This is a genomic window from Marilutibacter aestuarii, from assembly GCF_006546775.1.
Lineage (GTDB): Bacteria > Pseudomonadota > Gammaproteobacteria > Xanthomonadales > Xanthomonadaceae > Marilutibacter > Marilutibacter aestuarii.
In genome coordinates this window covers 1-91,418 of the sequence record NZ_VICE01000084.1, presented here as the reverse complement: position 1 = coordinate 91,418, position 91,418 = coordinate 1, and the positions used below count along the sequence as shown (strand labels likewise).

Here is a 91,418-nt window from a genome sequence, read left to right as displayed (position 1 = left end):
GAGTCGACGAACCGCCCAGGCGGGCATGCCCGCCCTTCGCGTGGGGTCGTTACCATGGACCTCCCCCCACGCGAGCCCGGTGCCATGGCGTCCGCTTCCCCGCCTCCCTTCCAGATCGAGCAGATCGACCACGTCGTCCTGCGGGTCGCCGATCCCGGCACGATGGAGGCGTTCTACCGCGAAGTGCTCGGCTGTGCGGTCGAGAAGCGCCAGGCCGCCATCGGCCTGCTGCAGCTGCGCGCCGGGCGGACCCTGATCGACCTGGTGGACGTCGAGGGTCGGATCGGCCGCCTGGGCGGCGCCGCACCCGGCGCAGGCGGCCGCAACATGGACCACCTGTGCCTGCGGGTGTCGCCGTTCGACCATGACGCCATCCTCGCCCACCTGACCGCGCACGGCGTGCGCGTGGGCGAGTTCGGCATCCGCAACGGCGCCGAAGGTGAAGGACCCTCGCAGTACCTGTTCGACCCCGAGGGCAACATGGTCGAGCTCAAGGGACCGGCTGACGTACCGGCCATCGCCGCCGCGGCGGGCCAGGCCTGATGGCCTCGCACGAGCCCGCCCCGACGGTTCCACTCCGCACCCTGGCCATCCTGCTGGGGGGGCTGGCGATGTTCGGCCCCTTCGCGATCGACACCATCTTCCCCGCCTTCACCGAGATGCGCACGCAGTTCGGCGTCGACAAGGTGGCGATCCAGCAGACGCTGAGCGCCTACCTCGTCGCGTATGCGCTGATGAGCATCGTGCATGGGCCGCTGTCGGACGCGCTGGGCCGGCGACGGGTCATCCTCGGCGGCCTGGTGGTGTTCACCCTCGCCTCGGTGGGCTGCGCGCTGGCCCCCGACCTGCGCACCCTGCTGGTGTTCCGCGTGCTGCAGGGGCTCTCGGCGGGCGTGGGCATGATCGTCGGGCGCGCGGTGATCCGCGACGTATTGCATGGCGACGACGCCCAACGGCTGATGAGCCAGGTGTCGATGATCTTCGGCATCGCCCCGGCGGTCGCACCGGTCATCGGCGGCTGGATCCTGGGCTGGAGCCACTGGCCGGCGATCTTCTGGTTCCTCGTCGCCTTCTCCCTCGTCCTGCTGGTCGGCACCTGGGCGATCCTGCCCGAGACCCACCCGCCCTCGGCGCGCCTGAAAGTGCCGCCACGACGCCTGCTGCGCGACTACGTGGCGATCTTCGCCAATCCGCGCTTCCAGCGCCTCGCCGCCGCGGGCGCGTTCAACTTCGCCGCGCTGTTCCTGTACATCGCCTCGGCGCCGGTCTTCGTCATGGAGATCCTGCACCTGCGCGAGGACCAGTTCGGCTGGTTCTTCATCCCCATGATCGGCGGCATGGTCCTGGGCGCGTTCATGTCCGGCCGCGCCGCGGGCCGCATCAGCGGCACCCGGCTGTCGCGGATCGGCTTCGCCTGTTGCGGCGTGGCGGTGTTCGCCAACGTCGCCTACAACCTGTTCGTCGACGCCCCGGGCGTGCCCTGGGCGGTCCTGCCGATGGTGCTCAATGCCTTCGGCATCGCCCTGGTGTTCCCCATCCTGACCCTGGCGATCCTCGACATGTATCCCCGCCAGCGCGGCGCGGCGTCCTCGCTGCAGGCCTTCACCGGCCTGGTCCTGCACTCGCTGGTGGCCGGGCTGGTGTCGCCCCTGCTCAGCGGGCACGCGCTCTGGCTGGCCCTGGGCTCGGCGCTTTTCGCCTGCCTGGGCTGGGCGTTCTGGCGCTGGGAGACCAGCTTCGGCGGCCCCCCGGCGGCCTGCCCGAGCGAACCGGGCGCGCTGGAACCCACTGATCGCCTGTGAGGCCGATTCCCGGCTGAACGGCAATCGCCGCCGCCGGCAGGCTTCCCTCCGTGCCCGCCGGACCCGGTATAATCGCCGCGTCCACGCGTGGGAGAAGCGGCCCGTTCCCGGCCGCTGCCGAAGGCGCAAACGCCCGTAATCGCTCAGGCCCAGCACCTCGCGTGGTTCCAAAACTCTGGAGAGACCGACGGTCCGCCAAGGCACAGCCTGGACCGCACGGCGCCGAAGGGGCAAGAAGCGAGGCTTCCAGGAGGCGTCCCCTCCCCCAGCCGCCTGTCGAGGCACGCTTCCAAACTCTCAGGCAAAAGGACAGAGGGGCGCCTATCGCGTGCGGCGACGCACATGGCCCAGACCGATCACCCGGACGCCCCGACATGACGAAGATCCCTTCCCTGCGCGAGCTGGAACACCACGACGCGTTCCTCGAGCGCCACATCGGCCCCAACGACGCCGAGATCGCCCACATGCTCGAGGTGGTCGGCCACGACTCGCTCGACGCGATGACCGACGCCATCGTCCCGGGTTCGATCAAGTCGCCGGCGCCGCTGGCGTTGCCCGAGGCGATCAGCGAAGTCGAGGCGCTGGCGCGCATCCGCGCGATCGCCGACCGCAACCAGGTCTTCCGCAGCTTCATCGGGCAGGGCTACTACGGCACCCACACGCCCAACGTCATCCTGCGCAACATCCTCGAGAACCCGGCCTGGTACACCGCCTACACCCCGTACCAGGCGGAGATCTCGCAAGGCCGCATGGAAGCGCTGATCAACTTCCAGACCATGTGCGCCGACCTCACCGGCATGGAGATCGCCAACGCGTCCCTGCTCGACGAGGCCACCGCCGCCGCCGAGGCCATGACCCTGGCCAAGCGCTCGGCGCGTTCGAAGTCCGACGTGTTCTTCGTGTCCAGCCGCGTGCACCCGCAGACGCTGGAAGTGCTGCGCACCCGCGCCGAGCCGCTGGGCATCGAACTGCGCATCGGCGACGACGCCGATGCCGCCAGCACCGATTGCTTCGGCGTGCTGCTCCAGTACCCGGACACCTTCGGCCAGGTCCACGACTACCGCGCGCTCGCCGATGCCGTCCACACGCGCAACGGCCTGGTCTGCGTGGCCACCGACCTGCTCGCCCTGACCCTGGTCGCCGCGCCCGGCGAATGGGGCGCGGACATCGTCGTGGGCAATACGCAGCGCTTCGGCGTGCCCTTCGGCAACGGCGGCCCGCACGCGGCCTTCATGGCCTGCCGCGACGCCTACAAGCGCTCCATGCCGGGCCGCCTGATCGGCGTGTCGATCGACGCCGAGGGCAAGAAGGCCTATCGCCTGACCCTGCAGACCCGCGAGCAGCACATCCGCCGCGAGAAGGCGACCTCCAACATCTGCACCGCGCAGGTGCTGCTCGCGGTGATGGCGAGCATGTACGCGGTGTACCACGGCCCCGAGGGCCTGACGCGCATCGCGCGTCGCGTGCACCGCCTGACCTGCATCCTGGCCGACGCGCTGCGCGACGCCAGCATCGCGGTGACCGGCGACTTCTTCGACACCTTGCACGTCAGCGGCATCGACGCGCGTTCGGTGCACGGGAAAGCCGCGGCGGCCTCGATCAACCTGCGCCAGATCGATGCCACCAGCGTCGGCATCAGCCTGGACGAAACGACGACCCGCGAGGACATCGTCGCCCTCGCCGGGCTGTTCGGCGCGCCGATCGACGTCGACGCGCTCGACGCGCGCGCGACCGATGCGATCCCCGCCGCGCTGCGCCGCGACAGTGCCTTCCTGACCCACCCGGTGTTCAACACCCACCACAGCGAGCACGAACTGCTGCGCTACATGCGTGCGCTCGCCGACAAGGACCTGGCGATGGATCGCACCATGATCCCGCTGGGCAGCTGCACCATGAAGCTCAATGCCACCGCCGAGATGATCCCGGTGACCTGGCCCGAGTTCGGCAACATCCATCCGCTCGCACCCGCCTCGCAGATGCAGGGCTACCGCGAGCTGGTCGACAGCCTGGAGGCGATGCTCGCCGAGTGCACCGGCTACGACCGCGTCAGCCTGCAGCCCAACTCCGGCGCGCAGGGCGAGTTCGCCGGCCTGCTCGCGATCCGCGCCTACCACCGCTCGCGCGGCGACGACCAGCGCGACATCTGCCTGATCCCGGAGTCCGCGCACGGCACCAACCCCGCCTCCGCGCAGATGTGCGGCATGCAGGTCGTGGTGACCAAGTGCGACGCCAACGGCAACGTCGACCTGGACGACATCCGCGCCAAGGCCGAGAAGTACAGCGACCGCCTGGCCGCGCTCATGATCACCTACCCGTCCACCCACGGCGTGTTCGAGGAGGACGTGGTGGCGATCTGCGACATCGTCCACCAGCACGGCGGCCAGGTGTATACCGACGGCGCCAACATGAACGCGCTGGTCGGCCTGGCCAAGCCGGGCAAGTGGGGCTCGGACGTGTCCCACCTCAACCTGCACAAGACCTTCTGCATCCCGCACGGCGGCGGCGGCCCGGGCGTCGGCCCCTGCGCGGTGAAGGCGCACCTGGCGCCGTTCCTGCCGCGCGGTTTCGGCGACGCGGCCGCGGCCGACGGCAAAGACGTCGGCATGGTCAGCGCCGCGACCTGGGGCAGTGCGAGCATCCTGCCGATCAGCTGGATGTACATCACGCTGATGGGCCGCCAGGGCCTGCGCAAGGCCACCCAGGTCGCCCTGCTCAACGCCAACTACGTGGCCAAGCGCCTGGCGCCCCACTACGAGACGCTCTACACCGGCCGCAACGGCCTGGTCGCGCACGAGTGCATCCTCGACCTGCGCCCGCTCAAGGACGCCACCGGCATCTCCGCCGAGGACGTCGCCAAGCGACTGATCGACTTCGGCTTCCACGCCCCGACCCTGAGCTTCCCGGTCGCCGGCACCCTGATGGTGGAGCCGACCGAGAGCGAATCGCAGCATGAGCTGGACCGCTTCGTCGACGCGATGATCGAGATCCGCGAGGAGATCCGGGCGATCGAGGACGGCCGCCTGGAGCGCGAGGACAACCCGCTGCGCAATGCACCTCACACCGCGACCATGGTCGCCGGCAGCGAATGGACCCACGCCTACCCGCGCGAGCTGGCGGCGTTCCCGCTCGCCGTGCTCCGGCAGCAGAAGTACTGGCCGCCGGTCGCGCGCGTGGACAATGTGTACGGCGACAAGAACGTGATGTGCTCGTGCATCCCGATCAGCGAGTTCAAGGACGAAGAAGACGCCGTGGAGGCCTGATCGCGCCTGCGTGCAGCACGCCAGGAGGCCCCGTTCGCGGGGCCTCCTGCGTTTCCGGCCAGCGTGTGCCCGCGGCGCGCCTAGAGCTGCGACTTGATCGGCAGCACCACCGTTTCCATCAGCTTTTCCCGCCAGGGGCGCGCGGCCCAGGTCTCGAAGCTGTATTCATGGGTCGACTGCAGGTCGTGTTCGAAGATCGCGGTCATGCGCTGCGCGAAGGCGGGATCGTAGACGTTGAGGCTGGCTTCGTCGTTGAGGCGGAACGAGCGCAGGTCGAAGTTCGTCGAGCCCACCGAGACCAGGCTCCTGTCCACGATCAGCATCTTGTTGTGGAACATGGTCGGCTCGTACTCGTGGATCTCGACGCCGGCCATGAGCAGCTCGCCCCAGTGCGCCTTCGACGCAAGACGGACGATGTCCGAGTCGATGTGCTTGCCCGGCACGATGACGCGCACGCGCACCCCGCGCTTGCGGGCCGCGACCAGCGCCTGGATCGCGAGTGGATCGGGAACGAAATAGGAGGCCGCCAGGTCGATGCTCTTCTCGGCCGCGGCGATCGACATCAGGTACATCAGGTGCATGCTCTCGCTACCGCCCGCGGGCGATGCGACGAACACGTGCGCGGGCTGTTCGCCGACCGGCGCCAGTTCCGGGAAGAACTCCTCGCCATTGAGCACCACGCCGGTGCTCTTGATCCAGTTGTCGTTGAATGCCGCCTGCATCTGCGCGACCGCCGGGCCCTCGATGCGGAAGTGCATGTCGCGCCAGTGCTCGGCGTCCTGCGCGTCCCCTTCCCACGGGTCGGCGATGCCGACGCCACCGGTGAAGCCGACCTTGCCGTCCACCACCAGCAGCTTGCGGTGGGTGCGGTTGTTCATCCGGCCCAGGTTGTACCACTTGAGCGGGCGGTAACGGATGATCTGGACGCCGGCCGCTTCCATCCGTTCGAGCAGGCTGCCGTCCATCTTCGCGCTGCCGACCCAGTCGATCAGCATGCGTACCTTGACCCCTGCCCTCGCACGCTCTGACAAGGCGTCGGCAAAACGGTTGCCGACCTCGCCGGACCAGTAGATGTAGGTCTCAAAGGTGATCGTGCGCTGCGCGGATTCGATCGCCCCGAGCATTGCCGGGAAGATTTCCTCGCCGTTGTTGAGCGCCGTCACCCGGTTGCCCGGGAGGATGGAGGGCCCCAGCAACACGGACATCTCGCGCTTGAACTCGGGGTCCGAGACCGCGTAGTGGTGAGCCACCCGGCGTTCGAGTGCCTTCTCGGGCGTGGCGAAGTTCATCCAGATCACCACCGCGACCACGGTCGCGGCGACGGTGGCGATTATGGTCCAGGCCAGCCTCTTCTTGTTTCGGATCATGGTCTCGGGCGCCCCTGTCGCCGCAAGTGGAGTGTGACGGTGGCACCATCCCCGGATGGCGTCCAGGTACCGGCCGCCGTATCGACCGGTTCGCGTCCCGCCGGCTGGCGGGTGCATCCGATCAAGCCGGCGCGTCCGGCGCTGGCGGGCACTGCTCGAGCATCGCGTCGAGGCGACCGCGCACGTAGGCCACCGGATCCTGGGGTGCGTGTTCGATCCGGCCCGCGTTGGCGAGCAGGGCCGACGCCACCGCTGCGAAAGCGGCCTGGAACGTGGATGCTTCGGCGAACTCCACGCGCATTTGCGGCACGCGCTGCGCGACGGCATCGCAGCGGCGCACCAGGCCCGGGAAATCGCGGGCGACCTCGGGCAGGTCCATCAGCGCCCGCCCGCGCCCGGATGCCGCCGCAGGCATGTCCACGGCGGCGCGAGGCGCCACCCTGGCCGACGCGACCGTCCGGTACGTGACTTGGCGGGGACATGTGCAATATCGGTCATCGGCACAGTGTCGGGCCTGCAACGGCTTCGCGCCGTGAAGGCGCTGGGGTGCGCATCCCCGCGCCGGGCCGATTCAGCCTGGTGGCCACGCGCTGAATGCCCGCCCGCCCGGAACAGGCGTTTCGCCCGGTCTTGGCGCCTGCTTAATGCGCGCGATGGGATCGTCGGCGCGTGCCCCGCCGAATCCGGCGCACGCCAAACCTTCCAGCCCGCACCGAGGAGGACACCATGCCTTACGCGCGCATCAGCGACCTGCCCGACAGCGTCCGTGACCACACACCCAAGCACGCCCAGGAAATCTACAAGGAGGCCTACAACAGTGCCTGGGACCAGTACGAGGACCCCGACGATCGACGGGGCGACGCCAGCCGCGAGGAAGTCTCGCACCGCGTTGCGTGGGCCGCGGTCAAGGAGAAGTACGAAAAAGGCGACGATGGCGACTGGCATGCGAAATGAGGCCTGAACACGCGGCTGGCGCCGGCGTCCGTTGTCACCCTTTACTCATCGGCCACGCGCGACAGTGGGCCGTGCATCGTGGTGTTCGACTGATCGTGCCTCGGCGCTCGCACGCCCCCTCCCGCCATCCCCCGCAAGGAGTCTCGCCGTGAAGATTGCAGAAATCATGACCACCGAAGTCGCCCTGGCCGCCCCGGACGAGAGCCTGCAGCGCGCCGCCGATATCATGCTGGCCAAGGACGTCGGCTGCCTGCCCGTCGGCGACAAGGGCAAGCTGGTCGGCATGATCACCGACCGCGACATCACCATTCGCGGCATCGCCCGTGGCCTGGGTGCCGACGCGACGGTGAGCCAGGTGATGAACCCCCAGGTGCGCTACTGCTACCAGGACCAGGACGTGGACGACGTGGCGCGCAACATGGCCGAGCTCCAGGTCAGGCGCCTGCCGGTCGTCAGCCGCGACAAGGACCTGGTGGGGATCGTGTCGCTGGCCGACTTCGCGCACAGCGGCGAGACACGGTCGGCCGACCAGTTGATGAAGGGCGTCGCCGTACCCCACAACTGACGCATCGCACCCCGGGCGACACCCCTGGGCGAATGCAGGTGCCGCGGCGGCGTTGCCGTGGCACGCCTTACGCCTCGTCCGTACCGTTGGCTTCTTCATCCTGCCGCGACGCATTCCCGCCCGCCGCTTCGCGCTCCCTCTCGAGCTTCAGGTTGCGACGGTAGATGAGCTGGCCGGCGATCGCGGTCAACAGCAGCGCGGCATTCGTCAGCACGAAGACGGCGTTGCCGATCAGTGCGCTGTAGATCGTGAAACCCAGGCTGGCGGCCATCTGCCCCAGGAACAGCCACGAAGACACGCCGTCGGTCCTGCGCTCCTTCCACTGGACGCGCACTTCGCGCCCCAGGGTCGCGAGCAGGATGCCCGAAGCGCTCCAGCCGATCAGCTCGACGCCTTCCACTGGACACCTCCCTGCCCCGGGGCGCTCATCCGCGCGGCCCACCCATCACCGGCAACACGACGCCGCTGATGTAGGAGGACATGACCGGTGAGGCCAGGAACACATAGGCCGGCGAGATCTCCTCGGGCTGCGCCGGACGGCCCATGTCACTGTCCTCGCCGAAAGTCGCGACGTCCGCGGCATCGCGGTCGGCCGGGTTCAGCGGCGTCCACACCGGCCCCGGCGCAACCGCGTTGACGCGGATGCCGCGCGGCAGCAGTTGGCTGGCCAGGCTGAGGGTGAAGGCATGGATGGCACCCTTGGTCGAGGCGTAGTCGAGCAGGGCCTTGCTGCCGAACAATGCAGTCTCCGAGCCGGTGTTGATGATGCTCGCCCCCTGCCCCAGGTGTGGCAACGCGGCGCGCGCCATGTGGAAGTAGCCGGCGATGTTGGTGCCCAGGGTTTCCTCCAGCTGGGCGTCGCCGAGGTCCTCCAGGCGCTCCACGTGCTGCTGGAACGCGGCGTTGTTGACCAGGACGTCCAGGCCGCCGAGCTGCTTGACGGCCTTGTCGACCGCTCGCTTGCAGAAGCGGCTGTCCTTGACGTCGCCTGCATGCAGGTGGCACGTACGCCCCTCGGCCTCCACCGCCTCCGCGGTTTCGCGCGCGTCGGCATGCTCGTCCAGGTAGAAGACCGCGACATCCGCGCCTTCGCGCGCGAACAGCACCGCGACAGCGCGACCAATCCCCGAGTCGCCGCCGGTGACGATGGCCTTCATGCCCTCGAGCTTGCCGCTGCCGCGATAGTCGGGCGCGCGGAAGCGGGGCGCCAGGTCCAGGTCATGTTCCAGGCCCGGCTTGTCCAGGTGCTGGGCGGGCATCGGCGGTTCGGGTTGCCGTCTCGCGCCCGCCTGGACCGCGGCGTCGCCTTTCGACCGAGCCGCATGCGCCGCCTTGTTGGCCTTGCGTGCCTTCGCCTGCAGGCCGCGCTGCCGGCGGGCGACCGCTTCGGCGGTGCGCGATGCCGGCCCTGCGGTCTGGCGGGATGCGGCGGACGGATTGGAAGCGGTCGTTCGGGGGGCTTTCACGGCCGGGGCCGGCTTCATGGCTTTGCCTGCCTTCTTCTTCGCCTCGCCCACCGTCTCCGGGGCACGTGTCTTCTTTGCGCGCTTTGTGCTTGCCATGGTCGCTCCTTGGATGTGTCCTGAGGCTGCTCCGCGCAATTGCCTAGCCGGGCGGGCGCTCTTCCCGGCGGGGTGCGCGCCGGTCGCCGAAGAAGGCACTCGCGACGATCGCGACGCCCATGCCGGCCGCCAGCAGGAACAGCAGCAGGGCAATCGCCGGATACCCCCAGAGCATCGGCCCCACTCGAACGTCCATCATCATCGAGGACGCGAGTATCAGCGCCGCGGTGATCGCGCCGGCGCAGATGCGGTTGGCGATCTTTTGCAGGTTCTCCATCAGGTGCGACTCTTCCAGGCCGGTCATGCGCACCTGCATGCGGTTCTCCGCCAGCAGCGACAGGATGTCGGTCAGGCGACGCGGCCCGTCGCGCAACAAGGCCTGGATCTCCATCATCTCGGCCGCGAGGTTGGGCGAGGACAGAGACTTGCGCAGGCGCGCCTTCATGACGTGCTGCAGGTGGTCCTCCACCAGCGACTGGGTGTCGAGCTCGGGCGAGAGCTGCTGGCACACCGCATCCAGGTTGAACAATGTCTTTCCCAGCAAGCTCAGCTCGGGCGGCGTGCGCAGGCCGGTGGAGGCGGAGATGCGCACCATCTCCAGGACCACGCGTCCTTCCGACATGGACCCCGCATGGGCGGCGTAGCGGCTGATGAGCTGCGACACCTCGCGCATGAACCGCGACGCGTCGAAGTCGGCAAGCCGCGTGCTCAGGCCGATCAACTCATCGGCGACCTGCTCGCCACGGCCGTCGACGGCCGCGAACAGAAGCTTCATCAAGCGGTCGCGCTGGCGCGGCGGCACGTTGGCGACCATGCCCAGGTCGAAGATCGCCAGGCGCCCGTCGGCGGTCACGCGAAGGTTTCCGGGATGTGGGTCGGCGTGGATCTCGCCGTGTACGAACACCTGGTCCAGGTAGGCGCGGACGAGCGCACGCGCCAGCGGCGCCATCGATTCCTCGGTCCGCCTGACGCCGGAAATGCGGCCGACGTGGGTACCGTCGACGAGCTGCATCGTCAGCACGCGGCGACGGGTGTAGTCCCACACGGGGCGCGGCACCTCGAGTTCCGGATACGGCGCCAGGTGGTCGCCGAAGCGTTCCAGGTTCTCGGCTTCCGCGACGTAGTCCAGTTCGGCCATCAGGGCCTTGCGGAACTCGTCCAGCCAGTCGGCGAAGCGCACGCTGCCACCGACGTCGGTAAGGCGGTCCGCGGCGCTCGCCAGTCCGTCGAGCATGTCCAGGTCCGAGCGCAGCTGGCGGGCAATGTCGGGCTTCTGCACCTTGACCGCGACGGGCGTGCCGTCGCGCAGGGTCGCGCGATGCACCTGCGCCAGCGAAGCGCAACCCAGCGGGGTCTCATCGAAGCTGCCGAAGGCCTTTCCGATGCGAACGCCCAGCTCTTCTTCCACGGTGCGTTGGACCTGCGCGAAGGGCACCGGCGCCACGTCGTCCTGCATGCGTTCGAGCGCACTGGCATAGGCCGGGGGTACGATGTCCGGCCGCGTCGACAGCATCTGGCCCAGCTTGATGAAGGTCGGGCCAAGGGATTCGAGTTCCTTCGCGAACTGCTCCGGGGCCCCTGCCTCGATGTCACCATCGATGTCGCCGTCGTCGACGACGAGGCCCGAGAACAGGCCGGAATTGCGATGGCGCAACAGGAAGCGCACCACCCGTGCCTTGTGCGCAAGGCCGTCGGCACGGTGTTCCGCCGGCGCCGCTTCTGTGTTCGGTTCCTGCATTGCCAACGTTCCACCGCGATATCGAAAGACGCTTCATCGTGGCGGCGTGTTCGTCATAGAGCGGTGAAGCAAAGGCCCCCACGGCGCGCGGGGCCGGCACGGCGGGCGCGTCGTGCAGCGGGCGTTCACCTGCCCGGCGCGTCAGGCTCCCGGTCACCCGGCTGTCGCAGCCGGTCGCTGATGCCAGGCAGGCGCTTATCGATCGCGTCCAGCCGCTGGCGCGGATGCCGACGACCGCGCGGTGTCGATGGCGCGACGCGATCCCCCGCGGCATGTGCCCGCGCGAATGCCTTGCGCTTGCATGCCGTCCCCGTGGCGCGCGACCCCGCCGAGCCCACTGCGCCACCTGGACGTGCTGATGCGGATTCTGAATCAGCTTATCCGCAAAGCGAACTTCCGCGCCTTCCAGCGATCTGCCAAAGTCGGTGTCGACGGGGGGTGCGATAGGTGCTTCGCCGCCGCCGACCCGCCACACGGAACGCGGCGGAATCCCCCACGCCAGTCTTTCGCCTCGGGAGCGAAAGCGGTGGTCGGAACCCGTTCGCAAAGGACATGCAATGAACCCTGCGCCGCACGTGCACCCCATGCCGCCCCGCCCACCCGTGGAGGCCAGGCTCCACCGGCCACACGGATCCGCGGTCGCGACCCGGGCCGGGCACGCCCACGGACGGCGGCTACGCGTGTTCGGCGCGAAGACCTTTCTCTCCTATCCGCCGTGCTCTCCCCCGACGCGGCGGCATTCGACGGGATGAGGCCGCGGGGCCGTCCGGGCCCCGGCCTGCCCCACCCCGGGGCCGAATCCCGTCTTGCTTCCGGCGCTGCAGCCAGCCCCGGACGGTTCGACAGCCGCAGCAATGCGGCTTTTTTATCGCCTGCAGGTCAAGCGCGTCCGTCCTGCCTAGACCGTGGGTTCGGCGGTGGGCCGCCCGGTATGCGGCGTATCGATCAATGCGTCGAGGCGGTACCCCTGCTCGCGGGCGGTGGCGAGGAAATCCTGGCGCTTGGCCGGACCCATCGCCGGCTGGCGCGCCAACAGCCAGAGGTAGTCGCGATCGGGACTCCCGACCAGGGCCACGCTGTAATCGGGCTCGATGCGCAACACCCAGTAATCGCCCTTGGTGAAGGGAATCCAGCGCAGGCCTTCGGGCAGGAACGTCACTTCCAGGCGGCTGGCATCATGCGGCGCCACCATGCTCGCCTCGCCGATCGACTCCTGCAATTCACCCTTGCCGTCGAGCGCCCGGTTCTGCACGCGGACTTTTCCATCCGCCTTGAGGCTGTAGTGGGCTGAGATGTCGGTGTAGTCCTCGGGCTCGTGGCGCATCGGCAGGCGTGCGATCTCGAACCAGGTGCCGAGGTAGCGTTCGAGGTCGAGGCCGGTAACGGTTTCCGGGGGTGTCTCGCGTGTCATGGGCGTCCCTTTTTCTCTATGCCGTGGTGTCGGGGCCTACAGCTTCCCTGATGGCAGGTGGAGCGCGAGTGGAGGCCAGGACACCGCGCAGGCCCGCGACAACAAAAAGCCCCGGCCGATGGCCGGGGCATGCGTGGGGGCAAGCAAGATGGACCGACCTCATGCCGGGCGCTCTGGCGGCGCCTTCGGCAAGCTGGCTCAGCGGCCGTCGCGGTCGAAGTCGCCCGGCACCCGGCGCTCGATGTAATGCCAGCCGTCGCGGGCGGCATCGCGCGCCTCGGCCCAGGCCAGGCGCGATTCGGCGCGGGTTTCGGCCCATTCACGCTCGAGCTTGTCCTCGATGTCGTCGAAGCGCTCGCCCGGGTAACGGTTGTAGGCTTCGTAGCTGTGGCGGTACGCCGGCTCGTAATCGCGCCATTCGCGGCGGTCGTCGTAGTAGTCGGCCGCCTGGTACCGGCTGCGGAAATGGTCGACGTACTCGGTGGGATTGACGGCCTCGGCGACCGCGCCCCCCGCCTTGGCGCCGACCACGCCACCGACCACCGCACCCACCGCGCTTCCGACCGGCCCCGCGGCCGAGCCAACGACCGCGCCCGTCACCGCGCCGGTGACCGCACCTGTGCCCTCGCCAATGCTGTGGTCCTTCTTGATGTCGCTCATGTTCGTGCTCCTGGGTTTCGTGGGGAAAGGAAAAGGCAGGACCCGGCCGTCTTGTCGCGATGTTGTGCTTGTTGTACCGCGCGGCCTTGGGGCACCTGCGAGGCGCACGTTGCAAGGGCCGCGATGAGGCGGTCGTGAATTCAACGCCTGAACGGGTCGGCGCGCGCGAATCGGTTGCCTGCCATTCAAGCGGGTGTAGGCCGCGTGCATGGGATCGCATCCGCACCCCGCCCGCTTCACGCCAGCGCTTGCACCCGCAGGCGCACCTGCGCATGGCCTTGACGACACCCCCGCTACGCTCGCAGCGAACCTAAAAGGGAACGACCCCAATGAGCGAAACCATTTACGACGCCCTGCGCGAGAGCCACGAGATCCAGCGATCGCTCCTGCGCAGGTTGCTGCGTACCAAGGCGGGCACCCAGGCCCGCATCGACCTGTTTCGCGAACTGCGCATCGAACTCGAGGCCCACGAGGCCGCCGAGGAGCGTTACCTCTACGTGCCGATGCTGATGGAGGACATGGGCCTGGACTCCAGCCGGCATGCGCTGCACGAGCACCACCAGATCGACGAGCTCGTGGCCGACGTGCAGGCGCTGGAGACCGATGGCGAGGCATGGCTCGAGAAAGCGAGGGAGCTGTCGCACGAGGTCCACCACCACCTGCGTGAGGAGGAGAAAAAGTTCTTCCAGGTCTCCGGCAAGATCCTGGACGACACGCAGAAGACCCGACTGGCCGCGAAGTACCGCAAGGACTATGCGCGGATGCATCGCAAGCTCGAGGCGGAATGACGGCCGCTTGCCGTCGCGTTCACCGTTGACCGGATGATGTAGCGACGCCGCCGTCCGCCTGGCCACGGCGACGGCCTCGCCCCGCGGTGCGGCGCGACGACCTGAATTTCCGTTCGCGCGGCGCTGGCATGCCCCGGCCAGGGAGACCGCCATGGGAGATCCCGGTACGAAACCCGCCGTCGGGACGCGGCTGCACCGCTGGAACGGGCGCGACCGGCGGCTGGCACCCGGGACGCGCGAACGCCGCCGGCCGCGGCTGCACCTCTCGATCGGCGTGACCGGCCACCGGCCACCGCGCCTCTCCGCGGCCGGCATCGCGCCGTTGCAGGCGGCCCTGGTGCCCCTGCTCGAGCACCTGACCACGGTACTGCGTGGCCTCCAACGTCGCCACAGCCGCTGGCTCTCCGCGCAATTGCCCTGCCATCGCCTGGTCTCGGCGCTTGCCGAAGGCGCGGACTCGCTGGCTGCCGAAGCCGCGCTCGAGCTGGGTTGGCAGTTGGATGCCTGCCTGCCGTTCCCGCCCGACGACTATGCGGTCGACTTCGGGGAAGGTCCCGCCCTGTCGCGATTCCAGGGCCTGCTGGCGCGTGCCGAAGCGGTGTTCGCACTGCCTGGACAACGCGACGCCGCCACCGCGGCCTACGAGGCGGTCGGCCGGGTCGTGCTCGACCAGGCCGACATCCTGCTGGCGATCTGGGATGGCGACCCGGCACGGGGTCGCGGCGGCACGGCGCAGATCGTTGCCGAGGCGGTCGCCCGTCACATCCCGGTGATCCATCTCGACCCCGCGGCCCTCGCGCAGCCGGGTACGGGTCCCCAGCTCCTGTGGACCGGCCTGTCCGACCTGGACTTCGAGCAACCCACGCTCGACACCGTCCCCCGGGCACCGGTGGCGGAGGTGCTCGAAAGCGTGCTCGAGATGCTGACCGCACCGCCGGGCAACCCGGTCGACGTGCGCATGCTGCGCCGCTTCTATCGCGAACGGATCGTACGCCGGACCCCTGCATTGCCATGGCCACTGCTGCTGGCGATGACCGGCGTGCGAAGGATGCACGCTGCAGACCTCGCCCCGCCACGGCCCGTCGAATGCGCACAGGGCCTGGGCCGCGGCCTGGGCAGCCTGCCCCCGACCGGCGGCCACTCGGCCCGTCTCTCGCGCATCCTCCTGCCGCGCTTCGGCCTGTCGGACGCGGCGGCCACCTATTTCGCCCAGTTGTTCCGCAGCGGCTATGTCGCCAACTTCGCCCTGGCCGCGGTCGCGGTGCTGCTGGCGCTGTCCGGGCTGGTCGTGCCCGGCCTGAAGTCGTGGCTGATCGGCACCGAGCTGCTGGTGATCATGCTGATCCTGGCCAACACGCGGCTCGGCACGCGCGCGGGCTGGCACGAGCGCTGGATGGACAACCGGCACCTGGCCGAGCAACTGCGCACGGTGTCGGTCAGCAGCCTGCTTGGCGACCTCGCCCTGCGCGATGCCGAGGCCGACAGCCGTGGCGTCGCGCCGGGCTGGGTGCGCTGGTACGCCCGCGCGACCGCGCGCGAGCTGGGATTGCCGCATGCCATCGTCGACGCCGGCTACCTCCAGCGCGTCCGTGGCGCCGCGCAGGCGATGATCGACGACCAGGCCGCGTACCACCGCGACAACGCCCGTCGCATGCACCAGCTCGACCATCGCCTGCATCGCCTCGGCGGCCATCTGTTCGCGCTGACCGCGATGGCCTGCCTCGCATGGATCGCGGTGAAGCTGGCAGGACTGGAACCGGGCAACCTGAAGGGTCTCGACGTGACGCTCGCCGTAACGGTCATGACTGCCGTGCTGCCCGCACTGGGCGCGGCCCTGTACGGGATCCGGATGCAAGGCGACTTCGGCGGGGTGGCGGACCGGTCCCTGACCACCGCCGCCAGGCTGGAGGCCCTGCAACGCGACATCGCCGGCGATCCCGACGACTTCGGCCGCCTGCAGGCACGGCTGCGCCGCCTGTCGGACGTGATGCTGGCCGACATCGCGCACTGGCGCACGACCTACCAGGCGCGCCCGCTGAGCCTGCCGGGATGACCGCCGCAGGCGACGCGCGTGCGAAGACTGCACGCGCGCACCCGTTTCCCGGCGCGCCTCAGTCGGCGCGATTGACGATGACGGGGTCCAGCGTGCAACTGACGCCATCGCCCGGATTGGGCGAATCGGTGCGCGCCCAGATCGTCAGGCAATAGTTGTACGAGCGGTTGCGCTTGTCCTCGTCGTCGAGCACCACGCTCTGCACGCTGCTGCCCGCCACCGCGGTCATGCCGTCCACGCCGTTGCCGTCGCGACCGGTGATGGTGATGGCGGATGTCGGATCGCTGGGAAAGCTGAAGGGCAGGCTGGCCCCGGCGGCATTGGTGACCGTTCCCCCGAGGGTGAAGGTGATGTCGGTCTGCCGGTTGTAGTCGCTGCCCGAGAACGCCATGTTGCCGAGGTTGACGCTGCCGTCCGACTGCACGACGTTGCTGCTGGCCGGGTTGCTCGTGCCCTGCGAGTACGTCGCGCTCGCGGTGAAGTTGCCCTGCGCGTCGACGTTGCCGCTGACGTTCACGTTGACGCCGAGGGTCATGTCCTGTTTCTCGCCCATGGTCTATCTCCGGTGGGGTGTTTCGCTGACAAGGGCCGTCAGGCGATAGTCGCCGCCTTCGGGTCGGGGGGATCGGGTGCGGGGGGGCGCCAGCCAGTCGGCGACGGCGCGGAATCGCGCGTCCTGTCCACCGTCCAGAGATGCGAGATACGCGCGGGCTTCGGCCGTCGCCTGTGCGGCGGCCGCCTCGTCGTCCAGGGCGCGTGCATTGCGCGCCACCAGCAACTTCGCCACCAGCCAGCCAAACCGGGCATCGGGTGACTTCGCGCCGGCGTCCTGCGAGAAGTCGCCGACGAAGCGCTGCAGGTGCGGCGCGGCCGCCTCGTGCTCGCCACGCGCGACGAGGATCGCCGCCTGCATCCAGCGCGCCGGCAGCAGCCCGTCGGTCCGCCATGCGGTGACGCTGCGGTCGCCCTCGACCAGTGCGTTCGCATCCGCGAGCGCGCGCGCATTCACCTCTGCCGCACCGTCCCAGTCGCGGGACAGCATCAGCGACTCGGCGTGGACGTTGGCGGCCTTCACCGCCATCTCCAGCCAAAGTCGATTGGCCGGGTCCTGTGCGCGCAGCGACTCGATCGTCGCCACCCCCTCCCCGGCCAGCGCGGCGCCCGTCGCGTCGTTGCCGCGCTCGAGTTCCAGTTGTGCCGCGCGGACCAAGGAGACGGACAAGGCCTCGCGGACCTTGGTGTTCTTCGGGTCGTCGACCAGCAGTTGCCGGTAAAGGATGCCCTCTTCGCGTCGCAAGCCCAGCGCAGCGGCGCTCTCGCCCATCCGGCGCTTCGCGTCGGCCTGCCAGGCAAGGGTCTGGGCGAACTGGTACACCTGCTCCGGCGCCTCGCCGCTACGCTCGCGCAACTGGAGCCATCCGTCGAGCGCGCGGTCGAAATGCGCGAGGGCTTCGACGGGCCGGTCCTGGCTGAGCTCAAGCGCGCCGAGGTTGGTCTCGGCATAGACGCGTTCGATGAGCCAGTCGTCGTTGGCGGGATCGATCGCGGTCAACCGGGTGGCGAGGTCCCGGTAGCGCCCCAGGTGCCGCCTCGCCGGCGCGGCGTCGCCCCGCTGCCAGGCGACATAGCCGACCCAGAACTCGCCCTGGGCGTGGTCGAAGATGCGCTGCGGGTTGCCGGGGTCGCGTCGCAGTTGTTCGGCCGTGGTGTCGGCGGCCTGCCGGTAGGTCGCCAGGGCGCCGTCCAGGTCGCCCCGCAGGTTCCTGACCTCGCCTACCAGCAGCAACGCGCGCGATCGCCGACCCAGTGCATCCGCGTCCAGGCGCGCGGGCTGCTGCTGCCCGTAGTAGGCCATGGCGCGTTGACCGACGCTGTCCATCACGTCCAGGCGGCCGACGGGTTCGAGCTTGCGCCTGAGGTCGGTCAGCATGAACTCGATGAGCCCTTCCGCCTGTGCGCGCTGGTGCTGGGCCTCGTCGCGTGCATGCCCTGCCATCAGCGCCAGCCCGCCCATGGCCAGCATGCCGACCGTGGCCGCGGTGGCGAGCCAGGCCAGGCGCTTCTGCCTGCGCTGGGAATCACGCTGGACCAGGTCGTCGAGTCGAAGCCCGGTCAGGCCGGCGACCAGCTTCAGCAACGCCAGGCGCTTGCCGTCGCCGTGGCGACGCAGGTCGGCGGCGACGGGCTCGGCCGGCTCCCCGGTGATCAGCCCTTCGGCGTCGACACGGAAGCGCAGGGCTTCGGGAAAGCACTCTTCCGCCTCGCGACCGGGCATTCGGCTGGCGCCGGGCTCGCCGGCGACGATGAGCACCAGCACGCGGTCATCGCCATGGCCTTGCTTGAACGCGCGGATTTCCTCGTTGACCCAGCGCGAACGCGCGGCGTCGGGCGAGGCGATCACGACCAGGAACCGACTGGCATCGAGTGCAACGCGCAGCTCGGCCGACAGGTCGGCCGCGGCACCGAGTTCCTCGCGGTCCTTGAAGATCGGCGAAAGCGTCGCCGGCACCGGGCCCAGCGCGGTGGATCGGCCGACCAGCCGGCGTGGCAGGCGGTAGCCTTCGAGCGCCCGGTGCAGCCAGCGGGCCGTCACGCGATCGGCATGGCTGTAGCTGATGAACGCATGGTAGGTGGGGGACCTGACCGGCATGTTGCCGCTCTCCGCTACCGCGCCCCTCCCTGGACGGCACGTGACACTGCGATGCCCGCCGGGCCCGGCCGGGAGTGGTCCCCTGTGGAGTGCGCCGGACGTCCTGCCCCGCAACCGGCCGCGGTGCCGCGGCCTGGCGGGGGCGCCCCGTACTCCCGGCTACAACGCAGCGGTCCCGGCAATACGGCCAGCATCCGACCCATGGCGCCGTCTTTTCCGGACGGGCGGCGAGCCCTCGAGGGGTCCCGCCTGCCCCGTCCAAGGCCAGCGCCCACGAAAAAGCCCCGCCGGAGCGGGGCTTCGTGGACGCGGAACGGCCTCGCCTCAGGCGAAGGGGTCCTGCAGGACCATGGTGTGGGCGCGGTCCGGGCCGGTGGAGACGATTGCCAGCGGGCAACCGGCCAACTCTTCCAGCGCGCGCAGGTAGGCACGCGCGGCGGCGGGGAGCTGGTCCCACTCGGTGATGCCGTGGGTGTTTTCTTCCCAGCCCGGGAACTCCAGGTACACCGGGGTGCACTCTTCCCAGCCGGCGGCGTCGAGGGGCGCGTACTCGGTGCGCTTGCCGCGGTACTCGTACGCAATGCAGATCTTCAGCGTGTCCATGCCATCGAGCACGTCGAGCTTGGTGATGCACAGGCCGGTGATGCCGTTGATCGCGACCGCGCGCTTGAGCGCCACGATGTCGATCCAGCCGCACCGGCGGGGACGGCCGGTGGTCGCGCCGTATTCCTGGCCGCGGTCGCGGATGCCCTGGCCGACCTCGTCGTCCAGTTCGGTCGGGAACGGACCGCCGCCCACGCGCGTGGCGTAGGCCTTGCAGATGCCCAGCACGTAGTCGATCGCGTCGGCGCCCACGCCGGCGCCGGCCAGCGCGCCGCCGACGGTGGTGTTGGACGAGGTCACGTAAGGATAGGTGCCATGGTCGATGTCGAGCAGCGAGCCCTGCGCGCCCTCGAACAGCACGCGCTTGCCCTGCTTGCGCAGGTCATGGAGGATCCCGGCGACGTCCGACTTCATCGGCTGCACGTACTCGCCGAACTCGAGCGCCTCGTCGAGCGTCTTCTGGTAGTCGACCGCGTCGACGCCCAGGTACTTCGTCAGCACGAAGTTGTGGTAGTCCAGCGCGGTGCGCAGCTTCTCGGCCAGCTGGTCCGGGTAGTGCAGGTCGGCCACGCGGATGCCGCGGCGCGCGACCTTGTCCTCGTAGGCCGGGCCGATGCCGCGCCCGGTGGTGCCGATGGCCTTGCCGCCGGCGGCCTTCTCGCGCGCCTGGTCCAGGGCGATGTGGTACGGCATGATCAGCGGTGTCGCCGGGCTGATCTTCAGCCGCGAGCGCACGTCGACGCCGGTGGCCTCGAGCTCGTCGATCTCCTTGCGCAGCGCCGCCGGGCTCAGCACCACGCCGTTGCCGATCAGGCACAGCGCGCCTTCGCGCAGGATGCCCGACGGGATCAGGTGCAGCACGGTCTTCTTGCCGTTGATGACCAGGGTGTGGCCGGCATTGTGGCCGCCCTGGAAGCGGACGACGGCACCGATTTCCTCGGTCAGCAGATCGACGATCTTGCCCTTGCCTTCATCGCCCCACTGGGCACCGAGAACGACGACTGACTGACCCATGACGGTTGTACTCCGCAGATGTTGGGGATGGCGGCCGCAGCCGCGGGGGGTGGCCGCACGCTCTGGAGCGCGGGCCGGACACGGAAAAAGCCGGCGGGCGGCTCGTCGAGGAGCGGGCCCATCCGGCTTTTGCGCATTATCCGGGTTTCGGGCCGCCGGGGCCAGCCTTGCGGGGTGAAGGCGGCGTGGACGCCCCCCGCGGTTCAGGGGGCGGTCGGCCACGCGCCGCCCGGGCCCTCAGCGTCGCACCCACCAAAGCGCGAGCAGTCCCAGGGCAACGGAGATCGCCCCGACCAGGCGCAACTGCCGGTTGGGCATCGCATGCAGCTGCGCGGCCGCGCGGCGCCAGCCATCCGGCGCCGCGAACAGGAACAGGCCTTCGAGCACGGCGACCAGGCAGATCGCCGATAGCAGGGCGTCGCTCACCTCAACGATCGTTCTCGAGGTACTGCAGGAACGGATCGTCCTGGTCCAGCACGATCAGGGCCTCGCCGTCGGCAAAGGAGCGGCGGTACGCTTCCAGGCTGCGCTGGAAGGCGTAGAACGCCGGATCCTTGTTGGCCGCCGCGGCATAGGCCTGCGCGGCCTCCGCGTCGCCCTGGCCGCGCAGGCGCTGCGCATCGCGCTCGGCCTCGGCCAGGATGACGGTCTGTTCGCGATCGGCTTCGGCGCGGATGGTCCGGGCCTGCTCCTCGCCTTCGGCGCGGAGGGCACTGGCGACCTGCCGGCGCTGGGCGCTCATGCGCGCGAACACGTTGGTGATGACCTCGCTGTCGGTCGGCAGGTCGATCTGCTTGATGCGCAGGTCGATGATGCGTACGCCCAGCGTGGCGGCGCCCTCGTTGATCTTGTCCAGCTGCGCGTCGATGATCTCGGAGCGGTCGCCTGACACGACCTGCTGCAGGGTGCGGGCGTTGATCTCGTTGCGCAGCGAATCCTTCACGATCGGCACCAGCCGGGCCACGGCCACGCTCTCGTCGCCGCCGGTGGCGCGGAAGAAGGCCGTCGCGTCGGCGATCAGGCCGATCGAGAAGAAGTCGACCTGCACGTCCTTGCGCTCGGAGGTCAGGTAGCGCTCGGGGCTGCTGTCGAGCACCTGCAGGCGGCGGTCGAAGACGAGCGCGTTCTCCACCAGCGGCACCTTGAAATGCAGGCCGGGGCCGAGGTCGGCGCGCGACACGCGACCGAGGTTGAGGACGATGGCGGTCTCGCCTTCCTTGACGATGAAGATCGAGCCCAGCAGGCCGAACAGCACCGCGACGATCACGGCAATCCAGACGGGAGCCTTCATTGGCGGGCCTCCTCTCGGCCATCAGGGCGTGACGGTCGGCCACCGCGCGTGGAGCTGGGCGCCGGGTCCGGCGTGCCCAGCGCGGGCGCCAGCAGTTCCGGCGATACCGCGGGCGCGGCGCCGCCGCCGCGACCACCGGACATGGGCGAATAGATGAGCTGCCGCGAGTCGTCGCCGATGATCTTGCGGTTGCCGGCCAGGACCTCCTGCACGGTCTCCAGCCACAGGCGCTTGCGCGTGACCTCCGGCGCCTGCTTGTACTCGTCGACGAGCAGCGAGAAGCGGTCGGCGTCACCGGTGGCCTTGGCCACCTTGGCGGTCTTGTAGCCTTCGGCCTCGGTGCGGATGCGGGCCGCGCCACCGCGTGCCTCGGGCACGACCTTGGCGGCATAGGCCCGCGCCTCGCTGATCAGGCGCTCGCGCTCCTGCTGGGCGCTGTTGACGTCGTCGAAGGCCGGCTTGACCTGCTCGGGCGGACGCGCGTTGGGCAGGTTGAGCTCGGTGACGACCAGGCCGGTGCGGTAGGCGTCGAGGGAGGCCTGCAACTGCTCGCGTGACGACACCGCCAGCGCATTGCGCGCGCCCAGCACGGTGTCGAGGGTCGAACGGCCGACCTGCTCGCGCATGGTGCTCAGCGCGGCCTGTCGCAGCACCTCGTCGGGATCGCGGGTACCGAACAGGTAGCGCTGCGGGTCGTTCACCTGGTACTGCACGTTGATCTCGACGTGGACGATGTTCTCGTCGCTGGTCAGCACCGGCACGTTGTCGCTCATGGTGCGGATCTGGGTCGCCTTGACCTTGGTGACGCGCTCCAGGGGCCAGGGCAACTTGAAGTGGGGGCCGGGCTGCATGACGCGCGAGAACTGGCCGAAGCGCAGGACCACGCCGCGCTCGGTCTCGGCGATCAGCACGAAGCAGTTGAAGGCCAGCCACAGGCCGACCAGCAACAGCAGCCAGCGGCCAATGCCGCCGGCACCGCCGCTGCCGCCGAAGAGACCACGGAGCTGGTCGAGGACGGCGTCGAAACCGCCTCCACCGGGGGGGCGTCGCGACGGCCGGTTGCCGTTGCCGGAATTCTTGCTGCCGGGGGTATTCCAGGCCATGCCTGCTCCATGTTCGGAAATCGTGGCCGAGACGGGTTGCCCCGCCGGAATCGGCATCGGTCGATTCTAGGTGGGGGCTGGTCGGTGCTCAAGCAAGGCCCGCGACACGTACCGGCGACACCCGGGCCAGGGGCGCTAGTCCAACGGTGCGTCCGCGGGATCGCCATCCAGTCCGGCGGCCTCGATGAGGGGCCTGAGCCACTCGCCATGGGCTTGCGCGAACAGCCGCTGGAGATCGCTGATGGCCATGTCCACCTCGACGTCCCAGCCCGCTTCGTCGCCCTGCTCGGCGCGAACCGCGCCCAGCTCATGCAGGCGGGCACGCAGTTTCGCGGCCTGCGGGGGGATCCGGACCCGCCCGGCGACATGGCGAAGCTCGAGCGCCTCGACCAGCGCCTGCCGCAGCAGGTCCAGTCCCTGGCCCTCGCGTGCGGACAGCCACACGCGCGGCCGACCGCCGGCGGGCCGGTCCAGGCGCGGGGCGAAGCGGCGCATCTCGACCGGCTCGCCCTCCCCGCTCGGGTTCGCGTCGGGATCGACGGGTTCGGCCAAACGGTCGATCTTGTTGAACACCAGTACCTGCGGGAGGTCGCCGGCACCGACCTCCGCCAGTACCGAGTCGACCTGTGCGATGCGCTCCTGGCGCGCCGGGTCGGCCGCGTCGACGACGTGCAGCAGCAGGTCCGCCTCGCGGGCTTCGGACAGGGTCGAGCGGAACGCGGCGACCAGTTCGTGCGGAAGATCGCGCACGAAACCCACCGTGTCGGCGAGCACCGCACTGCCGCCGGACAGCTCGATCCGGCGCACGGTCGGGTCGAGCGTCGCGAACAGGCGGTCGTCGGCGTAGGCCTCCGCGCCGGTCAGCGTGTTGAACAACGTGGACTTGCCGGCATTGGTATAGCCCACCAGGGCCACCCTCGGCAGTTCGCTGCGGACACGGGCACGGCGCATCTGGGTGCGCTGCACCTCCACCTTCTCCAGCCGCTTCTGCAGGATGTCGACGCGCTTCTGCAGCAGGCGGCGGTCGGTTTCCAGCTGGGTTTCACCCGGGCCACGCAGGCCGATCGAGCCGCCGCGCTGGCGCTCCAGGTGGGTCCAGCCGCGCACCAGGCGGGTGGCGAGGTGGCGAAGCTGCGCCAGCTCCACCTGCAACTTGCCCTCGTGGCTCTGGGCACGCTGGGCGAAGATGTCCAGGATCAGGCCGGTGCGGTCGACCACGCGCCGCTGCAGGGCGCGCTCGAGGTTGCGCTCCTGCACCGGGCTCAGCGGATGGTTGACCAGGATCAGGTCGGCGCCGCTGGCTTCCGCGGCAGCGCGCACTTCCTCCAGCTTGCCGCTGCCGATCAGCGTGGCCGGGTTGGGCCGGTCGATGCGCGCGGTCAGCAAGGACGCCACGGTGGCGCCGGCCGAACGGGCGAGGTCGGCGAACTCCTCCAGCAGCTCCTCGTCCGGCGGGCCGCCGGCATGGGGCTGGATCAGCAGCGCATGTTCGCCCTTGCGGGATCTTTCAAACACGCGCGGTCATGCTCCCGGACTCATTCGTTCTCGTCGTCGTCCACCGAGACGCCGCCATTGCCGCCCTCGCCCTGCCCTGTCTGGACGTAGCCGCCACCGGGGCCGACGCGCACGTTGCGGGCGGGCACGACCGTGGAGATCGCATGCTTGTAGACCATCTGGCTGACGGTGTTGCGCAACAGCACGACGAACTGGTCGAACGATTCGATGGTGCCCTGCAGCTTGATGCCGTTGACCAGGTAGACCGATACCGGCACGCGCTCGCGTCGAAGTGCATTCAGGAATGGATCCTGCAAAGACTGTCCCTTGGACATCAAGTTTTCCCCAGCAAAGTTCTAGTTATAGGAGGGCACGCCCGCCAGGCGGGGCCCGTCGCCGGTCACGCTCCCCATGGCGGCGACCGGCCGATGGTAACGCAAGTCCGGCGCCGCGCGGCGTGACTGGCACTGGATTTATCGAAAAGTCCGGATCCCGGCAAGCCGGGCATGGCCTCAGGCCGGCATGAACAGGCGCAGGGCGGTCTCGAGGCGCTCGCGATCATGCCCGGGGTCGAACCAGCGGGCGTCGAGCTGGCTGCGCAGCCAGGTGATCTGACGCTTGGCCAGCTGGCGGGTGGCGAAGATGCCGCGGTCGCGGAACGCCGCCATGTCGCCCTCCCCGTCCAGGTACTCCCAGGCCTGCCGGTAACCGACGGCCCGGATGGCCGGCAGCTCGAGCGGCGCCGGGTGCGCCTGCAGGCCCGGCAGCTCACGCAGGGCCCTCACCTCGTCCAGGAAACCCGCCGCGATCATCGCGTCGAAGCGGCGCGCGATGCGCGCGTGGAGCACGGCACGGTCGGGCGGCGACAGCACCAGCCTCAGCACGCGGTAGGGCAATCGCGGTGACCGCTCGCGCTGCCAGTCGCTGATGGCGCGGCCGGACAGGCGCCAGACTTCGAGCGCGCGCTGGATGCGCTGGGCATCGGTGGCATGGATGCGCGCGGCGGCGGCCGGATCGATCCGGCCCAGGTCGGCGTGGAGTGCATGCCAGCCGTGCTCCGCGGCTTCGGCCTCGATCGCCGCGCGCATGGCGGGGTCGGCCTCGGGCATCGGCGACAGTCCGCGAAGCAGGGCCTGGAAGTAAAGACCGGTGCCGCCCGCCAGGATCGGCAGGCGCCCGCGCGCATGGATCTCGTCCATGGCGCGGCGCGCGTCGACGGCGAACTCCGCGGCCGAATAGGGTTGCCAGGGCTCGCGCAGGTCGAGCAGGTGGTGCGGGACCCGCGCCTGCTCGGCCGCCGAGGGCTTGGCCGAACCGATGTCCAGGTGGCGATAGACCAGCGCCGAGTCGACGCTGACCACCTCGCCGCCCAGGCGCTCGGCCCATTCGAGCGCGAGCGCGGTCTTGCCCGAGGCGGTCGGCCCCATCAGGGCGATGGCGAGCGGGCGGTTGTCGCCCGGGGAGACCGCGCCCGCCGCCATGTCGTCCATCCCGAGCGTGCCCCGGCGTCGTCCGTCAGTAGCCGGTTTCGCGCAGCGAGGCGCGGACCTGCTGGTGGGTCGCCTTCATTTCATCACTGGGTCCCTTGCGGTCCAGCAGGCTCACCACGACGATGCCCAGCGTGGCGACGATGAAGCCCGGCACCATTTCGTACAGGCCCGACCCGAACTGCTGCACGGCGACCTGCTTCCACGCGATGACCGTGCCGGCGCCCAGCACGATGCCGGCGAGCGCACCGTTGCGCGTCATGCGCTCCCAGAACAGCGACAGCAGGACCACGGGGCCGAACGCGGCGCCGAAACCCGCCCAGGCATAGCTCACCAGGCCGAGCACGCGACTGTCGGGATCGCGCGCCAGCCACAGGGCCAGCAGGGCGATCAGGCCGACCGAGATGCGCCCCACCCAGACCAGCTCGCGCTGGCTGGCGCCATTGCGGATGAAGCCGCGGTAGAAGTCCTCGGTCATGACGCTGGAACACACCAGCAGCTGGCAAGACAGCGTGCTCATCACCGCGGCGAGGATCGCCGAGAGCAGCACGCCGGCCACCCAGGGGTTGAACAGAAGGTTGGCCAGTTCGATGAAGACGCGCTCGGAGTTCTCGTCCACGCCCGCGGCCTGCCCCGGATTGGCGGCGAAGTAGGCGATCGCGAAGAAGCCCACGGCCAGCGAACCGGCCAGGCAGAGGATCATCCAGGCCATGCCGATGCGGCGCGCAGGGGGGATGGTGTGGACGCTGTCGGCCGCCATGAAGCGCGCGAGGATGTGCGGCTGGCCGAAGTAGCCCAGGCCCCATGCAAGCAGCGAGACGATGCCGATGAAGCCCAGCTCGCCCCCTCGGAACCAGTCGAGGTTGCCCGGATCGGCCTGGCGGATCAGCGCCATGCTCGCCTCGTAGCCACCGTTGGTCATGATCACGATCACCGGCGTCAGCAGCAGGGCGAAGAACATCAGCGTCGCCTGTAGGGTGTCCGTCCAGCTGACCGCCAGGAAGCCGCCCACCAGTGTGTACAGGATCGTGGCGCCCGCGCCCCACCACAGGGCCTGGTTGTAGGGCAGCCCGAAGACAGACTCGAACAGGCGCGCGCCGGCGACCACGCCCGAGGCGCAGTAGACGGCGAAGAACACCAGGATCACCAGCGCCGACAGGACGCGCAGGATGCGGTCGCGGTCCTGGAAGCGGTGGGTGAAGTAATCGGGGATCGTCAGCGCGTTGCCGGTGCGCTCGGTGTACACGCGCAACGGACCGGCGATGTATTTCCAGTTGATCCAGGCGCCCAGGACCAGGCCGAAGGCGATCCAGCCCTCCGACACCCCGCCCAGGTACATCGCGCCGGGCAGGCCCATCAGCAACCAGCCGCTCATGTCGGAGGCACCGGCCGCGAGCGCGACCACGAACGGACCGAGCGAACGGCCGCCGAGGATGTAATCGTCGAAATTCTTGGTCGATTTCCACGCGACGAAGCCGATCAGGACGACGGCGGCGAGGTAGATCGAGAACGTAACCAGTAGCGGCGTGCTGGCTGTCATAGGCAACAGGTTCCCCCGTGACTTGAAGCGGATGGGCGCCGCCGCAGGCGACGCGCGAATGGACCAGCCTAACGCAGATGCGGTTTTCGTTCAGCCCGGGTTGTTCACAGAGCCTGTGGACAAGGGCACGGACGAACCTGTGGACAACCCCGCGAGACGCCGCAGCCGCGGGGCCCATCGCTTGCATGGCGATTTTTTGACCACCTGTTCATGCAGCTGTACGAGGGCGCCGAGCGGCATGCCTGGTGGCCGGATGTCAATCCTCGTCGGGCCACGCGGGCATCGCCGCGCCAGCAGGCGTGCGCGGCATCGGCAGCGCGTCGACCGCGGCCCAGACCTTCAGCGCATCCACCGTCGCGGCCACGTCGTGCACGCGCACGATGCGTGCGCCGCGTTGCGCCGCCAGCAGGTGGGCGGCCACCGAGCCGTGGACGCGATCGCGCGGCGCCTCGCGGCCCGTCAGGTCGCCGATCGACCGTTTTCGCGACAGGCCTGCCAGGACGGGTACGCCGAGTTCGCCGAACCGGTGCAACTGCGCCAGCAAAGCCAGGTTGTGCTCGAGTGTCTTGCCGAAGCCGAAGCCCGGGTCGACGATGATGCGCTTCTTCTCGATGCCGGCCATCTCGGCGGAAAAAACACGCTCGGCGAGGAAGCGATGCACGTCCGCCACGACATCGTCGTAACGGGGTGCGGACTGCATCGAGCGCGGCTCGCCCTGCATGTGCATCAGCACGACGGGCACCCCGCACGCGGCCGCGGCCTCCAGCGCGCCCTCGCGGCGGAGTGCGTACACGTCGTTGATCATTCCCGCGCCCGCGGCCACCGCGGCGCGCATGACCCCGGGCTTGGACGTATCGACGGAGATCGGCACCGGGACTTTCGCCGCGAGCCGTTCGATGACCGGCACCACGCGCGCCAGCTCCTCTTCGAGCGATACCTCGTCGGCGCCCGGGCGTGTGGACTCGCCGCCGATGTCGAGCAGGTCGGCGCCCTCTTCCACGAGCCTGAGACCGTGCGCCACGGCCGCTTCCACGCCGGCATGCTCGCCGCCGTCGGAGAACGAGTCGGGCGTGGCGTTGACGATGCCCATGACCCGCGTGCGATCGAGGACGAGTTCGCGGCCGTTGCAGTCCAGGCGGGGGGCGATGTCGAACATGTTCAGCGCCCGCGCCCCGCGGACTTCGCGCGCAACGCCGCGGCGAAGACGATGCCCAGACCGGCGCCGATCGCCACGCCCAGGGATATCCCGAGGCCGACGTTGCCCAATGCCACGCCCAGGGCCGAGCCGATCGCCAGGCCGCAGCCGATGCCGACCGCAAGGCCCGCGCCTGCCAGGCCGCGAACCGACGTGTCCGTGCCCTCCGTACCCTGCTTCATTCGCATCCGCTCCCGCCCCACCGGGGCCAAAGAAAAAGGCCAGAGAAGAACTCTGGCCTTTCCGTTGGAGCGAGGCAAGCACCTTGAAGCAGCGGGGCCCTCAGGTCTGCGCCGCCGGGCCGACCACCGTACCGGGCGGCGGCGTGCCGGGATCGTCCTTGGAGATCCGGCCCGACTTGGCCCAGTCCGCCGGCGGACCGGGGTCGCGGCCGGCCATGATCTCGTTGATCTGGTGCGCGTCGATCGTCTCGTACTGCAGCAGGGCCTCGGCCATCACGTGCAGCTTGTCGATGTTGTCCTTGAGGATACGGGTCGTCTCCTCGTAGGCCTTGTCGAGGATGCCGCGTACGACGGTGTCGATCTTGCGCGCGGTTTCGTCCGAGACGCTCTTGTGCTGGGTCACCGAACGGCCGAGGAACACCTCGTCCTCGTCCTCGCTGTAGGCGATGGGCCCCATTTCGTCGGACAGGCCCCACTTGGTGACCATGTTGCGCGCCATCTTGGTCGCACGCTCGATGTCGTTCGACGCGCCCGTGGTGACCTTGTCGGCGCCGAAGATCAGTTCCTCGGCGACGCGGCCGCCGTAGAGCGAACACAACTGCGATTCGATCGCGACGCGGTTCATCGAGTACTTGTCGCCCTCCGGGAGGTACATCGTCACGCCCAGGGCCCTGCCACGGGGAATGATCGTGACCTTGTAGACCGGATCGTGCTCGGGCACGACGCGGCCGACGATGGCGTGGCCGGCCTCGTGGTAGGCGGTGAGCTTCTTCTCGTCCTCGCTCATCGCCATCGAGCGGCGCTCGGCGCCCATCAGGATCTTGTCGCGCGCCTTGTCGAAGAACTCCATGCGAACTTCGCGGGCGTTCTCGCGCGCGGCGAACAGCGCTGCCTCGTTGCACAGGTTGGCAAGGTCGGCGCCCGAGAAACCGGGGGTGCCGCGGGCGATCGTCATCGGCTCGACGTCGTCGGCGATCGGCAATTTGCGCATGTGCACGCGCAGGATCTGCTCTCGGCCCTTGACGTCGGGCAGGCCCACGACGACCTGGCGATCGAAGCGGCCCGGGCGCAGCAGCGCCGGGTCGAGCACGTCGGGACGGTTGGTCGCCGCGATCACGATCACGCCCTCGCCGCCCTCGAAGCCGTCCATCTCGACCAGCAGCTGGTTGAGGGTCTGTTCGCGCTCGTCGTGACCGCCGCCCAGCCCGGCACCGCGATGGCGGCCGACGGCGTCGATCTCGTCGATGAAGATGATGCACGGCGCGTGCTTCTTGGCCTGCTCGAACATGTCGCGCACGCGGCTGGCGCCGACGCCGACGAACATCTCGACGAAATCGGAGCCGGAGATGCTGAAGAACGGCACCTTGGCCTCGCCGGCGATCGCTCGCGCCAGCAGGGTCTTGCCGGTGCCCGGCGGGCCGACCATCAGCACGCCGCGCGGGATCTTGCCGCCGAGCTTCTGGAAGCGCGAAGGATCGCGCAGGAACTCGACGAGCTCCTCGACCTCCTCCTTGGCCTCCTCGCAGCCGGCGACGTCGGCGAAGGTCACCTTCACCTCGTTCTCGCCCTGCATCTTGGCGCGCGACTTGCCGAAGCTCATGGCGCCCTTGCTGCCGCCCTGCTGCATCTGCCGCATGAAATAGATCCAGATGCCGATGAACAACAACCAGGGCAGCACGTTGATCAGGATCACCCCCAGCGACATGCCGCTGGCCGGGGGCGCCTGCTCGATCGCCACGCCGTGGTCGAGCAGGTCGCTGACCAGGTACTGGTCGCCCGGGCTGTGGGTGGTGAACTTGCTGCCGTCCTTGCGTTCGCCGGTGATCGTGGTCCGGTCCTCGTCGATCTTGACCTTGGCGACGCGGTCGTTCTGCACCTGGTGGACGAACTGGTCATAGGCCAGGTTTTCGGTCGCCGCGGTGCGCGGGCCGAACGCCTGGAACACCACCATCAAGACGACGGCGACGATCACCCAGAGCAGAAGATTCTTGGCCAAGTCGTTCATTTGCCTACCTGTTGCCGCCCGGCGCGACATGCGTCCGGGGCGATGGGACCATCCGGGCAGCCGCGAAAAGCAGCCCCCGACCACACCTTACTTGATCGACGCGCGCTTGCCCTGTGCCAGTGCATAGACTTCGGGCGAGCGTTTGCGCGAGGCCGCCGGCTTGCGGATGACCACCTTGTCATATCGCCGCCTGAGCTCCTTCACATAGTCGTCGAAACCCACGCCCTGGAACAGCTTGATCAGGAACGCGCCGCCCACCCGGAGATGGTGGTCGGCGAAATCCATGGCCAGCTCCGCCAGGTACATCGCGCGGGGCATGTCGACCGCATCCACACCGCTCTTATTGGGGGCCATATCCGAGAGCACAAGGTCCACCGGCTTGCCCCCCAGCGAAGCCACCAGTTCCGATAAGACGCCATCCTCCCTGAAATCCCCATGAAGGAACTCCACGCCCGCCAGCGGCGGCATCTCCAGGATGTCCAGGGCGATGACCCGGCCGGGGCGCCGGGCGTCGATCCGGTCCAGCTCCTGGCGGACCCACTGCGACCAGCCGCCGGGGGCCGCGCCCAGGTCGACCACGGTCATGTCCGGCTTGAGCAGGCGGTCGCGGGCGACGACTTCCTCGAGCTTGTAGGCCGCGCGCGAACGCATGCCCTCGGACTGGGCCTTCTTCACGAAGGGGTCGGAGAAATGTTCCTTCAGCCAGCGTTGGCTGCTTTTGCTGCGGGTGGCCATGGGCGCGGGGGAAGCCCTGTCCTTCAGGTCGGGAATCAGGCCGCCATGATACCCTGAGCGCCCCAGACTGCCCGTTCACGTGACCCCATGCCGACCCTGCTCACCGCCGCCCAGACCCGCTTCCTGCGCGGCCAGGCCCATGGCCTGAAAGCCATGCTCCAGGTGGGGGGCAAGGGCATCACCGACGCGCTTGTGGCCGAGATCGACAACGCCCTCGAACACCACGAGCTGATCAAGGTGAAGGTCGGGGCCGAGGACCGCGAGGCCCGCGACGCGATGATCGAGGCCCTGGCCGAGCGCACCGACGCCGCCCTGGTCCAGCGGATCGGCCATACGGCGGTCCTCTACCGGCAGAGCAAGGACAAGCGGCAGATCGTCCTGCCCCGCGCCTGAACCCGGCGGAGGCGAACCGGCGACGATGCCCCTTAACCTGGAACAGTCCGACCACGCCTTCACGATGCGCGGCGCCGACGGCGCCCTCGCACGGGTCAACGAACGGGTCCTGGCCCGGAGCTTCATCCTCGCGCCCGACCGGCTGCTCGAGGATTGGACGGCCACGCACGTCGGCGCGCTGACCCCGGCATCCCTGGATCCCGTGCTGGCCCTGGACCCGGAAGTGGTCCTGCTCGGCACCGGCGCCACCCAGGCCTTTCCGCCCCCGGCGGTGATGGCCGCCTGCCTGACCCGCGGCATCGGCCTGGAAGCCATGTCCAACGACGCCGCCGCCCGCACGTTCAACGTGCTCGCGAGCGAAGGCCGTCGCGTGGTCGCGGGGTTCATCCTCGCCGGTTGAGGCCTTGGCGGGCGCGTTCCCGCCCGCTCGGTGGGCGCGGCGCCGGGACGCCGGGGTGGGATCCGTCTCCCGTGCAGTACGCTTTTCCAGCTCCGTGGGAAGGGTTGCGCGAAGCAAAACCCATCGTCCGTCGTGCACATCGTCCGTCGTGCATGGAATCCCGCGACGGCGGGTTTCGCCTTCGGCTCTACCCACCCTACGAAGCGGTGCGAGAGGCAGCTCCGTGGGATGGGTTGCGCGAAGCAAAACCCATCATTCACCATGCATGCGAGAACGCGACGGTGGGTTTCGCCTTCGGCTCCACCCACCCTACGACGACACCGCAGCCAAGCCCAGACTGGCAACCCACACGAACCGTCATCCCAGCGAACGCTGGGATCCAGCCTTTGCCTTACCGGGGCCCCGGGTGCGCTTCGCTCGCCGGGCTACGCCGAACCACGCTTCGCCGGCTGCGGCCTAGCGCCGTGGCAGGTAGGACAGCGGGTCGACCGGCTTGCCGTTGTAGCGCACCTCGAAATGCAGCATGTCGCGCGCCGCACCGCTGCGCCCCATCTCGGCGATCTGCTGGCCGGACTTGACCACCGCGCCCTCGTTCACCAGGCGATTGCGGTTGTGGCCGTAGGCCGACAGCCACTGGTCGTTGTGCTTGATGATGATCAGTTCGCCATAGCCGACAAGGCCCGAACCCGAATACACGACCACGCCGTCGCTGGCCGCGCGCACGGGCGCGCCGCTCTTGCCGGCGATGTCGATGCCCTGCTTCGTGGGATCACCGCCGGCGAAGCGCCCGATCAGCTCGCCGTCGGCGGGCCAACGCCAGGACAGGCCGCTGGCGACCGGCGGGGGCGCGGGCGTCGAAGGCCGCGTCGGCGGCGTTGAACTGCCGGTTCGCGGCGACGTGCTCGCGGTCGTGCGGCCGCCCGGCGCCGAGGTGTTCCCGGCGGACGGATACAGGCGGATCCGCTGGCCAGGATGGATCGTGTAGGGCGACGGGATGCCGTTCCAGGCGGCGAGGTCGCGCAGGGTGATGCCGTTGTCGGTCGCGATCCTGTAGAGGTTGTCGCCCCGCTTCACGACCACCGTCGCACCGGGCTTGGCCCGGGAGCTGGTCACGGGGCCACTGCCCGACCCGCCCTCACGGACGACCGAGCTGGAGCATGCGGCCAGTGCGAGCGCCAGCATGCCGGTGGCAAATGTGCGGTAAGTCGTGCTCATACGCCGATTCTTGGCCTCCTTGATGATGGGGGTGAGGGGCGACACGCGCCGTTTCCCCGCGTTGGACACGCGCTCAGCCGCGCAGTTCCAGCCAGGCCACCGCGACGATCACCAGCACGGCGACCATCCAGCCCAGCAGTTCGATGTAGCGACGCAGCGCCTGCTCCAGGCGTGCGCCGCCCCAGGCGACCAGGCCGGCGACGAGGAAGAAGCGCGCGCCCCGTCCGATCGCCGAACCCAGCAGGAAAGGTATCAGGCCGATGCCGGTCGCACCCGACGCGATCGTGAACACCTTGTACGGGATCGGCGTGAACGCGGCGACGAAGACGATCCAGAAGCCGTACTCGGCGAACCACGCCTGGACCTTGTCGAAGGCGCCATCCCAGCCCAGCTCGACCATCCACGGCCAGATCGCATCCAGGGCGAAGTGCCCCAGCGCGTACCCCATGAGGCCCCCGATGACGGAGGCGAGCGTGCAGATCGCCGCCAGCCGGTACCACCGCTGCGGCGTCGACAGCGCCATCGGCGCGAGCATGACGTCCGGCGGCACCGGGAAGACCACCGACTCGGCGAAGCTCAGGGCGGCCAGGTAGCGCGGCGCGTGGCGGTGGGCGGCCCAGGCGAGGCAGCGGTCGTACAGGGGGCCGAACAGCTTCATCGGGTCAGCCTCGCGCGCGCGGGGCGCGACGGGAACATGGGGAGGGAGGCGTGGCGCGGCGCGGGTCGCGGCACGCGGTTCAATCGATCATCCCCGACAGCAGCGGCACGAACACGACCGCACCGAGATCCTGCTGGCGGAGGCTGCCGTCGGCCTGCTTGTGGAGCAGCACCAGCGACTGCGACGAGGCCCCGCCGACAGGGGCGATCAGCACGCCACCGGTCGCCAGCTGGTCGCCCAGCGCGTCGACCAGGGCCGGTGCGGCGGCGGTCACGATGATGGCGTCGAAGGGGCCGTTCTCGGGCCAGCCGATGCGTCCGTCATCGTGCTTGCTGCGGATGTTGAGGCCGAGCGAACGGAAACGCTTGCGCGCGACGCGCAACAGCTCCCCGATGCGCTCGACCGTATGCACTTCGAGTCCGAGCGCGGCCAGGATGGCGGCCTGGTAGCCCGAGCCGGTGCCGATCTCCAGGACCTTGCGGGGATTGGCCGAAAGCAGGGCCTCCGTCATCCGCGCGACCACCCAGGGCTGGGAGATCGTCTGGCCATGGCCGATCGGCAGCGCGGTGTCCTCGTAGGCGCGGGTCGCCAGCGCCTCGTCGACGAACAGGTGGCGCGGCACGGTGCGGATGGCATTGAGTACGCGCTCGTCGGCGATGCCTTCGTCGCGCAGGCGCTGGACCAGGCGATCGCGCACGCGCTGGGAGGTCATCCCGGTGCCGATGGCTTCGGGCTGCAGGCGCAGGCGCACGCTCATGCCCCGACCTTCCCGTCCAGGGTGTCTGCCAGGCCACCGACCCAGCTGGCGACCTGCTCCAGCGCCTGGTAGCGCGTCAGGTCGACCTGGATCGGGGTGATCGCGATGTGGCCCGTGCGCAGGGCGTGGAAGTCGGTGCCGGGGCCGGCATCCTGCTCGGGGCCGGCCGCGCCGATCCACCACCACTGGCGGCCGCGCGGATCGCGCTGCGGCAGGCAGGCCTCGGCACGGTGCCGGTTGCCCAGGCGGGTCACCTCGAACCCGGCGATCTCGCTCCAGGGCACGTCGGGCACGTTCACGTTGAGGATGGTGTCGGCCGGCAGCGGGTCGACGCCCAGGCGGGCGATGATCTCCGCCGCCGCGCGCGCGGCGGTCTCGAAATGCCGGCCTTTGTGGTCGGCGGTGTTGAGCGACACGGCCACTGCCGGCAGGCCGAGGAAACGCCCCTCCATCGCCGCGGCCACGGTACCGGAGTAGATGACGTCGTCGCCCATGTTGGCGGTGTTGTTGATCCCCGACACGACGATGTCGGGCTCGACCTCGAGCATGCCGGTGATCGCCACGTGCACGCAGTCGGTGGGGGTGCCGTGCACGCGCCAGGTCTGCGCGTCCAGCTGGACCACGCGGATGGGGGCATCGAGGGTCAGCGAGTTGCTGGCGCCGGAGCGGTCGCGGTCGGGGGCGACCACCAGGACTTCGTGGCCGGCGGCCCTGAGGCCTTCGGCAAGGCAGCGGATGCCGGGGGCGTCGACACCATCGTCGTTTGAGACCAGAACTCGCATGGACTCCCTTGGATGCCGCCGGGTACGGCGGGCATGGACATGGACGGGGCAGGCGGGCCGATCGAAGGACGGACCCGATCCTCGGGCCACCATGATAGCCGATGCGTCCCCGCTTCCGGCCGCCGTATCGGACGCCATGCACGACTTGATCCCGGCGGGCGCCGCGCTACGCTGGCGCCATGAAACGCGCCCCTCCGCCCCCGGGCTCCACGCCTGACACCGACGACGACGCCGCGCTGTTCCGCGACGCGATCGGGCCGGTCCGCGAGATCAAGGCGCCCGCGCCGGTGCCCTCGCGCCCGCGTCCGCGGCCACGGGCACGCATGGCCGAGCTGGACGAGATCGATGCCCGCGAAGCATTCCGGCGTGGCCAGGACCTGCCCACCCTCGCGGCGGGCGATCCGTTGTCCTACCGCCGCGACGCCCTGCCCCCTCGCGCATGGCAGCGCCTGCGGCGCGGCGAGATCTCGCCGCAGGAAGAACTCGACTTGCATGGGACGGACGCGCGCAGCGCCGAAGCCCTGTTGCGTGCCTTCGTCACCGACGCCCACCGCCATGGCCTGGGCTGCGTACGGGTGATCCACGGCAAGGGCCTGCACGGCGACGGCGCGCCCGTGCTGAAGAACCTGGTCGACCGGCTGCTGCGGCACCGGAGCGACGTATTGGGGTTTCATTCCGCACCGGCCGCCCAGGGCGGCACGGGTGCGGTGCTGGTCCTGCTGGCGCCGCCTGGTCGTCGCTGAAGAGCGCCAGGCGATGCACGGTGGCTGGCCTCACTCGTCCGTGGAGGTCCTGGGCAACTGCGGCCGGGGCTGGTGGACCCAGGTCACGCTGATGCCACGGCGACGCGCGACGCGTTCGACGTAGGCGACGTACTCCTCGTCGATGGCCATGGCGTTGCTGGACGAGCGCTCGGGCGCCGGCGCGGTCCTCTGTGCGGGTGCGCTCGCGCAGGCCGAGAGGCCCAGCAGGGGCAATGAAAGCAAGGCGAGACGGAGCTTGACGTTCATGACGATACCTCCGGTGGATGGGGCGCTCGCGCGCCCCGGGCCCGACCCCGTGCCGGGCCTGCCATTCATGCATATACCCCTGCCGGGGGGACTTCCAGTGCCGGTTTCCACGGCTCCGACGGACGGTCAGTCGCGGGAGTGGGCGGCGACGTCGCGGATCTCACCCAGTTCGGCCAGCACGACCGTGGCATAGGCGCCGGGCGGCAACTCGAAGCGCAGCTCCAGCGCGTCGTCATCCGGCCACTGCCATTGCAGGGCGGCGGGCCGGAGCCGCAGCGCCCGACGCTCCTGTTTGAGGCCGGCGCCCTCGAGCCCCGCCTTCAGGGCCTCGCCCGGCGGCGCGGCGAGTGCGTCGAACTCGATCCGGCGGGCTTCGCCGGCACTGCGCGGCTCGCCCTGGCCCCAGAGCGGACCGCTGGGATGGATGTCGAAGCGGGCCAGGCGTTCGGCCAGGGCATCGCTCCAGGGCTCGGGCCCGAAGACGCTGCGGCTGCCGTCGAGCATCCAGGCCTCGCCCTCCACGCCCCGGTCCCAGCTGCCGTCGATGACGCGCGCGGCCAGCACACGGTTGAACAGGTGCGAGCGCGCGGCCGACAACAGGTGGCTTCGCTGTTCGCGCCCCACCCGCTTCCCACCGAACATCGCCAGCGCGGCGTGCAGGTTGCCACCGCCGCGACCGAAACGCTGCTCGCCGAAATAGTTGGGCACCCCCCGGTCGGCGATGTCGCGCAGACGCGACTCCACCGCTTCGCGATCGCCACGGACGCCACGCAGGCGCAAGACGAAGCGGTTGCCGGCGAGCGCGCCGCGGGGCAGCTTGCGGGCATGCCGGGTGGACTCGAGCACCTTCAGCAACTCGCCCTCGTCCCCATCGATCGCCAGCGACTCGAGCGGCGGATCCCCGCGTCCGGGCAGATGGATGCTGAAGCGCTGCCGCGTCACCGCATGCCGGTCCTTCAGGCCGGCATAGCCGATGCCGCGTTCGTCGACGCCCGCCCAGTCGGCCAGGCGGCGCGCAACGAAGGCGGTGTTCATGCCGCGCTTCTCGAGCGTCAGCAACAGGTGCTCGCCCGATCCACTGGGCTCGAAACCGGGCAGTTCCTCGACGAAGAAGTCTTCCGGCGCGCTGCGCAGGTCGGCCGCCAGCACGGCGCGGCCGTGGGCACGGGGCAGCTCGGCCGTACGCGGGGCGGAGGCGTCGTCCATCACCGCCTCAGAGCGTCCGCAGCAGGACGATGGCCTGCGCGGCGATGCCCTCGCGCCGGCCGGTGAAGCCCAGGGTTTCGGTGGTCGTGGCCTTGATGCTGACGTCGTCCATCATCACACCGAGCACGCCGGCGATCGCTTCGCGCATCGCGGCGGCATGCGGGCCCACCTTGGGCCGCTCGCAGACGACGGTGATGTCGGCATTGCCGACCATCCAGCCAAGTTCGCGCAGCAAGGCATCGCAGTGGCGCAGGAAATCCAGGCTGTCGGCATCCTTCCAGCGCGCGTCCGACGGCGGGAAATGCTGGCCGATGTCGCCCAGCGCCAGCGCGCCGAGCATCGCGTCGCACAGGGCATGCAGGACCACGTCGCCGTCGGAGTGGGCAAGCACGCCACGATCGTGCGGCACGCGGACGCCGCCGAGCATCACGTGATCACCCTCGCCGAAGGCATGGACGTCGAATCCCTGGCCGATGCGCATGTGTGGGTTCTCTCGCGGTTGGGGAATGGGGAATGGGGAATGGGGATGCGGGAGTCCGGCTAGGCCGACCCTTCCCGTGTGCCGCGGGTGCGGCGCGCCAGCAGGAATTCGACCAGCGCATGGTCCGCCGGCGTGGTCACTTTCAGGTTGTCCTCGCGGCCCTCGACCAGCCGCGGCCGGCCGCCCATGCGTTCGATCGCCATGGCCTCGTCGGTCACCGCCACCCCGTCCGCGCGCGCAGCGCGCAGGGCCGCCGCAAGCCCGCCGCGGCGGAATGCCTGCGGCGTCAACGCCCGCCACAGCGATTCGCGGGGTTCGGTGCCAGCGATGCTGCCGTCGGCCGCCGCGCGCTTGAGGGTGTCGCGCACCGGCGCGGCGAGGATGGCGCCGTCGGCATGCGCGTCCGCGGCGGCGATCAGGCGATCGAGATCGTCCAGGCACAGATTCGGGCGCGCGGCGTCGTGCACCAGCACCAGGCTCGCGTCGTCGACGCCATCGGGGAGCGCGTCGAGCGCGGCCAGCACCGAATCCGCGCGTTCTTCGCCCCCGACGCAGGTGAGCACCGGCTTGCCCTGGCGGCCACCGCCGCCCTGCCAGTGCGCATCGTCGGCGGACAGGGCGACGACCGCCCCCGCCACCCGGGGGTGCGCCAGCAGGGCATCGAGCGCATGCTCGAGCAGCGTCCGACCCGCCACTTCAAGGTATTGCTTGGGACGATCGCCGCCAAAGCGGCTGCCGCGTCCGGCCGCGGGCACGATGGCCCAGACCGCGTCGTTCATGGCGCGGGGGTGTCCACGGGCGCGGCTGCGTCCGGCGCCTCCGTCCCATCGGGTTCGACCACGCGGTAGAACACCTCGCCGGGCTTGATCATGCCCAGCTCGCTGCGCGCGCGCTCCTCGACGGCCTCACCGCCCGACGCGAGGTTCTTGAGGTCGGCGACCTCCGCCGACAACGCGGCGTTGCGCTGCTCGCGCGAGGCGTTGTCGTGGGTCTGCCGCTCGACCTGCTGCTGCAGCCCGGACACCGCCTCGCGACCGCCCTCACCGGTCCAGAGCATCGACTGCAGGACGACGAGCAGGCCTGCCAGGAACAGCAGCAGCACCGGCATCCAGCGCTTGCCCGTCGTCCGCACCATGGCCTATCGCTTCAGCGACACGAATGCATCGCGCCCGGCATAGCGGGCGGCGGCACCGAGCTGCTCCTCGATGCGCAGCAGCTGGTTGTACTTCGCCACGCGGTCGCTGCGGGACAGGGAACCTGTCTTGATCTGGGTCGCCGTGGTCGCCACGGCAATGTCGGCGATGGTGGTGTCCTCGGTCTCACCGGAGCGGTGCGATACCACCGACGCGTAACGGTTGGCATCGGCCATCGCGATCGCATCCAGGGTTTCGGTAAGCGTGCCGATCTGGTTGACCTTGATCAGGATCGCATTGCCGACGCCTTTCTCGATGCCTTCGCGGAAGATGCGCGGATTGGTCACGAACAGGTCGTCACCGACCAGCTGCACCTTCTTGCCGAGCGCGTCGGTGAGCTGCTTCCAGCCGTCCCAGTCGCCCTCGTCCATGCCGTCCTCGATGGTGATGATCGGATACTGCGCGCACCAGTTGCCGAGGAAGTCGACGAACTGATCGGAGGTCAGACGCTTGCCTTCGCCGGTCAGGTTGTACTTGCCGTTGTCGTAGAACTCGCTGGAGGCGCAGTCCAGGCCCAGCAGGATGTCCTCGCCCGCCTTGTAGCCGGCCTTGCCGATGGCCTCGAGGATGCTTTCCAGGGCTTCCTCGTTGCTGCGCAGGTCCGGCGCGAAGCCGCCTTCGTCGCCCACCGCCGTGCTCAGGCCGTGGCCCTTGAGCACCGACTTGAGTGCATGGAACACCTCGGTGCCCGCGCGCAGCGCCTCGGAGAAGCTGTCCATGCCGACCGGCAGGATCATGAATTCCTGCAGGTCGACGTTGTTGTCGGCGTGCGCGCCGCCGTTGATGATGTTCATCATCGGCACCGGCAGCACCGGGGCGCGATCGCCCGCCAGCAGCTGCCACAGCGGCTGCCTGCGCGAGGCCGCGACCGCGTGCGCGTTCGCCAGCGAAACGCCCAGCAGCGCGTTCGCCCCCAGGCGACCCTTGTTCTCCGTCCCGTCGAGGTCGATCATCCGGCGGTCCAGGCCGGCCTGGTCGTCGGCGTCGAAGCCGTCGAGCGCCCTGGCGATCACCGTGTTGACGTTCTCCACGGCCTGGCGGACGCCCTTGCCGAGATAGCGGGTCTTGTCGCCGTCGCGCAGCTCGACCGCTTCCTTGGTGCCCGTGGAGGCGCCGGAGGGGACCATCGCGCGGCCGAAGCTGCCATCTGCGAGGGTGACTTCGGCTTCCAGCGTCGGGTTGCCGCGGCTGTCGAGGATTTCACGGGCGTGGACTTTGGCGATCGTGCTCATTGCGGTTCGTTGAACTCCGTCGGGGATTCGGTATAAGCGGGCAGGCGTCCTGTCGGCCGCCACGGCGCCGGGGGTCGTCGTCTCTGGTCGTCGTGCCTAGAGGCCTGCCTCGAGGAAGGCATTGCGCTTGGTGACCTCGTCGATCTGCTTGAGGACGTCCAGCAGCGCGCGCATCTTCGGCAGCGGCCAGGCGTTCGGGCCGTCGGACAGGGCCTTGTCCGGGTCCGGGTGGGTTTCCATGAAGATGCCGCTGATGCCGACCGCCATCGCCGCGCGCGAGAGCACGGGCACGAACTCGCGCTGGCCGCCGCTCTTGCCGCCGGCGCCGCCGGGCAGCTGCACCGAGTGGGTGGCGTCGAACACGACCGGACAGCCGGTGTCGCGCATCACGCTGAGGGAGCGCATGTCGCTGACCAGGTTGTTGTAGCCGAAGCTCGCGCCGCGCTCGCAGACCATGATGTCGCGGTTGCCGGTCGCCAGCGCCTTGTCGGCCACGTGCTTCATCTCCCAAGGCGACAGGAACTGGCCCTTCTTGACGTTGACCGGCTTGCCGGCCGAGGCGACCTTCTGGATGAAGTCGGTCTGCCGGCACAGGAAGGCCGGCGTCTGCAGGACGTCGACGACCGAGGCGACCTCGTCCATCGGCGTGTATTCGTGCACGTCGGTCAGCACCGGCACGCCGAGCTGGCGCTTGACCTCCGACAGCACCTTCAGCCCCTCCTCCATGCCAGGCCCGCGGAAACCCGACACCGAGGTGCGGTTGGCCTTGTCGAAGCTGGACTTGAAGATGAAGGGAATGCCCAGCGCCCCGGTGATCTCCTTCAGGGTGCCGGCGGTGTCGAGCTGCAGTTGCATCGACTCGATGACGCAGGGACCGGCGATGAGGAAAAACGGCTTGTCGAGGCCGATCTCGAAACCACACAGCTTCATGCCTTGGCTTCCTTCAGCAGGCCGCCGGCGGCGCCTTCGTTGGCCTTGTACTCGCGCGCCGCGCGAATGAAGCCGACGAACAGCGGATGGCCGTCGCGCGGGGTGGACAGGAACTCGGGATGGGCCTGGCACGCGAGGAACCAGGGATGGCGGTCCTGCGGCAGCTCCACCATCTCGACCAGGGTCTCGTCCAGCGATTTTGCGCTGAACACCAGGCCGGCGTTCTCGAGCTGGTTGAGGTAGCGGTTGTTGAACTCGTAGCGGTGGCGGTGGCGCTCGCCGACGATGTCCTTGCCGTACAGCTTGTGGGCCAGGGTGCCGGGCTTGATGCGCTGCTCCTGCAGGCCCAGGCGCATGGTGCCGCCCAGGTCGCTGTCCTCGCTGCGCTTCTCGACGTCGCCGGTGGCGGTCCGCCACTCGGTGATCAGGCCGATCACCGGATGCGGGCAGGTCTTGTCGTTCTCGGTGCTGTTGGCACCCTCAAGGCCCGCGATGTGGCGGGCGTAGTCGACCACCGCCGCCTGCATGCCGTAACAGATGCCGAAGTACGGCACCTTGTGTTCGCGGGCGTGGCGGGCGGTCATCACCTTGCCCTCGAAGCCGCGGTCGCCGAAGCCGCCCGGCACGAGGACGCCGTGGATGCCCTCCAGCGCGCGCTCGCCGTCGCGCTCGACGTCCGTGGACTCGATCCACTTGAGCCGGACCCGGGTGCGCTGGCGCAGGCCGCCGTGCTTGAGCGCCTCGCCGACCGACTTGTAGGCGTCCTGGTGGTCGACGTACTTGCCGACGACGCCGATGGTGACCTCGTCGACCGGATTCTCGCTGGCGTCCAGCACCGCGTCCCATTCGGCCAGGTCGGGCTCGTGACACTCCAGGCGCAGGCGCTCGACGATCAGGGTGTCGAGGCCCTGCTCATGGAAGCGCTGCGGCATCCGGTAGATGTTGTCGAGATCGACGGCGGAAATCACCGCGCGCTCGGAGACGTTGGTGAACAGGGCGATCTTGCGGCGCTCGCTGTCGGGCAGGGGCTGCTCGGAGCGGCACAGCAGGATGTCGGGCTGCACGCCGATCGACCGCAGCTCCTTGACCGAGTGCTGGGTCGGCTTGGTCTTCAGCTCGCCCGCGGCGGCGATCCACGGCACCAGGGTCAGGTGCATGAACAGCGCCTTGTCAGGGCCACGCTCGGTGCGGATCTGGCGGATCGCCTCCAGGAAGGGCAGCGACTCGATGTCGCCCACGGTGCCGCCGATCTCGACCAGGCCGACGTCGTAGTCGCGGGTCGCCTCGCCGATGCAGCGCTTGATCTCGTCGGTGATGTGCGGGATCACCTGCACGGTGCCGCCCAGGTAGTCGCCGCGACGCTCCTTGCGGATCACGTTCTCGTAGATGCGGCCGGTGGTGACCGAGTTCTTCCGGCTCAGCCGCGTGCGCAGGTAGCGCTCGTAGTGGCCCAGGTCGAGGTCGGTCTCGGCGCCGTCGTCGGTCACGTAGACCTCACCGTGCTGGAACGGGCTCATCGTGCCCGGATCGACGTTGATGTAGGGGTCGAGCTTCATCATCGTCACGCGCAGGCCGCGCGCTTCGAGGATGGCCGCCAGCGAGGCCGCCGCGATGCCCTTGCCAAGGGAGGACACCACGCCGCCGGTGACGAAGATCAGGGGAGTCATGCGTTTTACTGCCGCTGGAAAGCCATAGTCTACCGGCTGGCCGTGTCGACTGCGACCTCTTGACGGATCGGCCTCGTGCCGATCCGTCCAGGACAATATCCCGGCCCCTCAGTTCCGGGCACATCTCGCGTGACCGGGCTGTCCGGACCGGCATGCGGCGGACCTTTCCGCCGCCTTGCCTGGCCGCCCCGCTCCCGGCTGAACGGCTCCCCGGGGACCGGAGTGGCCTGGCGATGCCTTCGCCAGCGCGGGCCCCATCGCACTTGGACGGGGCCAAACGTGTCAGCATCCAGATCGGCAGGGCGGGCCTGGCGCAGTTGAATTTCCCGCCCCCGCACCCGACCATCCCCCCCTCGCCCCCGACCACGCAGACCGCCCGCCCGATGAATTCCCGCTACAACGCCGCCGATATCGAAGTCCTGTCCGGCCTGGACCCCGTGAAGCGGCGCCCGGGCATGTACACCGACACCACCCGGCCCAACCACCTGGCCCAGGAAGTGATCGACAACGCGGTGGACGAGGCGCTGGCCGGGCACGCGAAGTCGATCGAGGTCACCCTGCACCCCGACGGCAGCTGCGAGGTCGCCGACGATGGCCGCGGCATGCCGGTCGACATCCACCCCGAGGAAGGCATCCCGGGCGTGGAACTGATCCTCACCCGGCTGCATGCAGGCGGCAAGTTCAGCAACAAGAACTACACCTTCTCCGGCGGCCTGCATGGCGTCGGCGTCAGCGTGGTCAACGCGCTCTCGACCCATGTCGACGTGTACATCAAGCGCGACGGCAGCGAACACCACATCGCCTTCAAGAACGGCGACCGCCATAGCCCGCTCAGGGAGGTCGGCAGCGTCGGCAAGAAGAACACCGGCACCCGGGTGCAGTTCTGGCCGGACCCCAAGTACTTCGACACGCCGAAATTCAACGTGCGCGCGCTCAAGCACCTGCTGCGCGCCAAGGCCGTGCTCTGCCCCGGCCTGACGGTCAGGCTCAACGACCTCGCCAGCGGCGAAACGCTCGAGTGGCACTACGAGGATGGCCTGCGCGACTATCTGCGCGGCGAGCTCGTCGAACGCGAACTGCTGCCGCCTGAGCTGTTCGTGGGCAACCTGAGCAAGGACACCGAGACCGTGGACTGGGCCGTGGCCTGGGTGGTCGACGGCGAGCTGGTCCAGGAGAGCTACGTCAACCTCATCCCGACCGCGCAGCACGGCACCCACGTCAATGGCCTGCGGACCGGCTTCACCGACGCGCTGCGCGAGTTCTGCGACTTCCGCAACCTGTTGCCGCGCGGGGTCAAGCTGGCGCCCGAGGACGTCTGGGACCGGGTGGCCTTCGTGCTGTCGGTGAAGATGACCGACCCGCAGTTCAGTGGCCAGACCAAGGAGCGCCTGTCCTCGCGGCAGGCGGCGGGCTTCGTCGAGGGCGCCGCGCACGATGCCTTCAGCCTGTGGCTCAACCAGCACGTCGAACTCGGCGAGCGCATCGCCCAGCTGGCCATCGAGCGCGCGTCGGCGCGCCTGAAGACCGAGAAGCAGGTGACCCGCAAGAAGGTCACCCAGGGCCCCGCCCTGCCCGGCAAGCTCGCCGACTGCACCAGCCAGGACCTCTCGCGCACCGAGCTGTTCCTGGTGGAGGGCGACTCCGCCGGGGGCAGTGCCAAGCAGGCGCGCGACAAGGACTTCCAGGCCATCATGCCCCTGCGCGGCAAGATCCTGAACACCTGGGAGGTCGCCTCCGGCAGCGTGCTGGCCTCGCAGGAAGTGCACGACCTGGCGGTCGCGATCGGCTGCGACCCGGGCAAGGACGACATCAGCGGCCTGCGCTACGGGAAGGTCATCATCCTCGCCGACGCGGACTCCGACGGCCTGCACATCGCGACCCTGCTCACCGCACTGTTCCTGAAGCACTTCCCCACCCTGGTGGCGGCCGGCCACGTGTTCGTCGCGATGCCGCCGCTGTTCCGCGTCGACCTGGGCAAGCAGGTGTTCTATGCGCTCGACGAGGAAGAGAAGCGCATCCTGCTGGAGAAGATCGAACGCGAGAAGGCCGAGAAGAAAAAGGGCGCCGCCGGCGCCATCAGCGTGACCCGCTTCAAGGGCCTGGGCGAGATGAACCCCTCGCAGCTGCGCGAGTCGACCATCCACCCCGACACCCGCCGGCTGGTCCAGCTGACCGTCGAGGACGCCGAGGGCACCCGCTCGCTGATGGACATGCTGCTGGGCAAGAAGCGGGCTGGCGACCGGAAGGCGTGGTTGGAGACCAAGGGCGACCTGGCGACGCTCGAGGTGTGATCGGCGATTGACTGTCCGGGGCCGTGGCGACGGCATCAACATGCCGGCGTCGGACAGCGCTGCCTGGCGCGGCTCGAAACCAAGGGCGATCTCGCCACCTTGGAAATCTGATCGGCGATTGACTGTCCGGGGCCGTGGCGACGGCATCGATATCGTGCCACGGACAGCATTGCGCGGCGTGGCTGAGGGCCATGCGCCTTCGATGCCGCTGCCTTCACCTGCGTCCGACGAGGAACACGCCCAGCAACACCAGCCCGGTACCGGCCACCTGCCAGGGCCCCATCGGTTCGCCGAGCAGGAATACGCTCAGCACGATCGTCGAGACCGGCCCCAGCATGCCGATCTGGGCCGCCTGCGCCGAGCCGATGCGGGCGACCGCCATCATCACCGCGAGCACCGGCAGTACGGTGCACACGGTGCCGTTGAGCAGCGACAGCGCGAACACCTGCGGGGCCAGCGAGGCCAGCCCGCCGAGCGGTCGCAGCAGCAGGAACTGCCCGATGCACAACACGCAGGCCACCGTGCTGGCATAGGCGGTCAGGCGCACCGCGCCGACCCGTTCGACCACCTCGCCGCTGCCGATCAGGTACAGCGCATACGACAGCGCGCTGCCGAACACCAGCAGGCTGCCCAGGGCCACGTTGCTGCCGCCCACGTCCAGGTCGTGCGCCACCGCCAGGACGACGCCGGCATAGCTCAGCGCCAGCGCCACCAGCTGGGTGCGGCTGACGGAACGGCCGAGGAACAGCACGCCGATCAGCAGGACCAGGGTCGGATTGAGGTAGAGGATCAGCCGCTCCAGCGTGGCGGTGACGTAGGCCAGGCCCGCGAAATCCAGGAAGCTGGCCAGGTAATAGCCCAGCCCCCCGAGCAACGCGATGCGCCAGCGGTCGCCCCGGGCCAGCGGCGGCAGCGTGCGCCAGGCCCAGGCCGCCATGAGCAGGAAGAACGGCAACGCCACGACCATGCGCAAGGCCAGCAGGGTGATCGCGTCGACCTGGTAGCGGTAGGCCAGCTTGACGATGATCGCCTTGCCGGAAAACGCGATCGCGCCGAACACCGCCAGCAGCACGCCGCCGGTGCGATGGCCGGGCAGCATCGCCGCCACCGGCGAGGCCGGAACGCCGTGGGTGGATCGCACCGGCGCGACGTCGAGCGGCTGTGCCAGTTCGGCATCGGCCTCGCGGTCGGCACCCCCGTCGACCTGGGCGTCGGTCCCCGGCGGCGGGGCGTTCACCATGTCCGCCCGACGCGTGTCAGAGGGTGCATTCGAGCAGGCGGCGGATCACGGCCTGCAGGTCGGCGGCGCGTTCGGGCGCGTAGGTCCAGTCGTCCTCGTCCATGTAGTTGAGCTGCGCGATCTCCAGTTGCACCGCGTCCACGCCCGCCCCCGGCCGGCCGTAGTGACGGGTGATGTGCCCGCCCTTGAAACGTCCGTCGACGACATGGCTGTAGCGCGACTGGCCGTCGAGCACCGTACGCAGGCGCGCAGCCAGCGCCGGCGAGCAGCTCGTGCCGCCCGCCGTGCCCAGGTTCAGGTCCGGCAGGCGCCCTTCGAACAGGAACGGCACTTCACTGCGGATGGAATGCGCTTCCCACAGAACCGCGCGCCCGTGCACCGCACGGATGCGTTCCAGCTCGCCGGCGAGGGCCTGGTGATAGGGCCTCCAGTAACGCTCCACGCGCTCGGCGATTTCCCCGGCGCCCGGTGCCTGGCCGTCCAGGTAGACCGGCTCGCCACTGAACATCACCGCCGGACACAGGCCGGTGGTGTTCTGCCCCGGGTACAACGATACATCGTCCGGCGGACGGTTCAGGTCGACGACATAGCGCGAGTAGCGCGGCACCAGTACGGACGCGCCCATGTCCCGCGCGAAGTCGTACAGCCGCGCGACGTGCCAGTCGGTGTCCGGCGCCTGCCGTGCCGCGGGTTGCATGCGCGCCGCGATGTCCGCGGGGATCAGGCTGCCGTCGTGCGGCAGGCTGACGAGCAGGGGCGTTCGGCCCGTGTGCAGGGTGAAGGTGTCCATGCCCTTCATTGTAGCTTTGGGCGGTGATTGGGGATTGGTGACGGGTCGTCCGGGCCAAGAAGCAAGAGCTGGATCCCAGCGTTCGCTGGGATGACGATCAAACGCCGGCCGCGTGAGTCCTTGACCACCAACCACCGACTACCCCCATTCACCTCATCAACACCACTTCCTCGGCGCTGGTCGGATGGATGGCGATGGTGTCGTTGAGGTCCTGCAGGGTGATGCCCTTGCGGATGGCGACGGCGAAGCCCTGGAGGATCTCATCGGCGGATTCGCCGAGCAGGTGCAGGCCGACGACGCGGCGGTCCTCACCGACGCAGACGAGCTTGAAGAGGCTGCGCTGCGGTGTGTCGGTCAGCGCCTCCAGCATGGGCCGGAAGCCGCTGGTGTAGACGTGCACCTGGTCGCCATGACGCTCGCGCGCGTCCGTTTCGCTCAGGCCGATGGTGCCCAGCGGCGGATGCGAGAACACCACGGTGGCGACCTGCGCCAGGTCGAGCGAGGCGTCCTCCCGGCCGCCGAAGAGGTGGTCCATCAGGCGTCGGGCCGCGGCGATGGCCACCGGCGTCAGCGCGATGTCCGCGGTGACGTCGCCGACCGCGTAGATGCCCTCCCGCGACGTCGCGTGGCCTGCGTCGACGCGGATGTGTCCCTTCGCATCGGTGTCGACACCCGCCGCCTCCAGCCCGAGATCGCGCGTGTTGGGCCCGCGACCCGTCGCCAGCAGGACCTTGTCGAAGGGACCATGCGACCCGCCCTGCCCATCGCGCAGCCGGAACTGGCCGCCGTCCGCTTCGATCGCGGCGGTGTCGGTCCCCAGGTGCAGGCGGATGCCCGCCTGCCTGTAGTCGTCCGCCAGTTGCGCGACGACATCCGCGTCGAATCCATTGAGCAGGCGATCGCCGCGCACCTGCAGCTCCACGTGGCTGCCAAGCGACTGCAGGACGCCGGCCAGTTCGACGGCGATGTATCCACCGCCGACCACCGCTACCCGGCCCGGTGCTTCGCACCAGTTGAAGAAGTCGTCGGATACGTCGGCCAGCGCCGCGCCCGGGATGTCGGGGCGCAGCGCGTGCCCGCCGGTGGCGATGAGGATGCGCTCGGCGGAAACCCGCATGCCGTCGTCGCATTCCACCGTGCGGGGGTCCACAAAGCGTACCCGTCGCGGCATGTGGACGATGGACGCGTCGTCCAGTCGCCGGCGGTAGCTCTGGTGGATGTTGTGGATGTAGCGCTCGCGGTGCGTGACGAAGGTGGGCCAGTCCAGCGCGCCCGACGCGGCGTCGAAGCCCAGCACGCGTCCCATGCGGATGCGGCGCCCGACCTCGGCGGCCAGCCACATGGCCTTCTTCGGCACGCAGCCGACGTTGACGCAGGTGCCGCCCAGGGCCGATGGCTCCATGAGGGCGACGCGCGCGCCATGCCCGGCGGCGCGGAAGGCCCCGGCCAGGCCGCCGGAACCGCCGCCGATCACGATGAGATCGTAGTCCTGCTGCATGCATGCCCCGCGGTATCGAAAAGACCGCTGCAGTGTCGCAGGCGCGTCGCGAAAAGTGCGTTACCCCGACCCGCCGCGGATGAAACGCTGCATCCCGTACGGTGTCGGGTCGATCTCGGGCGTACGCCCGCAGATGACGTCGGCGAGCAGCTGCCCGGTGCCGGCGCTCATGCTCACGCCCATCATGCCGTGCCCGGTCGCCAGCCACAGGCCATCGCGGCCGGGCACCGCGCCGATCAGCGGGACGTCGTCGCGGCTCATCGGCCGCCAGCCATACCAGCGCTCCTGCACGACCGGGCCGACCGGCTCGTGCAGGTACTCGGCCGCACCGCGCTCGAGTGCGGCGAGCCGTCGCGGATTGAGCTCGGTGTCGTAGCCGGAGAACTCCATGGTGCTGCCGAGCCGGAAGCCCGCCTCCCAGACCGTGACGCAGACCGAGCGCTCGTGCAGGACCAGCGGACGCCGCGGTACCCGCGACGGTCGCGAATAGGTGATCGAGTAGCCCTTGCCCGGCTGCAGCAGCGCGCGCAGCGCGGGCACGCCGAACGCGTCGGCCATTCGCGGCGACCAGGCACCGACCGCGAAGACCACGTCGCGAGCCGCCAGGTCGCCACGCGCGGTGCGCACCCGCGCGGGCTTGCCTGACTCGACCGACGTCACCGCGCAATGCTCGATGATCGTGCCGCCGCGTTCGCGGACCACGCGCGCCAGTTCGGCGACATAGCGATCGGGGCGCAGCGCGGCATCGCCGTCGAAGCAGATCGCGCCGGCCACGCCAGGCTTGAGGGCGGGCTCGGCGGCCTCGTAGGCGGGACCGTCGACCAGGCGGTACGGGATGCCCGCCTCCTGCAGCAGCACCAGTTCTTTCTGGCCGTGCTCGAATTCGCGCGGATCGCGGAACACGTAGTCCTCGCCCGAGGCGCGGAATTCGCAATCCAGGCCATGGCGCGTCATCCAGTCCTCGAGCCGCGCGCGTGAATCGTTCAGCAGTCGCGCCTTGGCCATGCTGCTGGCGCGCCAGTCGCGTTCGTTGCAGCGCAGGGCGAAGGCAAGCAACCAGCGCCACAGGGCCGGGTCGATCCTGGGCTTGATGTAGAGCGGCGCGTCGGGCGTGAACATCCAGCGCAAGGCGGTGGCGACCATCCCCGGGGCGGCCAGCGGCGGTGCGTGGCTGGGCGTGATCGTGCCGCAGTTGCCATGCGAGCTGCCGCCGCCGATGCGGCCCGCATCGACCACGCAGACGCTGCGGCCGGCGTCGATCAGGCTCAACGCGCAGGCGAGGCCTATCACCCCACCGCCCACGATGAGAGCGTCGAAGGAAGTCTCGGCGGGAAAGTCCGCGTCCGGGATGTCGTGCATGGGCGAAGGCGTCGGGGTCAGGGGTTTGGCGGCAACGGCGGCGGCGTGGGCGGACTTCGGCGCAGCGGCGGCCACTCGAGGTAGGTGAACGCCCGCCACAGCCACTCGACCGGGCCGTGGCGGAAGCGTGCCATCCACAGGTGGGCGAATGCCAGCTGTGCAGCGAACACGGACAGGACCAGCACGACCTGCCCCACCCGCCCGACCTGCCCCCACAAGCCAAGGCCATGACCATAGAAGACCCAGGTGCCGACCAGCGACTGCATCAGGTACAGGGTCAGCGCCATGCGCCCCGCAGGGGCCAGCACGCGCAGGCCACCCGGGCCCCGCTCGAGCACGAGCACCACGATCCCCAGGTAGCCCAGGGTCATCATCGCGCCGCCGGCCATGTGCAGGCTGCTCGCCCACAGGGCACCGACGCTGCCGGGACCTTCGAGGTCGGGGCGCGGGTCGATCGCGATCCCCAGCAGGGTCACCGCCAGGCCCAGCGGGCCGATCGCCCAGGCCATCGCGTGCAGCAGCCGCCGATGTTCGGCCGGCCGGGCCAGCACGCCCCGTCGGACCAGCCAGGTACCGAACACGAACAGCCCGAGGGTCATCGGCAACAGGAAGAGGCTGTTGAAGAAGTAGGCCTGCTGGAAGCGCAGGCGCATGTGCGTGGCGTCCAGGTAACTGCCCCGTGAGTAGGCCGCCACCTCCTGTTGCCGCAGGGCCAGTGTTTCGGCGGCGCGCCGGGCCGCGTCGTCGGGCGCCGCCGCATCCCCGAGCAGGCCCAGCAGCAGCGCGACCAGCATCAGGAGGACGACGATCGACATGTACAGGGCGATGCCCCACGCCCACAGCCCGGTGGTGGGCGCGCGGCGGAACAGGAGCAACAGCGCGAACGCGGTGAGCGCATAGGCGACCAGGATGTCGCCCGACCAGACCAGGCAGGCATGCAGCCCCCCGATCAGCAGCAGCCCCGAGGTCCGGCGTAGGTAGAGCCCGGTGAAGGGCAGGCCAGAGGCCTCGGCGCGGGCCTGCATGACCGCGAAGCCCATGCCGAACAGCAGTGAGAACAGGGTCCAGAACTTGCTGCTGGCGAACACGTATATCGCCACGTCCAGCCACAGCGCCGGCCCCTGGAGTTCGAGGTCGATGCCCTCGGCGTGGCCGACCAGCGGCGCCGTGAACCAGGCCACGTTCACCAGGAAGATGCCCAGCAGGGCCAGCCCCCGGAGGACGTCCATCGAGGCGATCCTCGCCGCGGCGCCGATCGGCGCCATCCTTGCCTGTTGCATGCCTGCCCCGCCTGCCCGTGTCGATGCGCAGTGTACGGGGCCGCGAACGAAAACGGCCCGCTCGGGGCGGGCCGTCGTTCCGGTGGGACGCGCGAGGCTCAGTGCTCGACGCCGCCCTCGCCGTGCACGTGACCATGCTCGATCTCTTCGGGCTTGGCTTCGCGCACGTCGATGATCTCGATCGCGAAATGCAGGTCCTTGCCGGCCATCGGGTGGTTGAGGTCGACGTCGACCACGCTCATGCCGATCTTGACGATGCTCACCGCACGCGGGCCGAAGTTGGTCTGCAGCACGGTCTGGTCGCCGACGGCGATCTTCTGGCCCTTGAAGTACTTCTTCGGGACGCGCTGGGTCAGGCCCTCGCGGACTTCGCCGTAGGCGTCGGCCGACGCCACGTCGACCTCGAACTTGTCGCCGGCCTCATGGCCTTCCATCGCCTTCTCGAGACCCGGGATGACGTTGTTGTGGCCGAACAGGATCGCGAGCGGCTCGCGGCCCTCGGAGCTTTCCAGGGCATCCTGGCCCTGCTCGGATACGGTGTAGTGGAAACGGACGACGCGGTCTTTCTCGATCTTCATGGGTGGACTCGGCAGGGGCGCTCCGCGGGCAGGACGCGCGGACGGCGCTTGGACGGACCTGGCCGGCCGGAAGCGGGGCACCGGCTGGCCAAGGAAGGTGGAACTTGTCGCGACGGCGCGTACCCGCCAAGCTAGAGCCGTGAACAAGACCGTGCATTATCCCGGCAAGCCCGGGTTCGCGCCAGCCGGACGGCGGCCCCCCGCGATCATGGCGGCGACTGTCGTGGTGCTTTTGCTGCTTGCCGGCTGCGGCGGTGGCGACACGGTGCGCCCGGCGGCACCCGGCGGCGACGCCTGGCCGGTGGTGGCCCCGGAAGACCCGGCGGCCGCCAATGCCGTGCTGATGCGGGCGCTCAGCCTGGTCGGCACGCCGTATCGCTATGGCGGCAGCACCCCTGAAGGCGGCTTCGACTGCAGTGGCCTGGTCAACTACGTCTACGACGACATGCTGGCACTGAAGCTCCCGCGCACGTCCAGCCAGCTCGCTGCGTACCAGGGCCCGAAGATCAGCCCCCGCCAGCTCGCCACCGCCGACCTGGTGTTCTTCGGCAGCCGGGGTCGCGTCAGCCACGTGGGCATCTATGTCGGCGAAGGCCGCTTCGTCCACGCGCCCAGCACGGGCGGCACGGTGCGTCTGGACCACCTCGACGGTCCCTACTGGCGCGACCACTACACCGGGGCCAAGCGCGTCCTGAAATAACTCACAGGGGTCGAGGCGCTGAAAAAGTGATGTGATTCACAAATTTCGCGCTTTTGTTACGTCTTTTTTAACTTCATGAAGGCGGTGTGCAGGCATCATCGTGCCACTGCAATCTTGTGATAACCGCGTGAAGACTGACGAAATCCGACTTGGCCGCCGTGCCGGCCACCTCGCCCACCGCCTCACGCGGCCGTTCAATCGCCTCCTGCTTTGCCTCGCCCTCGCGGCCATCGCCGTTCCCGCAACTGCCCAGCAGTTGCCCAGCCCCTCGCTGGCGGGCGATTCGGCCGACATGCCCTCCGCGGTCACCCGTCCCATGCTGCCCGAAGCGATGGGCATGTCCGACCGCGCCCTGCTGCTGGCCACCGACCTGAACCGCCTGATGGGCCAGGGCACCGCCCAGGGCAGCGCGGATGCCGAAGTGGAAGACAAGGACGGACGAATCGGCGCCGTCCTGCAGAAAGCCCTCGCCCTGCTCGGCACGCCCTATCGCTGGGGCGGCACCAGCCCCGAAAAGGGCTTCGATTGCAGCGGCCTGGTCGGCTACGTCTTCCACAATGCGCTGGGCATCGAACTGCCGCGCATCTCGCGCGAAATGGCCCGCAATGGCGAGGCGGTGAAGGATCGCGCTTCGATGAGCGCCGGCGACCTGGTCTTCTTCGGCCGTCGCGGCCGCGTCGACCATGTCGGCATCTACCTGGGCGAAGGCCGTTTCGTGCATGCCCCGCGCACCGGACGCACGGTCAGCGTGTCGCGCATGGACAGCGGCTACTGGGCCAACAAGTTCATGGAGGCGCGCCGGGTCGAGGGCATCTGAGCCCCACCGTCGCCGCATCCGGACGAAGGCCGCCCCAGGGCGGCCTTCCTGTTTGCGGTGTATTGCCCGGGTGGGTGCAAGGCGCGTTGCCGGCTTCGTCCATGGCGCCGGCGCGCGCACCTGCGTCGCGCAAGCCAGCGGAGCCCTCGCCCCCACGTGGCGACATCAATCCTCGTGCGCGGCGCCGCGGTAGCGCTCGACGGTCTGCTCGATGCCCTTGCTCAGTTCCATCACTTTCAGGGCGTATTCGGCGAGCCGCTTGTCGTCGTCGCTGGCCGGCACCCAGGAGGGCACCGGGGTGGGCTGCCCCTCGACCCCGTCCAGGGCCACGAAGACGATCACGCAGTGCGTGCACAGGCGCGGGCGCCCGGACTCGTCCTGGTTGACGCCGGGATCGCGCGCCATGACGTCGACCGCGAAGTGCATGCTGGTCGTGCCGGTGTGCACGAGCTTGGTGCGCACGGTGACCAGGTCGCTGATCCGGATCGGCGATACGAAGCGGATGCCACCCACCGCCACCGTGACGCTGTAGCGGCCACTCCAGCCGACCGCGGCGGCGTAACCGGCCTGGTCGATCCACTTCATCACCACGCCGCCGTGCACCTTGCCGCCGTAGTTCACGTCGGTGGGTTCGGCGAGGAACCGCAGGGTCAGTTCGCGCTGTTCGCCCGCCATCATGCCGCCCTCCCCACGCCGCGCGCCCAGGCCGCCACCGCCGCGCCGACCGCATGCACCGATTCGCGCATGCGCGCGTCTTCGAGCACGCCGCGCGCCGGCAGGCGGTCGGCGGCCAGGCCCACCGCGACCTGCTGCGGCACCACGAGCAGGCCGAGCTTGGCCAGGGCGTCGCGCAGGACCAGCAGCGACCGCAGGCCGCCGAGCGGTCCGGGCGAGGCCGAGACGATGCCGGCGACCTTGCCGGCGAACAGCGTGGTCCCCGATCGACCGTCCTCCAACGGGCGCGAGATCCAGTCGAGCGTGTTCTTGACCAGAGCCGGCATGGACCCGTTGTACTCGGGCGTGCTCACGAGCAGCCCGTCGTGCTCGCCGAGCAGCGCCTGCAGGCGCCGCACGTTGCCGGGCATGCCGGCGGCCTCGATGTCGCCGTCGTAGACCGGCAAGGGAAAATCACGCAACTCGACCAGGGTCACCGTCGCGCCGGCCGCTTCGGCGCCTTCTGCGAGCACGGGGATGAGGCGACGGTTGAAGGAAGCCTCGCGCAGGCTGCCCGCGAAGGCGAGCAGTCGGGGCGGTGTGTCGGGCATCGGCGTGTTCCCCTTGGGATCGAACGCCGAGTATGCCGGCGCGCGCGTGCACCCGGCGTATGGACGGCGCCGCGCTGGCCGCGTCGCCACGAATCGCCGACACTGGGCGCCCCTCCGGAAGACGATGCCCCGCGATGCCCTGCATGCCTTCGACCCGTTCCGCCGGCCCTGCCCTTTCCCGTGGCCGCACCGTGCTGGCCGCCCTGCTGGCCCTTACCGCGTGGCCCACGCTCGCCGCCGAGGCGCCCTTGCCGCAGCTGCAGGCCTACGAGGTGCGCGAGGCCTGGCGCCAGCCGATCGAGCCGTTCCGGATCGCCGAGCACACCTGGTACATCGGCACGCAGGGCCTGAGCGCGCTCCTGGTCAAGACCGATGCCGGCGCCGTCCTGATCGACGGCGGCATGCCGCAGGCCGCGGACATGCTGCTCGAGCACATGGCCACGCTGGGGGTGGCGCCGGGCGACCTGAAGTACATCCTGCACAGCCATGCCCATGGCGACCATGCCGGCCCGATCGCCGCGATCCAGCGCGCCACCGGCGCCACGCTGGTCAGCAACGCGGAGTCGGCGGTGCTGCTCGCGCGGGGCGGCAGCGACGACATCCACTTCGGCGACGCCATCGTCTTCCCGCCCGCGCACGCCGATCGCCTGGTCATGGATGGCGAATCGATCGAGCTCGGCGGAATGCGCTTCACCGTGCATTCCACCCCTGCGCACACGCCGGGTTCGATGAGCTGGACCTGGTCCGACCGCCGCGATGGGCGCGACACCGCGATCGCCTACGTCGACAGCATCAGTGCCCCCGGCTACCGCCTGCTGGACAATCCGCGCTACCCGCGCATCGTCGATGACTACCGCCGCGGCTTCCAGGCCATCCGCGCGCTGCCCTGCGACCTGCTCGTGACCCCGCATCCCGATGCCAGCGGCTGGACGCCCGCTGACGCCGGCAATCGCCTGCCGACGCCGACGGGCTGCCGCGACTACGCCGACGCCGCCGAACGCGCACTGGACCAGCGGATCGCCGAGCAGCGTGCCGCGAAGGCGGGCGACTGATGCCCTACACGCCGATCGTCGCCACCCTCGGCTACGTCCTCTCGCCCGACCAGACGCAGGTCCTGATGGTCCACCGCAACGCGCGGCCGGAAGACCATCAGCTGGGCAAGTACAACGGGCTGGGGGGCAAGCTCGAGCCCGACGAGGACGTGGTCGCGGGCATGCGCCGCGAGATCCTCGAAGAAGCCGGGATCGACTGCACCGAACTGCGCCTGCGCGGCACCATCAGCTGGCCGGGCTTCGGCAAGCATGGCGAGGACTGGCTGGGCTTCGTGTTCCTGGTCACCGCCTTCACCGGCACGCCCTTCGAACGCAACCCCGAGGGCACGCTGGAATGGGTGGCACTGGACGGGCTCGACGCCCTGCCGATGTGGGAAGGCGACCGCAACTTCCTGCCGATGGTCTTCGACGACGACCCGCGCGCCTTCCACGGGGTCATGCCCTACCGCGACGGCCGCATGCAGTCCTGGCGCTATTCGCGCATCTGAGCCGCGCGACTCAGCGCAGCTGGCTGTCCTTGCTGCCGCGGCGGTTGAACCCGGCCGCGGCCTGCTGGTTGTCCTCGGCTTCCTGGCAGGCGATGCACAGTCTGACGCCCGGCACGGCCTTGCGCCGCGCTTCGGGAATGGGCGCGTCGCAGTCCTCGCAGTGGCTCAGGCCCGGGCCCTGCGCCATGCGGCTGCGCGCGCGCTTGATCGCGTCCTCGACGGTCGCGTCTATCTGGTCCTGCACCGAAGTGTCGCTGGTCCATCCACCGGCCATGACACCCTCCTCTCGAAAATCCAGTCGCGTGGACCACCAGATATGCGCCTTTCGCGCGCCCGCTTCAAGTCGAAGCTGAACGCCGTCAGGGGCCGATGCGCGCCGTGCCCCGGCCTTCGTGCTGCTCGAACACGAAGCGATACGCCAGGCTGATGGGCTGGGGCACGGTCTCACCGCCCGCCAGGCAGGTCAGCCGGAACGCTGCGCGATCCCCGTCATCCCGTCCACCCTCCCGACGCGTCGCAGCCACCTCCACGCGGGCGACGCACGCGATTCAACGGATTGAAACGCCAGCCAGTGCCAGATCGCTGACATCTGCACGCGGCATAATCGACGGCTTCGCCGATTCGCCCGACCCTGCATGTCGCCACGCCGCTCCACGCTCCGTACCTTCGCCGTCCTCGCCCTGCCCGCCAGCCTGCTGCTGGGGGCCTGTGCCAGCCACCCTGCCGACACCGCGCGCCGCCAGGATCCGGCCATCGAGGTGGACGTCCCCGCTATCGCGCGGCCCGGAGGCGAAACCCCCGCGTGGTGGTTCCGCGATGGCGCGGCGCAGGCCGCCGCGCGTGGTGCGATGGGCGGTCGCGCGCGCAACGTCATCCTGTTCGTCGGCGACGGCATGAGCCTCAACACCGTCGCCGCGGCGCGCATCCTCGACGGCCAGCGCAAGGGCGGCCCCGGGGAGGAGAACCGCCTGAGCTGGGAGCGCTTCCCGTCGACCGCGCTCAGCCGTACCTACAACACCGACAGCCAGACGCCGGACTCGGCCGGCACGATGAGCGCGATGGCGACCGGCGTGAAGACCCGCGCCGGCGTGCTGAGCATCGGCCAGGCGCCGATGCGCGGCGACTGCGGCGGCGCGCTTGCCACGCCGATGCTCAGCCTGTGGGAACTGGCCGCCGCCAGCGGCATGGCCACCGGCGTGGTGTCGACCGCGCGCCTGACCCACGCCACGCCCGGCGCCACTTTCAGCCATTCCGCCGACCGCGACTGGGAGCACGACGCCGCGATGCCGGCCGCGGCGCTGCGGGCTGGCTGCCGGGACATCGCACGGCAGATGGTGGAGACCCCGTTCGGGCACGGGCCCGACGTGCTGATGGGCGGTGGCCGCGCGATGTTCATGCGCGACGACCAGGCCGACCCGGAGTACCCGGCCATGAACGGCAAGCGCGGCGATGGCCGCGACCTGGTGGCCGAATGGCAGGCGCGCCACCCCGACGGCACCTATGTCTGGAACGCCGGGCAGCTGGCGGCGGCGCCCAGCGACGGACCGCTGCTGGGCCTGTTCCAGCCCAGCCACATGCAGTTCGAACACGATCGCCCCGGTGACGCAGGCGGCGAACCGAGCCTGGCGGAGATGACCCGGGTGGCGATCTCGCGCCTGCGCGACGCACCCGCCGGCTACGTCCTGCTCGTCGAAGGCGCCCGAATCGACCATGCCAACCATTTCGGCAATGCCTACCGCGCGTTGACCGACACCATCGCGCTCAGCGAAGCGGTGCAGGTCGCCAGCGACATGACCTCGGCCGAGGACACCCTGGTCCTGGTCACCGCCGACCACTCGCACACGCTGACCTTCGTCGGCTACCCGCGACGCGGCAACCCGATCCTCGGCAAGGTCGTCGGCTCGCTGGCCGAGGACAATGGCGATGCGCACCTGGCCACCGATGCGACCGGACTGCCCTACACGACGCTCAGCTACGCCAACGGCCCCGGTTACATCGGCGCGAGCGAACTGCAGCCCGAAGGCCCCAAGCATTACCCGCACTCGCCCGACCACTTCCAGCAGGCGCGCGGCGGCCGCCCCGACCTGACCCACGTCGACACCCAGGACCCGGACTACATGCAGGAAGCGCTGGTGCCCTCCAAGGACGAAACCCATGGCGGCGACGACGTCGGACTGTGGGCGCGCGGCCCCGGCAGCGAGGCGGTGCGCGGCTCGGTCGAGCAGAACGCGATCTTCCACGTCATGCTGCAGGCCACGCCGCGGCTGCGCGAGGCGCTGTGCGAGCGCGACGGCTGCAACGCCAATGGCGTGCCGGTGCGCCTGCCCGATTTCGAGGCCTTCCGCGACCGCTGAGCATGCCTTCCACCCGCCACGGGACGAGGGGCGTCAGAAGGGCATGGCCAGCACCAGCCAGACCACGGCCACCAGCAGCAGCACCGGCAGTTCGTTGAACCAGCGCAGGGCCTTCGCGGACGGCAGCGCGCGCCCCGAATCCACGCCCTTGAGCCAGCGCCCGGCGAGGATGAAGTGCGCCAGGATCAAGGCCACCAGGAGCAGCTTGGCGTGCAGCCAGCCACCGCTCATGCCGAAATGCAGCCACAGCGCCAGGCCAAAGAGCACGGCGATGCCGAACATCACATGGCCGAAGCGGTACAGGCGCCGCCCCATGAGCACCAGGCGCGTACGCACCTCCGGCGATTCCCCTGCCTCGGCCAGGTTGACCAGGATCCGCGGCAGGTAGAACACCGACGCCATCCAGGCCATCACGAACACGAGGTGGGCAGTCTTGGTGATGAGGTAGGCGGTCATGGGCTGGTTGGTGATTGGTGATGATTGGTGATTGGTGATTGGTGATTGGTGATTGGTGGTTCGGGAATGGGGAATGGGGAATGGGGCGCAGTGTCGGGGCAGTGGCTTTGGCTCCTGACCTTATCCCTATTCCCTACTCCCTATTCCCACGCGCGAAAGCGCGCAAGCGCGCCAAAGCGCGCGGCGCTAGGATGCCACGTCCGCGACCTGCCCTGGAGAAAGAACCCCGGATGCGCAAACAATACGATCGCCACTATTTCGAGCGCTGGTATCGCGATCCCGCATTGAAGGATGGCGCCATCGGCGGGCGGGCGCGCCTGGGGCGCAAGGTCGCCCTGGCCGTGGCGACCGCCGAATACCACCTGGAACGGCCCATCCGCAGCGTGCTGGACATCGGTTGCGGGGAAGGCGCATGGCGCGCGCCGCTGCTCCGCTCGCGACCCCGCGCCCGCTACCTGGGCTTCGACAGCAGCGAGTACGCGATCGCCCGCCACGGCCGGCGGCGGCAGCTGCACCTGGCCCGGTTCGGCGATTTCCAGCACCTGCGCCCCTGCGCGCCGGTCGACCTGCTGGTCTGCAGCGACGTCATGCACTACCTCGATGCCCGCGAGCTCGACCGCGGCCTGCCCGGGCTGGCCGAACTGTGTGGCGGCGTGGCCTTCCTGGAGACCTTCACCCGCGAGGATGGCATCGATGGCGACACCGAGGGCTTCAGGCGGCGGCCGGCGCGCTTCTACCGCCAGCGCTTCGAGTCGGCGGGCTTCACGGCGTTGGGGTCGCACCTGTGGCTGTCGCCGGCGCTGGCCGGGGCGACCACGGCGCTCGAGCGCCCGGCCTGACCCGGAGGTCCAGCGGGCCGCCGTGTCGGCGCGGATGTCCACCGGTCGGCCAGTTCACAAACCTGCCCCTGCGCTCGGGTATGCTGCGTCGCAACAGATGCAGCCCCGGACGCGTCCGACGGACGTAGCGGGTATTCATTGGCGGGAGACCACGATCCGATGATGCTTTACCAGATGCACGAATTCGGCCGCGCATGGATGGCCCCGGTCACGTATTGGGCGGATGCCAGCGCGAAGATGTTCGGCGCGTCCGGCAGCTGGCTCTCCAACCTGCCCGGCGCCGCGCGCGCTGCGGCGGGTTACGAGCTGCTGTACCGCATCGGCAAGGACTACGAGAAGCCGGAGTTCGGCATCCACTCGCTGGACATCGATGGCGACATCTTCCCGGTCATCGAACGCGAGATGGCGCGCAAGCCGTTCTGCCGCCTGTTGCGCTTCAAGCGCTACACCGACGACGCCGGCAACCTGAAGGAACTCAAGGACGATCCGCCGGTGCTGGTCGTCGCGCCGCTCTCGGGCCACCACGCCACCCTGCTGCGCGACACCGTGCGCACCCTGCTGCGCGACCACAAGGTCTACATCACCGACTGGATCGACGCCCGCATGGTGCCCACCACCGAGGGCGACTTCACCCTCGACGACTACGTGGCCTACATCCAGGAATTCATCCGCCAGATCGGTGCCGCCGACCTCCACGTGATCAGCGTCTGCCAGCCCACCGTACCGGTGCTGGCGGCGATCTCGCTGATGGCCCAGAGGGGCGAGGCGACGCCACGCTCGATGGTGATGATGGGCGGTCCGATCGACACCCGCCAGAGCCCCACCGCGGTGAACAACCTGGCCACCGAGAAGCCCTTGTGGTGGTTCCAGAACACCGTCATCCACCCGGTGCCGGCGAACTACCCGGGCAATGGCCGCCAGGTCTATCCCGGCTTCCTTCAGCACATGGGTTTCATGGCGATGAACCCCGAGCGCCACGCGCAGTCGCACTGGGACTTCTACCAGGACCTGCTCAAGGGCGACCTCGACGACGCCGAGTCGCACCGCCGCTTCTACGACGAATACAACGCCGTGCTCGACATGCCGGCCGAGTACTACCTGGACACGATCCGGGTGGTCTTCCAGGAGCACCTGCTGCCGAAGGGCGAATGGGACGTCGACGGCACGCGGGTGGATCCGTCCGCGATCACCGGCACCGCCCTGCTGACCATCGAGGGCGAGCTCGACGACATCTCCGGGCAGGGCCAGACCCGCGCCGCGCACGACCTGTGCACCGGCATCGCCAAGGGCGACACGCACCACATCGAGGTCAAGGGCGCGGGCCACTACGGCATCTTCAGCGGCCGCCGCTGGCGCACCCAGGTCTACCCGAAGGTCCGCGACTTCATCGCCCGCTACTCGGCCTGACAACGCCATGCGCCGCGCGCCAGCGCGACGCGCGTCGCACCCGGTCCGGGCGCCAGCCGGATCCAGGCAAAAGCCCCGCGACCGCGGGGCTTTTGTGTTTCAAGCTTGCGGGTGGACCGTCACATGTCGACGGCGCAGCCCTGGGTGAAGGACTTGTTGGCGGTGCGGGTCCCCCAGCTGCCGTCGAGCTCGCCGCAACCGGCGGTCCATTGGCCGACGAGGGCGCCTTCGTCGTTGTAGTAGTTCCACGTGCCCTGCCACGAGGCGGTGGCGGCGAAGGACAGGGCGGCCAGCAGGGCCACGCTCAGGGTGACGGCAACGATCCTGGTACGACGCATGGTGATTCTCCTTCAATGGAATTGGGTCCCCCCGCTCCATACTGGCCCGATGGGACGCGGACTTCTGGTACCCGCGGCACATTGCGTCCACCGCGCCGCCCATTCAGACCGCGCGCGAGCCCTTCACCAGCAGGTGCTTCGCCAGTTGGCCGTGCAGGTAGCCGATACCACGGGCGACGTGCAGGGTGACGAACAGCAGGAGCGCGCCGATCACCATCGCCAGCACCGATTCCCATACCGCGACGTCGCCGGTGAGCAGGACGCCATCCAGGTGGACATGCGACTCGTACCCAAGCGCCAATAGCACCGGCAACGCAATCAGCGACAGCGCGACGGTCGTCATCGTGGCCGCCACCGTGAAGTAGGCGATGCCCAGCGGCATCATCAGCAACATGTACAGGAACGTGCCCCAGGTGCGCGGGTCGGTGAACATGTCCTTGATCCGCTCCAGCCACGGCTTGCCCTGCGCGCTGTACAGCGGCCTCCGCGGCATCCGCTCGCCGAGCATGACTTCGACCAGCCGGCCCTCGACCAGTGCCAGCACGCGTGTCGAACCCACGAACAGGATCAGCAGGGGCACGCCGATGATGAGGATCAGCAGTCCGGCCGATACGGATACGCCGGTCACGACCCAGGTGAAATAGAAGATGCCGGTCGCAAGCGAAAGCAGCATGTAGAACAGCGCGGCGTAGGCACGCGGCTCGGCGGCGACACCGAAGAAGCGTCCGAGCCATGAGCGGTGCGGGCGCGGTGGCGGCACGCGCAAGGCCGTCTGCACCCTGACCTCGGTGTCGCGGTAGATGTCGGCGACCTCTTCCGGCGCGCCATAACTGCCGGCGACCGCGGTGATCACCTCGGCCTCGGTCCTGCCCGGGCTTTCGGCGAGCTCGGACCGCAGGTATTCCTCGGCGTCATAGAGCGCGTCCTGGACCATGGCCGGATCGGCATCGGACAGGGCCCGCCGCAGCTGTTCCAGGTACTGGGGAATGGTGGTGGGGAGCGTGGCGGTGTTCATTCCGGGAAGGCCTCCAGGACGGTATCGACGGAGTCGCGGGTCGCGCGCCAGGCGGCGACCCAGTCACGCAGGGCCTCGCGCCCGGCGTCGGTGATCTGGTAATAGCGGCGCGGCGGTCCCGACACCGAGGGCTCGACATGGCTGTCGAGCAGGCCGGCGGCGCCCAGGTTGCGGAGCACCGGGTACAGGGCGCTTTGCTTGCCCGTGAGCACGCCGGCCCCCTCGCGTTCGAGCCGCTTGGCGATCTGGTAGCCGTACATCGGCGCCTCGGCCGAGGCGACCACGGCCAGCAGGGTCAACGAAACGGTGCCCGAGCTGAGTTCTTTCTGGAATTTCCGGAGCTGGGCTTCCAGGTCGGTCATCGAGGCCTCCACCCGTCGGGATGACGGTTTGCTGCTTCGGACTCAACACTATTGCTTTCTTATGTATAGCGAATGTGCCGCTAGTCATGCCGGCCCCTGCCGCTGGCCGCCGCCGTCGGCCTGGGCCAGAATCGGCCGTTCATGCCGAATGGAGTCTCCTCGTGCCCAAGACCCTGCTGCTGCCTGCCGCCCTCCTCGCCTGCTGCGCCCTGGGCGCGACGCCCGCACTGGCCCAGGACGAAGCGGCGACGCCCTACCGCTCCATGGGCGAGATCCTGGAGGCTTCGGCACCGTCCGACTGGCGGCGCCCCGATCCGGCGGACACGCTCTACCTGGAACTCGACAGCGGCCGGGTGGTCATCGAACTGGCGCCGGATTTCGCGCCACGCCACGTCGCCAACATCCGCACGCTCGCCCGCGAGGGCTACTGGGACGGCATGAGCATCAACCGTTCGCAGGACAACTTCGTCGTCCAATGGGGCGATCCCGACGGCGAGAGCGACCATCCCAGGCCGCTGGGCGGCGCCGACGCCAAACTGCCGGCCGAGTTCGACCGGGCCAGCGAAGGCCTGGCCTTCCATGCCCTGCCCGACCCCGATGGCTGGGCGCCGCAGACCGGCTTCGCCGGAGGCTTCCCGGCCGCGCGCGACCCCGGAGAAGGACGCGCCTGGCTGGCGCATTGCTACGGGATGGTCGGCGCCGGCCGCGCGATGGAGGCCGACTCCAGCAATGGCAGCGAGCTGTACGTCGTCACCGGCCAGTCGCCACGCCAGCTGGACCGCAACATCACCGTCGTCGGGCGCGTGATCGAAGGCATCGAGTTGCTGTCGGTGCTGCCGCGCGGCACCGGGCCCCTGGGCTTCTACGAAGAGGCGGGCCAGCGCGTGCCGATCCGCGCGATCCGGCTGGCATCGGAAGTCCCCGACGCCGAGCGCAGCGCGATCGAAGTGCTGCGCAGCGATACGCCCCTGTTCGACGAACTGGTGGAGGCCCGGCGCAACCGCCGCGACGAGTGGTACAAGCGCCCGGCCGGCCACATCGACCTGTGCAACGTCCCGCTGCCCACCCGCAAGGTCGAAGCGACCAACACGCCCTGAGGCCAGGCGCGCCGCGACCGCTCAGGCGTTGCGGCGCGACGCCTCCTGCCCCAGCACCTCGTGCTGGAACAGGCACATGCGGATGGCGCTGTGGTAGCGGCCGTCGCTGAAGTACTCGTCGACCAGCACGCCCTCGCGCCGGAAGCCGGCGCTCTCGTAGATCCGGATCGCGCGCGCGTTGTCGACGTCGACCAGCAGGTAGAGCTTGCGCAGGTTGAGCACGCGGAAGGCGTAACTGATCGCCCGCTGCGTCGCCGCCCGCGCGAAACCGCGACCCTGGTGCTCGGGCGAGACCATCACCAGGAACTCCGCGCGCCGGTGCAGGTGGTCGATTTCCACCAGCTCGACCATGCCGACCGGCTGGTGCATGTCGCTCTCGATGATGAAGCGTCGCTCGGACTGGTCGTGGATGTGCTTGCGATACAACTCCTCGAGCTCGACGAAGGACTCGTAGGGCTCTTCGAACCAGTACGCCATCACGCTGCGATTGTTGTTGAGCACGTGCACGAAGTGCAGGTCGTCGCGCTCCAGGGGGCGCAGCGTCACGTGCGATGGCGCGTCCCGCAGGGGTGAGTTTTCGTCCATGCCACCAGAGTAGTCCAGCATTGCGCGCACCGGGGTGAAACCTGCCCCGGGGCCAGGGCCGGGGGTCGAACGCAGCCCGGGTAAGAGAAGGCTGGATCCCAGCGTTCGCTGGGGTGAGGCGGACCGCTTGCGCGGCACTGCCGCGCGGTCTGGGCGAACGCCCAGCGCGCTGCGCTGGGCCGGGGAGCACTGCCGAGCCTTGCCAAAGGCTGGAACCCATGACGGTCTCTTGGGGTTGCCGGACGGGGACCGCCCGCGCCTTCCCCGTAGGGTGGGTCGAGCCGAAAGCGATACCCACCGTCGCTGGAGGCCACGAGGCAGGATGGATTTTGCTGCGCGCAAACCATCCCGCGAGACCACTGGCCTGCCACTACCCGCAGGCGCACGGCATGAACGTCACGGCGATGCGTTCACGCCACCTTTCCCGGCCGCTGCCTAGCCTGCAAACCCGCCTGTAAACCGGCGTCCGACACTCCCCCACGTCAAACACACGGAGCACCACCATGCCCCTCCTGCGCCTTCGCATCACCGGAAGCGAGGACACTGCCCGCGCCATCGGCAACCTGCTCTCCAGCCTGGAGGGCGTCGACCACATCGAGGAGGTCGCCGACCTGATGCCCCACATGGACGACCCCGACTCCAGCTCGGCCGGACTGCCCGACGACCGCGGCCCCGGCGTGCACGAACTGGAGGTCGAGGCCTCGAACGCCTACTCGGCCAACAAGGTGCGGCGCGCCGTCGAAGAGCTCGCACTGGAGCTCGATGCAATGGTCGAGATCGAGACCGAGGAAGAGCGCTGAGCCCGGCTCAGGGCATCGACGCCAAGGCACGGTCAATGCCAGGCAGCAACGCCCGCGTCGCCTCGTCCTCGCGGGCGCCGGCCGCCAGCCGCAGCGCCATCAGGAAAGCGCGCAGGTCGTGGCGCCGGTAGAGCCAGTCGCGATCCTTCCAGGCCAGTGCTTCGTCACCCAGGCCGACCGCCAGGTCGGCGAACCAGGCCGCCCATTCGCCTTCATCCATCACGCCGCGCGCCGCGGCGTACAGGACCGGAGCGGCGAGCCGCTCGGGTTCCCCGAACACGTAGGCATGCGAGGCCGGCACGACCTGGCTCCCGGCCGCGTCCACCAGGCGCCGGAGCTGCGCGCGGCCGAGCGCCGGGTTCAGCGATAGCTGCATCAGCCAGTCGGCGCCGTGGGCGACGCCGTGGCGCCAGCCGCCGGCCGGATCAAAACCACGATAGTCCTCCACCGAGCGCAGGTAGCGCGTCGCCCGATCGACCATGGCGTCGCGTTCGCCCGGGTCCATCCACGGCGCGCGGCGATCGGTCCGCGCGACCTCGGCCAGCGCCAGCGCGGCAAAGGGACGCGAGAAGCCCTCGCCCGCCGGCGCATCGAGACGGGCGTAAAGTGCGTCGCGCATTGACCGGAGCGTCGCGGTGTCCAGTTGTCCGCCACGCATCCACGCCGAAAGGGCCGCGTACGCGGTGTCGTCGCGCAGGCCCGGGTCGGCATCGCCCAGGCAGTCGACGAGGTCCAGCGCGAGTGCCTGCCGTCGTGGCGCGGCGCCGACGGCGAAGCCCGCCTCGCGCAAGGTCTCCAGCGCGCGCGCGTCCCACCCATCCGGCGGACACGCCGCGGCCACCGGCACCGAAACGCCGACCAGCAGGCAAATCCCGGCGCCAAGCGCATGCCACCCTCGTCCCATGTGTTCCTCCCGGCGGCCCTGCCGCCATGCATCCGGTATCGGCGCACAGTATCCTGCCCGCATCCCATCGACGTGCCGACCGAGGTCCCCTGCATGCACAGCTTCCGTTCCCTGCCCCTGGCGGCCGCCCTCCTGCTGGCGCTCTCGGCCTGCCAGCCCAGTCCGGCGCCCGAGACCGCCGCCGGGAACGCGGCGCCCGCCGCGACCCCGGACGCGAAGGTCGACCAGCAGTTCGAGCTGCTGTCCAAGCGCTTCCTCGACAAGGCCATGGAGCTGTCGCCGATCACCGCCACCCAGATGGGCGACCACCGCTACGACGGGCGCATCGACGACATGAGCAAGGGCGGCCGCGCCGCCACCCTGCAGGCGGCGAAGAAGTTCCTCGCCGAACTGGACAGCCTCGAGGTCGCCCGCCTCTCGCGCGAGAACCAGGTCGACGCGGCGATCCTGCGCAACCAGCTGCGCTACGAGATCTGGTCCTCGGAGACCCTGCAGTCCTGGGCCTGGGACCCGCAGGTCTACAGCCAGCTCGCCGGTGGCGCGCTGTACGGCCTGATGGCGCGCGACTTCGCGCCGATGCCCGAGCGCCTGAAGTCGGCGACCGCCCGCATGCAGCAGATCCCGGCGCTGTTCACCCAGATGCGCGCGAACCTGGACCCGGCACGGGTGCCGCGGATCCACGCCGAGACCGTGGCCCGCCAGAACGCCGGCGTCCTGAGTCTGGTCGACGAGCTGATCGTGCCCAATGCCGACCAGCTGAAGGGTGAGGAACGCAAGAGCCTGGATGCCGCCATCGCGACCCTGCGCGCGGCGGTCGCCGAGCAGCAGGCCTGGCTCGACGACACCCTGGTGCCGAATGCCAAGGGCGACTTCCGCATCGGCGAAAGCCTCTACGACGAGAAGCTTGCCTTCGCGCTGAACTCGCCGATGACGCGACAGGAAATCCGCACCCGGGTGGAAGCCGACATCGCCAGCACCCGCGCCGAGATGTACGACATCGCGCGGGGCGTGCTGGCCGATCGCCCGGACGCCCCGGAGGCGATGCCCGATTCTCCCTCGCCCGAGCAGCAGCAACAGGTGATCGAGGCGGCGCTGGAGCTGGCCTACGCCGACCGCCCGGCGCGCGACGAGGTGGTCGAGCTGGCCACCCGCACCACCGAGGAAGCCACCGCGTTCGTGCGCGAGAACAACCTGGTCACCGTGCCCGACACCCCGGTGAAGATCATCCTGATGCCCGAGTTCCAGCGCGGCGTCGCGGTCGCCTACTGCGACTCGCCGGGCCCGCTCGACAAGGGCCTGGACACCTTCTACGCGGTTTCGCCGATCCCCGACGACTGGGACGACGCGCAGGTGGACTCCTTCCTGCGCGAGTACAACACCCGCTCGATCCACGAGCTCAGCATCCACGAAGCGATGCCCGGCCACTTCCTGCAGATCGCGCATTCCAACAAATATCCGTCCATCCTGCGCGCGGTGCTCGGCTCCGGGCCCTTCATCGAAGGCTGGGCGATGTACGGCGAGAAGGTCATGTCCGACGCCGGCTACATGGATGGCGACCCGCTGATGAAGCTCATCAACCGCAAGTGGAACCTGCGCGCGATGGCCAACGCGCTGCTCGACCAGGCGATCCACGTCGACGGCATGACCCGCGACGAGGCGATGGAACTGATGACCGTGACCACCTTCCAGCAGGAGCGCGAAGCCGCCGGCAAGTGGGTGCGCGCGCAGCTGACCTCGGCGCAGTTGCCGACCTATTACGTCGGCTACAGCGAGCACCTGGACCTGCGCCGCGAAATGGAGCAGCGCGAAGGCGATGCCTTCGAACTCAAGGCCTACCACGACAAGGTCCTCTCGTTCGGCTCGCCGCCGGTGCGCTTCGTCCGCCAGCTGATGCTCGACGAACCCATCCAGTGAGTCCCGCCGGTGCCGGCGACCGATGCACGGTCGCCGGCCCTGCACGTCCCTGCGGTATCGTCGGGACCCCATCCCAGGAAGCGCCGCCATGGCCGGAAGCCGCATCATCCCCTGCCTGACCTACCGTGACGCACCGGCCGCCATCGAGTTCCTGTGCAAGGCGTTCGGCTTCGAGAAGCATGTCGTCTACGCCGATGGCGACATCGTCCACCATGCCCAGCTGACATTCGGCGACGGCATGGTCATGCTCGGCTCGGCCATGAAAGAGGGCGAGTGGGCGGGGCGCATCGCGCAACCGGGCGATATCGGCCTGCGCGAGACGCAGAGCCCCTGTGTGATCGTCGACGACGCCGATGCGCATTACGCCCGCGCCAAAGCCGCGGGCGCGACGATCGAGATGGAGATCGCCGACCAGGACTACGGCGGTCGCGGCTACATGTGCCGCGACCCCGAGGGCCACCTGTGGTGGTTCGGAAGCTACGACCCCTGGTCGGCCGGACATCCCGACGCCTGATCCGCCGCGAGATGCGTTGATGAATCTGCTCGAGGGCATGGCCGCGCCCGGGGCCGTTGCGCGCGACGAGGGCGTCGCGCCGATCGACGGCATCCGCGTCGGCATCGGCGGCTGGACCTTCGCGCCGTGGCGCGACAACTTCTATCCGCGCGGCCTGGTGCAGCTACGCGAACTGGAATACGCCAGCCGCCACCTGTCCAGCATCGAGGTCAACGGCACCTTCTACAGTGCACAGAAACCGGCGACCTACGCCAAGTGGGCCGCGGAGACGCCGCCGCACTTCATGTTCTCGCTGAAGGCGCCCGGGCGCGTCACCCAGCAGGCACGGCTGGCGGGCGCGACCGGCAGCGCGAGGGCCTTCATCGCCGGTGGCCTGTCGGAGTTCGGCGAACGCCTGGGGCCGATCCTCTGGCAGTTCGCGCCCAGCCGCCGCTTCGATGCCGGCGACATCGCCGGCTTCCTCGACGGCCTGCCCGACCGCCTCGACGGCCGCCCGCTGCGGCACGTGCTCGAGGTGCGGCACGACAGTTTCGCCTGCGAGGCCTATCTCGCGCTGGCGCGGGCGCGCGGCGTCGCGACGGTGTTCACCGACTCCCCCGAGCACCCGTCCATCGCCGACCTCACCGGCCCCTTCGTCTACGCGCGACTGATGCGTTCGCGCGAGGATGCGCCGCAGGGCTATCCGGCGGAGGAACTCGACGCCTGGGCCGCCCGCGCGCGGAGCTGGGCGGGCGGCGGCGACCCCGACGACCTGCCCCACGTCGGCGGGAGCACGCCACCCCATGCGGCGCGGCGCGAGGTGTTCGTCTATTTCATCAGCGCGGCGAAAGCCCGCAACCCGGCCGCGGCGATGGCGCTGCAGGCGCGGCTGGAAGGCGGCTGAGGCGCTCACCGACCAGCGGCGGGCATGCCGATCGGCACTGTTCGCCTGCAATGCGTTAACGCAGTCTCGGGCAGACTCCGACCCTTCCGGACACTTTGGAGCCTGCCATGGCCAGTCGTCGCGAATTCCTGGGATCGACCGCCCTCGCCGCCGGCGCATTCGCGCTGTCCCCGCTGATCGCCTGCAGCCAGGAACCGGCGCCGACCGCACCGGCGCCCGTGGCACCGGCGACGACCCAAGTGGCGAAGCCGCTGGCAAGCCGCCCCATTCCGCGCGACAAAGCGCCGCTGCCGGTGATCGGCATGGGCACCTCGGGCAGCCTGGACGTCGGTGAGGACGTCGCCTCCCGCGAACCCCTGCTCCAGGTCCTGCAACTGTTCGTCGCCTCCGGCGCCACCCTCATCGACACCGCGCCCACCTACGGCCGCTCCGAACCCGTGCTCGGCGACCTCGTCGCCCAGGCCGGCGTGCGCGACCGCCTGTTCCTCGCCACCAAGCTCTCGCGCGTGACCGGTCGCGACGAAGGCCTGGCCCAGTTCGAGGGCTCACTGCGCGACCTGAAGACCGACCGCGTCGAACTGCTGCAGGTCCACAACCTGGGCGACACCGCCACCCAGTACGCACTGATCGAGTCGCTCAAGGACCAGGGCAAGGTGCGTTACTCGGGCCTGACCCACTACCAGGAAAGCGCCCAGGCGGACCTGGCCGCGGCGATGCGCCGGCACAAGCCGGACTTCGTCCAGATCAATTACTCGGTGGTCTCGCGCGGCGCCGAGCGCGAGGTGCTGCCGCTCGCGCAGGAGCTCGGGATCGCCGTCATCATCAACCGCGCCTACGAGGACGGCCGCCTGTTCGCCCAGGTCAAGGACAAGCCCCTGCCGGGCTGGGCCGCGGACGTGGGCGCGGACTCCTGGGGCCAGTTGTTCCTGAAGTTCGTGCTCGCGCATCCGGCGGTGAACGTGGTGATCCCGGCGACGTCCAAGCCCCGCCACCAGGCCGACAACCTCAAGGCCGGCGTCGAGCCTTTCCTCGACGCCAAGCAGCGGGAAGCCCTGGTCGCGGCGCTGGCCTGAGCCATGCCGACCGGGGACGCGGCGCCGCCACCCTTCCTCGCCCGCACGCTGTCGCGCCTGTTCGGCCTCGAGCCGGACGAGGCGCTGCCGGTCGCCGGTGGCGCGCTGCTGTTCTTCCTGCTGTTCACCGGGTACTTCATGCTGCGCCCCGTGCGCGAGACCATGGGCATCGCCGGCGGCGTGGACAACCTGCAATGGCTGTTCACCGCGACCTTCGTCGCCACGCTCGCGGCGATGCCGCTGTTCGGCTGGGTCGCCGGGCGCGTCGCCCGCCGCCGCATCCTGCCCTGGGTCTACGGCTTCTTCGCCGCCAACCTGCTGGCCTTCGCCGCCGCGATCTACATACGCCCGGACGATGTCTGGGTCGCGCGCAGCTTCTACGTCTGGCTGTCGGTGTTCAACATGATCGCCATCTCGCTGGCCTGGAGCGTGCTGGTCGACCTGTTCCCGACCGCGCAGGCCAAGCGCACCTTCGCGCTGATGGCCGCCGGCGCCAGCCTGGGCGGCCTGACCGGCCCCCTCCTCGGCGTCGCCCTGGTCGGGCCCATCGGCCATGCCGGCCTGCTGGTGCTGGCAGCGGCGCTCCTGCTGGCCGCCATCGCCCAGGCGATGGCCCTGCAGCGCTGGCGCGACCGCCACCCCGTCGACGCCGGCGACCTCGACCACGACACGGCCTCGCGCTCGACGCGGCTGGGCGGCAACTCCTTCGCCGGCGCCACCACGGTGCTGCGCTCGCCCTACCTGCTGGGCATCGCCGTGTTCGTGCTGCTGTTGGCAAGCGTGACCACCTTCCTCTATTTCGAACAGGCACGCCTGGTGGAGGCCACCTTCCCCGACCGCGAAGACCAGACCCGCGTGTTCGGCGTCATCGACACCATCGTGCAGTCGCTGGCCATCCTCTCCCAGCTCTTCATCACCGGCCGAATCGCCCGGAAGCTCGGCATCGGCGTGCTGCTGGTCGCGGTGCCGCTGGTCGTCATGTGCGGCTTCCTCTGGCTGGCATTCGCCCCGACCTTCGCCGTGCTCGCGGTCGTGATGATCGTGCGCCGCGCCGGCGAGTACGGCTTCGTCCGCCCCGGCCGCGAAATGCTCTACACCGTCGTCTCGCCCGAGGCGAAGTACAAGGGCAAGAACTTCATCGACACCGTCGTCTACCGGGGCGGCGACGCCGTCAGCGCGTGGAGCAAGACCCTCGTCGACATGCTCGCCAGCCAGCCCGCCATCGCCGCCCTCGTCGGCGCCGCGCTGGCGCTCGTCTGGGCCGTGACGGGAGGCGGTCTGGCAAGGGCGCAACGGCGCCTGGAAGGGCGTAACTCCTGAACGGTGACCGCCCTCACAGCCGGGGCGGACACCGTGCACGATGCCGCCGTGATGCCGCGACGAGGCCGTGTTGACCGCCTGCGCGGCCCCTCTTCACAATCCATCCACGCACTTCGACGCACGCTGCTGAAGGCGTTTCGCGACCCTAACAACCGGGTCGCTATATTTGAGTTTCAACCCCCCGGACGAAGGAGAACTGCCATGTCTCTCAACAAGAACCACGCGATGACGCGTACGCTCGGCGTGGCGATCATCGCCGCATCCCTGGGCCTGGGTGGCTGCGCCACCTACGACGACGACTTCGCGCGCGTCAATTCCCGCCTCGACCAGCTCGACTCGCAGGTCCAGAGCGCAGCCCAGAGCGCCGAGTCGGCCAACCAGGCCGCGCAGCAGGCCAACCAGCGCCTGGACTCGCTCGAAGGCCGCGTGCAGCGGCTTGAAAGCTCGCCAGGTCGCGTGCCGCGCGGTTGATCGTTCCCGCACGACTCGCGATGAACGTTTGAACCCGGGACTGGTGGCCTTTGCTGGCCACCGGTCCTTTTCCCGTCGTCCATCTTTGCCGTAGGAAGTCGTCCCATCCGTACGCCCATGCCCCCCATGATCCGCGCCGCCCAGGGCGCCCTCGCACTGGTGCTGTTTTCGTTCGCGTGCCTCGGCCCCGCCCACGCCCAGGAAACCGCCACGGAGCCGGTGCCCACCAACGACCAGCTTCCCGAAGGCCAGGAAGTCTCCGACACCGTGATCGAACTCGCCGGATGGGTGGTCGCGACCCGCGACACCGAGGGGTATCCGTTCGCGATCATGGACAAGGCCGCGGCACAGATCCTGGTGTTCGGTGGCGACGGTCGACTGCTGGGCGCCGCGCCCGGGCTGTTCGGCTCGGCGGTCGGCGATCACTCGGCCCCGGGCGTCGCCGGCCTGGCGCTTCGCGAGATCCCGGGCCGCGACCGCACGACGCCCGCGGGGCGCTTCGTCGGCGGTTACGGCCCGTCCATCGACGCCGGCCGCGTGCTGTGGGTGGACTACGATTCCGCGGTCTCCATGCACCCCACCGCGACCGGTGTCCCGGCCGAGAAGCGCCCCGAGCGCCTCGCATCACCCACGCCGGACGACAACCGCATCACCCATGGCTGCATCAACGTCGAGCCCGGTTTCTACGAAGGCATCATCCAACCCACCTTCGAGAAGGGCGGCGTCTTCTACATCCTGCCGGACAAGGACTCGCTGGCCGAGACCTTCCCCGATTTCGCGGAGAGTCGCGAAACGTCCAAACGCCGCGATTGAGCGCCCGCCCACGCGGAGCACCCGCTCGAGCAGCGATGCGGAGTGTCCTGCGCGGGCAGCTTGATGTCCGCCCGATGCCCGCACCGGGACGCGGCGCCTCGGGTCGCCCTATGACGCTACGCGCTTGTGCGCCTCGCGGATGACGCGCTTGCCGAGGATACGGACCTCGCCCACCATCAGCAGGCGCAGGTCGCGGACGATGTAGTCGGCCAGTTCTGCGTCGTCGATGTCGGTGCCGTCGATATCGAGGCGGAAGCCCTGGCCCTGCAGGCCGCCGCCATTGCTGAAGTCGATCTCGAAGTCGAACACGACGCGATGCTGGGGCCGATCGCTGCCGCTCATGGCTTCGGCTTGCCCTGGCTGAAGGCGACGCTGCCGAGGATGATCGCCCCGGCGACGCCCATGGTCAGGGTCAGCGGTTCGTCGAGCAGCCACCAGGCCCACGCGACGCCGAACAGGGGCACGAGGTAAGTGACGGTGGACGCGCGGCTTGCACCGACGCGGGCGATCAGCCGGTAGTACATGACGAAGGCGATGCCGGTGCACAGCACGCCCAGCAGCGCAGCGCACAGCCAGGACAACATGGGAACGGGGGCTTGCGGCCAGTGCAGGATCGCAAGCGGCGAGACCATCAGCGTGGCGCAGCCAAGCGTGGCCGCGGCCACCGCCGCGGGCGGCAGGCCGGTGAGGTGGCGACGCACCAGGTTGATGCCGATGCCATAGAGGAAGGCCGCGCCCGCACCGGCCAGCACCGCCCAGCCGATGCTGGCGCCGGCGACCTTCCCGCTTGCCAGCACGACCACGCCGGCGAAGCCCGCCATCAGCGCGACGGCACGTCGGGTGCCGATCTTTTCGCCGAAGAACAGGAACCCGATCAGGGCGGTGAACAGCACGGTCATCGCGTTGCTGATCGCGCTGACGCCGGCAGGAGCCTGCTGCGCGGCCCAGGCGAACAGCACGAAGGGCACGGCCGAGTTGATCAGACTGATGCCGGCAAGCTTGGGCCACAGCGACAGGGGGAACCGCGCGCGCGCGCGCCACAGGAACGGGAGGAGCACGAGCGCACCGAATCCCAGGCGCACCTCGACCAGCGGGAACGAGCCGAAGTGCGGCGCGGCGACACGCATGAACAGGAACGAGGCGCCCCAGATGGCGCCCAGCAGGCACAGTTCGACGGGGGTCATCCAGTCGCGGCTGGCGATGCCGCCGGCCTCGAGCGAGGGCGACGGCGCAGGGGGCAGGACGGGCGCGGTGGACTGGACGGAAGCCATGCAGGTACGAGTCCGATTCGTGGCTGTCCATTTTCCGCGAGCACGGGACCGGACAACAAGTGCATACTTTTCCGACCAGCCACAAACCTGGCTTGAGGCTACGATGACCCTGCGCGCCGACCTGCTGCCGGCCCTGGCGGTGTTCGAATCCGCCGCCCGGCACCAGAACTTCACCCATGCCGCCGAGGAACTGCACCTGACCTCCAGCGCGGTCAGCCACCACGTGCGCAAGCTCGAATCACGCCTGGGGGTGTCGCTGTTCCAGCGCCACGCGCGCGGGGTCTCGTTGACAGCCGAGGGCCGCCTGCTCGCCGATGCAGCCGGCAGCGCGCTGGCCGACATGGACGGGGTGGTGCACAAGCTGCGCACCCAGGGCGACGAGCAGGCACGGATCCGCGTGACCACGCTGCACTCGCTGTCCTACACCTGGCTGATCCCGCGCCTGCCCGATTTCAGCCAGCGCCACCCCGAGTTGCGCGTGCACCTGGACACCGAGATCGCCCTGACGCGCTTCGACGACGGCGGGCCGGACCTGGGCATCCGCTACGGGCCGGGGCACTGGCCGGGCCTGAGCGCGCGCCTGCTGATGGACGACGACCTGTTCCCGGTGGCCTCTCCGGCCTTGCCCGGCTTCGGGGAGATCCACGCCCCCGTCGACCTCCTGCGCCACCGGCTGATCGCCGACCACTCGCGCCAGGGCTGGATGGACTGGTTCCGCGCCACCGACACCCATGGTGCCCCGGTCGACGAACACCACACCTTCAGCGATACCTCCGACGCGCTCAATGCCGCCGCACATGGCCTGGGCGTGGCGCTGGCGAGGCGGCGCATCGCCGAGCCCTACCTGGCCTCGGGGCGGCTGGTGCGGCTGCCCGGCCCGCTGCTCAAGGCGCGCTGGAGTTACTACGTGGTCTACCCGGCGCACCGCCGCCTGCGCCCGGCGGCCTCGCGCTTCGTCGACTGGCTGCTGGCCCAGGGCCAGGCCTGAGGCCCCCTCGCCTGCCCGACGCCGATCTGCAAGACTTGCCGCCCCACGAACGCCATCGCCGACCATGTCACCGACCAGCAAGGCCCAGCTCCAGATTCATTTCTGCGTCCTGCTGTGGGGATTCACGGCGATCATCGGCAAGCTGATCTCGCTGCCGGCGCTGCCGCTGGTGTGGTGGCGGATGCTGCTGGTCGCGCTGGCGCTGGCCCTGCTGCCGCGCGTCTGGCGCTCGCTGCGCGCGATGCCGTCGCGGCTGGCCTGGGCGTATGCGGGCGTGGGCGTCCTGGTCGCCCTGCACTGGCTGACCTTCTATGGCGCGATCAAGCTGGCCAATGCCTCGGTGGCGGCCACGTGCATCGCGCTGGCGACGGTCTTCACCGCCCTGATCGAGCCCTGGCTGGCGCGCCGTCGGTTCGCCCCGCGCGAGGTGCTGCTGGGGATCGCGGTCTTGCCGGGCGTGGCCCTGGTGGTGGACGGCGTGCCGGACGACATGCGCATCGGCGTCGTGGTCGGCGCGATCTCCGCGGTGTTCGTGGCCCTGTTCGGTTCGCTCAACAAGCGCCTGGTCGACCACGGCGATCCGCTGACGGTCACCGCGCTGGAGCTGGGCGCCGGCACCGCCGCGCTGACCGTGCTGGCGCCGGTCATGCCCTTGCTGTTCCCGGCCTTCGCCGGGCCCTTGCTGATCGTGCCGAGCCTGCACGACGGCCTGCTGCTGCTGACCCTGTCGCTGGCCTGCACCCTGCTGCCTTTCGCCCTGTCGCTGGTGGCCCTGCGCCACATGAGCGCGTTCGCCGCGCAGCTGGCGGTGAACCTGGAACCGGTCTACGCGATCGTGCTGGCGATCCTGCTACTGGACGAACAGCACGAACTCTCGCCGCGCTTCTACCTGGGCGTGGCGATCATCCTGCTGGTGGTGCTGGCCTACCCACTGCTGCATCGTCCGCGGCGGATCAACCAGCCCGAGGCGCTGGCGGTCGGCGAGGCCAAGGACATCACCGACTGATGCCTCCCGCTGCCGCCGCGACGCCGCTATCCTTGGTCGATCGCCCTTCGTACCAGGACCCCGCATGAATCCCGCCACCCAACACGACATCGGCAAGCTGGTGTTGCGCGTCACCCTCGGCCTGCTGGTGCTGTTGCACGGCGTGGCCAAGCTCAAGGGCGGCATGGGCGGGATCGTCGGACTGGTCGAGTCGCACGGCCTGCCCGGCGTGCTTGCCTATGGCGTGCTGGTGGGCGAAGTGCTGGCTCCGCTGATGCTGGTGATCGGCTACCACGCGCGTATCGGCGCGGTGCTGGTGGCACTCAACATGGTCTTCGCCATCGTGCTGGTGCACATGGGCCAGCTTGGCGACCTCAACCGCCAGGGCGGCTGGGCGCTGGAGCTGCAAGCCATGTTCCTCTCCGCGGCGGTCGCACTGGCCCTGCTCGGCCCCGGCCGTTTCAGCGCCAACCAGCGCTGAGCCCGCGCACGGTCGCGCCGACGGCGATGGACCAGTTCCCGCACATCCGCATCCTCATGGGCATGGTGCTGGGCCTGGCCATCACCACCCTGCTCAAGGGCCTGGCGCAGTTCGTCCAGCACCCGGACCGGCAACGGGTCTACTGGGTGCACATCGGCTGGGCGGTGGCGATGTTCGTCATGCTGGTGCATTTCTGGTGGTGGGAATACGAACTGGTGAAGGTCAGCGACTGGACCTTCGTGATGTACGGCTTCCTGGTCGGCTACACGGTGCTGTTCTACCTGCTGTGCACGCTGCTGTTTCCCGACGACCTGCGCGAGTACGCTGGCTACCGCGATTACTTCATGTCGCGGCGCCGCTGGTTCTTTGGCCTGATGGCGCTGTCCTACGTGGTGGACCTGGGCGATACGCTGATCAAGGGCCGCCAGTACCTGGGCAACCTGGGCACCGAGTACCTGCTACGCAACGCGACCTACATCGTGCTGTGCCTGGTCGCGACGCGTACCCGCTCGCAGGTGTTCCATCGCGCGTTCGTCGTCGGCGCACTGCTCTACGAACTCAGCTGGATCTACCGGCTGTACGATCGCCTCTGATCCCTTCCACCGGCCAGCCATGCAACGCATCCGCTTCGAACTCGAACCCGACCGCGACCACGTCGAACTCAACCAATTGCTGAAGCTCGCCGGCCTGTGCGACAGCGGCGGCATGGGCAAGGCGATCGTCGCCAGCGGCGCCGTGAGCGTCGATGGCCAGGTGGAACTGCGCAAGACCTGCAAGATCCGGCCGGGCCAGCGCGTGGCGCTGGACGACGTGGAGATCGAGGTGATCGCCGCGGGGGCGTGAGGCGGGCGGGAGCCTGGCCGGCGCTCAGGCGATGGCCAGGCCCGCGTCGGCGCGCGCCAGCCGGTCGTGCAAGGCGCGCACGGACTCGGCGCCGGGATCGACCGTCGCGCTGCCGATGGCTTCCACGAAGCGGCATGACGCATGCGAGCGCGCCGCCGCTTCGTACGCTGCCACCCAGGCCACGCGTTCGGGCAGGCGGTCGGCAGCCACTGGCCACACGCCGGGACGCGGGCGCAGGTGGCGGTCGATCCCGATGCGCCAGGGCTTGGGGCTGACCCGGGCGCGGAAGCAGTGCTGGCGCTGGCACATGCGCACGTACAGGGGGTCGGTGCCCAGGGCTTCGAACAAGGCCGAGACTTCCGGCGCATCCGGGGCGAAGCGTCGGTGCATGGCCAGCACGCGCAGGCCCGCGGGCGTCCGGTATGCGCGCAAGTGCCATTCCGGGTGCGTCGCAACGAAACGGCGGACGCGGCCCAGTGCGGCCTTCTCCGCGCCGCCGCGCAGGGCTTGCCAGGCGCGGTGCAGCGGATCGGCCAGGCCCGCCGTGGCCACCAGCGCCGCGACCAGTACGACCACGATCCAGCCGGTCGAGCCCTTCGCCGCGACCCCCACGATGCCCGCCAGGGCCAGGCTCGCGAACAGGCCCCACCACAGGCGGCGGCTGGCCCGCGTGGGGAAGTCGATGTCGGCGAACAGCACGTCCGGCGTGTTGAGGCACAGCGCGCCGTAGCCATTGCGCGAGACGACGCTGTCGCCGTCGCGCAGCACGATTTCCTCGCGTATCGGCACGCCTTCGGCGCCGTTGTAGGCCACCTTGGGTTCGATGCGCCGCAAGGTTTCACCGGCGTGGATGCGGTCCATCGCTTCGCGGGCGCGGGCGTCGGCGTGCGCCTGCGCGGCGGCGAGGCTGTCGTCGGACCAGCCGAAGCGTCGCACCGTCACGGGCTTGCGGCGCGTGCCCTCGCGCAGTCGGGCCTCGGCCCAGTATTCGGGGATGATCATCGGAGAAGTCCGCGACGTCCATTTTTCGGGACCGGCACCCTACCCCGGAACCGGGCGTGGACACCAGACTCGCCCGAAGACGCTTGACCGCCTCAGTCGTACTCGGAGAACGGCGATTCGTGCGGGCAGCTCGAGTCGGGAAACCCGTAGCGCTTCTTCAGGTCGAGCCCGCACTGGCCCATGTCGGCGACCTGTTCGCCCTCGGTCGTGCACAGCATGTCGTAGTCGCGGAAGAACGCATCCTTTCGGCGTACGAAAGCCTCGCCGCACTTTCGACCCAGCCGGATCCGGTCCAGGTCGTCCTCGGCGGCGTTGCGCCCGGCCAGGCCGAAGCGCGCCAGCTCGTCGGCGGTCAGCAGGCGCAGGCTGCGGTTGGGCACGGTCATCATCAGGTCGGCGATGGCGATCGCCGCCCCGTTGCGCTGCAGGTACTGGCTCATCTGCCCGTGCACCTCGCGCAGTTCCTGGTTGAGCTCCGCGCGCGAGGTCGCCTTGGAGCCGATCCGCAGCATGCGATGGATGCCGACCGGCCCCGACACCAGCCGGGTGTCGCCGGCGGCGAGGATCAGCACGCAGGAACTGTGGCAGACCGAGTCCTCGCGGACCCAGACCATCCAGCCCGACTCGGCCATGGCGTCGCCGGCCTTGATGCCCTCCTCGACCTGGCCGCCGCTGGAATCGATGTCCAGGATGCGCGACTCGATCCCGAGCGTGTCCGCCATGTCGGCCACGCGCTGGACCAGGGCGGTGAAACCGGCGTCGACCTTGCCGTCGTAGCGCAACCGCACCATGCCGGTCTTCTGGCACGGCGACATGGTCTTCCACACGTGCGAGAAGCCCAGCGACGACAAGGGCACGCCGTCGCCGCCGCCGGTGTAATCGCGGTCGCAGCTGATCGAGGCCTTGCCCGCCGTCACCGGCATGGGCGTCCAGTCGATCTCCGAAGGCGCCTCGTCGTAGGCGGCCGGGGGCGCGGGATCGGCCTCGGGCATCTCCACCACGGTCGCCCCGAAGTCGCTCTTGCGGCGCGCCAGCACATGTCCGGCATCCGTCGGCGCGGCCGTCGGCTGCGCATCGGCCACGGTACGGGGCCCCTCCACCGGGGCCTCCGGCGTGCAGGCCGAAGCCGCCAGGCAGGTCGTCAGCAGGAGCGATAACTTCGGGATCAGGCGCATGCAGACCATCGGGGAAAGTGGGAGCGCGGTCATGCCAGGACCGCGATTCCAGTCTAGGGGGATGCGGCGCCGGTGTGTTCAACACAAGGTGAACGCCTGCCCCGTTGCGGGTGAGGCCCGGGGGCCGCGGCCGGAGGGCGCTGACGAGACGAAAGGCGCCCGGGTCTCACTGTCATCCCTGCGCGCTGCTTTCGCCGGGACGACGATCGTGGCGGGCGCGGAGGGCGGGCGGGATCCGCGCCTTCGCCGGCGTGACGGCCCCGAGGCGTCCAGGGACTTCCCCGGGGCGCCGGGGCGCGGCCGGGAAGATTTCGCCGGCATGTCGAATACCGGGGCGCTGGTCCGTCGACATGTTGAAGGCGGGGGATACCGCCCCCGCATCCACCGAGGAGAACATCCATGCGCGTCGTCGTCTTCGTCAAGGCCACCGCCGACTCAGAAGCCGGGATTATGCCCAGCGAACAACTCCTGGCCGACATGGGCCGCTACAACGAAGAGCTGGTCCGCGCCGGGATCATGCTCGCGGGCGAAGGCCTGCAGCCCTCGTCCCGGGGCGCGCGCGTCGACTTCTCCGGCAAGGAGCGCCACGTGACCGACGGGCCCTTCGCCGAGACCAAGGAACTCGTCGCCGGGTTCTGGATGTGGCAGGTGCGCTCGATGGACGAGGCGATCGAATGGGTCAAGCGCTGCCCGAACCCGATGCCGGGCGATTCGACGATCGAGATCCGCCCGGTGTTCGAGGCCGACGATTTCGGCGAGGCCCTGACCCCCGAACTGCGCGAGCAGGAAGAGCGCCTGCGCGAGCAACTGGCGCGCAACTGAGGCACGCGCCCCACGCACCGCACCGGAGACTCGACATGAAGCTCATCCCCTACATGTGCGATTTCGGCGGCAAGTGCCGCGAAGCCTTCGATTTCTACGCGCGTGCCCTCGGCGGCGAAGTGGTCGGACGCACGACCTACGGCGAGTCGCCGGTGTGCGAGCGGATGCCACCGGGCTCCGCCGACCTGGTCATGCACAGCTGCCTGGTGGCCGGCGACGCCGTGATCATGGGCGCCGATGGCCCCCCCGCGGCGCGCGGTGGCGACGAAGGCACCGCGATCAGCATCAACGTCGACAGCACCGAGGACGCCGAGCGCATCTGGGCCGCGCTGTCGGCGGGCGCCGACATCCGCATGCCGCTGCGGGAAACCGCATGGGCGCATCGCTGGGGCATGCTCGTGGACCGCTTCGGCAAGCCGTGGATGGTCAACCACCTCAAGACCGCCGACGACGGCCCGACGCCCGGCCACGCCTGAGCCCCCCCCACTCCAACCACGCCACGGGAACCGCACATGGCTTCGAAGATCTTCATCAACCTCCCCGTCAAGGACCTGGAGCGCAGCGTCGCCTTCTACGGCGCGCTGGGCTACCGCTTCGACGCGGCGTACACCAACGAGAACGCGACCTGCATGATCGTCGACGACAACATCCTGGTGATGCTCCTCGTCGAGCCGTTCTTCGCGACCTTCACGCCCAAGCCGGTCAGCGACGCGCGCGCCGCCACCGAGGTGCTGCTCGCGCTGTCGATGGAGGGCCGCGAGGCGGTCGACGCGATGGTCGCCCGGGCGGTCGCGGCCGGTGCGCGCACCCCCGTTCCCGCGGTCGACCACGGCTTCATGTACCAGCACGGGTACGAAGACCCCGACGGGCACATGTGGGAGCTGTTCCACATGGATGGACCGCCGCCGCAGGCATGAACCGGCACTTGCACCACCGGCAGACGGGTGCTCTGATGCGGCGATCATGACGGACCATGAATTCAACCGCCGCATCGATGCCATCTGGCGCATGGAGTCGGCCCGCGTGATCGCCACGCTGGCCCGGATGCTGCGCGACATCGGCCTGGCCGAGGACATCGCCCAGGACGCCCTCATTTCGGCGTTGGAGAAATGGCCCGCCGACGGCATCCCCGACAAGCCCGGCGCGTGGTTGATGACCACCGCCCGGCGCAAGGCGATCGACCGCATCCGCCACGGGCAGATGGCCGAACTCAAGCACGTGCAGATCGCGCACGAACTGGAGGACGTGCAACAGGAACGCTTCGACGCCGAACAGGCCGGGCTTGACGACCCGATCGGCGACGACCTGCTGCGGCTGGTCTTCGTCGCCTGCCACCCCCTGTTGTCGCCGGAGGCGCGCGTCGCGCTGACCCTGCGCCTGCTCGGCGGCCTGAGCACGGCGGAGATCGCGCGTGCCTTCCTCGCCCAGGAGGCAACCATCGCCCAGCGCATCGTCCGCGCCAAACGCAGCCTCGCCGAGGCGGACGTCGCGTTCGAGGTGCCGCGCGGCGAGGCCCTGCAAGAGCGCCTGGCATCGGTGCTGGAGGTCATCTACCTGATCTTCAACGAGGGCTATTCGGCGACTGCCGGCGACGACTGGCTGCGACCGGCACTGTGCGAGGAAGCCCTGCGCCTGGGCCGCATCCTGGCCGGCCTGATGCCGGCCGAGGACGAGGTGCACGGCCTGGTGGCGCTGATGGAGATCCAGGCCTCGCGCAGCCACGCGCGCACCACCGCCGACGGCAGTCCGGTGTTGCTGCTCGAACAGGACCGCAGCCGCTGGGACCGGCTGCTGGTCCGCCGCGGCCTGGCCGCGCTGGAACAGGCCGGGCGGATCGCCGCGGCGCGCGGTGTCGAGCGGGGCCCGTACGCATTGCAGGCCGCGATCGCCGCCTGCCATGCGCGCGCGGTCACCGCCCAGGACACCGACTGGGGCGCGATCGCGGCCCTGTACGCCGACCTCGCCCGCCAGGTGCCCTCGCCGGTCGTCGAGCTCAACCGCGCCGTCGCCATCGCCATGCACGCCGGCCCCGAGGCCGGCCTGGCACATGCCGAATCAATCGCGAGCGCGCCCGCGCTCAAGCACTACCACCTGCTTCCCAGTGTCCGTGGCGACCTGTTGTTCCGCCTCGGGCGCCATGACGAAGCGCGCGAGGAGTTCCAGCGCGCGGCCACCCTGACCCGCAACGAGCGCGAGCGCACCCTGCTGCTGGAACGCGCCTCGCGCTGCACGGCGCCCTGACGCCCCGTACCGCCCTTCCCACCGCAAGGAGGTCACATGAGCTATGTCGATGGCTTCGTACTGCCGGTCCCGCGCGATCGGCTCGATGATTACCGCAAGCTGGCCCGCAAGGCGGGCAAGGTCTGGATGGAGCATGGCGCGCTCGCCTACCACGAGTGCGTCGCCGACGACGTCGACGCCGGCAAGCGCACCTCGTTCCCGCGCAGCGTCAAGCTGAAGGAAGACGAGGTGGTCGTGTTCGCCTACATCCTCTACAAGTCGCGCGCGCAGCGCGACAAGGTCAACCGCATGGTGATGGCCGACCCGCGGATCGCGGGCATCGATCCCGCGTCGATACCTTTCGACGGCAAGCGCATGTTCTGGGGCGGCTTCAAGAGCCTTGTCGAGATGTAGCGCGGGCGGGCGCGCCGGGCCGTCGCGCCCGGCGGCCCGGTCCACGCCCCGGCCCGGGCTCAGCCGTTGGGCAGGATCATCACCTTGCCGGAGCGCTCGCCGGCCGCCGCGGCCTTCACGGCGTCCTTGATCCGGTCGATGCCGTAGGTCTCCTGTACGCGCGCCTTGAGCTGGCCCTTGGCGATCAGGCCGACCAGCTCGGCGAACAGGGCGTTGCGGGTCGCGGCATCGGTGACCTTGAACCAGTGCGCCAGCCAGAACCCGCGCAGGGTGATCCCGCGGAAGATCAGCGAGCCCGGCGAGATCGCGCAGGGCTCGCCACCCATGGCGCCATAGTTGACGAGGGTGCCGCCGGGCGCGAGGGCCTGGGCCATGCGCTCGGTCGCCATGCCACCGACGGCATCGATGCCCAGCGTCACCTTCGCGCCACCGGTGGCCTCGGTCACACGTGCAGCGAGGTCATCGCCGTCCACCAGCACCACGTTGGCGCCCAGCGCCTCGACGTCGGCCACCGCGCCTTCGCGACGCACGACGTTGACCGTGCGCAGGCCGCGCGCGCGCGCAAGCTGGACGAGGTAACCGCCCACGGCCGAATTGGCCGCGTTCTGGATGACCCAGTCGCCCGGCTCCAGGTCGACGATGTCGCTGAGCAGCAGCCGCGCGGTCGGCGGATTGACCGTCAGCATCGCCAGCTGCTGCGGGTCGGCGCCTTCCGGCAGCGGCACCAGTGCCCTGGCCTCCGCCACCAGGTGGGTCGCCCACGTCCCGCAGCCGACCGGAAGCAGTACGGTCTGCCCCGGGCTCAGGCCGGCGACGTCGTCGGCCACCGCGGCCACGCGCCCCACCCCTTCGTTGCCGCCCACCGCCGGCAGCGGCGGCAGCGAACCGTACTCGCCGGTCAGGGTCAGTACGTCGGACGGATTGATCGGCGCGGCCAGCACCTCCACCAGGGCCTGGCCCGGGGCCAGGGCGGGAAGGTCGAACTCGACGGCTTCGATGACATCCTGCGGCACCGGGCCGCGCTGGGTGTAACGGGCGTGCTTCATGCTGCACCTGGAGTCGGGACGGACCCCCGAGGATACGTCGCTTCGCGTGCAGGGGATGGAACTGCGACACCGCCCTGCCCGGCCGGGTCCGCGTGCGCGCCGGCCCAAGGTGTGACAGCATGCGCGCCCAGCCCCCGCCCGCGCGTTCGCGCACCCCTCCATGCGCCTGAACAAGCACATCAGCGACTCCGGCCTCTGCTCCCGGCGGGAAGCCGATCGCCTCATCGCCGCCGGCAAGGTCAGCGTCAATGGCATCCGCGCCCGCATCGGCAGCGAGGTCGGGGAAGGCGACAAGGTCCTCGTCGACGGACAGGCGCTGCCCACGCGCGCGGCCGCCAGGGGCAAGCGCCAGCATGTCTACATCGCCCTGAACAAGCCGGTCGGCGTGACCTGCACCACCGAAGCGGGCGTGAAGGGCAACATCGTCGACTTCGTCGGCCACGACCGCCGCATCTTCCCGGTCGGTCGCCTGGACAAGGACTCCGAAGGCCTGATCCTGCTGACCAGCAACGGCGACATCGTCAACGAGATCCTCCGCGCCGAGAACAAGCTGGAGAAGGAGTACCTGGTCGCGGTGAACCACGCCGTGACCGACGAGTTCCTGCGCGCGATGGCCCGGGGCGTGCCGATCCACGGCCAGACCACCCTGCCCTGCCGGACCAGCCGACTGGCGCGTTTCGGCTTCCGGATCATCCTGGTGCAGGGCCTGAACCGGCAGATCCGCCTGATGGCCGCGCACTTCGGTTTCCGGGTGAAACAGCTGGTGCGCGTGCGCATCGGCAACGTCAAGCTGGCCCACCTCAAGCCGGGGCAATGGCGCAACCTCACCGACGCCGAACTGCAGGGCCTGCTGCCGCACCGCACCGAGTGGTGAGCGCGCCCGGACGCGGGATTCAACGAGGCAGTGGCGTCAGTTTCAGCAGCCGCGCGTTGCCGCCATCCTCCAGCAGCCATATCGCGCCATCCGGTCCCTGTTCGACCTCGCGGATGCGGCTTCCCATCGGATAGCGCTTGAGTTCATGGGCCTTCGTTCCCTCGAACTCGATGCGAATGAGCGCTTGCGAGGCCAGGCCGCCGATGAAGCCATCGCCGTAGAAGTACGGGAACGCATCCGCGGTATAGACGATGAAACCGGAGGGTGCGATGACCGGCGTCCACGCGACTTCCGGTGCGTTGAGGTCGGGCCGGGTGTCGTGGTCGGGGATCGGAGTGCCGTCGTAGTGGTCGCCCTCCGAGACCAGCGGCCAGCCATGGTTCGCGCCCCGCTCCGCCCGGTTCAGCTCGTCCCCGCCCGCCGGCCCCATCTCATGGGTCCACAATCGCCCGCCCACGTCGAACGCGATGCCCAGCATGTTGCGGTGGCCGAGCGACCATACCTGCGCCGCGACGCCGCCCTGGGCATGGAACGGGTTGTCCGTGGGCGCGCTGCCGTCGGGGTTGAGCCGGATCAGCTTGCCGAGGTTCGACTGCATGTCCTGGGCCGGGTCGAACTTCTGCCTGTCGCCGGAGGTGATCCAGAGTTTCCCCTCGGGCCCGAACGCCAGGCGATGGCTGTAGTGACCCGAACCGGTGACCTTGGGCACCTGCCGCCAGAGCACCCGCAGGTCGGCGAGGTGGCCGCCCCCGCCGGCATCGAGTTCCAGTTGCGCGCTCGCCACGGCGGCGCCGCGCAGGTCGCCCCCACCCGGCTCCACGTAGCTGATCAGGATGCGACGGCTGCTGTCGAACCGGGGGAACAGGATGACGTCGCCCAGCCCCCCCTGCCCGACGACATCAACGGGAGGCAGGCCGGTGATGGTGCCCGTCTGGCCGGTGGCGGGATCGAACAGGCGCAGCTGCCCCCCTTTCTCGGTCACCAGGAGGCGTCCGTCCGGGAGGAAACACATGGCCCAGGGTCGATCGAAACGCGCCATCTCGCTGATGTCGAATGGCACGTCGGGCTCGACCGAGGCCGGCAACGGCCCCCCCGTGTTCATCACCTTGCCTGCCGGAGGGGCGGACGCGGACCCGGCCGGCCGCGAAGCGGGCGCTCCGACCCGAGCGCCTGCCTTCCCCAGTACGGCAGCGCTGCCCGCGCGAATCGCCAGCGACGCGTCCTGGTCGACCTCCGGCGCGGGTGGCTGGCAGGCGACCAGCGCCGACGCCAGGACGACACATGCGGCCATGCGAAACCTCTGCATTGTCCCACTCCATCGTCCAGGGTCCGGCTTCATGGATACACCCATGCACGTCAACGTGTCGACACGCTGCGCCATCCTCTCCTGTTCAGGCGCGGTGCCCCCGCCCCGCGTCGAAGAACCCAGGCTCAGTGCGGAGCGATCGGGCGCGACACCCAGGCCATCGCCGCGTCGCGCTCGGCGGGCTCGAACGTCTGCAACTCGATCCCCGGGACCAGCATGCCGGTGAAGCTCGAGACCCGTGCCAGCCATTCGCGCTCGGTGACCATGGCCGAACGCGCGAAGCGCTTGAGTTCGCCCAGCTTGCCCAGGCCGTAGCGGACGTCCTTGGCCATGGCCTCGGCACTCATGCCGGTGAGGCCGGTGAGGTCGGTGAAGATGCCGATGCGCGGATTGAGCGAGAGCTTCGTCTCGACCGCGCCGATGCAGGTGTCGTAGTCCTCGCCGGTCAGTTGGCCGGTGAAGTGGAAGGCGGCCACGTGCGGCGCGACCTGCAGGATTTCGATCACCACGGACTCCCGGTTGGACGGGACCCCACGCTAGCCCGGCCCCCGTCGAACCAACGTCAAGGGCCGGGCGAACCAACGTCAAGGGCCGGGCTTCAGCCACGGCCGCGGCGAACCTGCGATCATGGCGCATGAATCCCGCCCCCGATTTCGCGGCACTGCCGCTGTCCCCGCCCCTGCTGCAGGGCGTCGATGCCATGGGCTTCGCCGCGATGACGCCGGTGCAGGCCCAGGCCCTGCCGGCCATCCTGGAAGGCCGCGACGTGATCGCCCAGGCACCCACCGGCAGTGGCAAGACCGCCGCGTTCGGACTCGGCCTGCTGCACCGGCTCGATCCGGCCAACTCCCGCACCCAGGCGCTGGTGCTGTGCCCCACCCGGGAACTGGCCGACCAGGTCGGCAAGCAGCTGCGCCGGTTGGCCGTGGGCATCCCCAACGTGAAGGTGTCGGTGCTCTGTGGCGGGATCCCGCTTGGGCCGCAGCTCGCTTCGTTGTCGGCGCACGACCCGCAGGTGGTGGTCGGCACGCCCGGGCGCATCCAGGAACTGGCGAAGAAGAAGGCCCTGCACCTGGGCGGCATCCGCACCCTGGTGCTCGACGAGGCCGACCGCATGCTGGACATGGGCTTCGAGGAGGCGATCCGCGACATCGTCAAGCGCACGCCCCCCGATCGCCAGGGCCTGCTGTTCTCGGCGACGTTCCCCGAGGCCATCCGCGAACTGGGCACCGCGATGCTGCGCGATCCGCTGCAGGTCAGCGTGGAAGGCGCCGGCCAGGCGCCCGACATCGAGGCGCTGTTCTTCGAAGTCGAGCCCGGTCGCAAGGCACCGCTGCTGGCGGCCCTTCTGCTGGCCTACCGTCCCGAATCCTGCGTGGTGTTCTGCAACATGCGCCGCGACACCGAGGAAGTGGTCGGGTCGCTCGCGCACTACGGTTTCAGCGCCCTCGCCCTGCACGGCGACATGGAACAGCGCGACCGCGACGAGGTGCTCGTGCGCTTCGCCAACCGGAGCTGCAGCGTGCTGGTCGCGAGCGACGTCGCCGCGCGCGGCCTGGACGTGGAGGACCTCTCGGCGGTGGTCAACTACGAACTGCCCACCGACGTCGACACCTACCGCCACCGGATCGGGCGCACCGGTCGCGCCGGGCGCAAGGGCCTGGCCCTGAGCCTGTGCACGCCGCGCGAGCGCGAGCGCGCCCTGCGGATCGAGGACGACCAGGGCCAGCCGCTGCGATGGGAGCGCGTGCAGCCGCTGTCGGGCAAGCCGGGCAAGGTGCCGCCGGCCGCGATGGCCACGCTGCGCATCGACGCCGGCCGCAGCGACAAGCTCCGCCCGGGCGACATCGTCGGCGCCCTGACCGGCGACGCCGGCCTGCACAAGGACGCGATCGGCAAGATCGACGTCTACGCCACCCGCAGCTACGTCGCGATCGCCCGGCCCCAGGCCGCCGCCGCGCTCGAGCGCCTGCGCGCGGGCAAGATCAAGGGGCGTCGCTTCCGGGTCAGTCGCCTCTAGTCCACCGGGCCGCGCGCTGGCCTACCAGACGAGGTCGTCCGGCACCGGGAAGCGGCGGTAGTAGTCGTCTTCCTCGTCCGCGCCCGGCGCGGAATCACCGCCATGGTCGAGGACGATCGCCGACGGATCGCGCTCACGGATACGCTCGGCGGCCGCGCGCGGCACAAGCGCGTGCGCGTCACCGTGCCGTACGATCAGCAAGGCGCCCCGGGCCAGCAGGCCGCGCTGGTCGGCGTCCACGTACACACGGCGAATCGCGCCGCCGTCCTCGAAGGCATAGGCGATGTCGCCCCCGGCCCGTACCTGGTGGGCCTCCACGATCTGCGCGACCTGGGCACGCAGTTCGCGCTCGCGCGCCTGGGCATTGCGCTCGGCCGCCAGTTGCCGGTCGCGCTCGGCGCGTTCGGCCTGCAGGCGCCGCGCGTCGACGCGGTCGACATCCACGCTCGCCGGCGCCTTGCCCTGGCGCTGCTTCTGCTGCTCGCGCACGGCCTTGGCCACCTGGCTCTTCTTGGCCAGGCCGGCCTTGAGCAGTTGCTCCTGGAGGGGATTTCGCATGGCACTACCGGAAGGAAAACGTCACGACCTGCATTGTAGTGGCCCCAGTGGTCCGGCCGCAGGGGCGGCCCTCAACGGCGCGCGCCACGGTCACGCAGAACCGCGGCGCTCCGGTTCCGGGGCGGCCATCGGCGCCGGCAGCGAAACGTCCGCGTGCGCATCGCCGCGCGCCTGCCGGGTTTCGGCGTCCCCCGCGAGCACCGCGCCCCAGCGGCGCAGGCGTTCGAAACCGTGCAGGAACAGCGCGACCCCGGCCAGCGCGACGGCCAGGCCGGTCCATCCCATCGCGCTCCACTGGTTGTGGCAGGTCCAGACGAACTGGCCGACGCACAGGATCGCGACGAACACCAGGGTCGGCCGGCGCCCGATCAGGCCCACGACCAGCGCACCCAGCGGGGCGCCGAGGGCCACTACCGGCGCCGCCGCCAGCCAGTTGCCGAAGACGCCCGGCTGGACGCCGGTGAAGGCGAGCTTGATGCCGATCCCCAGCACCGACGTGAATGCCATGATCACCACCGACGTGGGGATCGCGATCTTGAGGTCGGCCCGGCACAGCAGCACCAGTGCGGCGTACAGCACCATGTCGATGCCCACCCCGGTCACCGCCGCGACGCTCGCCGCGGCCAGTACGCCGATCACCACGCCGACCCGGAAGTCCCAGCGCTCGTCGAAGTCGGTCATGCCGCTGTGACCGGCGATCTCCCGGATGCGGTAGAGGTGCAGCAGGCCGAAGCTCGCCCAGACCACCGCGAAGACGAGCTTGATCCACAACTCGGGTACGTGCGGTGCGACGAGGAAGATGCCGGCCGGCAGCCCGAACAGGGTGCCGAGCATGGCGCCCTTGAGCATCGCCCAGGCCAGGGGCTGCCGCCGCGCGAGGATGAAGATGCTCGCGCTGGTCATGCCGATCGACTGGACGGCGAAACTGAAGTCGCGTCCCAGCGTCGCCGGCAGCTCGAACAACAGCACCAGGATCGGGAAGCCCACCGTCCCCCCTCCCATCGGCGTGGAACCGGCGATGTAGCTGCCGAAGGCCATCGACAAGGCCATCGGCCAATGCGCCAGCGCCTCGGTCCAGTAACCGCGGCCGAAGACCAGCCAGGCCCAGGTGCCGTAGAACAGCGCCAGCCACAGGAACCAGATCCAGAGGTGGCGGCGCGGCGGGGCTTTCAGGGACATGCAAGGGGCAACCGGCGGATCGATGGCCCATTGGAGCATCGACCGCGGCGTTTGGCGAGCCCGCTCAGCGGGCCATGCATTGGCGCCAGCGGGTATCGACGCGGTTGGCGAACCAGGCCGTGGTCAGCTCGCGCGTGATCTTGGGGCTCTCGAGCTTGATCCCGGGCAGCACCGCGCGCGGCAGCGGTCCGCCACGAGCCTGCTCGGCGAGCGCGAAGACCCCGCGGTAGAGGTCTTCGTCCTCGAACTCGAGGCGGTCGCCGCGCTCGAGCGCGCGCCTGATCGCGCGGTCGTCCAGGCCCAGCCGCGGGCCCAGCACGCGTACCGCGCGCTCGGTGCTGCCGGGCG

The 91,418-nt window shown here is 69.7% G+C and carries 97 protein-coding genes and 1 riboswitch; of the genes, 39 read left to right on the top strand and 58 right to left on the bottom strand.

The window, feature by feature from the left end:
- Positions 1-54 precede the first annotated feature (54 nt).
- The 3 genes from FKV25_RS09115 to gcvP all read left to right on the top strand — a co-directional run bounded on the left by FKV25_RS09115 (position 55) and on the right by gcvP (position 5,062).
- Complete coding sequence (locus FKV25_RS09115; RefSeq protein WP_246072025.1) at positions 55-543, top strand: VOC family protein; 489 nt, start codon at positions 55-57, stop codon at positions 541-543.
- Positions 543-1,802: a multidrug effflux MFS transporter gene (locus tag FKV25_RS09110; RefSeq protein ID WP_141518477.1), complete on the top strand. Its 1,260-nt coding sequence runs from the start codon at positions 543-545 to the stop codon at positions 1,800-1,802. Before FKV25_RS09115 ends, FKV25_RS09110 begins: the two co-directional genes overlap by 1 nt.
- A gap of 165 nt (positions 1,803-1,967) precedes the next feature.
- Positions 1,968-2,125: riboswitch (glycine riboswitch) on the top strand.
- A gap of 51 nt (positions 2,126-2,176) precedes the next feature.
- Complete coding sequence (gene gcvP / locus FKV25_RS09105; protein ID WP_141518476.1) at positions 2,177-5,062, top strand: aminomethyl-transferring glycine dehydrogenase; 2,886 nt, start codon at positions 2,177-2,179, stop codon at positions 5,060-5,062.
- An 80-nt stretch (positions 5,063-5,142) separates the two neighbouring features.
- Here gcvP and FKV25_RS09100 read toward each other — a convergent pair whose 3' ends face one another.
- Positions 5,143-6,408: a phospholipase D-like domain-containing protein gene (locus FKV25_RS09100; RefSeq protein ID WP_170218597.1), complete on the bottom strand. Its 1,266-nt coding sequence runs from the start codon at positions 6,406-6,408 to the stop codon at positions 5,143-5,145.
- 142 nt (positions 6,409-6,550) lie between these two features.
- Positions 6,551-6,808, bottom strand: a complete 258-nt coding sequence (locus tag FKV25_RS09095; RefSeq protein WP_141518474.1) for a hypothetical protein — start codon at positions 6,806-6,808, stop codon at positions 6,551-6,553.
- Between the two features lie 347 nt (positions 6,809-7,155).
- Here FKV25_RS09095 and chaB point away from each other — a divergent pair, with 347 nt between their 5' ends.
- Positions 7,156-7,383, top strand: coding sequence for a putative cation transport regulator ChaB (chaB, locus tag FKV25_RS09090; protein WP_141518473.1), 228 nt, complete (start codon positions 7,156-7,158; stop codon positions 7,381-7,383).
- A 148-nt stretch (positions 7,384-7,531) separates the two neighbouring features.
- Positions 7,532-7,948, top strand: coding sequence for a CBS domain-containing protein (locus FKV25_RS09085; protein ID WP_141518472.1), 417 nt, complete (start codon positions 7,532-7,534; stop codon positions 7,946-7,948).
- Between the two features lie 67 nt (positions 7,949-8,015).
- Here FKV25_RS09085 and FKV25_RS09080 read toward each other — a convergent pair whose 3' ends face one another.
- From FKV25_RS09080 to FKV25_RS09060, 5 genes are all read right to left on the bottom strand, one after another.
- On the bottom strand, positions 8,016-8,348 hold the full coding sequence (locus tag FKV25_RS09080) for a hypothetical protein (protein WP_141518471.1): 333 nt from the start codon (positions 8,346-8,348) through the stop codon (positions 8,016-8,018).
- 25 nt (positions 8,349-8,373) lie between these two features.
- The gene (locus FKV25_RS09075) at positions 8,374-9,510 is read right to left on the bottom strand and encodes an SDR family oxidoreductase (RefSeq protein WP_141518470.1); all 1,137 of its coding nucleotides are present in this window, start codon (positions 9,508-9,510) and stop codon (positions 8,374-8,376) included.
- A gap of 43 nt (positions 9,511-9,553) precedes the next feature.
- Complete coding sequence (locus FKV25_RS09070) at positions 9,554-11,248, bottom strand: ABC1 kinase family protein (RefSeq protein ID WP_141518469.1); 1,695 nt, start codon at positions 11,246-11,248, stop codon at positions 9,554-9,556.
- 898 nt (positions 11,249-12,146) lie between these two features.
- Positions 12,147-12,659 carry a lipocalin family protein gene (locus FKV25_RS09065; protein WP_141518468.1) on the bottom strand — a complete coding sequence of 171 codons (513 nt, stop codon included), beginning with the start codon at positions 12,657-12,659 and terminating at the stop codon, positions 12,147-12,149.
- A 198-nt stretch (positions 12,660-12,857) separates the two neighbouring features.
- On the bottom strand, positions 12,858-13,319 hold the full coding sequence (locus tag FKV25_RS09060; RefSeq protein WP_141518467.1) for a glycine zipper domain-containing protein: 462 nt from the start codon (positions 13,317-13,319) through the stop codon (positions 12,858-12,860).
- Positions 13,320-13,648: 329 nt separating this feature from the next.
- On the opposite strand from FKV25_RS09060, the gene FKV25_RS09055 reads away from it, so the two are divergent.
- The gene (locus FKV25_RS09055; protein WP_141518466.1) at positions 13,649-14,107 is read left to right on the top strand and encodes a hemerythrin domain-containing protein; all 459 of its coding nucleotides are present in this window, start codon (positions 13,649-13,651) and stop codon (positions 14,105-14,107) included.
- A gap of 151 nt (positions 14,108-14,258) precedes the next feature.
- Complete coding sequence (locus FKV25_RS09050; protein WP_141518465.1) at positions 14,259-16,160, top strand: hypothetical protein; 1,902 nt, start codon at positions 14,259-14,261, stop codon at positions 16,158-16,160.
- 58 nt (positions 16,161-16,218) lie between these two features.
- Here FKV25_RS09050 and FKV25_RS09045 read toward each other — a convergent pair whose 3' ends face one another.
- The 14 genes from FKV25_RS09045 to rlmE all read right to left on the bottom strand — a co-directional run bounded on the left by FKV25_RS09045 (position 16,219) and on the right by rlmE (position 31,459).
- A complete protein-coding gene (locus tag FKV25_RS09045; RefSeq protein WP_141518464.1) occupies positions 16,219-16,713 on the bottom strand; it encodes a hypothetical protein in 495 nt (164 codons plus the stop codon).
- Between the two features lie 3 nt (positions 16,714-16,716).
- Positions 16,717-18,810, bottom strand: a complete 2,094-nt coding sequence (locus FKV25_RS09040; RefSeq protein WP_141518463.1) for a toll/interleukin-1 receptor domain-containing protein — start codon at positions 18,808-18,810, stop codon at positions 16,717-16,719.
- A 324-nt stretch (positions 18,811-19,134) separates the two neighbouring features.
- Positions 19,135-20,427, bottom strand: a complete 1,293-nt coding sequence (locus FKV25_RS09035) for an adenylosuccinate synthase (RefSeq protein WP_141518462.1) — start codon at positions 20,425-20,427, stop codon at positions 19,135-19,137.
- A 237-nt stretch (positions 20,428-20,664) separates the two neighbouring features.
- Entirely contained in the window at positions 20,665-20,853 is a 189-nt protein-coding gene (locus FKV25_RS09030) for a DUF2065 domain-containing protein (RefSeq protein ID WP_141518461.1), read from the bottom strand.
- A gap of 1 nt (position 20,854) precedes the next feature.
- Positions 20,855-21,718: a protease modulator HflC gene (gene hflC, locus FKV25_RS09025; RefSeq protein WP_141518460.1), complete on the bottom strand. Its 864-nt coding sequence runs from the start codon at positions 21,716-21,718 to the stop codon at positions 20,855-20,857.
- Positions 21,715-22,821, bottom strand: coding sequence for an FtsH protease activity modulator HflK (gene hflK / locus FKV25_RS09020; RefSeq protein ID WP_141518459.1), 1,107 nt, complete (start codon positions 22,819-22,821; stop codon positions 21,715-21,717). The genes hflC and hflK overlap by 4 nt, the downstream gene beginning before the upstream one ends.
- Before the next feature lie 135 nt (positions 22,822-22,956).
- Entirely contained in the window at positions 22,957-24,336 is a 1,380-nt protein-coding gene (gene hflX, locus FKV25_RS09015; RefSeq protein ID WP_141518458.1) for a ribosome rescue GTPase HflX, read from the bottom strand.
- 20 nt (positions 24,337-24,356) lie between these two features.
- A complete protein-coding gene (gene hfq, locus FKV25_RS09010) occupies positions 24,357-24,650 on the bottom strand; it encodes an RNA chaperone Hfq (RefSeq protein ID WP_141518457.1) in 294 nt (97 codons plus the stop codon).
- 177 nt (positions 24,651-24,827) lie between these two features.
- Positions 24,828-25,796 carry a tRNA (adenosine(37)-N6)-dimethylallyltransferase MiaA gene (gene miaA / locus FKV25_RS09005; RefSeq protein WP_141518456.1) on the bottom strand — a complete coding sequence of 323 codons (969 nt, stop codon included), beginning with the start codon at positions 25,794-25,796 and terminating at the stop codon, positions 24,828-24,830.
- Between the two features lie 34 nt (positions 25,797-25,830).
- A complete protein-coding gene (putP, locus tag FKV25_RS09000; protein WP_141518455.1) occupies positions 25,831-27,342 on the bottom strand; it encodes a sodium/proline symporter PutP in 1,512 nt (503 codons plus the stop codon).
- Positions 27,343-27,598: 256 nt separating this feature from the next.
- The gene (gene folP / locus FKV25_RS08995; RefSeq protein ID WP_141518454.1) at positions 27,599-28,498 is read right to left on the bottom strand and encodes a dihydropteroate synthase; all 900 of its coding nucleotides are present in this window, start codon (positions 28,496-28,498) and stop codon (positions 27,599-27,601) included.
- A 2-nt stretch (positions 28,499-28,500) separates the two neighbouring features.
- Complete coding sequence (locus tag FKV25_RS08990; protein ID WP_141518453.1) at positions 28,501-28,719, bottom strand: hypothetical protein; 219 nt, start codon at positions 28,717-28,719, stop codon at positions 28,501-28,503.
- 100 nt (positions 28,720-28,819) lie between these two features.
- The gene (gene ftsH / locus FKV25_RS08985; RefSeq protein WP_141518452.1) at positions 28,820-30,724 is read right to left on the bottom strand and encodes an ATP-dependent zinc metalloprotease FtsH; all 1,905 of its coding nucleotides are present in this window, start codon (positions 30,722-30,724) and stop codon (positions 28,820-28,822) included.
- 87 nt (positions 30,725-30,811) lie between these two features.
- The gene (gene rlmE, locus FKV25_RS08980; RefSeq protein WP_141518451.1) at positions 30,812-31,459 is read right to left on the bottom strand and encodes a 23S rRNA (uridine(2552)-2'-O)-methyltransferase RlmE; all 648 of its coding nucleotides are present in this window, start codon (positions 31,457-31,459) and stop codon (positions 30,812-30,814) included.
- Positions 31,460-31,546: 87 nt separating this feature from the next.
- Here rlmE and yhbY point away from each other — a divergent pair, with 87 nt between their 5' ends.
- Positions 31,547-31,852, top strand: a complete 306-nt coding sequence (gene yhbY / locus FKV25_RS08975; RefSeq protein WP_141518450.1) for a ribosome assembly RNA-binding protein YhbY — start codon at positions 31,547-31,549, stop codon at positions 31,850-31,852.
- 25 nt (positions 31,853-31,877) lie between these two features.
- Complete coding sequence (locus tag FKV25_RS08970) at positions 31,878-32,252, top strand: Mth938-like domain-containing protein (protein ID WP_141518449.1); 375 nt, start codon at positions 31,878-31,880, stop codon at positions 32,250-32,252.
- A 456-nt stretch (positions 32,253-32,708) separates the two neighbouring features.
- On the opposite strand, the gene FKV25_RS08965 is transcribed toward FKV25_RS08970, so the two are convergent.
- The 4 genes from FKV25_RS08965 to surE form a co-directional block, all read right to left on the bottom strand.
- A complete protein-coding gene (locus FKV25_RS08965) occupies positions 32,709-33,467 on the bottom strand; it encodes a peptidoglycan DD-metalloendopeptidase family protein (protein WP_141518448.1) in 759 nt (252 codons plus the stop codon).
- A 73-nt stretch (positions 33,468-33,540) separates the two neighbouring features.
- Positions 33,541-34,125: a YqaA family protein gene (locus tag FKV25_RS08960; protein ID WP_141518447.1), complete on the bottom strand. Its 585-nt coding sequence runs from the start codon at positions 34,123-34,125 to the stop codon at positions 33,541-33,543.
- A gap of 79 nt (positions 34,126-34,204) precedes the next feature.
- On the bottom strand, positions 34,205-34,882 hold the full coding sequence (locus FKV25_RS08955; protein ID WP_141518446.1) for a protein-L-isoaspartate(D-aspartate) O-methyltransferase: 678 nt from the start codon (positions 34,880-34,882) through the stop codon (positions 34,205-34,207).
- The gene (gene surE / locus FKV25_RS08950; protein ID WP_141518445.1) at positions 34,879-35,664 is read right to left on the bottom strand and encodes a 5'/3'-nucleotidase SurE; all 786 of its coding nucleotides are present in this window, start codon (positions 35,662-35,664) and stop codon (positions 34,879-34,881) included. The genes FKV25_RS08955 and surE overlap by 4 nt, the downstream gene beginning before the upstream one ends.
- Before the next feature lie 179 nt (positions 35,665-35,843).
- Between surE and FKV25_RS08945 the strand changes: the two genes are divergently transcribed.
- Positions 35,844-36,407 (top strand): Smr/MutS family protein, encoded by a 564-nt coding sequence (locus tag FKV25_RS08945; RefSeq protein WP_141518444.1) that lies wholly within the window; start codon positions 35,844-35,846, stop codon positions 36,405-36,407.
- Positions 36,408-36,437: 30 nt separating this feature from the next.
- Here the strand turns inward: FKV25_RS08945 and FKV25_RS08940 are convergent, their stop codons facing one another.
- The 8 genes from FKV25_RS08940 to FKV25_RS08905 form a co-directional block, all read right to left on the bottom strand.
- Positions 36,438-36,674, bottom strand: coding sequence for a hypothetical protein (locus FKV25_RS08940; protein ID WP_141518443.1), 237 nt, complete (start codon positions 36,672-36,674; stop codon positions 36,438-36,440).
- Between the two features lie 126 nt (positions 36,675-36,800).
- Positions 36,801-37,880, bottom strand: coding sequence for a tRNA pseudouridine(13) synthase TruD (gene truD / locus FKV25_RS08935; RefSeq protein ID WP_141518442.1), 1,080 nt, complete (start codon positions 37,878-37,880; stop codon positions 36,801-36,803).
- A gap of 7 nt (positions 37,881-37,887) precedes the next feature.
- Complete coding sequence (gene ispF, locus FKV25_RS08930; RefSeq protein ID WP_141518441.1) at positions 37,888-38,361, bottom strand: 2-C-methyl-D-erythritol 2,4-cyclodiphosphate synthase; 474 nt, start codon at positions 38,359-38,361, stop codon at positions 37,888-37,890.
- A 59-nt stretch (positions 38,362-38,420) separates the two neighbouring features.
- Complete coding sequence (ispD, locus tag FKV25_RS08925) at positions 38,421-39,140, bottom strand: 2-C-methyl-D-erythritol 4-phosphate cytidylyltransferase (RefSeq protein ID WP_141518440.1); 720 nt, start codon at positions 39,138-39,140, stop codon at positions 38,421-38,423.
- The gene (gene ftsB / locus FKV25_RS08920) at positions 39,137-39,496 is read right to left on the bottom strand and encodes a cell division protein FtsB (protein WP_281286222.1); all 360 of its coding nucleotides are present in this window, start codon (positions 39,494-39,496) and stop codon (positions 39,137-39,139) included. Before ftsB ends, ispD begins: the two co-directional genes overlap by 4 nt.
- A gap of 3 nt (positions 39,497-39,499) precedes the next feature.
- A complete protein-coding gene (gene eno, locus FKV25_RS08915; protein ID WP_141518439.1) occupies positions 39,500-40,786 on the bottom strand; it encodes a phosphopyruvate hydratase in 1,287 nt (428 codons plus the stop codon).
- Positions 40,787-40,882: 96 nt separating this feature from the next.
- Complete coding sequence (gene kdsA, locus FKV25_RS08910) at positions 40,883-41,716, bottom strand: 3-deoxy-8-phosphooctulonate synthase (protein ID WP_141518438.1); 834 nt, start codon at positions 41,714-41,716, stop codon at positions 40,883-40,885.
- Entirely contained in the window at positions 41,713-43,383 is a 1,671-nt protein-coding gene (locus FKV25_RS08905) for a CTP synthase (RefSeq protein WP_141518437.1), read from the bottom strand. The genes kdsA and FKV25_RS08905 overlap by 4 nt, the downstream gene beginning before the upstream one ends.
- A gap of 383 nt (positions 43,384-43,766) precedes the next feature.
- Here FKV25_RS08905 and parE point away from each other — a divergent pair, with 383 nt between their 5' ends.
- On the top strand, positions 43,767-45,674 hold the full coding sequence (gene parE / locus FKV25_RS08900; RefSeq protein WP_141518436.1) for a DNA topoisomerase IV subunit B: 1,908 nt from the start codon (positions 43,767-43,769) through the stop codon (positions 45,672-45,674).
- Between the two features lie 214 nt (positions 45,675-45,888).
- Here parE and FKV25_RS08895 read toward each other — a convergent pair whose 3' ends face one another.
- From FKV25_RS08895 to FKV25_RS08870, 6 genes are all read right to left on the bottom strand, one after another.
- Complete coding sequence (locus FKV25_RS08895; RefSeq protein WP_141518485.1) at positions 45,889-46,773, bottom strand: DMT family transporter; 885 nt, start codon at positions 46,771-46,773, stop codon at positions 45,889-45,891.
- A 157-nt stretch (positions 46,774-46,930) separates the two neighbouring features.
- Positions 46,931-47,704 carry an N-formylglutamate deformylase gene (gene hutG / locus FKV25_RS08890; protein ID WP_141518435.1) on the bottom strand — a complete coding sequence of 258 codons (774 nt, stop codon included), beginning with the start codon at positions 47,702-47,704 and terminating at the stop codon, positions 46,931-46,933.
- Between the two features lie 148 nt (positions 47,705-47,852).
- Complete coding sequence (gene gorA, locus FKV25_RS08885) at positions 47,853-49,202, bottom strand: glutathione-disulfide reductase (RefSeq protein WP_141518434.1); 1,350 nt, start codon at positions 49,200-49,202, stop codon at positions 47,853-47,855.
- Between the two features lie 60 nt (positions 49,203-49,262).
- A complete protein-coding gene (locus tag FKV25_RS08880; RefSeq protein ID WP_141518433.1) occupies positions 49,263-50,561 on the bottom strand; it encodes an NAD(P)/FAD-dependent oxidoreductase in 1,299 nt (432 codons plus the stop codon).
- Positions 50,562-50,578: 17 nt separating this feature from the next.
- The gene (locus FKV25_RS08875; RefSeq protein ID WP_170218596.1) at positions 50,579-51,790 is read right to left on the bottom strand and encodes a DUF418 domain-containing protein; all 1,212 of its coding nucleotides are present in this window, start codon (positions 51,788-51,790) and stop codon (positions 50,579-50,581) included.
- Positions 51,791-51,939: 149 nt separating this feature from the next.
- Positions 51,940-52,419, bottom strand: coding sequence for an FKBP-type peptidyl-prolyl cis-trans isomerase (locus FKV25_RS08870; RefSeq protein ID WP_141518431.1), 480 nt, complete (start codon positions 52,417-52,419; stop codon positions 51,940-51,942).
- Positions 52,420-52,627: 208 nt separating this feature from the next.
- On the opposite strand from FKV25_RS08870, the gene FKV25_RS08865 reads away from it, so the two are divergent.
- Both FKV25_RS08865 and FKV25_RS08860 read left to right on the top strand, forming a co-directional pair.
- Positions 52,628-53,119 carry a C40 family peptidase gene (locus FKV25_RS08865; RefSeq protein ID WP_141518484.1) on the top strand — a complete coding sequence of 164 codons (492 nt, stop codon included), beginning with the start codon at positions 52,628-52,630 and terminating at the stop codon, positions 53,117-53,119.
- Between the two features lie 127 nt (positions 53,120-53,246).
- Positions 53,247-53,936 carry a C40 family peptidase gene (locus FKV25_RS08860; RefSeq protein ID WP_246072024.1) on the top strand — a complete coding sequence of 230 codons (690 nt, stop codon included), beginning with the start codon at positions 53,247-53,249 and terminating at the stop codon, positions 53,934-53,936.
- A gap of 165 nt (positions 53,937-54,101) precedes the next feature.
- On the opposite strand, the gene FKV25_RS08855 is transcribed toward FKV25_RS08860, so the two are convergent.
- Both FKV25_RS08855 and FKV25_RS08850 read right to left on the bottom strand, forming a co-directional pair.
- Entirely contained in the window at positions 54,102-54,611 is a 510-nt protein-coding gene (locus tag FKV25_RS08855) for an acyl-CoA thioesterase (protein WP_141518482.1), read from the bottom strand.
- A complete protein-coding gene (locus FKV25_RS08850) occupies positions 54,611-55,201 on the bottom strand; it encodes an NADPH-dependent FMN reductase (protein ID WP_141518430.1) in 591 nt (196 codons plus the stop codon). The genes FKV25_RS08855 and FKV25_RS08850 overlap by 1 nt, the downstream gene beginning before the upstream one ends.
- A 143-nt stretch (positions 55,202-55,344) precedes the next feature.
- On the opposite strand from FKV25_RS08850, the gene bla reads away from it, so the two are divergent.
- Both bla and FKV25_RS08840 read left to right on the top strand, forming a co-directional pair.
- Complete coding sequence (bla, locus tag FKV25_RS08845) at positions 55,345-56,253, top strand: subclass B3 metallo-beta-lactamase (protein WP_141518429.1); 909 nt, start codon at positions 55,345-55,347, stop codon at positions 56,251-56,253.
- Positions 56,253-56,741 (top strand): NUDIX hydrolase, encoded by a 489-nt coding sequence (locus FKV25_RS08840; RefSeq protein ID WP_141518428.1) that lies wholly within the window; start codon positions 56,253-56,255, stop codon positions 56,739-56,741. The genes bla and FKV25_RS08840 overlap by 1 nt, the downstream gene beginning before the upstream one ends.
- A gap of 10 nt (positions 56,742-56,751) precedes the next feature.
- On the opposite strand, the gene FKV25_RS08835 is transcribed toward FKV25_RS08840, so the two are convergent.
- Positions 56,752-57,015, bottom strand: coding sequence for a DksA/TraR family C4-type zinc finger protein (locus FKV25_RS08835; protein ID WP_141518427.1), 264 nt, complete (start codon positions 57,013-57,015; stop codon positions 56,752-56,754).
- A 361-nt stretch (positions 57,016-57,376) separates the two neighbouring features.
- Between FKV25_RS08835 and FKV25_RS08830 the strand changes: the two genes are divergently transcribed.
- On the top strand, positions 57,377-59,095 hold the full coding sequence (locus FKV25_RS08830) for an alkaline phosphatase (protein WP_141518426.1): 1,719 nt from the start codon (positions 57,377-57,379) through the stop codon (positions 59,093-59,095).
- Positions 59,096-59,128: 33 nt separating this feature from the next.
- Here the strand turns inward: FKV25_RS08830 and FKV25_RS08825 are convergent, their stop codons facing one another.
- The gene (locus FKV25_RS08825) at positions 59,129-59,551 is read right to left on the bottom strand and encodes a CopD family protein (RefSeq protein WP_141518425.1); all 423 of its coding nucleotides are present in this window, start codon (positions 59,549-59,551) and stop codon (positions 59,129-59,131) included.
- A gap of 230 nt (positions 59,552-59,781) precedes the next feature.
- On the opposite strand from FKV25_RS08825, the gene FKV25_RS08820 reads away from it, so the two are divergent.
- Positions 59,782-60,390 (top strand): class I SAM-dependent DNA methyltransferase, encoded by a 609-nt coding sequence (locus FKV25_RS08820; RefSeq protein WP_141518424.1) that lies wholly within the window; start codon positions 59,782-59,784, stop codon positions 60,388-60,390.
- A gap of 162 nt (positions 60,391-60,552) precedes the next feature.
- The gene (locus FKV25_RS08815; protein ID WP_141518423.1) at positions 60,553-61,797 is read left to right on the top strand and encodes a polyhydroxyalkanoate depolymerase; all 1,245 of its coding nucleotides are present in this window, start codon (positions 60,553-60,555) and stop codon (positions 61,795-61,797) included.
- A 119-nt stretch (positions 61,798-61,916) separates the two neighbouring features.
- Here FKV25_RS08815 and FKV25_RS08810 read toward each other — a convergent pair whose 3' ends face one another.
- The 3 genes from FKV25_RS08810 to FKV25_RS08800 form a co-directional block, all read right to left on the bottom strand.
- On the bottom strand, positions 61,917-62,135 hold the full coding sequence (locus FKV25_RS08810) for a DUF6289 family protein (RefSeq protein WP_141518422.1): 219 nt from the start codon (positions 62,133-62,135) through the stop codon (positions 61,917-61,919).
- Between the two features lie 103 nt (positions 62,136-62,238).
- The gene (locus FKV25_RS08805) at positions 62,239-63,150 is read right to left on the bottom strand and encodes a sensor domain-containing protein (protein WP_141518421.1); all 912 of its coding nucleotides are present in this window, start codon (positions 63,148-63,150) and stop codon (positions 62,239-62,241) included.
- Positions 63,147-63,512 (bottom strand): PadR family transcriptional regulator, encoded by a 366-nt coding sequence (locus FKV25_RS08800; protein ID WP_141518420.1) that lies wholly within the window; start codon positions 63,510-63,512, stop codon positions 63,147-63,149. The genes FKV25_RS08805 and FKV25_RS08800 overlap by 4 nt, the downstream gene beginning before the upstream one ends.
- An 86-nt stretch (positions 63,513-63,598) precedes the next feature.
- Between FKV25_RS08800 and FKV25_RS08795 the strand changes: the two genes are divergently transcribed.
- Complete coding sequence (locus FKV25_RS08795; RefSeq protein ID WP_141518419.1) at positions 63,599-64,609, top strand: peptidylprolyl isomerase; 1,011 nt, start codon at positions 63,599-63,601, stop codon at positions 64,607-64,609.
- 21 nt (positions 64,610-64,630) lie between these two features.
- Here FKV25_RS08795 and speG read toward each other — a convergent pair whose 3' ends face one another.
- Complete coding sequence (gene speG, locus FKV25_RS08790; RefSeq protein ID WP_246072023.1) at positions 64,631-65,215, bottom strand: spermidine N1-acetyltransferase; 585 nt, start codon at positions 65,213-65,215, stop codon at positions 64,631-64,633.
- Between the two features lie 482 nt (positions 65,216-65,697).
- On the opposite strand from speG, the gene FKV25_RS08785 reads away from it, so the two are divergent.
- Positions 65,698-65,994 carry a hypothetical protein gene (locus FKV25_RS08785; protein WP_141518417.1) on the top strand — a complete coding sequence of 99 codons (297 nt, stop codon included), beginning with the start codon at positions 65,698-65,700 and terminating at the stop codon, positions 65,992-65,994.
- 7 nt (positions 65,995-66,001) lie between these two features.
- Here the strand turns inward: FKV25_RS08785 and FKV25_RS08780 are convergent, their stop codons facing one another.
- On the bottom strand, positions 66,002-66,898 hold the full coding sequence (locus FKV25_RS08780; protein ID WP_141518416.1) for a DUF2785 domain-containing protein: 897 nt from the start codon (positions 66,896-66,898) through the stop codon (positions 66,002-66,004).
- A gap of 93 nt (positions 66,899-66,991) precedes the next feature.
- Between FKV25_RS08780 and FKV25_RS08775 the strand changes: the two genes are divergently transcribed.
- The 7 genes from FKV25_RS08775 (at position 66,992) to FKV25_RS08745 (ending at position 73,886) form a co-directional block, all read left to right on the top strand.
- On the top strand, positions 66,992-68,812 hold the full coding sequence (locus FKV25_RS08775) for a DUF885 domain-containing protein (protein ID WP_141518415.1): 1,821 nt from the start codon (positions 66,992-66,994) through the stop codon (positions 68,810-68,812).
- An 88-nt stretch (positions 68,813-68,900) separates the two neighbouring features.
- Positions 68,901-69,326, top strand: a complete 426-nt coding sequence (locus FKV25_RS08770) for a VOC family protein (RefSeq protein WP_141518414.1) — start codon at positions 68,901-68,903, stop codon at positions 69,324-69,326.
- Between the two features lie 37 nt (positions 69,327-69,363).
- A complete protein-coding gene (locus FKV25_RS08765; protein WP_141518481.1) occupies positions 69,364-70,209 on the top strand; it encodes a DUF72 domain-containing protein in 846 nt (281 codons plus the stop codon).
- 107 nt (positions 70,210-70,316) lie between these two features.
- Positions 70,317-71,282 carry an aldo/keto reductase gene (locus tag FKV25_RS08760; RefSeq protein WP_141518413.1) on the top strand — a complete coding sequence of 322 codons (966 nt, stop codon included), beginning with the start codon at positions 70,317-70,319 and terminating at the stop codon, positions 71,280-71,282.
- Positions 71,283-71,285: 3 nt separating this feature from the next.
- Positions 71,286-72,602, top strand: coding sequence for an NTP/NDP exchange transporter (locus FKV25_RS08755; protein WP_141518412.1), 1,317 nt, complete (start codon positions 71,286-71,288; stop codon positions 72,600-72,602).
- A 201-nt stretch (positions 72,603-72,803) separates the two neighbouring features.
- Complete coding sequence (locus FKV25_RS08750) at positions 72,804-73,073, top strand: hypothetical protein (RefSeq protein WP_141518411.1); 270 nt, start codon at positions 72,804-72,806, stop codon at positions 73,071-73,073.
- A gap of 117 nt (positions 73,074-73,190) precedes the next feature.
- The gene (locus tag FKV25_RS08745) at positions 73,191-73,886 is read left to right on the top strand and encodes a hypothetical protein (protein ID WP_342777167.1); all 696 of its coding nucleotides are present in this window, start codon (positions 73,191-73,193) and stop codon (positions 73,884-73,886) included.
- Between the two features lie 108 nt (positions 73,887-73,994).
- Here the strand turns inward: FKV25_RS08745 and FKV25_RS08740 are convergent, their stop codons facing one another.
- On the bottom strand, positions 73,995-74,228 hold the full coding sequence (locus FKV25_RS08740) for a cyclase (protein ID WP_141518410.1): 234 nt from the start codon (positions 74,226-74,228) through the stop codon (positions 73,995-73,997).
- Positions 74,225-75,070, bottom strand: coding sequence for a DMT family transporter (locus FKV25_RS08735; RefSeq protein ID WP_246072026.1), 846 nt, complete (start codon positions 75,068-75,070; stop codon positions 74,225-74,227). Before FKV25_RS08735 ends, FKV25_RS08740 begins: the two co-directional genes overlap by 4 nt.
- Before the next feature lie 190 nt (positions 75,071-75,260).
- On the opposite strand from FKV25_RS08735, the gene FKV25_RS08730 reads away from it, so the two are divergent.
- The 5 genes from FKV25_RS08730 to FKV25_RS08710 all read left to right on the top strand — a co-directional run bounded on the left by FKV25_RS08730 (position 75,261) and on the right by FKV25_RS08710 (position 78,454).
- The gene (locus FKV25_RS08730) at positions 75,261-76,145 is read left to right on the top strand and encodes a LysR substrate-binding domain-containing protein (protein ID WP_141518408.1); all 885 of its coding nucleotides are present in this window, start codon (positions 75,261-75,263) and stop codon (positions 76,143-76,145) included.
- Between the two features lie 64 nt (positions 76,146-76,209).
- Positions 76,210-77,151 carry a DMT family transporter gene (locus tag FKV25_RS08725; RefSeq protein ID WP_141518407.1) on the top strand — a complete coding sequence of 314 codons (942 nt, stop codon included), beginning with the start codon at positions 76,210-76,212 and terminating at the stop codon, positions 77,149-77,151.
- A 64-nt stretch (positions 77,152-77,215) separates the two neighbouring features.
- Positions 77,216-77,611 (top strand): DoxX family protein, encoded by a 396-nt coding sequence (locus FKV25_RS08720; RefSeq protein WP_141518406.1) that lies wholly within the window; start codon positions 77,216-77,218, stop codon positions 77,609-77,611.
- Between the two features lie 26 nt (positions 77,612-77,637).
- A complete protein-coding gene (locus FKV25_RS08715; RefSeq protein ID WP_141518405.1) occupies positions 77,638-78,204 on the top strand; it encodes a hypothetical protein in 567 nt (188 codons plus the stop codon).
- A gap of 19 nt (positions 78,205-78,223) precedes the next feature.
- Complete coding sequence (locus FKV25_RS08710) at positions 78,224-78,454, top strand: RNA-binding S4 domain-containing protein (RefSeq protein WP_141518404.1); 231 nt, start codon at positions 78,224-78,226, stop codon at positions 78,452-78,454.
- Positions 78,455-78,478: 24 nt separating this feature from the next.
- Here FKV25_RS08710 and FKV25_RS08705 read toward each other — a convergent pair whose 3' ends face one another.
- Positions 78,479-79,456, bottom strand: a complete 978-nt coding sequence (locus FKV25_RS08705) for a hypothetical protein (RefSeq protein ID WP_141518403.1) — start codon at positions 79,454-79,456, stop codon at positions 78,479-78,481.
- 92 nt (positions 79,457-79,548) lie between these two features.
- Complete coding sequence (locus FKV25_RS08700) at positions 79,549-80,664, bottom strand: COG3904 family protein (RefSeq protein ID WP_246072022.1); 1,116 nt, start codon at positions 80,662-80,664, stop codon at positions 79,549-79,551.
- Between the two features lie 366 nt (positions 80,665-81,030).
- Here FKV25_RS08700 and FKV25_RS08695 point away from each other — a divergent pair, with 366 nt between their 5' ends.
- From FKV25_RS08695 to FKV25_RS08675, 5 genes are read left to right on the top strand one after another with little or no spacing between them, the layout of a single operon-like run.
- Positions 81,031-81,453 carry a YciI family protein gene (locus FKV25_RS08695; protein ID WP_141518402.1) on the top strand — a complete coding sequence of 141 codons (423 nt, stop codon included), beginning with the start codon at positions 81,031-81,033 and terminating at the stop codon, positions 81,451-81,453.
- A 35-nt stretch (positions 81,454-81,488) separates the two neighbouring features.
- Complete coding sequence (locus tag FKV25_RS08690; RefSeq protein WP_141518401.1) at positions 81,489-81,929, top strand: VOC family protein; 441 nt, start codon at positions 81,489-81,491, stop codon at positions 81,927-81,929.
- 36 nt (positions 81,930-81,965) lie between these two features.
- The gene (locus FKV25_RS08685; protein ID WP_141518400.1) at positions 81,966-82,370 is read left to right on the top strand and encodes a VOC family protein; all 405 of its coding nucleotides are present in this window, start codon (positions 81,966-81,968) and stop codon (positions 82,368-82,370) included.
- 46 nt (positions 82,371-82,416) lie between these two features.
- The gene (locus FKV25_RS08680; protein WP_141518399.1) at positions 82,417-83,694 is read left to right on the top strand and encodes an RNA polymerase sigma factor; all 1,278 of its coding nucleotides are present in this window, start codon (positions 82,417-82,419) and stop codon (positions 83,692-83,694) included.
- A gap of 36 nt (positions 83,695-83,730) precedes the next feature.
- The gene (locus FKV25_RS08675; RefSeq protein ID WP_141518398.1) at positions 83,731-84,087 is read left to right on the top strand and encodes a DUF1428 domain-containing protein; all 357 of its coding nucleotides are present in this window, start codon (positions 83,731-83,733) and stop codon (positions 84,085-84,087) included.
- A 59-nt stretch (positions 84,088-84,146) separates the two neighbouring features.
- Here the strand turns inward: FKV25_RS08675 and FKV25_RS08670 are convergent, their stop codons facing one another.
- A complete protein-coding gene (locus tag FKV25_RS08670) occupies positions 84,147-85,133 on the bottom strand; it encodes a zinc-dependent alcohol dehydrogenase family protein (RefSeq protein WP_141518397.1) in 987 nt (328 codons plus the stop codon).
- Positions 85,134-85,293: 160 nt separating this feature from the next.
- Between FKV25_RS08670 and FKV25_RS08665 the strand changes: the two genes are divergently transcribed.
- A complete protein-coding gene (locus tag FKV25_RS08665) occupies positions 85,294-86,007 on the top strand; it encodes a pseudouridine synthase (protein WP_141518396.1) in 714 nt (237 codons plus the stop codon).
- 19 nt (positions 86,008-86,026) lie between these two features.
- Here the strand turns inward: FKV25_RS08665 and FKV25_RS08660 are convergent, their stop codons facing one another.
- Both FKV25_RS08660 and FKV25_RS08655 read right to left on the bottom strand, forming a co-directional pair.
- Positions 86,027-87,109 (bottom strand): PQQ-dependent sugar dehydrogenase, encoded by a 1,083-nt coding sequence (locus tag FKV25_RS08660; protein WP_246072021.1) that lies wholly within the window; start codon positions 87,107-87,109, stop codon positions 86,027-86,029.
- Between the two features lie 329 nt (positions 87,110-87,438).
- Positions 87,439-87,819, bottom strand: a complete 381-nt coding sequence (locus FKV25_RS08655) for a SpoIIAA family protein (protein WP_170218595.1) — start codon at positions 87,817-87,819, stop codon at positions 87,439-87,441.
- 128 nt (positions 87,820-87,947) lie between these two features.
- Here FKV25_RS08655 and dbpA point away from each other — a divergent pair, with 128 nt between their 5' ends.
- On the top strand, positions 87,948-89,333 hold the full coding sequence (dbpA, locus tag FKV25_RS08650; protein ID WP_141518394.1) for an ATP-dependent RNA helicase DbpA: 1,386 nt from the start codon (positions 87,948-87,950) through the stop codon (positions 89,331-89,333).
- Between the two features lie 21 nt (positions 89,334-89,354).
- On the opposite strand, the gene FKV25_RS08645 is transcribed toward dbpA, so the two are convergent.
- From FKV25_RS08645 to FKV25_RS08635, 3 genes are all read right to left on the bottom strand, one after another.
- Positions 89,355-89,891 carry a DUF2058 domain-containing protein gene (locus FKV25_RS08645; protein ID WP_141518393.1) on the bottom strand — a complete coding sequence of 179 codons (537 nt, stop codon included), beginning with the start codon at positions 89,889-89,891 and terminating at the stop codon, positions 89,355-89,357.
- A gap of 90 nt (positions 89,892-89,981) precedes the next feature.
- Entirely contained in the window at positions 89,982-91,070 is a 1,089-nt protein-coding gene (locus tag FKV25_RS08640) for a sulfite exporter TauE/SafE family protein (RefSeq protein WP_141518392.1), read from the bottom strand.
- A 64-nt stretch (positions 91,071-91,134) separates the two neighbouring features.
- A partial coding sequence (locus FKV25_RS08635; RefSeq protein WP_141518391.1) for a DUF1615 family protein occupies positions 91,135-91,418 on the bottom strand: 284 nt, incomplete at its 5' end.

Bases quoted from the DNA above. Each gene is read 5' to 3' on its own strand.
- FKV25_RS08780 (WP_141518416.1), bottom strand. From the start codon at position 66,898: ATGGGACGAGGGTGGCATGCGCTTGGCGCCGGGATTTGCCTGCTGGTC.
- FKV25_RS08870 (WP_141518431.1), bottom strand. From the start codon at position 52,419: ATGAAGATCGAGAAAGACCGCGTCGTCCGTTTCCACTACACCGTATCC.
- hflK (WP_141518459.1), bottom strand. From the start codon at position 22,821: ATGGCCTGGAATACCCCCGGCAGCAAGAATTCCGGCAACGGCAACCGG.
- speG (WP_246072023.1), bottom strand. From the start codon at position 65,215: ATGCTGGACTACTCTGGTGGCATGGACGAAAACTCACCCCTGCGGGAC.
- FKV25_RS08705 (WP_141518403.1), bottom strand. From the start codon at position 79,456: ATGATCATCCCCGAATACTGGGCCGAGGCCCGACTGCGCGAGGGCACG.
- FKV25_RS08775 (WP_141518415.1), top strand. From the start codon at position 66,992: ATGCACAGCTTCCGTTCCCTGCCCCTGGCGGCCGCCCTCCTGCTGGCG.
- FKV25_RS08765 (WP_141518481.1), top strand. From the start codon at position 69,364: ATGGCCGCGCCCGGGGCCGTTGCGCGCGACGAGGGCGTCGCGCCGATC.
- FKV25_RS08880 (WP_141518433.1), bottom strand. From the start codon at position 50,561: ATGCACGACATCCCGGACGCGGACTTTCCCGCCGAGACTTCCTTCGAC.
- FKV25_RS08680 (WP_141518399.1), top strand. From the start codon at position 82,417: ATGACGGACCATGAATTCAACCGCCGCATCGATGCCATCTGGCGCATG.
- surE (WP_141518445.1), bottom strand. From the start codon at position 35,664: ATGCGAGTTCTGGTCTCAAACGACGATGGTGTCGACGCCCCCGGCATC.
- FKV25_RS09095 (WP_141518474.1), bottom strand. From the start codon at position 6,808: ATGGACCTGCCCGAGGTCGCCCGCGATTTCCCGGGCCTGGTGCGCCGC.
- FKV25_RS09065 (WP_141518468.1), bottom strand. From the start codon at position 12,659: ATGACACGCGAGACACCCCCGGAAACCGTTACCGGCCTCGACCTCGAA.
- FKV25_RS08965 (WP_141518448.1), bottom strand. From the start codon at position 33,467: ATGAGCACGACTTACCGCACATTTGCCACCGGCATGCTGGCGCTCGCA.
- FKV25_RS08820 (WP_141518424.1), top strand. From the start codon at position 59,782: ATGCGCAAACAATACGATCGCCACTATTTCGAGCGCTGGTATCGCGAT.
- FKV25_RS08770 (WP_141518414.1), top strand. From the start codon at position 68,901: ATGGCCGGAAGCCGCATCATCCCCTGCCTGACCTACCGTGACGCACCG.
- FKV25_RS08715 (WP_141518405.1), top strand. From the start codon at position 77,638: ATGGACCAGTTCCCGCACATCCGCATCCTCATGGGCATGGTGCTGGGC.
- FKV25_RS09045 (WP_141518464.1), bottom strand. From the start codon at position 16,713: ATGGGCGAGAAACAGGACATGACCCTCGGCGTCAACGTGAACGTCAGC.
- FKV25_RS08875 (WP_170218596.1), bottom strand. From the start codon at position 51,790: ATGGACGTCCTCCGGGGGCTGGCCCTGCTGGGCATCTTCCTGGTGAAC.
- FKV25_RS08835 (WP_141518427.1), bottom strand. From the start codon at position 57,015: ATGGCCGGTGGATGGACCAGCGACACTTCGGTGCAGGACCAGATAGAC.
- FKV25_RS08895 (WP_141518485.1), bottom strand. From the start codon at position 46,773: ATGCTGCCCGGCCATCGCACCGGCGGCGTGCTGCTGGCGGTGTTCGGC.
- FKV25_RS08825 (WP_141518425.1), bottom strand. From the start codon at position 59,551: ATGACCGCCTACCTCATCACCAAGACTGCCCACCTCGTGTTCGTGATG.
- hutG (WP_141518435.1), bottom strand. From the start codon at position 47,704: ATGGACACCTTCACCCTGCACACGGGCCGAACGCCCCTGCTCGTCAGC.
- FKV25_RS08700 (WP_246072022.1), bottom strand. From the start codon at position 80,664: ATGACCGCGCTCCCACTTTCCCCGATGGTCTGCATGCGCCTGATCCCG.
- eno (WP_141518439.1), bottom strand. From the start codon at position 40,786: ATGAGCACGATCGCCAAAGTCCACGCCCGTGAAATCCTCGACAGCCGC.
- FKV25_RS08740 (WP_141518410.1), bottom strand. From the start codon at position 74,228: ATGAGCGGCAGCGATCGGCCCCAGCATCGCGTCGTGTTCGACTTCGAG.
- FKV25_RS08990 (WP_141518453.1), bottom strand. From the start codon at position 28,719: ATGAAGCAGGGTACGGAGGGCACGGACACGTCGGTTCGCGGCCTGGCA.
- ispF (WP_141518441.1), bottom strand. From the start codon at position 38,361: ATGCGCATCGGCCAGGGATTCGACGTCCATGCCTTCGGCGAGGGTGAT.
- yhbY (WP_141518450.1), top strand. From the start codon at position 31,547: ATGCCGACCCTGCTCACCGCCGCCCAGACCCGCTTCCTGCGCGGCCAG.
- FKV25_RS08750 (WP_141518411.1), top strand. From the start codon at position 72,804: ATGTCTCTCAACAAGAACCACGCGATGACGCGTACGCTCGGCGTGGCG.
- parE (WP_141518436.1), top strand. From the start codon at position 43,767: ATGAATTCCCGCTACAACGCCGCCGATATCGAAGTCCTGTCCGGCCTG.
- FKV25_RS08955 (WP_141518446.1), bottom strand. From the start codon at position 34,882: ATGAGCGTGCGCCTGCGCCTGCAGCCCGAAGCCATCGGCACCGGGATG.
- FKV25_RS08940 (WP_141518443.1), bottom strand. From the start codon at position 36,674: ATGAACGTCAAGCTCCGTCTCGCCTTGCTTTCATTGCCCCTGCTGGGC.
- putP (WP_141518455.1), bottom strand. From the start codon at position 27,342: ATGACAGCCAGCACGCCGCTACTGGTTACGTTCTCGATCTACCTCGCC.
- FKV25_RS08945 (WP_141518444.1), top strand. From the start codon at position 35,844: ATGAAACGCGCCCCTCCGCCCCCGGGCTCCACGCCTGACACCGACGAC.
- FKV25_RS08810 (WP_141518422.1), bottom strand. From the start codon at position 62,135: ATGCGTCGTACCAGGATCGTTGCCGTCACCCTGAGCGTGGCCCTGCTG.
- FKV25_RS09050 (WP_141518465.1), top strand. From the start codon at position 14,259: ATGGGAGATCCCGGTACGAAACCCGCCGTCGGGACGCGGCTGCACCGC.
- folP (WP_141518454.1), bottom strand. From the start codon at position 28,498: ATGTTCGACATCGCCCCCCGCCTGGACTGCAACGGCCGCGAACTCGTC.
- FKV25_RS08640 (WP_141518392.1), bottom strand. From the start codon at position 91,070: ATGTCCCTGAAAGCCCCGCCGCGCCGCCACCTCTGGATCTGGTTCCTG.
- FKV25_RS09070 (WP_141518469.1), bottom strand. From the start codon at position 11,248: ATGCAGGAACCGAACACAGAAGCGGCGCCGGCGGAACACCGTGCCGAC.
- FKV25_RS08760 (WP_141518413.1), top strand. From the start codon at position 70,317: ATGGCCAGTCGTCGCGAATTCCTGGGATCGACCGCCCTCGCCGCCGGC.
- FKV25_RS08695 (WP_141518402.1), top strand. From the start codon at position 81,031: ATGCGCGTCGTCGTCTTCGTCAAGGCCACCGCCGACTCAGAAGCCGGG.
- FKV25_RS08685 (WP_141518400.1), top strand. From the start codon at position 81,966: ATGGCTTCGAAGATCTTCATCAACCTCCCCGTCAAGGACCTGGAGCGC.
- FKV25_RS08800 (WP_141518420.1), bottom strand. From the start codon at position 63,512: ATGACCGACCTGGAAGCCCAGCTCCGGAAATTCCAGAAAGAACTCAGC.
- bla (WP_141518429.1), top strand. From the start codon at position 55,345: ATGCCTTCGACCCGTTCCGCCGGCCCTGCCCTTTCCCGTGGCCGCACC.
- FKV25_RS08855 (WP_141518482.1), bottom strand. From the start codon at position 54,611: ATGGCGGGCGAACAGCGCGAACTGACCCTGCGGTTCCTCGCCGAACCC.
- chaB (WP_141518473.1), top strand. From the start codon at position 7,156: ATGCCTTACGCGCGCATCAGCGACCTGCCCGACAGCGTCCGTGACCAC.
- truD (WP_141518442.1), bottom strand. From the start codon at position 37,880: ATGGACGACGCCTCCGCCCCGCGTACGGCCGAGCTGCCCCGTGCCCAC.
- FKV25_RS08665 (WP_141518396.1), top strand. From the start codon at position 85,294: ATGCGCCTGAACAAGCACATCAGCGACTCCGGCCTCTGCTCCCGGCGG.
- rlmE (WP_141518451.1), bottom strand. From the start codon at position 31,459: ATGGCCACCCGCAGCAAAAGCAGCCAACGCTGGCTGAAGGAACATTTC.
- ftsB (WP_281286222.1), bottom strand. From the start codon at position 39,496: ATGGTGCGGACGACGGGCAAGCGCTGGATGCCGGTGCTGCTGCTGTTC.
- FKV25_RS08850 (WP_141518430.1), bottom strand. From the start codon at position 55,201: ATGCCCGACACACCGCCCCGACTGCTCGCCTTCGCGGGCAGCCTGCGC.
- ispD (WP_141518440.1), bottom strand. From the start codon at position 39,140: ATGAACGACGCGGTCTGGGCCATCGTGCCCGCGGCCGGACGCGGCAGC.
- FKV25_RS08745 (WP_342777167.1), top strand. From the start codon at position 73,191: ATGCCCCCCATGATCCGCGCCGCCCAGGGCGCCCTCGCACTGGTGCTG.
- FKV25_RS08960 (WP_141518447.1), bottom strand. From the start codon at position 34,125: ATGAAGCTGTTCGGCCCCCTGTACGACCGCTGCCTCGCCTGGGCCGCC.
- FKV25_RS08660 (WP_246072021.1), bottom strand. From the start codon at position 87,109: ATGAACACGGGGGGGCCGTTGCCGGCCTCGGTCGAGCCCGACGTGCCA.
- FKV25_RS08795 (WP_141518419.1), top strand. From the start codon at position 63,599: ATGCCGGCCCCTGCCGCTGGCCGCCGCCGTCGGCCTGGGCCAGAATCG.
- FKV25_RS09060 (WP_141518467.1), bottom strand. From the start codon at position 13,319: ATGAGCGACATCAAGAAGGACCACAGCATTGGCGAGGGCACAGGTGCG.
- FKV25_RS08645 (WP_141518393.1), bottom strand. From the start codon at position 89,891: ATGCGAAATCCCCTCCAGGAGCAACTGCTCAAGGCCGGCCTGGCCAAG.
- FKV25_RS09115 (WP_246072025.1), top strand. From the start codon at position 55: ATGGACCTCCCCCCACGCGAGCCCGGTGCCATGGCGTCCGCTTCCCCG.
- gcvP (WP_141518476.1), top strand. From the start codon at position 2,177: ATGACGAAGATCCCTTCCCTGCGCGAGCTGGAACACCACGACGCGTTC.
- FKV25_RS08830 (WP_141518426.1), top strand. From the start codon at position 57,377: ATGTCGCCACGCCGCTCCACGCTCCGTACCTTCGCCGTCCTCGCCCTG.
- FKV25_RS08785 (WP_141518417.1), top strand. From the start codon at position 65,698: ATGCCCCTCCTGCGCCTTCGCATCACCGGAAGCGAGGACACTGCCCGC.
- FKV25_RS08905 (WP_141518437.1), bottom strand. From the start codon at position 43,383: ATGACTCCCCTGATCTTCGTCACCGGCGGCGTGGTGTCCTCCCTTGGC.
- FKV25_RS08970 (WP_141518449.1), top strand. From the start codon at position 31,878: ATGCCCCTTAACCTGGAACAGTCCGACCACGCCTTCACGATGCGCGGC.
- hflC (WP_141518460.1), bottom strand. From the start codon at position 21,718: ATGAAGGCTCCCGTCTGGATTGCCGTGATCGTCGCGGTGCTGTTCGGC.
- FKV25_RS08840 (WP_141518428.1), top strand. From the start codon at position 56,253: ATGCCCTACACGCCGATCGTCGCCACCCTCGGCTACGTCCTCTCGCCC.
- FKV25_RS08710 (WP_141518404.1), top strand. From the start codon at position 78,224: ATGCAACGCATCCGCTTCGAACTCGAACCCGACCGCGACCACGTCGAA.
- FKV25_RS09035 (WP_141518462.1), bottom strand. From the start codon at position 20,427: ATGGGTCAGTCAGTCGTCGTTCTCGGTGCCCAGTGGGGCGATGAAGGC.
- ftsH (WP_141518452.1), bottom strand. From the start codon at position 30,724: ATGAACGACTTGGCCAAGAATCTTCTGCTCTGGGTGATCGTCGCCGTC.
- FKV25_RS08690 (WP_141518401.1), top strand. From the start codon at position 81,489: ATGAAGCTCATCCCCTACATGTGCGATTTCGGCGGCAAGTGCCGCGAA.
- hfq (WP_141518457.1), bottom strand. From the start codon at position 24,650: ATGTCCAAGGGACAGTCTTTGCAGGATCCATTCCTGAATGCACTTCGA.
- gorA (WP_141518434.1), bottom strand. From the start codon at position 49,202: ATGCAGCAGGACTACGATCTCATCGTGATCGGCGGCGGTTCCGGCGGC.
- FKV25_RS09110 (WP_141518477.1), top strand. From the start codon at position 543: ATGGCCTCGCACGAGCCCGCCCCGACGGTTCCACTCCGCACCCTGGCC.
- FKV25_RS08815 (WP_141518423.1), top strand. From the start codon at position 60,553: ATGCTTTACCAGATGCACGAATTCGGCCGCGCATGGATGGCCCCGGTC.
- FKV25_RS08675 (WP_141518398.1), top strand. From the start codon at position 83,731: ATGAGCTATGTCGATGGCTTCGTACTGCCGGTCCCGCGCGATCGGCTC.
- FKV25_RS09055 (WP_141518466.1), top strand. From the start codon at position 13,649: ATGAGCGAAACCATTTACGACGCCCTGCGCGAGAGCCACGAGATCCAG.
- kdsA (WP_141518438.1), bottom strand. From the start codon at position 41,716: ATGAAGCTGTGTGGTTTCGAGATCGGCCTCGACAAGCCGTTTTTCCTC.
- FKV25_RS08720 (WP_141518406.1), top strand. From the start codon at position 77,216: ATGAATCCCGCCACCCAACACGACATCGGCAAGCTGGTGTTGCGCGTC.
- FKV25_RS08755 (WP_141518412.1), top strand. From the start codon at position 71,286: ATGCCGACCGGGGACGCGGCGCCGCCACCCTTCCTCGCCCGCACGCTG.
- miaA (WP_141518456.1), bottom strand. From the start codon at position 25,796: ATGGCGGCGGGCGCGGTCTCCCCGGGCGACAACCGCCCGCTCGCCATC.
- FKV25_RS08735 (WP_246072026.1), bottom strand. From the start codon at position 75,070: ATGACCCCCGTCGAACTGTGCCTGCTGGGCGCCATCTGGGGCGCCTCG.
- FKV25_RS08805 (WP_141518421.1), bottom strand. From the start codon at position 63,150: ATGAACACCGCCACGCTCCCCACCACCATTCCCCAGTACCTGGAACAG.
- FKV25_RS08670 (WP_141518397.1), bottom strand. From the start codon at position 85,133: ATGAAGCACGCCCGTTACACCCAGCGCGGCCCGGTGCCGCAGGATGTC.
- FKV25_RS08865 (WP_141518484.1), top strand. From the start codon at position 52,628: ATGGCGGCGACTGTCGTGGTGCTTTTGCTGCTTGCCGGCTGCGGCGGT.
- dbpA (WP_141518394.1), top strand. From the start codon at position 87,948: ATGAATCCCGCCCCCGATTTCGCGGCACTGCCGCTGTCCCCGCCCCTG.
- FKV25_RS09040 (WP_141518463.1), bottom strand. From the start codon at position 18,810: ATGCCGGTCAGGTCCCCCACCTACCATGCGTTCATCAGCTACAGCCAT.
- FKV25_RS08730 (WP_141518408.1), top strand. From the start codon at position 75,261: ATGACCCTGCGCGCCGACCTGCTGCCGGCCCTGGCGGTGTTCGAATCC.
- FKV25_RS08725 (WP_141518407.1), top strand. From the start codon at position 76,210: ATGTCACCGACCAGCAAGGCCCAGCTCCAGATTCATTTCTGCGTCCTG.
- FKV25_RS09075 (WP_141518470.1), bottom strand. From the start codon at position 9,510: ATGGCAAGCACAAAGCGCGCAAAGAAGACACGTGCCCCGGAGACGGTG.